We start from the raw sequence: 92,819 nt of genomic DNA on the forward strand, positions 1-92,819 counted from the left end.
CCAGATCATGCCGTTCGGCTTCGGCGGCCACTCCGGCGAGAGTGGCGCGTTCACGCTCCTCAGCTTCCCCGAGTCCGACCTCTCGGACGTCGTCTACCTGGAGCAGCTCACCAGCGCGCTGTACCTGGACAAGCAGGAGGACGTCACCCAGTACGAGACGGCGCTGAAGGAACTCCAGCAGGACAGCCCGGGGCCGGACGAGAGCCGGGACCTTCTGCGGGGTCTCCTTCAACTCTCGTAAAACGTAAGTACGATGACGCTCAATCAGGCGGCTCGCTCGCGGCGGCTGCGGCAGTTGAGGGGATTGAGGGAACACATGTCGTCGTACTTCACCGACCTCGCCCAGCAGTACATCGACGGCGAGTGGCGTCCGGGCACCGGCTCCTGGGACATCATCGACTTCAACCCGTACGACAACGAGAAGCTGGCCTCGATCACGATAGCCACCGTCGACGAGGTCGACGCCGCCTACCGGGCCGCCGAGCGCGCGCAGAAGCAGTGGGCCGCGACGAACCCGTACGCGCGCCGCGCGGTGTTCGAGAAGGCCCTGCGGCTGGTGGAGGAGCGCGAGGCGGAGATCAGCGAGGCGATCATCGCCGAGCTGGGCGGCACCCGTCTGAAGGCCGCCTTCGAGCTGCACCTCGCCAAGGAGTTCCTGCGCGAGGCGGTCCACCTGGCGCTGCGCCCCGAGGGCCGGATCATCCCCTCGCCGGTCGACGGCAAGGAGAACCGCGTCTACCGGGTGCCGGTCGGCGTCGTGGGCGTCATCAGCCCCTTCAACTTCCCCTTCCTGCTCTCCCTGAAGTCGGTCGCCCCGGCCCTCGCCCTGGGCAACGGCGTCGTCCTCAAGCCGCACCAGAACACGCCGATCGTCGGCGGCACCCTGGTCGCGAAGATCCTCGGGGACGCGGGACTGCCGGGCGGCCTGCTCAACGTCGTCGTCACCGACATAGCGGAGATCGGCGACGCCTTCCTGGAGCACCCGGTCCCGAAGGTCATCTCCTTCACCGGCTCCGACAAGGTGGGCCGCCACGTGGCCACGGTCTGCGCCGCGCACTTCAAGCGCTCGATCCTGGAACTGGGCGGCAACAGCGCGCTGGTGGTCCTGGACGACGCCGACGTCGACTACGCGGTCGACGCCGCCGTCTTCAGCCGCTACGTCCACCAGGGCCAGGTCTGCATGGCCGCCAACCGCGTGCTGGTCGACCGCGCGGTGGCCGACGAGTTCACCGAGAAGTTCGTCGCCAAGGTGAAGACCCTCAAGACCGGCGACCCGCGCGACCCGGCGACCGTCATCGGCCCGGTGATCAACTCCTCGCAGGCGGAGGCGGTCACCGGCGTCGTCGAGCAGGCCCTCGCCGAGGGCGCCACCGCCCTGGTGCGCGGCTCGGTCACCGACAACCTGGTCGAGCCCTGTGTCCTGACCGGTCTGCCCGCCGACTCCGCGCTGCTGCGGCAGGAGGTCTTCGGCCCGGTCGCCTTCCTCGTCCCCTTCGACGGCGAGGAGGAGGCCGTACGCCTCGTCAACGACACGCCGTACGGGCTGAGCGGCGCCGTGCACACCGGGGACGTCGAGCGCGGGGTCGCCTTCGCCAAGCGGATCGACACCGGCATGTTCCACGTGAACGACGGGACCGTGCACGACGAGCCGATCGTGCCCTTCGGCGGCGAGAAGCACTCCGGCATCGGCCGCCTCAACGGCGACACCATGCTGGACGCCTTCACCACGCAGAAGTGGATCTCGGTGCAGCACGGGCGGAGCGGGTTCCCGTTCTGACCCCGCCTCGCACGGGCCCTAATCTGGACCCATGTCAGCGATCCGTCTCCTCGTGCTCGGCGCCGTCCGCCAGCACGGGCGGGCCCACGGCTACCAGGTGCGCAACGACCTGGAGTACTGGGGCGCGCACGAGTGGTCCAACGCCAAGCCCGGTTCGATCTACCACGCGCTGAAGCAGATGGCGAAGCAGGGACTGCTCCTCGCGCACGAGATCGCGCCGTCCACGGCGGGAGGGCCGCCGCGGGTGGAGTACGAGATCACGGAGCAGGGCACCGAGGAGTACCTCACCCTGCTCCGCGACTACCTCACCGCCTACGACCAGCGGCCGGACGTGCTCACCGCGGCGCTCGGCTTCATGGTCGACCTCCCGCGCGAGGAGGCCCTCGCGCTCCTGGAGGAGCGGGTGCGGAAGATCGAGGAGTGGCGGGCCGCCGTCACCGAGTACTACCTGCCCGCGGAGGGGCCCGGCCAGTACGGGCACATCGGCGAGATCATGAACTACTGGGTGCACTCGGCCGACTCGGGCGCCGAGTGGACCCGCGGCCTCATCGCCCGCGTCCGGGGTGGCGCGTACACCTTCGCCGGCGAGGGCGAGCCGTTCGTCGGGGTGCTGGCGGAGGGCGAGGAGAACCCCTTCGCGGCGGGGCGGCCGCACTACGGGGACGCTCGCTAATCAAGTTTGACTAAGAGGGTGGGAGGGCATACCTTCGTGAGCCGCTAGTCAAATTTGGCTAGCCTGGGTCGAAGGGGGAGTGGCAGTGGCCGACACGGCGATCACCGTCGAAGGCGCACGCAAGCGGTACGGCGGCAAGGACGCACTGGACGGGCTCGATCTGACCGTCACGCGCGGCACGGTGCACGGCGTACTGGGCCCGAACGGAGCGGGCAAGACCACCCTGGTCCGGATCCTGTCCACGCTGCTGCGGCCCGACGCGGGCCGCGTCGAGGTGGCGGGGCACGACGTCGTCGCCGAGGCGTACGCGGTACGGCTGCGCATCGGCCTGCTCGGCCAGCACGCGGCGCTCGACGAGGAACTGGGCGGCCGGCAGAACCTGGAGATGTTCGGCCGCCTCCACCACCTGGGCGCCCGGCGGGCCCGCGCGCGGGCCGGCGAACTGCTCGCGCGCTTCGGCCTCACCGACACCGGACGCAAGCCGGTCAGCGCTTACAGCGGAGGCATGCGGCGCCGCCTGGACCTGGCCGCGTCCCTCATCACCGACCCGGAGGTCCTCTTCCTGGACGAACCGACCACCGGCCTCGACCCGCGCGGCCGCGCCGAGGTGTGGGACTCGGTCCGCTCCCTGGTCGGCGCCGGTACGACGGTCCTGCTCACCACCCAGTACCTGGAAGAGGCCGACCAGCTCGCCGACCGCATCTCGGTCGTCGACGCGGGACGGGTCGTCGCCGACGGCACGGCGGACGAACTCAAGGCCGCCACCGGCGGCGACCGCGTCGACGTCGTCCTGCGCGACGTCGGTCAATTGGGCGCCGCGGTGGCCCTGCTGCCGCTCACCGGCGTCCGCGTCGACCCCGACCGGCGGCTGCTCAGCGCCCCGGTCACCGACCGGATGGCGGCGCTCTCCGGCGTCGTACGGGCGCTGGAGGAGGCCGGGATCGAGGCCGAGGACGTGGCGCTGCGCCGGCCGACTCTGGACGAGGTGTTCCTGCACCTCACCGACCGCACGAAGGAGACCGCGTGAGTACGAGCACCCTCGCCCCCACCACCCCCATGGCCCACGCCCTGTCCGACTCCTGGACCATGACCCGCCGTGAGCTGGCCCGTTGGGGACGGCAGCCGGTGACGGTCGTCGTCAACCTGGTCTTCCCGGTCATGCTGCTGCTGATGTTCGGCTACCTGGTCGGCGGCGGCCGGGGCGTGAGCGGCGAGTACGTCGACTACCTGGTCCCCGGCATGCTGGCCCTCACCATGGCCTTCGGTCTGGAGGGCACCATGATCGCCGTCACCCAGGACCTCAACAAGGGCGTCGTCGACCGCTTCCGCTCCCTGCCCATGGCCAACGGGGCGGTCCTGGTGGGCCGTTCCGCCGCCGACATGCTCCAGTCGGCGCTCGGCCTCGCCGTACTGACCGGCGTCGGGTACGCGCTGGGCTGGCGCGCCCACGGCGGCCCGGGTGCCTTCCTGGGCGCGGTGGGGCTGCTCCTGCTCTTCCGCTTCGCCATGCTCTGGATCGGCATCTTCCTGGCCCTGGTGGCCGGGAAGCCCGAGCTGGTGCAGGCGGTGCAGATCCTGGTCTGGCCGGTCGGCTTCCTGTCCAACGCCTTCGCCACGCCCGGCTCCATGCCCGGCTGGCTGGGCACGGCCGTCCAGTGGAACCCGATGTCCCAGACCGCCACGGCCGTCCGCGACCTCTTCGGCGGCCCCGGCGGCGAGCCCGGCCACGTCTGGGCGGCCGTCGCCTGGCCGCTGGCGCTGCTCGCGGTGTTCTTCCCCCTGGCGGTGGCGAGGTTCGCCCGGCTGAGCCGGTGATGCGCCGAGGCGCGGTGCCCTGAGGCGCGTGGACGGGAGCGCGCTCGCCTCACCGGTCGTCGGGTGGCACCGTCCGACGACCTGGACCGTGTCGCCTCGCTCCTGGCCGTCCCGCGCGCGCAGCCCGAAGCGGGCTCCCACGGCGGCCCGGGCCGACGGGGCGCCGGGGTGAGTGCCGGGAGGTCAGTGGTGGAACCCGGTCGCCGCTCCCTTGTCCCGAGTCAGCGGGTGCGGCTGGCGGCGCAGCTCCGGCAGCAGCCGCTCCAGGTCCTCCAGGAGCAGGTCCGCCATGTCCGCCGAGAAGCCGTTGCGGCACACCACCCGCAGCACGGAGAGGTCCTCGCGGTGCGGCGGGAAGGTGTACGCCGGCACCAGCCAGCCGCCCTCGCGCAGCCGCCGGGACACGTCGAAGACGTCGTACGCGCGCACGTCGTCGGCCGTGGTGAAGGCGAACACGGGCAGCTGGTCGCCGCGCGTGAGCAGCCGGAAGTCGCCCAGCGCCGCCACCCGGTCGGCGATCGAGCCCGCGATGTCCCGCGCGGCCTGCTGCACGGCCCGGTAGCCCTCGCGGCCCAGCCGCAGGAACGTGTAGTACTGCGCGACCACCTGCGCGCCGGGCCGGGAGAAGTTCAGCGCGAAGGTCGGCATGTCGCCGCCCAGGTAGTTGACCCGGAACACCAGCTCCTCCGGAAGCGCCCGCGCGTCCCGCCACAGCGCCCAGCCCACCCCGGGATAGACCAGCCCGTACTTGTGCCCCGAGGTGTTGATCGAGGCGACCCGCGGCAGCCGGAAGTCCCACACCAGGTCCTCGTCGAGGAAGGGCGCGACCATGCCGCCGGAGGCCCCGTCGACGTGCACCGGCACGTCGAGCCCGGTCCGCTCCTGGAGGGCGTCCAGGGCGGCGCACAGGTCGGCGATCGGCTCGTAGGAACCGTCGAAGGTGGAGCCGAGGATGCCGACGACGCCGATGGTGTTCTCGTCGCACAGCTCGGCGGCGGCTTGCGGGTCCAGGTGGAAGCGGTCGCCCTCCATCGGGACCTGCCGGGCCTCCACCTCCCAGAAGGTGCAGAACTTGTCCCAGCAGACCTGCACGTTCACGCCCATCACCAGATTGGGCCGCACGTCCCTCGCCGGGTACCGGTCGGCGTTGCGCAGCGCCCAGCGCCGCTTCAGCGCCATCCCGGCCAGCATGCACGCCTCGCTCGACCCGGTCGTCGAGCAGCCCACGGCCGCCTCCGGGTCGGGCGCGTGCCACAGGTCGGCGAGCATCGCCACGCAGCGCCGCTCCAGCTCGGCGGTGCGCGGGTACTCGTCCTTGTCGATCATGTTCTTGTCCCGGCACTCGCTCATCAGCACCCCGGCCTGCGGCTCCATCCAGGTGGTGACGAAGGTGGCCAGGTTCAGCCGGGCGTTGCCGTCCAGCATCAGCTCGTCGTGGACCAGCCGGTACGCGCTCTCCGGCGGCAGCGGGGAGTCCGGCAGCCGGTGGGTGGGCGGGGCCTCGGTCATGCCGCCGAGCGGGTTCGCCGCCGCGTGGAAGGGGTTCACGGCGAGCCGGCGCCGGTCGCGGTCGTCGTCGTGGGGCGGGCGGGGACCCTTGTGCAGTGACATGCAACCGACGGTAGGCCGGGGCCCCGGACCCCGCACCCGGGGCCGTACCGGCGGGCCCGGGCTTGCACCTCACGTCACGTGAGGAGGCAGCGTGGAGGGCGTCAGAGAAGGGAGCGGAAGTGAGCTACTCCGTGGGACAGGTGGCCGGCTTCGCCGGAGTGACGGTGCGCACGCTGCACCACTACGACGACATCGGCCTGCTCGTACCCAGCGAGCGCAGCCACGCGGGCCACCGGCGCTACAGCGACGCCGACCTCGACCGGTTGCAGCAGATCCTGTTCTACCGGGAGCTGGGCTTCCCGCTCGACGAGGTCGCCGCCCTGCTCGACGACCCGGCCGCGGACCCGCGCGCGCACCTGCGCCGCCAGCACGACCTGCTGACCGCCCGGATCGAGAAGCTGCGGAAGATGGCGGCGGCCGTGGAGCAGGCCATGGAGGCACGCAGCATGGGCATCAACCTCACGCCCGAGGAGAAGTTCGAGGTCTTCGGCGACTTCGACCCCGACCAGTACGAGGAGGAGGTCCAGGAGCGCTGGGGCGACACCGACGCCTACCGCCAGTCCAAGGAGAAGACCGCCTCGTACACCAAGGAGGACTGGCAGCGCATCCAGGACGAGGCCGACGAACTCACCCGGCGCTTCGTCGCCCTGATGGAGGCGGGCGAGCCCGCCGACTCCGAGGGGGCCATGGACGCGGCCGAGGACCACCGGCAGGGCATCGTCCGCAACCACTACGACTGCGGGTACGAGATGCACACCTGCCTGGGCGAGATGTACGTGTCGGACGAACGGTTCACGCGCAACATCGACGCCGCCAAGCCGGGCCTCGCCGCCTACATGCGCGACGCGATCCTCGCGAACGCCCGCCGGCACCGGGGGTGACGCCCACCGGGACGGCGGCCGAGGGGGTGGGCCGCCGTCCCGGTGACCCGTCGGCGGCGGGAGGAGCCGTTACTTTCCTCCCGCGCGGCCCACGGCTTCAGGCAGGCGGGCGACCGGCGCCGAGCGGTCAATTTACCCCTAACTTGAGCCCTGGCCTGCGTGTTACGTTCGGTCGCCTTGACGACGGGCTCGTGCGGCAGGGCTGTCCACCCGGCACGGCACGTGCACCGTGACCGTCGGCAATGCGGGGGGAGCGCATGTGCTGAGCCACAGGGGAGAGGCGAGCCCGGGAGCCGGGGCCGCACAGGGCACGGGGTCGGTCGCGAGCGTCAGCAGACAGCACTCCCGGCTGCTGCTCACCGGGGTGCTGCTCGGCCTGCTGGGCGTGGCCGCCTCGCTCGCTCAGCCCTGGGCCATCGGCAAGCTGATCGAGGCTGCGGGACGCGGCACCCCCATGGCCCCGCCCGCCGCCGCGCTCGTCGGCCTCTTCTGCGCCGGCGCGCTCCTCTCGGCGCTCCAGGCCTACACCATCGGGCGGGCCGGGGAGGACATCGTCCTCGACGTCCGCCGCCTCCTCGTGGGACGGCTGCTGCGGGCCGACCTCACCGCATTCGCACGGCAGCCCCAGGGAGACATCCTCACCCGCACGGTCACCGACACCTCACTGGTGCGGATCGCCCTCTCGCAGAGCCTCGCCCAGCTGATCGTCAGCGGCGCGACGGTCGTCGGCGGAGTCGTGCTGATGTTCCTCATCGACTTCTGGCTGATGGTCATCACCCTCAGCTGCCTGGGAACCGCCAGCATCGCCTCCGTCGTGCTCGCCCGCAGACTGCGCAGGGTCGCCCTGGAGAACCGCGACGACACCGGCGCCTTCGCCGCCGACGTGCAGCGGGTGCTGGCCGCGCTGCCCACGGTGAAGGCGTCCCGGGCCGAGTCCCGGGAGGCCGCCCGCATCGGGGGACTGGCCGAGCGGACCCGCCGTTCGGGCGTGCGCGTCAGCGCCTACAACGCCCTGTTGATGCCGTCCATGAACATCGGCACCCAGGGCGCCCTGGCCGTGGTCGTGGGCGTGGGTATGTCCTGGGTGGCCCGGGGCGAGATGGACATGGCGAGCCTGACCACCTTCATCATGTACCTGTTCCAACTGGTCTCGCCGCTGGTGATGTTCTTCATGGGGGTGGGCCAGTTCGTCCAGGGAAGGGCCGCCGTCCAGCGGGTGGACGAGCTCGCCCGGCTGCCCCAGGAGGACCCCGGCCCGCCGCCCGCCGCCCTCCCCGCACGGCTCCCCCCGGACGAACCGGCGATCGAGTTCCGCGACGTCCGCTTCGGCTACCGCCGCGGGCGGGAGGCGGAGCCCACGCGGGTGCTCGACGGGGTCTCGTTCCGGGTCCCGGCCCGGGGGCTGACGGCGGTGGTCGGACCCTCGGGGGCGGGCAAGACCACCCTGTTCCAGCTCATCGAACGGTTCCACGCGGCGGACGGCGGCCAGGTCCGGCTCGGCGGACGGGACATCGGCGCGCTCCCCCTCGACACGGTCCGCACCCTGGTGGGCTACGTGCAGCAGGACAGCGCGACCCTGCGCGGCACCGTCCGGGAGAACCTGACCTACGCCAGCCCGGACGCCGACGACGCCGCCGTCCGGGAAGCGGTGGAGCTGGCCGGCCTCACCTCGGTGATCGCCCGGCTCCCGCGCGGCCTCGACACCGAGCTGGGCGACCAGGGCAGCGGACTGTCCGGGGGCCAGCGCCAGCGCCTGTGCATCGCCCGCACGCTGCTCCAGCGGCCCGCGGTCATGCTGCTCGACGAGGCCACGTCCAACCTCGACTCCGACTCGGAACGGGACTTCCGCGCCGTGCTGCGCCAGGTCTCCCGGCGGTGCGCCGTCATCGCCATCGCCCACCGGATCTCCACGGTGATCGACGCCGACGGCATCGTGGTGCTGGAAGAGGGCCGGGTCCGGGCCACCGGAGTGCACCACGAACTGATGGCGCACGACGCGCTCTACCGCCGCCTGGCCGGGTCCCAGCTGAACGCCGGACCCCGGCCGGCCGACCACACCCTGCGGCTTCGGCCCGTCACGAGCGAGGAGTACCGGTGACCGCAACGGACGTCGCCATCGTGGGCACCGGACCCAACGGCCTCGCGGCCGGCGTGGTCCTCGCCCGAGCCGGACTGCGGGTCGAACTCCACGAGGCGGCCGACACGATCGGGGGAGGGCTGCGCACCGCCCCCCTCTTCGACTCCGGCGTCGTGCACGACATCTGTTCCGCCGTCCACCCCATGGCCGCCGCGTCGCCGTTCTTCCGCACGTTCGACCTGGCGGCCCGCGGGGTCGAGCTGATGCAGCCGGAGATCGGCTACGCCCATCCGCTGGACGGCGGACGCGCCGGCCTCGCCCACCGCTCGCTCGCCGAGACCTGCGCGCGCCTGGGAGCCGACGGAACCGCCTGGCACCGGCTGATGAGCCCGCTGCTGGAGCGCAGCGAAGCGGTCGTCGACCTCGTCCTGTCCGGGCAGCGCTCGATGCCCCGGGACCCCGCCGCCGCCCTGCTGCTGGCCGGCCGGGTCGCGGCGCACGGCAGCGGTCTGGGCGTCCGCGCCTTCCGGGGGCAGGAGGCCCCGGCCCTGCTCGCGGGCGTCGCCGCCCACGCGGTCGGCAGGCTGCCGAGCCTGGCGTCGTCGGCGGTGGCCATGCTGCTGGGCCACCTCGCCCACGGCACGGGGTGGCCGGTGCCGCGCGGTGGCAGCGGCCGGATCGCCCAGGCGCTGGCCGAGGACATCACGGCGCACGGCGGGGTCTTCCACACCGGGCACCACGTGACGGACCTGGCGGAACTGGGCGGTGCCCGGGCCGTGCTGCTCGACACCAGTCCCAAGGGGCTGCTGGCCCTCACGGGCGACCGGCTGCCCCGCGCCTACCGGCGCGCCCTGCAACGGTTCCGGTACGGCCCGGGCGCCGCCAAGGTCGACTTCCTGGTGTCCGACCCGGTCCCCTGGGCCGCCCCCGAGGTGGGCCGCGCCGCGACGGTGCACCTGGGCGGCACGTACGCCGAGGTGGTGCGGCAGGAGACGGCGAACGCCCGCGGGGTGCGCACCGGCAAGCCCTTCGTCCTGGTGGTGGACCCGGTGGTGGCCGACCCCGGCCGGGCCCTGCCCGGCAAACGTCCGCTGTGGGCGTACGCGCACGTGCCGAACGGCGACCCCACCGACCCCTACGACCTGGTCCGGGCCGGCATCGAGCGCTACGCCCCCGGGTTCGGGGACACGATCGTCGCGCACCGGTCCGTACCCGCCGCCGCCTACGAGGCGTACAACCCCAACTACGTCGGCGGGGACATCGGTTCGGGCGCCATGACGCTCCGTCAGAGCCTCGCGCGCCCCGTGCCGCGCCTCGATCCCTACCGCACCCCGCTGCCCGGCGTGTTCCTGTGCTCCTCGGCCACTCCACCCGGGCCCAGTGTGCACGGAATGTCGGGTTACCTGGCGGCCCTTTCCGCGCTCAGACATCGATTCGGGATATGTGACGCACCCGACTTGGCGCCCGGTCCGGTGCCACGCGCATTCGCTCGTCCCGCGTAATGAAGGGGCTCGCGCGACCTGACGCCCGGACAAGTCCCGGCAGTGGCCCGAGTGGTGGGGGAATCGGCGACCGATCTCCATAGAAGTGGTCACTCCGTATTTGGTACGGTGAAGCAACGAGGTCTCCCCACAGGCTTCCGTTGGGGCGTTACCGTACGGCGTTCGACCAGTCGTACGGCCGGTTGCGCGTTTTTTGCGACCGACCCGCCGGCGTTTTACGTCCTGGCCGGTTCCCGACCCCCGGCTTCATGGCGCTCTCACCGGTTCCGCAGTGGGGACAGCATGAGGGGGAACAAATGGAAGACGGCGTTGACGATATAGGGTACGGCCGGCAGTTCGAGGGCTGGTACGACCGTTTGATCCCGGACGACAGAGTCACCCGCGAGGCCGTGAAAGGTCTGCGTGACCGCCATCCCGATCCCGAGTCCGGCACCCTGGAATTCGGTGTGGGAACCGGACGGATCGCGATCCCGCTCTCCCGCGAAGTCGGCCCGGTCACCGGTGTGGACAGCTCTCCGGAGATGCTCGACGCGCTGCGCGTCAAGCTGAAGGAGGGCGCGGACGTCACCCCGGTGCACGGGGACATCCGCACCTACACCTCGCCGGCCCGGTACGGGCTGGTGTACTGCGTGTGCGCGACCCTCTCCTGCCTGACGACCGCCGAGGACCAGCGGCGGGCCGTGCGGCGCGCGGCCGACCTGCTGGTCAGCGGCGGTCGGCTGGTGATCGAGACGCACAACAAGCCGGCGATCCTGCGCCTGCACGAGGGCCGGTCCCGCACCACCTACTTCGTCCCCTACCCCGAGCCGGGGACGGGGGTGCAGACGCACTCCACCCTGCTCGACGGCGGCCTGTGGCAGTGCTCGCACATCCTCTACCAGAGCGACGGGACCACCCGGGTGGGCAACGAACTCACCCGCCTGACCACGCCGGACGACGTCGACGGCTACGCCCGCGCGGCCGGACTGGAACCGGAAGCCCGGATGTCGCGCTGGGACGGCACGCCCTACAGCGAGGACGCACCGCTCTTCCTGTGCAGCTACGTCAAGCCCTGAACGCTGTACGCAAGGCCCGGTCGGCTTAGGAGGGGTTTCAAATTGGGGCGTCCGCCAGTACTTCCGACAGAAAAGAAACTCGGCCTGATGGTCAGGGTGATGAGTGGCGAACTGACGGCGGCGGAAGCCGCGCGGGAAGCGGGGGTGTCCGAGCAATCAGTCTCCAATTGGCGCAGACAGTTTATTGAGGGCGGCCGCAACGGGCTGGCCGGTGAAAGCGGAAGGGACACCGAGGAAGCGTCCCGCATGGCTGAACTGGCCAAAGAAAATGCCATGTTGAAGGCGACGATAGGCGAGCTCTACATGGAGCTGCGGAAGTACGGCCGAGCCCCGGCGTTGCGGCCGCCGCAGCCTCGTGGCAGAACGGCCCGGGTGCCTGGTCAACTAACGCGTTAATTGATTCCGGAATCGGCTGTTAGCCTTCCGGGCAGACAGTCACTTCACATCACGGGGGAGGGAATGTGGCGTCTTTGGAACGCCAGTTTGCCGCCGGCCTGATCGGACTGGCCGGCACCAGCCTTCTGACCGGTGCGGTCACCCGGTTCACGGGTACCCGAGAACGTGCGCGGCGGTGCATGCTGCACGAGCGGCCGGACGGAAGCCTCGTCGAGGTCGAGGTCCACCTCCCCGTGCAGGCGCGGCGGGCGGTGCTGCTCGACAACGGCATGGGCGCGCCCCACGAGTACTGGGACTGGGTGTGCGCCGCGCTGCCCGCGGACATGGGGTACGTGCGGTTCAACCGTCCCGGCTACGGGCTGAGCACACCGGACACCCGGTACGGCCTGGAGTCGCGCTTCGAGCTGTTGCAGGAGCTGCGCGACACCTACCTGGCCGGCCTTCCCGTGGTCCTGGCGGGGCACTCCCTGGGCGGGTACTTCGTCGCGGCCTACGCGTCGACGCACCCGGACGCGGCGCGGGGCGTGACCCACGTGGTCATGATCGACGCCACCGAGGTGGTCAGCCTGCGCCACGCCCGCCGGACCGACGTCGACCGCTGGTCCCACCAGCGGATGGTGATGGAGCAGGTCTTCGCCGCCACCGGCCTGTCGGTCTTCCGGCCCGCCATGAACGCCCACCAGCAGTACAGCCCGGAGGTCAACCGGTCCTACCGGGCGTTCCTGGCCACCCCCCGCACCTGGGCCACGGCCCACCGCGAGTACCGGGACGCCCAGACCTACCCCGAACTGACCGGCCTGGACCGCCCGTTGACCGTGATCACGGCGGAGAACAACATCGGCGACAACACCCTGCACGCCGGTGTCCAGGCCAGGCTGGCCGTCATCTCCCAGCAGGCCCGGCACCACTTCGTCCTCGGCTCGGACCACGAGTCGCTCCTCGCCGTGCCGAAGCACGCGCGCGAGGTGGCGGACCTGATCGCCGGTGAACCGCCCGCGGGCCCGCTCGGACCGGCGTGGCAGCCGTCCACCACGAAGCGCCGGGCCGGTGAGGACACCGCCGAACGGAAGGAGGAGATGGCGCGGTCATGAAGGTGAACCCCGAACGCGTGAAGACGGCCGCCGTCACGACGTCGCTCGCCGCGTGGCTGGTCGCGACCGCGGTGGCCCAGATCCCCGAGCAGCGCTTCGACGGACTCCTGCGTCGCGGCAAGCTGCGCGTGCCGACCCCGAACTGGCGCTTCTTCGGGCCCAATCCCGGCGTCAAGGACGCCCACCTGCTCTACCGGGACATCACGGACGGCAAGCCCGGGGAGTGGGCGGAAGTCCCGATCGTCCAGGACCGGCCGTGGTACGCGCTGGCGTGGAACGCGCGCAACCGGAGCCCGAAGGCCCTGTTCGACGCGACCCAGCACACGCTCGCGCAGGCGGTCGCCTTCGGCTCGAAGGTGCTCCCCGTGACGACGGCGTCCGGCTACCGGCTGCTGGCCCGTTACATCCAGCTCCACCTGCCGCACGCCCCCGGGGCCACGCGCAGCCAGTTCATGCTGCTGCACTCGTACCCCACCAGCCCCGAGGACCGGCACATCGAACCGGTCTTCGTGTCGCTCGAATTCCCGCTGGAGGGGGACGTCACGCCCGCCGAGGCGCCGTCCCTCGCCCTCGCCTAGCGACTCGGACAGCCCTCTCGACCGGACGTTGCGAGCTCACTCGGCACCGCGCGTGCCGCGTGAGTCCGCTCCCTCCCGCCGAACGGCTGGAGACTCGCTACGAGTTTTCTCAGAGAAAGAGGAACACCATGTCTGTCGTGGCTGACTTCGCCAACACCGAGCTGACCGACGTGGCCCCGGGCCGCATGGGCAACGACGCGACGCCGACCATGCTGACCCCGCTGGCCACCCTCGCGACCCCCGAGGGCGTCGCCGTGACCTCCGCCACCGCCTACGCGCTGAACGAGATCACGAACGACCTCGCGGGCTGAACCACCGGCCCGCGGACGGTGCTGACCGGCATCGCCGACCGGGCCGGATGAAAGACGCGGCGGCACGGTACGCCCGATACGCATACCGTGCCGCCGCTTTCGTTTCCACCGTAGCCGCATCACATCACCTGGGAGCACCCATCCATGTTCCTCAGCGCTCCGCCCGAGGTCACGGCACGCCGAGTGGCTTCGCTGGGTACGCTGGTCTCCGCACTGGAAATGCTGAGCCAGTCACGCAAGTTCGAAGACGGCGAAATGCTCAGCGGCCAGGTGGGCAACACCCGCCCCCGGTTCGCCAAGCGCTTTCCCCGGCTGACGCGGGCCCTCGAGTCGAAGAAGGCGGCGATGGCCCTGTACGGGATACAGGCCGGTGCTTCCGCGGCCACCCTGGTCTGGGGCCACAAACGCGGGGTCCGCACGGTGGGCAGCGCCGTGCTCGCCGTGACCGGCGCGGCCGGCCGGGTGCGCTCCCCCTTCGGCGGGGACGGAGCCGACCAGCTCCAGCAGGTGATCAACGTCGTCCTCGCCTCGACCGGAACCTTCAAGGACGGTGAGAAGGCGCGCGACGTGGCCATGCGCGCGCTGGCCCTGGAGACGACCATCTCCTACGTCGCCTCCGGCGTGGTCAAGCTGGTCTCCCCGGTGTGGCTCAGCGGTGAGGCGTTCAACGGCGTCATCCGCACGCACAACTACGGCGATCCGCGCGTCTACCGGCTCATCCACCGGTACCCGGTGGTGGGGAAGCTGGTGACCTGGGGCACGATCGCCGCGGAGGTGTCCTTCCCGCTGGTCTTCGTGCTGCCCAAGCCGGTGTCCAAGGCGTTCCTCGGCTCGATGACGCTCTTCCACCTCGGCATCGGCCAGTTCATGGGCCTCAACCGCTTCGTGCTGGCCTTCGGCGCCACCCACCCCGCGCTCCTCTACGTCTTCGCCCAGCAGGAGAAGCGGGGGGAACTGGCAGCACCGGCCCCCAAGGCCATCGAGGGGTGACGGCGGGAGCGCACCGGCGGGCGGGAACCGCGGACCCCGGGGTTTCCGGTGGAACCCAGGGCACAGCGGCTGCGTTGATACCTTTGGGCAGCCAGTTCCAGCCCGCCTCCCCCCAGCAGCAGGAGCCACAACCCCGTGACCACCCTCGCGCTCGGTCCCGAGTGGATCAGCCCGGACTATCTGATCGAGACGTTCAGTCTGCCCGGCATCCTGCTCATCGTCTTCGCCGAGTCAGGACTCTTCGCGTTCCTTCCCGGCGACTCCCTGCTGTTCACCGCGGGTCTCTTCGTCGCCCAGGGCCAGTACATCAGCCAGCCGCTGTGGCTGGTGTGCGCCCTGATCGTGGCCGCCGCCGTCCTCGGCGACCAGGTCGGCTACATGATCGGCAAGTTCTTCGGCCCGAAGCTGTTCAGCCGCCCCAACTCCAGACTCTTCAAGCAGGAGAACCTGGAGAAGGCGCACGAGTTCATGGAGAAGTACGGCCCCAAGGCGATCGTCCTGGCCCGCTTCGTGCCCATCGTGCGCACCTTCGCCCCCATCGTGGCGGGCGCCGGCCGCATGAAGTACCGCACCTTCCTCACGTACAACGTCATCGGCGGCGTGGCCTGGGGCACCGGCGTCACCCTCGCGGGCTACTGGCTCGGCCAGATCGAGCTCATCCGGACCAACGTCGAGGCCATCCTGGTCCTGATCGTCCTGGTCTCGGTCGTCCCGATCGCCATCGAGTACCTGCGCGAGCGCAAGAAGAAGCAGCGCGCCGCGGCGGCCGGGCCGACCCCTCCGGCGGCCCAGCAGCACCAGCCGCAGCCCCCGTACCCGGTGATGGACGACGCCACCACCCAGCTCCGCCGGGTGGACCCGTACGACCAGCCGCAGCAGCAGTACCAGCAGCCCCAGCAGTACCAGCAACCGCAGCAGTACCAGCAGTACCCGCAGGGCTACGGCCAGCAGCCCTACGGCGGTCAGCAGGGCGGCCAGGACCCTTACCACCAGGGGTACTGAGACGCCCTGAGGGGCGCGGGGAACTGCGCGACAAGCCACGACGAGCCGGCGCCCGCCAACGCGACTGCACACCCCCCGCTCGTAGGCGTCCGGCGCTAAAACCCTCGCGTCCGCTTCGCCGCCCGGCGCCCCGCCGCACTCGCGGCGCCGGGCACCTTCAGGAACAGCCGGGAGATCTCCCCGCCCAGGTTCACTCCGATGGCGATGGCCATCGCCAGCGCCACCGCGTTGGAGAGGAACAGCAGCCCCGAGTCGACCTCGCCCTGCGCGATCGCCAGCAGACCGAAGTACGTCGCCGAACCGGGCAGCAGCGGCCCGATCGCCGCGGTCGTGTACGGCAGCGCCGACGCGAACCGGTACCGGGACATCAGCTGCCCGAACAGGCCCACGAGCCCCGCCGCGGCGGCCGTGGAGGCCACCGGTGAGATGTCGCCCGCGTTGTGCATGGCGCCGTACACGCACCAGGCCACGCCGCCGTTCAGGGTGACCGCCAGCACGGTGGACCGTTCCTGCTGGAGCAGGATCGCGAAGGCCAGCGACAGCAGCATCGAGGCGAAGATCTGCACGAACGGGTCGTCCCCCGTGCCCAGCGCCGCGTCCGGATTGAGCTTGGCGCCCAGCTGGACGCCGAAGTACAGCATCATCAGCACCCCGGCGACGATGCTGACGAAGAAGTACATGACCTCCAGCAGGCGCGCCGCCGCGGTGATGTAGAAGCCGGTCAGGCCGTCCTGCACCCCCGCGACCAGCGCCCGCCCCGGCAGCAGCGCGAACAGACCACCGGTGATGACCGCGGACGCCTTCACCTCGACGTGCGACAGCGTCAACGCGATGCCGATCGCGGCCGGCGGCATCGCGGCCACCGCGAACTGGTAGAACTCGGGCAGCCCGCGCCCCGCGCACAGCCACGCCAGCCGGTCGCCGAGCATCGCGCCGAACATCGCCGCGAAGAACACCACCACGTCACCGCCGACCAGCAGCGAGGCCCCGCCCGCGAGCGCGCCGCTCGCCGTGGTCAGCACCCAGGTGGGGTACGGGTGCCGGTTGCGGCGGATCTCCGCGAGGCGCCGGTAGGCCTCCTCCAGCGAGATGTGCGTCTCGGGGTCGCTGAGGTCGTCCACCAGCTGGAAGACGGCCGCGAGCCGCGTGTAGTCGGTGCCGCGGCGGCGTACCGTGCGCGACGCCGTCACCGGGTCCTCGACCAGGGACGGCTGGTGGGAGATCGACAGCAGGGTGAAGGTGACGTTCGGCTCGCAGCGGTCCAGGCCGTAGGAGCGGCAGACGGCGAACATGGCCGCCTCCACGTCCTCGGCGCCCTCACCGCCCGCCAGCAGCAGCTCCCCGATACGCAGCGTCAGGTCCAGCACGCGCGGCACGGCGGGGCCGGACTCGTCGTCGTGCTTCTGCGAGGGTTCGGGCGCGGGCCGCTCGGCCACCGGCATCCGCAGCATGGCGCGCATCCGGTCCTGCCAGGGCACGTCCGTCAGGTTCACCGCCGGGAAGCCGCTCGCCGGGGTGAAGGTGGCCGGGGCGGACCACGCGCTGTGGGTGCTCGGCATGGTGAACGCCGAGCCCTCGCTGTCGGCGGGCGCGGCCGCCGGCGCCTCCAGGCCGTCGGGGAGCGAGAACTCCGACGTCGTCTCGGACTCGGTGCCGGTGTGCCGGGGGACGGCCAGTCCCCGCGGGATCTCGAACTCCGACGTCGTCGACGACTCACCGTCGATCGACGCCGTGACGCCGCCCGGCTGCCGGAAGGCACTGCGGGCCTCGTCCGACTGCGGCTTGTGGTCCTCCTCCGTCACCTGCGCAACGCTCCCTGGTACGAACTCACCCTCCTCATGACCTCAGTATGGCCACTCAAACGCGAACAGGCCGCACGCGTGTGCGTGCGGCCCGTTGCGGGAGGACGCCTGGTCAGTGGCCGCCCTGGTCCTTGAAACGCTTGTACGACCGCTCGATCTCGGCCTCGGCGTCGGTGCGGCCCACCCAGTCGGCGCCCTCGACGGACTTGCCGGGCTCCAGGTCCTTGTAGACCTCGAAGAAGTGCTGGATCTCCAGGCGGTCGAACTCCGAGACGTGGTGGATGTCACGCAGGTGCTCCACACGCGGGTCGGTCGACGGCACGCACAGCAGCTTGTCGTCGCCGCCGGCCTCGTCCGTCATCCGGAACATGCCGATCGCGCGGCAGCGGATGAGGCAGCCCGGGAAGGTCGGCTCGTCCAGGATGACCAGCGCGTCCAGCGGGTCGCCGTCCTCGCCGAGGGTGTTCTCGACGAAGCCGTAGTCGGTCGGGTAGGCGGTCGAGGTGAACAGGCGGCGGTCCAGGCGGATACGACCGGTCTCGTGGTCCACCTCGTACTTGTTCCGCGAACCCTTCGGGATCTCGATCGTGACGTCGAACTCCACCGGACGCTCCTCCATGATCAGCACATAGTTCTGGTGGTTAAGTGTCCCTCACGCAGGTGTGTGATCGCGAAAGGGGCTGGTGGCAGTGCCAGAGCTGAGGTCCTGGCGGGCCACGAGACCGCAGGTGGCGCGGGCCGCGGACGCCGTACGTCCCCGTCTGGCCCGCTTCGTCCGGGCCGCCGGACCGCGGGTCGCACGGTGCGCACGGGCCACGGCGCCGCGGCTCACCCGGATCACGAGGCCGAAGACCTGGCAGTACACCGCCGGCGCCGCCACCGCCGGGCTGGCCCTGGCCGCCGGTGTGGTGACCGCCGCCGGCCCCTGGGACTCCACGGGTCAGCGTACGGCCGAGCGGGACCGGGCCGTCGCACTGGAGCACACGGGTGGCACAGATCACGGCCGCGGACCCGGGACCTCCGGCACGTCCTCCGGATCGCCCCGCCCCGCGCCCAGCGCCGGGGCCGTCCTGACCGGCCTCGGCGGCACCGCCGCCCCCGGCGGCGTCAAGGCGGCCCCCGGCGACCGGGCGGCCCTCGCGGACCTCCTCGACCCCCTGCTGAAGGACGACCCCGCGCTCGGCGAGCGCCGCGCGGCCGCCGTCGTCGACCTCACCACCGGCAAGCGCCTGTACGGCCACGGTGTCGACGCCCCCCTCACCCCCGCCTCCACCACCAAGATCGCCACCGCTGTCGCCGCCCTCACCGCCCTCGGCCCCGACCACCGCCTCACCACCCGCACCGCCCTGGAGGGCGACACCGGCGAACTCGTCCTGGTCGGCGGCGGCGACCCCACCCTCACCGCGCGCGAGGACCCCCGCGGCCTCGCCGACCTGCGCGCCCTCGCCGAGAAGACCGCCGCCGCCCTGAAGAAGCGGGACCTGCGCAAGGTGACGCTGTCGTACGACACGACGCTCTACGCGGGGACGGAAACGCACCCGATCGGGGTCAACGAGAACCTCGCCCGCGTCACCGCCCTGATGACCGACGAAGGCCGCACCGACGACTCCACCAGCGGCCCCGCCCCGCGCGTGCCCGACCCGGCCGCCGACGCCGCCCGCACCTTCGCCGGTCTCCTGAAGCAGTACGGCGTCACCGCGTCGGCCCCCGGCCCCTCCAAGGCCACGGCCCGCGCCGACACGCTCGCCACGGTCTCCTCGCCCCCGCTGTCGGCCCTGGTCGAGCGGATGCTGACCAACAGCGACAACGACCTCGCCGAGGCCCTGGCCCGCCACACCGCCGTGGCGACCGGCAAGCGCGCCGACTTCGACGGGGCGGGCGCCGCCGTCACCGCCCGTCTGAAGCAGCTCGGCCTGCCGGTGCGCGGCGCGCGGTTCCACGACGGCAGCGGCCTGGACCGCACCGACCTGGTCAGCGCCGACCTGCTCACCGCGCTGCTGGCCGAGGCGGCCGACCCGGCCCGCCCCCGGCTGCGCCCGGTGCTCACCGGCCTGCCCGTCGCCCACTTCACCGGCACACTGGCCGACCGTTACACGGACGGAGCAGCGGGCCTGGTCCGCGCCAAGACCGGCACCCTGACGGGCGTGAACACCCTGGCCGGCACGGTGACCACCCCCGACGGCCGCCTCCTGGGCTTCGCCTTCCTGGCCAACGCCACGACGGACGCCTGGGCGGCCCAGACGACCCTGGACCGAGCGGCGACGGCGCTGGCGTCGCGGACGCCCTAGCCGCGCCCGCCCGCACAGCGAGCCCGCACGACTGCCCCCAGCGGCAGCGCTCCCGTACCGTTGACGCATGACGAGCATCGGCGCACATTCCGGCATGGTCGACTGGAACCTCGCGGTGGCGACCGCGACCCGGCTCGTACGGCCGGGCCCCGAGGTGAGCCGCGACGAGGCCAGGGCCGTCGTCGCGGAGCTCCGCCGCCATGCCAAGTCCTCGGAGGAGCACGTCCGCGGCTTCACCCGGATGGGCACCGAGGAGACCCACGACACCCCCGTCCTGGTGGTCGACCGGCCCGGCTGGGTCCGGGCCAACGTCGCCGGGTTCCGGGAGATCCTCAAACCCCTGCTGGAGAAGATGGAGGAGCGGCGCGGCGGTGGCGCGGGCAACGCGGTCCTCGGCGCGGTCGGCGGCAAGGTCACCGGCGTGGAGCTGGGCATGCTGCTGTCGTTCCTGTCCTCCCGCGTCCTCGGCCAGTACGAGACGTTCGCCCCCGCCACCCGCGAACTGCCGGCCGGCGCGAACGGCGGCGGGCGGCTGCTCCTGGTCGCCCCGAACATCGTGCACGTGGAGCGCGAACTCGACGTGGAGCCCCACGACTTCCGCCTGTGGGTGACCCTGCACGAGGAGACGCACCGCACCCAGTTCACCGCCGTGCCCTGGTTGCGCGACCACCTCGAGGGCGAAATCCAGTCGTTCCTGGCCGAGACCGACGTGGACCCCATGACCGTGCTCGAACGCGTCCGCGAGGCCGCCCAGTCCCTCGCCGGAGGCCGTCCCGACGCGGAGGAGGACGACGGCGGCCGCTCGCTCGTCGAGCTGGTGCAGACCCCGGCCCAGCGGGAGGTCCTCGGCCGCCTCACCGCCGTGATGTCCCTCCTGGAGGGGCACGCCGACTTCGTGATGGACGGCGTCGGACCGGCGGTCGTGCCGAGCGTCGGCGAGATCCGGGAGAAGTTCCAGCAGCGCCGCGCCAAGGGCGCCTCCCGCCTCGACATGGCGCTGCGCAAGCTGCTCGGCCTGGACGCCAAGCTCCGCCAGTACCGGGACGGCGAGCGGTTCGTGCGGGCCGTCGTCGAGGAGTGCGGCATGGACGGCTTCAACCGCGTCTGGACCTCGCCCAACACGCTCCCCACCAAGTCGGAGATCGCCAAACCGGCGGACTGGATCGCGCGGGTGCACCGCAAGCCGGAGGCGTGAGCCGCGCGGGCGGGGCGTGAATCGATTCCGGCCGAGGCAGGCGAACGACCCTTCAATCACCCGTCCGAGGGACCGTGAGCCTTCGACAGGCGTGCGATGCTCGGGGAACGGCCCGTTTCTGTCACCATCTACACACTCTGCGTGACCGAACCTCGGGCTCACCCCCGACAACTTCATGAAGGGCACCGGACATGGGTCCCCATCCTGCGGTCGCGGCGATACGCCTGGCGGTCCGCCGCGTCCTCCACGACATTCTCACCGAACTGAACACTCCGGCCGGCGTCCACGCCACGACGGCCGTCGAGCGTACGCCCGAGCGCCCGCCCGGACTTCCGACGGCACCGCTCGTGCTCGTGGCCTGCTCCGGCGGCGCCGACTCCATGGCGCTCGCCTCCGCCCTCGCCTTCGAGGCCCCCCGGCTCGGCGTCCGCGCCGGCGGCGTCACCGTCGACCACGGCCTCCAGAGCGGCTCCGACCTGCGCGCCGAAGAGGTCGTCCTGCGCCTGCGCGAACTGGGCCTCGACCCCGTGGAGGCCACCGCCGTGACCGTCGGCCGCGCGGGCGGCCCGGAAGCCGCCGCCCGCGACGCCCGCTACGCCGCGCTGGACGCCGCCGCCGCCCGCCACGGCGCTGCCGCCGTCCTGCTCGGCCACACCCGCGACGACCAGGCCGAGACCGTCCTGCTGGGCCTCGCCCGCGGCTCCGGCATCCGCTCCCTGTCGGGCATGGCCGCGGTCTCGGGGGCCGACGGCCGTTACCGGCGCCCCTTCCTCCAGGTCGACCGCCAGACCGCCCGCAAGGCCTGCATGGTCCAGTCCCTCCCCGTCTGGGACGACCCCCACAACGCCGACCCCGCCTACACCCGCTCCCGGCTGCGCCACGAGGGCCTGCCCGCCCTGGAGAAGGCCCTCGGCAAGGGCGTCGTCGAGGCCCTCGCCCGTACGGCCCAGCTCTCCCGGGACGACGCCGACGCCCTCGACACCTGGGCCCGCCAGGCCGAGGCGGGCGTCCGCGACGCCACCGGCGGACTGGAGTGCGCCAAGCTGTACGCCCTGCCGCCCGCCGTACGCCGCCGGATCCTGCGCCGTGCCGCCCTGGAGGCCGGTGCGCCCGGCGGTGCCCTGTTCGCCCGCCACATCGAGGAAGTCGACCGGCTGATCACCGGCTGGCGCGGTCAGGGGGCCATCAATCTCCCCGGCAAAGTCGTCGCCCGGCGGCAGGGTGGCAGACTGGTGATTCGGCAAGGCTGAATCCGGACCCTCCCACCGATCCGCGCACGGATCGCCGGGGCGCTCCGGAGTGGCCGGTGGGACGACCGAAAGTGATGCGGGTGGACGCGAACGACATGGGTGCCGACCTCGAGAAGGTACTCATCACCAAGGAAGAGATCGACGCGAAGCTGGCCGAGCTGGCCGCGAAGATCGACGCGGAGTACGCGGGCAAGGACCTGCTCATCGTCGGCGTCCTCAAGGGCGCCGTGATGGTCATGGCCGACCTGGCGCGCACGCTGTCCACCCCCGTCACCATGGACTGGATGGCGGTGTCCTCGTACGGCGCGGGCACCCAGTCCTCCGGTGTGGTGCGGATCCTCAAGGACCTCGACACGGACATCAAGGGCCGCCACGTCCTGATCGTCGAGGACATCATCGACTCCGGCCTGACCCTGTCCTGGCTGATCTCCAACCTCGGCTCGCGCGAGCCCGCCTCCCTCAAGGTGTGCACGCTGCTGCGCAAGCCCGACGCCGCGAAGGTCGCCATCGACGTGGAGTGGGTCGGCTTCGACATCCCCAACGAGTTCGTCGTCGGCTACGGCCTCGACTACGCCGAGAAGTACCGCAACCTCCCGTTCGTCGGTACGCTCGCGCCCCACGTATACGGCGGCTGACGCGGCCCTGTAACGGACTTCACGGCGTTTCGGCGGGCCACCGGGAACCCCTCGGGCCCCCGCGCCGTTGGAGCATGCAGACGGGACGTCGGCCCGACCGTGCGGCTGAGGGCCGCCACGCTGGGGTACCGTCAGAAGAACTGTCTTATCAAACTCACTATGGCAGGAGGGACGGGGCGGCACCGCTCCGTGTGGATGGACGTGAAGCGATACTTCCGTGGGCCGGTCATGTGGATCGTGCTGGCCGTCCTTGCCGTGGTCGTGTTGATGCAGGTCGTCGGCTCGTCCGGCGGCTACAAGACGGTGGACACTGGCCAGGTCGTCCAGGCGATCAACGACAACAGGGTCGAGTCGGCCAAGCTGACCACCGGCGACGAGCAGACCATCAAGGTCCAGCTCAAGGACGGCCAGAAGGTCGAGGGCAGCTCGAAGATCCAGGCGAGCTACATCGGCGACCAGGGCGTGACCCTCGCCAACACACTTCAGAACAAGTACCAGGACAAGCAGATCCCCGACGGCTACACCGTGTCGCCGTCGAAGCAGAACCCGTTCGTCGGGCTGCTGATCACGCTGCTTCCCTTCGTCCTCATCATCGTCATCGCGCTGTTCCTGATGAATCAGATGCAGGGCGGCGGCTCCCGGGTCATGAACTTCGGCAAGTCCAAGGCGAAGCTCATCACCAAGGACACCCCCAAGACGACGTTCTCCGACGTCGCCGGGTCCGACGAGGCCGTCGAGGAACTCCACGAGATCAAGGAGTTCCTCCAGGAGCCGGCGAAGTTCCAGGCCGTGGGTGCCAAGATCCCCAAGGGCGTCCTGCTCTACGGGCCTCCCGGCACCGGCAAGACGCTCCTCGCGCGCGCCGTCGCCGGCGAGGCGGGGGTCCCCTTCTACTCGATCTCCGGTTCCGACTTCGTCGAGATGTTCGTCGGTGTCGGTGCCTCCCGAGTGCGCGACCTGTTCGAGCAGGCCAAGGCGAACGCCCCGGCCATCGTCTTCGTCGACGAGATCGACGCGGTCGGCCGCCACCGCGGCGCCGGCCTCGGCGGCGGTCACGACGAGCGCGAGCAGACGCTGAACCAGCTGCTCGTCGAGATGGACGGCTTCGACGTCAAGGGCGGCGTGATCCTCATCGCCGCGACCAACCGGCCCGACATCCTCGACCCGGCGCTGCTGCGCCCCGGCCGCTTCGACCGGCAGATCGCGGTCGACCGTCCGGACATGCAGGGCCGTCTGGAGATCCTCAAGGTCCACCAGAAGGGCAAGCCGGTCGCCCCCGACGTCGACCTGTCGGCCGTCGCCCGCCGTACGCCCGGCATGACCGGTGCCGATCTGGCCAACGTGCTGAACGAGGCCGCTCTGCTGACGGCCCGCGGCGACCAGAAGCTGATCGACAACCACATGCTGGACGAGGCGATCGACCGCGTGGTCGCGGGCCCGCAGAAGCGGACCCGGATCATGTCGGACAAGGAGAAGAAGATCACCGCGTACCACGAGGGCGGTCACGCCCTGGTCGCGGCGGCCTCCCCGAACTCCGACCCGGTCCACAAGATCACGATCCTGTCCAGAGGCCGGGCCCTCGGTTACACGATGGTGCTCCCGGACGAGGACAAGTACTCGACCACGCGCAACGAGATGCTCGACCAGCTCGCCTACATGATGGGCGGCCGGGCGGCCGAGGAGCTCGTCTTCCACGACCCGACGACCGGCGCGGCCAACGACATCGAGAAGGCCACCGGCCTGGCTCGCGCGATGGTCACGCAGTACGGAATGACCGATCGCCTCGGCGCGATCAAGTTCGGCAGTGACAACTCCGAGCCGTTCCTGGGGCGTGAGATGGGTCACCAGCGCGACTACTCGGAAGAGGTCGCCGCGCTGGTCGACGAAGAGGTCAAGAAGCTCATCGAGACGGCGCACAACGAGGCCTGGGAGATCCTGGTCGAGAACCGCGACGTCCTCGACAACCTCGTCCTCGCGCTGCTGGAGAAGGAGACGCTGGGCAAGGAGGAGATCGCCGAGGTCTTCGCCCAGATCGTCAAGCGTCCGGCCCGGCCCGCCTGGACCGGGTCCTCCCGCCGCACGCCCTCGACGCGTCCGCCGGTGCTCTCCCCGAAGGAGCTCGCACTGACGAACGGGGCGAACGGCGCGACGGCGGCGATCTCCACTGCCAAGAGCAGCACGGTGGAGCCCGCTCCGGCACCGGAACGAGCACCGGAGGACCGCCCGGAGAGCTGATCCCGGTCCGCCCCGGGACGCCCGCGAGGGCGGCCCCACCAGGGCCGGAATGTATGCCGCACCCCCCAGGTTCTAGCCTGGGGGGTGCGGCATTCTCGTATGCGTATGCCGATCGCAGGACGGATCAGGAACGAGGCATGAGATGACCGACCCCGTGACGTTGGACGGCGAGGGCGTGATCGGCGAGTTCGACGAGAAGCGTGCCGAGAACGCCGTACGCGAACTGCTGATCGCGGTCGGCGAGGACCCGGACCGCGAGGGCCTGAAGGAGACGCCGGGGCGCGTGGCACGGGCGTACAAGGAGATATTCGCCGGGCTGTGGCAGCAGCCGGAGGACGTGCTGACGACGACGTTCGACCTCGGGCACGACGAGATGGTCCTCGTGAAGGACATCGAGGTGTTCTCGACCTGTGAGCATCATCTGGTGCCGTTCCGCGGGGTGGCGCACGTCGGCTACATCCCGTCCACCAGCGGGAAGATCACCGGCCTGTCCAAGCTGGCCCGTCTCGTCGACGTCTACGCGCGCCGCCCCCAGGTGCAGGAACGTCTCACCACGCAGATCGCGGACTCGCTGATGGAGATCCTCGAGCCGCGCGGGGTGATCGTGGTGGTCGAGTGCGAGCACATGTGCATGTCCATGCGGGGCATCCGCAAGCCCGGCGCGAAGACCCTCACCTCGGCCGTGCGGGGGCAGTTGCGCGATGTGGCTACGCGCAATGAGGCGATGAGTCTGATCATGGCTCGTTGAGTGCGATGGGTGCGCTGAGTGCGGCGAGTGTGCTGAGTGCGGGGGCTGTTGTTTTATGCCGCTGATGCCGCGCCCGGGTGGTTGTCGTCCTTGTCGTCCGGGAGCTTGCAGACTCGTTCCATGAAGAGGGCGGCCGCTATCACCGCGATGCCTGCCACGACCGAGGCGCCCGCGTAGATCGCCTGGTCGCGGCGGGCGGGGACGTCGAGGTACTCCAGCAGGAAGACGCCGGTGCCGCCGTACACGCCGGCGACGAGGGCGGCCACCAGGGCGCTGGCCTGGCCGAAGACCACGGAGCGGGCCGCCAGCATCGGGTCGACGCCCTTGGCGCCGGGGACGCGCTCCCGCTGGGCCTTGAGGCGGGTGCGGATCGAGAGCGCCGTGGCGAGCAGGACCGCCGCGATCAGGGCGAGGACGACGGGGGCGGCCAGGGGGACGCTCGGGAGGGTCCCCACCGAGTTCCACAGGCGGGCGCCGGCCCAGGACAGCACTCCGGCGACGACGAACACACCGGCCAGCACCCTGATGCGCAACTCTTTCACGGCGTTCCGGTGTCCCTTCGATTCCCCGGCGCGGTCGTCCTGACCTCGTCGTCCTCGTCGACCTTAACGACTACTCGGGCAGCCGGAGTTCCAGGTCGGCACGGGGCGCGATGCCGTCGCGGGGGACGGCTGCCAGGAGGTCGGCGATCCTGCCCCGTCCTGGCAGGGTGGCCTCGGGGTCCACGTCGAGCCAGGGGGCCAGTACGAAGGCGCGTTCGTGGGCGCGCGGGTGGGGGAGCGTGAGCTGCGGATCGTCGGAGACGACCTCGGCGTAGGCGACGATGTCGACGTCCAGGGTGCGCGGGCCCCAGCGCTCGTCGCGGACCCGGTGGAAGGCCTCCTCGACCGCGTGCGCCCGCTCCAGGAGCGAGGACGGGGGCAGCGTCGTCTTCACGATCACGACCGCGTTGAAGTACGAGGGCTGGCTGTCCGGGTCGACGCCCCAGGGCTCCGTCTCGTAGACCGCGGAGACCCCTTTGACGCGCACGCCCGGGGTGTCCTCCAGGGCGTCGATGGCGCCCTGGAGGGTCTCCAGCCGGTTGCCGAGGTTGGCGCCCAGGGCGATCACCGCGCGCTTGGGGTTGGACAGGGTGGTGTCCGCGGCGTCGACCTTCTCGATGACGGAGGCGGGCACGGGCTGAACGGTCGGGTCGCTCGGGCCCTTGGCGAAGGGGGCGCTCATACACGGCTCCGGATGATGGTGACGGTCACGTCGTCGAAGGGGACGGTGATCGGCGCGTCCGGCTTGTGCACGCAGACCTCGACCTCCTGGACCCCTTCGTGCTTCAGACAGACCTGGGCGATGCGTTCGGCGAGGGTCTCGACGAGGTTGACCGGCTCGCCCTCGACGACGGCCACGACCTCCTCGGCCACGATGCCGTAGTGCACGGTCTTCGCCAGGTCGTCGTCGGCCGCGGCCGGGCGGGTGTCCAGGCCAAGGACGATGTCCACGAGGAAGGTCTGGCCGTCCTCGCGCTCCTTGGGGAACACTCCGTGGTGCCCACGGGCCTTCAGGCCGCGCAGCGCGACACGGTCCACGCGAATCACTCCTGCAGTCGTCGGTCTCGGCCGGTCGCACCACGTGCGGGTGGTGCGGCGGCCCCAGTCGAATCTACCCGCGTGCACCGACAGCGCCGGGCCACGGGGTGGGGGGTGGGGGTGGTGCGCCGGTCGGCTGTCACGGGTTGGTAGCCGCCCCTACCCGCCGGGCCGTGATTCCAACCACGTCCCGGTCGGTCACGGTGGTGTGTCCTCGCCGTCCTCGTCCTCGGTTTCCGCGAGGACGGGGGAGGCGTGGTGCGACCAGAGTTTCCAGCCGGCGGGCGTGCGCCGGAACGTGTTGGTGGCGACCACGAGCTGGCCGACGAGCGGGCCGAGCTCCTCGTCGCCGTCGGGGGCGGGGCCGCCGCTGAGGATGTTCTCGGTGCAGGTGACCAGGGCGGTGTCGCCGGTGACGGAGACGTGCACGTCGGTGAGGAAGAACTGGATGTAGTCCGTGTTCGCCATGATCAGGGCGTAGGAGCGCAGGACCTCGCCGCGGCCGGTGAGCACCGGCCAGCCGGGGTGCACGCAGGAGACCACGCCGGCGTCGGCGGGGTCGTGGTACGACTCGTCGATGCCCAGGTCGGCGGGGGTGAGCCAGAAATCGGAGACCTTTTCGAAGTCACCCTCCTCGAGTGCCTCGTAGAAGGCGGTGTTGGCGGCCTCGACCTGTTCGACGTCGAGGTGCGGCGCGTTCACCGGGCCCCCTCGACGGCGCGGGCGACGCGGACGGCGTCGGCCGTGGCGCGGACCTCGTGCACGCGCACCGCCCACGCGCCGGCGTGCGCGGCGAGCGCGGAGACCGCGGCGGTGGCCGCGTCGCGCTCGCGCGCGGGGGGTGGGGCGGCCTCCGGGCCGGCGAGGACGCGGCCGAGGAAGCGTTTGCGGGAGGCGGCTACCAGGAGGGGGTGGCCGAGGGCGAGGAGGCGGTCCAGGTGGGCGAGCAGGACGAGGTCGTGCTCGGCGTCCTTGGAGAAGCCGAGGCCGGGGTCGATGACGACGCGGTCGGGGGCGATGCCGCCGTCGAGGACGGCCTCCACGCGTGCGTGCAGCTCGTCGACGACCTCGGTGACGACGTCGGTGTAGGTGCCCCTGACGTTGCCGCCCTCCAGGAGGCCGCGCCAGTGCATGACGACGAAGGGGGCGTTCGCGTCGGCGACGACCGGGATCATGCGGGGGTCGGCGAGGCCGCCGCTGACGTCGTTGACCAGGGTGGCGCCGGCGGTGAGGGCCTGCTCGGCGACGGAGGCGCGCATGGTGTCGACGGAGACCGTGACCCCCTCGGAGGCGAGGCCGCGCACGACCGGGACGACGCGCCTGAGCTCCTCGTCCTCGTCGACGCGGGTCGCGCCGGGGCGGGTGGACTCGCCGCCGACGTCCACCAGGTCGGCGCCCTCTGCGACGAGGTCGAGGCCGTGTTTGATGGCGGCTGTCGTGTCGAAGAAGCGGCCGCCGTCGGAGAAGGAGTCGGGGGTCACGTTGACGACCCCCATGACCGCGCAGCGGTCCCATGCGGTCAGTCCCGCGAGGTGGCGTCGGCGGGCGGTCTGCTTGCTCATGTGTTCAGCCTAGGTGGTGGGCTGCGGTGGGGTGCCTGCGGCGCCTGTGCGGGGTGCGTGGGGGTGCGCGGTGCGCGGTGCGTCCGGTGGGTGGGTCGGGGCCGCGCCGGGGGGTGTCCGTCCTCGGAACGGCGCGGAATCGGGTGTTTGCAGAGGTGCGGGGCGTTGACGCGCCAACCGCTGCGGGCGGACACCCCCCGACCCGACCCCTTCTCGCCGTACGCGGCTCTCCCGCCGCGTGCGCGCAGCTGCGGGCCGTCGCTGCGCCGCCCTAGCTGCGCCGTCGCCAGTCGCCCTAGCTGCGGGCAGTCGTGCCGCTGGGGCGGCACGGGTGGGCGCAGCGGCACCCCGCTACGCCGGGCCGCGCTCCCCACCCCCGCGGTCACACCCACGCCGGGTGCCCAAGGAGCGTCGTCACGCCGTCCGCGCCGGTGCCTGGTGTGCGCAGGGGCGGCGCGACGGGGTCCGGCGTCGCAGGAACCGCGGCAGCGACAGCGTGACGAAGCCTTCCGCCTGCATCGCGGCGAAGCCGATGCGGGGGAGGTCGGCGGAGCGGCGGTAGACGACGAAGCGCGGCTCCCACCGGGGCCGGAACTTCGCGTTGAACTTGTACAGGGACTCGATCTGGAACCAGCGGGAGAGGAAGACCAGCAGGCCCCGCCATGCCCGCAGGACCGGACCCGCGCCGATCTTCTCCCCGCGCGCGAGCGCCGCGCGGAACATGGCGAAGTTCAGCGACACCCGCGCGATGCCCAGCTTCGGCGCGGCCTGGAGCGCGGCCACGATCAGGAGTTCGTTCATGCCGGGGTCGGCCGCGCGGTCGCGGCGCATGAGGTCGAGGGAGACCCCGTCCGTGCCCCACGGCACGAAGTGCAGGACCGCCTTGAGGTCGCCGTACTCGCCGGGTTCGGCGTCCTGCTTGTGGGCCGTCGCTATCAGGCAGTCCCCGTCGGACGGGTCGCCGACGCGGCCCAGGGCCATGGAGAAGCCGCGCTCGGTGTCCGTGCCGCGCCACGCGTCGGCGGCGCGGCGGACGCGGTCCAGTTCGGCGTCGGACAGGTCAGCCACGCGCCGTACGCGGGTCTCGTAACCGGCGCGCTCGATGCGCTTGACCATCTGGCGCACGTTGCGCATCGCGCGGCCGGCGAGGGAGAAATCCGCCACGTCCACCACCGCCTCGTCGCCCAGTTCGAGGGCGTCGAGGCCCGTCTCGCGGGTCCAGACCTCGCCGCCGGTCTCCGAGCAGCCCATGACAGCCGGGGTCCAGGAGTGGGCGCGGGCCTCGTCCATGAAGCGTTCGATGGCGCCCGGCCAGGCCTCGACGTCGCCGATCGGGTCGCCGCTGGCCAGCATCACGCCGGAGACGACGCGGTAGGTGACGGCGGCCTTGCCGCTGGGGGAGAAGACGACGGCCTTGTCGCGGCGCAGCGCGAAGTGGCCGAGGGAGTCGCGGCCCCCGTGCCGGGCGAGCAGGGCGCGCAGCCGGGTCTCGTCGTCCTCGGTGAGGCGGGCCGCGGGGTGTTCGGGGCGGAAGGCCAGGTAGATGGTGGTGACGGCGGTCAGGAGGCCGAGCGCGCCGAGGGAGAAGGCGACCGTCCAGGAGGTGTTGCCCCGGTAGTCGACCGGGCCCTCGACGCCGAACAGGCCGTACAGGACATGGGTGAGGCGGTCGGCCAGGCTCGGGTCGCCGAGCATGCGGTGCGGGTGGGCGTTGACCACCAGCAGGCCGAGCAGGACGGAACCCGCGCTCATGAGGACGAAGTTGGCCAGGGCCCGCCAGCGGCTGCGGGGGTCGGGGAGGGCGGCGAACTCGGCGCGGTGGCGCAGGAGGGGGGCCAGCAGGGCCAGGGAGATCAGTACGCCGAGGAGGGAGTGGCGGTACGTGAACTGGGCGGCGGCGCCGAGCGGGAGCAGGGCCACGGCCGCCCGCCAGGCCCGGCGCTTGCGGCGCTTGAGGCCGTGCGCGAGCAGGAGGAGCAGGACGCCGGCGCTGAGGGAGAGGGCCGCGGCGAAGGGGCCGAAGGAGCCGGGGAGGACTTCGGCGAAGGCGTGCATCCGGCTGTGCCGGAAGCGGGGGAAGGAACCGGCCGCGATGTCCAGCAGGCCGACGAGCGCGCAGGCGCGGCCGACGAGGAGGGGGACGCGCTCGGGGCGGGGGCCGCGCAGGGCGCGGGGTACGCGGGTGGGCCTCGTCGGAACCCCGACCGACATTTCCTCATCTGTCCTGACAGACATCGCACCTGTTTGTTCTGCGAGAGAGCGTGGATCCGGGCCCGTTTCGGGCATCCGGCGACATTGCGCCCTCTAGGACGGTGTCTCGGAGGGAGAGGTTCACTCTCCTGATCACAAAGCCCGGACGGACGAACGCACGGGCGTACGGAAGGCGCGGGCAGGTAGCAAGGCATGGGTCTCACGAGCAACAAGGTGCTGGCGCTGGCGGTGGTGGCCGGCGTGCTGCTGTTCGCCGGGACGGTGTGGCTGTGGCCGCGGCTGGCCCGGCGGAGCGTGCGGGCCGTCCTGGGGAGGGTCGGACTGCTGCTCGCCACCCAGGTGGCGGTCTTCGCGGCCGTGGGGCTGGTCGCCAATCAGTCCTTCGGGTTCTACGGCAGCTGGGCCGACCTGTTCGGGCGGGAGGACGGGCAGGGGGTGGTCGTGGATCACTCCGCCGGGGCGGGCGACGGGCCGTTGCGGGTCGTCGGTGAGCGCCGGGTGACGCCTGCGGGCGGGGCGCGGCCCGAGGTCACGGGGCGGGTCGAGGAGATACGGGTCGTCGGGCGCACGTCGCGGATCGCGTCCCCCGCGTTCGTCTATCTGCCGCCGGAGTACTTCCAGGCGCGCCACCGTGACCGCAGGTTTCCCGCGGCCGTCGTCCTGACCGGTTATCCGGGGACGGCCGAGGCGTTGGTGGACAAACTCCATTACCCGCGTACGGCGCTGGAGCTGGCGAAGGCCGGTCGGATGCGGCCGACGATCCTGGTGATGCTGCGGCCCACGGTGGCGCCGCCGCGCGACACGGAGTGCGTGGACGTGCCGGGCGGACCGCAGACGGAGACGTTCTTCGCGAAGGACCTTCCCGAGGCGGTCAGCGCCCACTACCGGGTGGCCGGGGGGCCGCGCGGCTGGGGTGTCGTCGGCAACTCGACCGGCGGCTACTGCGCCCTGAAACTCGCCGCGCACCACCCGGAGGTGTACGCCGCCGGGGCCGGGCTGTCCCCGTACTACGAAGCGCCGAACGACCCCACCACGGGCGACCTCTTCCAGGGGGACGAGGAGCGCGAGAAGCGGGCCGACCTGTCGTGGTACCTCAAGCACGCTCCCGCGCCCGACACTTCACTGCTCGTCACCAGCAGCAGGACCGGCGAGACGAACTACAAGGACACCCTGAAGTTCATCGAACTGGTGAAGGGCAAGAGGCCGACGCGGATCTCGTCGATCATCCTGGAAAGCGGCGGGCACAACTTCAATACCTGGCGGCGGGAGATTCCCGCGACGCTGCGGTGGCTGGACGAGCGGCTGGGTGGGGGCGGCAGTGATAAATGATCTTGGAATTCCGGAGTAATGCGCTCGTCGTCGGGGATGTGAATTCCCGGTTCCCTGTGAACACGTCGGAGAGCGCCGTGTTTTTACGGGGCGGGGCGCCAAGATTCGCCTACGCGCGGTAAGTTTCTGGCCATGCCACGTGGACGTCACCGCCATTCCCCGCCTCTGCACAGGCTGCTTCCCCCGTCGGCGATCGCAGGCGTTTCGGTCGTCTGCGCCCTCGGGCCCTGGGTGTTCAGCGAGACCGCGATCCTTCGCGTCCTGGCCGCGGCCGCCGCGGTGACGGCCGTGGTCGGCGCGGTCGTCATGCGGCACTGGGACGCGCAGGCGGGCCGGCAGGTCGCCGACCTCACACGCGCGCGGGCGAGCGACGAGTGGCGCTTCGAGGAACGGGTCGCCGAACTGGAGTCCGACCTGGAGGAGTCGCGCGCGCTGCGGCAGAAGCTGGAGCACCGGCTGCGGGCCAAGCGCACCGAGCTGGCGGGGCTGCGCAACGAGCACGCCGCGCTGCTGCGGCGCTACGCCACGGCGGAGACCGAGCGCGCCAGCGCGCTGGAGGGCCGCCGGCTGCTGGAGATAGAGGCCGCGCCGCAGACACCCGCGCTGCCCGCGGCCCGCCCCGCCCCGGCCCAGGAGACGCCGGACCGGGCCACGCCGGATCAGGTGACGCCGGACCAGGCCACGCCGGACCCGGACGAAAAGGGCGGCGGCGACGAGGTCTCCGCGCCCGCGGTCTTCTCGCCCGCGGGGTCCCGGCTGTTCCTGCGGGCGAGCGCGGCACTGGCCCGCCTCGACGGGGACGCGCCCGACCCGGACGGGGGCGACCGGGCCGAAGCGTCCGACGACTCCGACGGTGACGGCGGCGGTGACGGCGGTGACGGCGGTGGCGAGGGCGCGGCGGCCGAGGCGGGGCAGGAGGACGAGGCGCAGGGGCAGACCGAGGCGGCCGACGGCCACGAGCGCACCGGTGCCGCCTCCCCGTCGACCTCCACCGACGAGGGGCCCGCGCAGCCCACTCAGTCCACCCGGCGGGCCGACGGGCACTTCACGGTGCCGACCGCGGTGGCCGTCGTACCGTCGGCTCCGGCACGGCGTCCGGCGGTCGAGGGCGGCTTCGACTTCTTCGGCACCAAGGACCCCGAGGGCGCGGTGGACGGGGCGGCCGCGGCGTCCGCTTCCGACGCCGCTCTGGAGACCGTCCAGAACGAGGACCTCGCCGACGTGGTCGGCCAGGAGGCGCTCGCCCTGCACAAGGCCGAGGCCGAGGTCGCCTTCAAGCAGCCCGGTGCGGAGTCCCGGGGCGTGGGCCAGGTGATCGACCTGACGGCCCACGACGAGACCGAGCAGATCGACGTACAGGGGCTGCGCAGCGCGGTCTCCTGACCGCCCCCGGCGCGTCGCGGGCCCGGCGGGCCTCAGGCCATCCAGCGGTCGGGCAGGGCGTCCCGGCGGCCGGTCCTGGACCGTTCCGCCTGGCTCCGCAGCAGCTCCGCGGCCTCGTCCGCGTCGCGCAGGCGGGCCGTCACGGTCTTGTTCGCCCCCGTGTCCACGTGGACGTCGGCCAGCCGCAGGGCGCGCCGCCAGGGCCCCTGCGTCAGGCGGACGCTCTGCACCTTGGCGTGCGGCACCAGCGCCAGGCTGCGGCGCAGCAGGCCGTACCGGGCGGCGAAGACCGCGTCCGTGACGGCGAGGCCGTGGCCGCGCCACCACAGCGGTCTGCACCGCGCCGCCCGCCGCGGCGGGCGCGACAGCTCCGCTCCCGTCGGCACGGTCACCCCGGGCAGCACGCGCGCGACGACCGACTCGGCGATCTCGCGCGGGGCGACCGGCAGCAGCACCGAGTTCGACGACCCGGCCACGTCCAGCTCCACCCGTACCCAGCGGCGGCGCCGCCACAGCAGCGGCTCCACGAGGCGCACGGTCTGCACCCGGCCCGGCGGCACCGTCTCGTGGGCGCGGTCCAGCAGCCCGTGGTCGATGCGGAGCCCGTCCGGGGACTCGGCCACCGTCCAGTCGTACTCCCCGACGAACCGGCCCGCGCTGCTCGCGCCCGCGGCGCCCACCAGCGGCAGGGCGGTCGCCAGCACCGTCCACAGGTTGTGGGTGGCCAGCCACAGCAGGGTCGGTACGACGACGGCGGCGAGCAGCGTGCCCCAGGTCGCGCCGGTCAGCAGCAGGGAGACGGCGAGGACGCCGGGCGGCACCCGGAGCAGCTGCCGCGAGGGGGCCTCGCCGACCTCGTGCGCGGTCTCGGGCGCGAAGCCCGCCGCGCGCGCGAGCAGCTCGGCCCGCAGCGCACGCGCGTCGTCGGCGCCCAGGAAGGCCAGTTCGTCCTTCTTGCCGGTGCCTATGACGTCGAGCTCGAGCTTGGCGACCCCCGCGACCCGGGCCAGCAGGGGCTGGGTGACGTCGATCGCCTGGATGCGTTCCAGGCGGATGTGCGCGGTGCGCCGGAACAGCAGTCCGGTGCGGATCCGCAGCTCGCTGTCGGTCACCGCGTAGTGGGTGAACCACCAGGTGAGGAAGCCGTACAGGGCGGCGGCCGGGATCAGTACGGCGAGGCCGATCAGCAGGTGGGTCGTGGTCAGCCGGGTCAGCTGGCGCTGTGCCTGGTCGGGGTCGTGCACGGCCCACCCGACGAGCACGGCGACCGGCGCCCACGCCCGCCGCAGGGGTGTGACCGGGTGCAGGCGCCGCTCGACGACCTCCGCGACGGGCGGGAGCGCATCGGTGCCGGTGCCGGTCCCCGCCGGGCCGGGCGCGGGGGCTGTCGTACGGGCGGTCGGGCCCGGTGTGTCGTCCGGGGGGCGGGGTACGTCGTGCGGGGGCCGGCTGGGGGCGCCGGCCTCGCTTGCCGCGGCGACCGACGCGTCCGGCGGGTTCGCCGGGTCCGTCGGGCCGGGCTTCCTGACGCCGTCCGCCGGTCCGCCCGCTCCGCCCGCGCGTCCCGTCGTGTCGTCCTCGGCCGTGTCCTTCCCGGCCCCGGGCCCGGTCACAGTCCCGCCGATCGGGCCTCGCCCAGCTCGGTGAGGCGGTCGCGGAGGCGTTCCGCCTCGGCCGGGTCGAGGCCGGGGATGGTCGCGTCGGTCGCGGCGGCGGCCGTGTGCAGCTGCACGCTGGCCAGGCCGAAGTGCCGCTCGACCGGCCCGGAGGTCACCTCGACCAGCTGCATGCGTCCGTACGGGACGACGGTCTCCTCCCGCCACAGCACGCCCCGGCAGATCAGCAGGTCGTCGGCGCGCTCGGCGTACCGCCAGGAACGCCAGTTGCGCCCCAGCATCACCCAGCCCCAGGCCAGCAGGGCCAGCGGCAGCAGCGCCAGGGCGGCCCAGTAGGGGGTCAGGAACAGGGCGGGCAGTACCCCCGCGGCGAGCGTCAGCAGGCCGAGCCACACCACCAGCAGCAGTCGCCGCATGTGCAGCAGCCCCGGCGGCAGGCCGGTCCACACCGGCTCCTCCCGCGCCGGAACCGCCGTCGGCCCCGCCGGACCCGCCGCCCGTGTCGCCCCCGCCGTGCCCGTGTCGTCCGGGCTCCCCGTCTCCATGGGGCCAGCGTACGTAGGGGAGACTGTGTTCATGACTCCTACGACGGAGACCACGGTCGGAATCGGCGGTGCCGCGGAGAGCACCGACATGGTGCTCAACATCGGGCCCCAGCACCCGTCCACCCACGGCGTGCTGCGGCTCAAGCTGGTTCTGGACGGCGAGCGCATCACGAGCGCGGAGCCGGTGATCGGGTACATGCACCGCGGCGCGGAGAAGCTGTTCGAGGCCCGTGACTACCGTCAGATCATCATGCTCGCCAACCGCCACGACTGGCTGTCGGCCTTCTCCAACGAGCTGGGCGTCGTCCTCGCCGTCGAGCGGATGCTCGGCATGGAGGTCCCCCCGCGCGCGGTGTGGACGCGGACGCTGCTCGCCGAGCTGAACCGGGTGCTCAACCACCTGATGTTCCTCGGGTCGTACCCGCTGGAGCTGGGCGGCATCACCCCGGTCTTCTACGCCTTCCGGGAGCGGGAGGTCCTCCAGAACGTGATGGAGGAGGTCTCCGGCGGGCGCATGCACTACATGTTCAACCGCGTCGGCGGTCTCAAGGAGGACCTTCCGGCGGGCTGGACCACGCGCGCGCGTGCCGCCGTCGCCGCCGTGCGCTCGCGCATGGACGTCTTCGACGACCTGGTGCTCGGCAACGAGATCTTCCGGGGGCGTACGCGGGGCGTGGGCGCCCTGAGCGCCGAGGCCGTGCACGCCTACGGCGTCAGCGGGCCGATCGCGCGCGCCTCCGGCGTCGACTTCGACCTGCGCCGCGACGAGCCCTACCTCGCCTACGGCGATCTCCAGGACACCCTCAAGGTCGTCACCCGCGCCGAGGGCGACTGCCTGGCCCGCTTCGAGTGCCTCCTGGAGCAGACGCACAACGCCCTCGACCTCGCCGACGCCTGCCTGGACCGCCTCGCCGGGCTGGACCCGGGTCCGGTCAACCAACGGCTCCCGAAGGTGCTGAAGGCGCCCGAGGGCCACACCTACGCCTGGACCGAGAACCCGCTCGGCATCAACGGCTACTACCTGGTCAGCAAGGGCGAGAAGACCCCCTACCGGCTGAAGCTGCGCTCGGCGTCGTACAACAACATCCAGGCGCTGGCGGACCTGCTGCCCGGGACGCTGGTCGCGGACATGGTGGCGATCCTGGGGTCACTGTTCTTCGTGGTCGGCGACATCGACAAGTAGCGCGGCGGCGTCGAGGGCGCCCACCGGCTGGAGCAGCCACCAGAAGTCGCCCAGGCCGCCCGGCGCGGTCAGTTCGGCGGCCCGGGAGGCGCTCGCGAGGGCGCGCACGTACGCCGCCGGATCGGTGGAGGCCAGCGCGAGCGGAGGGCGTGCGCCGGTGACGCCGAGGGCGTGCAGGGCCTCGCGCTGGGGGCGCATCAGCGCTGCCGGGGGCGCGTACCCCGGAGTGCACCTCGCGGTGTGGGCGGCCGCGCACGCGTCCAGTGCCACGTGTGCGGTGATGTCGCACGACCCGTCGGGCACCGGCGCCGTCTCCCGGCCCTGCCGGAAGCCCGTGAGCGTCCCGAACGGCGGGCGGGCGGCCGCCGTGTGCGCGTAGTCGGCGGCCACCGCGAGCCCGGCGTCCAGCGCCGCCACGGCCGACGCCCAGGCCGCGTCGCGGGGGAGCCCGATCTCCGCCCGCAGCCCCTCCTCGCCGGCCAGCGGCCACCACCGGGCCAGCCACTCGGCCTCCGCCCCGGCCACCGGCTCCCCGAGCCGCTGCGCCCCGTCGCCCCGCACGAGCACCCGACGCACCACGCCCGCGGCGTCCACCTCCGCCACCTCCACCGGCACGTTGTCCAGCCACTCGTTGGCGAACAGCAGCCCGGTGAGGCCGTGCGGCGGCTCGCGGAGCCAGCGGACCCGCCGGTCGAGGCCCTCGGGGCGGGCGGCGATCTCGACGGCGTGCGCGCGCGTGCGGGCGGCCACCTCGGCGGGCAGGGCCGCCAGCACCCCGGTGACCAGCTCGCCCCGTCCGGCCGCCATGTCCACGAAGTCGAGCACCGGGGGCCGGCCCAGCGCCTCGTCGACCCGGCACAGCAGCCGCGCCACGGCCCCCGCGAACAGCGGCGACGCGTGCACGGACGTGCGGAAGTGCCCGGCCGGCCCTTCGGGTCCCACGCGGTAGAAGCCCTCCGGTCCGTAGAGGGCCTCCTGCGTGGCCTCTCGCCAGCCCCGCCACTGCTCCCGCGTCTCCGCAGCCCCTCTGAGCCCTGCCGTCCCTGGTGTCACAGACCCAGGCTAGGGGCACAGAAGAACGGAGCCTCCACCTTGGGGAGTATGCGCGGACGATGCGGATCGGCCCTCCGGTTGACCCCTGCACCTATTCCACTTCCCTACGCTGGGTTACGTGCAGCGCCTCTACGACTTCCTCCGCAGACACCCGACCGGTGTCGACACCTTCTGGGCCCTCGTCGTGCTCGGCATCTCCCTGGTGTCCTCGGCGACCACGGGGACGCGGGCGGACGGGACGGACAACGTGGCGCTGATCGTCCCCTTCGTGGTGCTGCTCAGCCTGGTGATCGCGCTGCGCCAGCGGGCGCCGGAGCGGATGCTGCTGCTCGCCGTCGCACTCGGCGTGGGGCAGTTGGTCTTCGACGTCGCGACGATGCCCGCCGACTTCGCCTTCCTGGTGATCATCTACACCGTGGCCGCGACCGGCGCCCGCTGGGCCTCCCGTACCGCGCTGACCACCGGCCTGTGCGCTGCCCCCTTGGCCCAGCTCCGCTGGGCCGACAGCGAGCTGGGCATGGGCCCCACCATCGCGGTGACGGTCTTCCAGGCGGTCCCCTTCGCCCTCGCCTGGGTGCTCGGCGACTCCATCCGCACCCGGCGCGCGTACTTCGCGCAGCTGGAGGAGCGCGCGACCCGGCTGGAGAAGGAGCGCGAGGCACAGGCCAAGGTCGCGGTCGCCGCCGAGCGCGCCCGGATCGCCCGCGAGCTGCACGACGTGGTCGCGCACAACGTCTCCGTCATGGTGGTGCAGGCCGACGGCGCCGCCTACGTCCTGGACGCGGCGCCCGACCAGGCGAAGAAGGCCCTGGAGACCATCTCCTCCACCGGCCGGCAGGCGCTCGCGGAGATGCGCCGCCTGCTCGGCGTGCTGCGCACCGGCGAGCACAAGGAGGCCGGGGAGTACGTTCCGCAGCCCGACGTCGAGCAGATCGAGGACCTCGTCGAGCAGTGCCGCACCTCGGGGCTGCCGGTCGACTTCAAGGTCGAGGGCACCCCGCGGCAGCTGCCCAGCGGAGTGGAGCTGACCGCGTACCGCATCGTGCAGGAGGCGCTGACCAACACGCGCAAGCACGGCGGCGAGAACGCGGGCGCGAGCGTGCGCCTGGTCTACTTCGACGACGGGCTCGGCCTGCTCGTCGAGGACGACGGCAAGGGCGCCCCGCACGAGCTGTACGAGGAGGGCGGCTTCGACGGCCAGGGCCACGGGCTGATCGGCATGCGCGAGCGGATCGGCATGGTCGGCGGAACCCTGGACGCGGGCCCCCGGCCGGGCGGAGGATTCCGGGTCAGCGCGCTGCTGCCGCTGAAACCCTCGCCCTGACCACCACGCCCCCACGCATGTCCGACGTTGACACCTGTAAGGAAGAAGAGGCCCGATGGCGATCCGCGTGATGCTCGTCGACGACCAGGTGCTGCTGCGCACCGGGTTCCGGATGGTGCTGGCGGCCCAGCCGGACATGGAGGTCGTCGCGGAGGCGGGCGACGGCGTCGAGGCGCTCCAGGTGCTGCGCTCGACCGCCGTGGACGTCGTCCTGATGGACGTCCGCATGCCCAAGCTCGACGGCGTGGAGACCACCAGCCGGATCTGCGTGGACCCGGCCGCGCCGAAGGTGCTGATCCTGACCACCTTCGACCTCGACGAGTACGCCTTCTCGGCGCTGAAGGCGGGCGCCTCCGGCTTCATGCTCAAGGACGTGCCGCCCGGCGAGCTGCTCGCCGCGATCCGCTCCGTGCACAGCGGTGACGCGGTGGTCGCGCCCTCCACCACCCGGCGGCTCCTGGACCGGTTCGCGCCGATGCTGCCGGCCACCGGACAGGAGCCCCGGCAGAAGGAGTTGCAGCGGCTCACCGAGCGGGAGCGCGAGGTGATGGTGCTGGTGGCGCAGGGCATGTCCAACGGCGAGATCGCGGCGCGGCTCGTGCTGTCGGAGGCGACCGTCAAGACGCACGTGGGCCGCATCCTGACCAAGCTGGGCCTGCGCGACCGCGTGCAGGTGGTGGTCCTCGCCTACGAGACCGGACTGGTGCGGGCCGGCGGCGGACACGGCTGACCGGCCTGTGCGCGGGGCTCCGCGTCGGTAGGGTCTGCGCATGCTCCTGTGGATCAACGGCCCTTTCGGGGGCGGTAAGACGCAGACCGCGCACGAGATACGGCGCCGGCTGCCCGGCAGCGTCGTCTGCGACCCCGAGCACGCCGGCTTCGGACTGCGCCGCATGCTGCCGCCCGAGCTGCGGCAGGACTTCCAGGACCTGGTCTCCTGGCGGCAGGGGGTCGTGGAGGTGCTGGACCTGGCCCTCACCGGACACGACGGCGTCGTCATCGTGCCCATGACGGTCACCGACTCCGGGTACTTCGCCGAGACCGTCGGCCGGCTGCGCGAACTGGGCCACGACGTCCACCACTTCACCCTCCTCGCCGAACGCGGGACCGTCGTGCGGCGGCTGCGCGAGCGCCGCCTCGGACAGGGCCTGCGGTACGTGACGGGGAGGCCGCGCCGGGAGAGCTGGGCCGTGCGGCGGCTCGACCACTGCCTGGAGCGGCTGGCCGAGCCGGAGTTCGCCGAGCACCTGTGGACGGACCACACGACCGTCCCGAAGACCGCCGACCGCATCGCCGTGCTCGCGGGACTCACCCTGAAGCCCAACAACGAGGGCGCGCTGCGCACCCGGATGCGGCAGGCGGGGGTCGGCCTCCGGCACATCCGGCTCGACTGACCGGCCGGCCCGCGACGGCAAGGGCGGGGCTAGCGCAGGATTCCCTCCAGGAAGTCGCTGCCCAGCCGGGCCACCACCGTGACGTCCAGCTGGTGCAGGACGTACCGGCCGCGGCGCCGGGTGGTGATCAGTCCGGCCTTCTTCAGCACGCCCAGGTGCCGGGATATCTCCGGGGCCGTCATGCCGTGCGCCTGGGCCAGCTCGCTCGTGGTGTACGCGCTGCGGGCCAGGTGCCGGCAGATCCGCATCCGCACCGGGTGGGACAGCGCGGTCATCCGCAGGGTGAGCTGCTCGACCGACGGCGGTGAGGCCAGCTCGGGGGAGCCGACCGGGTAGTGCAGCACCGGCTGCCAGTCGTGCCGGTGCAGGACCATCAGGTGCGGCCAGCCCAGGCTGGTCGGGACCAGCAGCAGGCCGCCGTCCGCCGTCGCCGAACGTCCGTCGCCCAGCTTGTCGACGATGATCCGCGCGCCGCCCTCGTCCAGCGTCACCGCCGGGGACACGGCGGCCAGCGCCCCGGCGAGGCCCTTGCGGCGCAGCAGGTCCGTCTTGTGCCGGGCGTCCGCCGCGAGCTGGTGGCGCAGCCGGGACCAGGCCTCCGCGAAGAACGCCTCGTCGCAGTCCCGCGCGAACTGCCGCAGCCAGTCCCTGATCCGCGGCGGATCGGCCAGCAGCCGCTCGCTGAAACGCAGCTGCTGCGGTCCCCGCGCGGCGGCCAGGTCCAGCGCGCGCCGGCGCACCTCGGAGTCCTCCAGCGCCGAGACCCCACCGGTGCTGTACGGCAGCGCGCAGGTGAACTCCAGGGCCGCGTCGACGAACTGCTCGTCGGACAGCTTGTCGAGCAGGTCCAGGTCCTCGGCGAGGGTGGCGCCGGGCAGGGTGCTGCGGCCCGGCACCCCGGCGAACGGCATGAACAGGTCCGAGAAGGTCGTCCGCCACAGGAAGTCGGCCTCGCACATCCGGTCGGCCAGATGCGAGTCCAGCCGGGCGGTCACGCCGGTCGCCCAGCCCTGCAACCCCGGGTGGTGGCCCGGCTCGGACAGCGCGTGCAGCGCCATGCCCAGCTCGGCCAGCGGTGAGGGCACGACGGCGACCCTCTCCGGCCGCAGCCCCGCGATGTCGATGCGCACGCTCATGCCCCCATGGTGCACGCCGCCACCGACAACGCGGCCGCCGATTGACCGCCGCCGTCAATCGGCGCGACCTGGCGCGCGGACCGGAGCAGTCTGGGGCCATCGGGGCAGCCGCGGAGCCCCCTTCCCCTCCACTTCCCTTCCTCACGTTCCCGACGTTCGCGTTCTCCGCGACGAAGGCGGTCCGCCATGAGCATCACGCAGCAGTACCTCCTCGACACCTACCGTGCCCGGCAGCTCGGCGAGTCCGCGCCGCCCGCGCCCGGCGCCCACGACTGGCAGGTCGTGCGCGAGTGGCACGACCGCCGTCAGTTCGAGGCTGTGCTCGCCGGGCGGCCCGCGCGGGGACGGGTACGGCGGGCCCTGCGCAGGTGGTGGTCCCTGTGGCCGCGGGCCCTGGGCTGACGCGGGGGCGCCGGCCCGCCGCGTTCAGCCGGCGGACCCGGCCTCGGCGCCCCGGGCCCGGCGGTCTCAGCGCTCCAGCCGTGCCGCGAAGTCGGCGACCGCCGCCCGCACGTCCTCGGCCGTCCACTCCAGGCCCGCCTCGTCGACCGAGACCTCGGTGACGGCCATCCCCGGGCCGGGGGCGGACCAGCCCCGGGAGAACAGCATGGTCCCCGTCTCCTCGCCGTGCCGGACCGCGGCCTCGCCGACGACATCGGCGTCGTAGGGCAGCCAGACCTGGAACTCGTGGGTGTGCGGCACCTCCGGGTGCACCCGCGCCCACGGCAGCCCGGCCGCCGCGAAGCCCTCGCGCAGCGCGGCGGCCACCACGCGCGCGTGGGCCACGTACGCGGGCAGCCGGGGCAGCTCGCGCTCCAGGCCGGACAGCGCCGACAGCACCGTGGGGAACTGCTGGAACACCTCGCCGCCGTACCGGTGCCGCCAGGCCCTGGCCTCCTCGACCAGCGTCCGCGGGCCGGCCAGGGCGGCACCGCCGTACCCCTTGAGGGACTTGTAGAACGAGACGTACACGCTGTCCGCGAGGCCGGCGATCTCGGCCAGGGGGCGGCCGAAGTGGACGGTGGACTCCCACAGGCGGGCTCCGTCGAAATGGACCACCGCGTCGCGCTCCCGGGCGGCCTCGACGACCTCGGTCAGCTCCTCCCAGGCCGGCAGGACGAACCCGGCCTCCCTGAGCGGCAGCTCCAGCATCAGCGCCCCGAACGGCTCCGCGACGTCGCGTACCTCGTCGGCGGTCGGCACCCGGGGCTCGCTGGTCACCCGCACCGGGCGTAGTCCACTGACCCGGCTGAAGGCGTGGCGCTCGTGCAGCTCGGGGTGGCTGAGCCCGTGCAGGGCGACGACCGGGTTGCCGGTGCGGCCCGCCCAGCAGCGCAGCGCCACCTGCTGGGCCATGGTGCCGGTCGGGAAGAAGGCGGCGGCCTCGGTGCCGAGCAGGGCGGCGGTCTTCTCCTCCAGAGCCTCCACGATGCCGTTGCCGTACATGTCGGCCGGCTCGTCGAGGTCGTACAGTCCGTCCGCTCCGTCCAGCAGGGCGAGGCGCTCCCGCACCGTGGCGCTGAACCCGGGGGACGCGAGCACGCGCCGCGCGCCGCGGTGCGCGGCCACGCGCCGCGCACGGAGCCCCCCGCTCCGATCCGCCGCAGGTTCACCCGCCTGTTCCGCCTGCTCCGTCCGTTCCGCCCGCTCCGTGTGTGCCGCCGTATCGCTCATGCCGGGATCATGCCGCGCGGCGGCCGCCGCGGGCACCCGGGTTTGCCCGCCCCTTCCGAAACCCGCCCCCCACGCGCGCGGCCGGACGTGTCCCCCGCCGTCGCACGGAAACCCACAGCCTGTGGACAACCGGACGTCGCCCGGACCGATCGCGTTAACATGACGAGAAATCGTCCGGTACCCCGAGCGGACTGGAACGGGAAGGCCGTCGTCGCGTGAACACAACCCCACAGCCAGACCCCAAGGACCGCCCCGCGCGGCTCACCGTAGGCGTCGTCGGCGCCGGGCGGGTGGGCCCCGCGCTGGCCGCGTCCCTCCAGCTCGCCGGGCACCGTCCGGTGGCCGTCTCCGGGGTCTCCGACGCCTCCAGGAGGCGCGCCGCCGTCCTCCTCCCCGACGTGCCGCTGATGACGCCCGCGGAAGTCCTCCAGCGCGCCGAACTGGTCCTGCTGACCGTCCCCGACGACGCCCTGCCCGGCCTGGTGACCGGGCTCGCCGAGACCGGGGCGGTCCGCCCGGGCCAGTTGCTGGTGCACACCTCCGGGCGGTACGGCGCGAGGGTCCTGGACCCCGCGCTGCGCGCCGGCGCCCTGCCGCTGGCCCTGCACCCGGCGATGACGTTCACCGGTACCCCGGTGGACGTCCAGCGCCTGGCCGGCTGCTCCTTCGGCGTCACCGCGCCCGAGGAACTGCGGCTGGCCGCCGAGGCCCTGGTCATCGAGATGGGCGGCGAGCCGGAGTGGATCGCCGAGGACCGGCGCCCGCTCTACCACGCGGCGCTGGCCCTGGGCTCCAACCACCTGATCACCCTGGTCGCCCAGTCCATGGAGCTGCTGCGCACGGCCGGGGTGGCGGCCCCCGACCGGATGCTCGGCCCGCTGCTGGGCGCCTCCCTCGACAACGCCCTGCGCTCCGGCGACGCGGCCCTCACCGGCCCCGTCGCGCGCGGGGACGCGGGCACGGTCGCCGCGCACATCGTGGAGCTGCGCGCCCACGCCCCCCAGGCCGTCGCCGGCTACCTGGCGATGGCCCGCGCGACCGCCGACCGCGCCCTGGACCACGGGCTGCTGAAGGCCGAACTGGCCGAGGACCTGCTCGGGGTACTCGCCGACGGAGCCACGGGAGCCACCGGCACCGGAGCCACCGGCGGCCCGACCCCGGACGGAAAGCACGCCCCCGACGAAAGCCCCGGCACCGAAGGCCCCGACGGAACCCCCGGCCCGGAAGGCCCCGACGGCACCGACGGAGGCGCCCGATGACCACCACCCCGCCCGACCTGCTCCGCACCGCCGACGAACTGCACGCGCGCGTGCGGCCCGGCCGCCGGGCCGTCGTGATGACCATGGGCGCCTTGCACGAAGGCCACGCCACTCTGATCCGCACGGCCCGCGACCTCGCGGGCCCCGACGGCGAGGTCGTCGTCACGGTCTTCGTGAACCCCCTCCAGTTCGGCGCCGGTGAGGACCTCGACCGCTACCCGCGCACCCTGGACGCCGACGTGGAGATCGCCGGGCGGGCGGGCGCCGACGCCGTCTTCGCCCCCTCCGTCGACGAGGTCTACCCGGGCGGCGAACCCCAGGTGCGCGTCACCGCAGGACCCATGGGCGAACGCCTGGAGGGCGCCTCCCGCCCCGGCCACTTCGACGGCATGCTCACCGTCGTCGCCAAGCTGCTCCACCTCACCCGCCCCGACCTCGCCCTCTACGGCCAGAAGGACGCCCAGCAGCTCGCGCTGATCCGCCGCATGGTCCGCGACCTGAACTTCGGCGTGGAGATCGTCGGCGTCCCCACCGTGCGCGAGGAGGACGGCCTGGCCCTGTCCAGCCGCAACCGCTACCTCTCCACGGCGGAGCGGCGTACCGCTCTCGCGCTCTCGCAGGCGCTCTTCGCCGGCCAGGACCGGCACGCCGCCCAGGAGGCGCTCTGCGCGCGGGCCCGCGAAGTACCCGCCACCCGGGCACGCGCCGAGGCGCTGGGCGCCCTGGGCGAGTCCCGCGCGGCGGCCGACGCGCACGCCGTCGCCACGTCCGCGCCCGGCAGCGCCGCGGCCGTCCGGGACGCCGCCCGCCTGGTACTGGACGACGCCGCCCGCGCCACCCCGCCCCTGGAGCTGGACTACCTCGCCCTGGTGGACCCGGCCGACTTCACCGAGATCGGCGACGACCACACCGGCGAGGCCGTCCTCGCCGTCGCCGCCCGGGTCGGCGGGACCCGCCTGATCGACAACGTCCACCTCACCTTCGGACCCCTCGGAGCCGCCTCGTGACCAGCACAGGCATACGACTGCACGCCCCCGCGCCCGGCTGGGCCGTCGCCGCCGACGTGGTGGTCGTCGGCTCCGGCGTCGCGGGCCTCACCGCGGCCCTGCGCTGCGAGGCCGCCGGGCTTCGGACCGTCGTCGTCACCAAGGCCCGCCTGGACGACGGCTCCACCCGTTGGGCGCAGGGCGGCGTCGCCGCGGCCCTCGGCGAGGGCGACACCCCCGAGCAGCACCTGGACGACACCCTGGTCGCGGGTGCCGGCCTGTGCGACGCGGAAGCGGTCCGCATCCTGGTCACCGAGGGCCCGGACGCCGTACGCCGGCTCATCGAGACCGGCGCGCACTTCGACGAGTCCACCGAGGGCGGCCTGGCGCTCACCCGCGAGGGCGGCCACCACCGCCGCCGCATCGCCCACGCGGGCGGCGACGCCACCGGCGCCGAGATCTCCCGCGCCCTCGTCGAGGCGGTACGCGCGCGCGGGCTGCGCACGGTCGAGAACGCCCTCGTCCTCGACCTCCTCACGGACGCCGAGGGCCGCACCGCGGGCGTCACCCTGCACGTCATGGGGGAGGGCCAGCACGACGGCGTCGGGGCGGTCCACGCCCCCGCGGTGGTCCTCGCCACCGGCGGCATGGGCCAGGTCTTCTCGGCGACCACGAACCCCGCCGTCTCCACGGGCGACGGCGTGGCCCTCGCCCTTCGCGCGGGCGCCGAGGTGAGCGACCTCGAGTTCGTCCAGTTCCACCCCACCGTCCTCTTCCTGGGCCCGGACGCCGAGGGCCAGCAGCCCCTGGTCTCCGAGGCGGTGCGCGGCGAGGGCGCCCACCTGGTGGACGCGGACGGCGTGCGCTTCATGCGGGGACAGCACGAACTCGCGGAACTCGCCCCCCGGGACATCGTCGCCAAGGCCATCACGCGCCGCATGCAGGAGCGGGGCGCCGAGCACATGTACCTGGACGCGCGCCACTTCGGCGCCGACATGTGGGAGCGCCGCTTCCCCACGATCCTCGCCGCCTGCCGCACCCACGGCATCGACCCGGTCACCGAGCCGATCCCCGTCGCCCCGGCCGCCCACTACGCCTCCGGCGGCGTCCGCACCGACGCCCACGGCCGCACGACGGTCCCCGGCCTGTACGCCTGCGGCGAGGTCGCCTGCACCGGCGTGCACGGCGCCAACCGCCTGGCCTCCAACTCCCTCCTGGAGGGACTGGTCTACGCCGAACGCATCGCCGCCGACATCGCGGCCGGGACGGTCGACGCCCGCGTACCGGCCCCCCTGCCGCACCCCGAGCACCCGGAGCACCCCCTCCTCCCGCCCGAGGCCCGCCTCACCATCCAGCGGATCATGACGGAGGGCGCCGGCGTCCTGCGCTCGGCGGACTCCCTCACGCGCGCGGCCGACCGGCTGGACGGCCTCCACGCCGAGGCCCGCGAGGCCCTGCACGAGAACGGCAAGACGTCCGAGCCGGGCGTCGACACCTGGGAGGCCACCAACCTCATGTGCGTGGCCCGGGTCCTGGTGGCCGCGGCGGCACGGCGCGAGGAGACCCGCGGCTGCCACTGGCGCGAGGACCACGCGGACCGCGACGACACGACGTGGCGCCGCCACATCGTCGTACGGCTGAACCCGGACCGCACCCTCGCCGTGCAGACCACGGACACGCCAGAATTCCCCCCTACCGTCCACGGCGCCCAGCCGACGCACCGTCCCCAGGAGCAGTGACAGCAGTGAACCCCTCCGACCCCAACGAACTCCCCCTCGCCTCCACCGGGGGCTGCGGCGACGGCTGCGCCTGCGGCGCGGACACCGAGGAAGACACCTACCTGGAGTGCGGCCTCGACCCGGCCCTCGCGGCGCTGCTGCTGGACTCCGGACTCGACCCGGTCGAGGTCGAGGACATCGCGAACGTCGCCATCCAGGAGGACCTGGCGGACGGCGTGGACGTGACGACCGTCGCGACCATCCCCGAGGACGCCGTGGCGACCGCCGACTTCACCGCGCGCGAGGCGGGCGTCGTGGCGGGCCTCAGGGTCGCCGAGGCGGTGCTGTCGATCGTCTGCACCGACGAGTTCGAGGTGGAGCGCCACGTCGAGGACGGCGACCGCGTGGAGGCGGACCAGAAGCTGCTCTCCGTCACCACCCGCACCCGCGACCTCCTGACCGCCGAACGCAGCGCGCTGAACCTCCTGTGCCGCATGTCGGGCATCGCGTCGGCCACGCGCGCGTGGGCGGACGCCCTGGAGGGCACGAAGGCCAAGGTCCGCGACACCCGCAAGACGACGCCGGGCCTGCGCAGCCTGGAGAAGTTCGCGGTCCGCTGCGGCGGCGGCGTCAACCACCGCATGTCCCTCTCGGACGCGGCCCTGGTCAAGGACAACCACGTGGTCGCCGCGGGCGGCGTCGCCGAGGCCTTCAACGCCGTGCGCGAGAGCTTCCCCGACGTGCCCATCGAGGTCGAGGTCGACACCCTGCACCAGCTCCGCGAGGTCCTGGACGCGGGCGCCGACCTGATCCTCCTGGACAACTTCACCCCGGACGAGTGCGAGGAGGCCGTCGCCCTGGTCGCCGGCCGGGCCGCGCTGGAGGCGTCGGGCCGCCTGACCCTCACCAACGCCCAGGCGTACGCGGCCACGGGCGTCGACTACCTGGCCGTGGGCGCCCTCACCCACAGCTCCCCGATCCTGGACATCGGCCTGGACCTGCGAGCGGCGGAGTAGAGCCCCATGCTGCTGACGATCGACGTAGGCAACACGCACACCGTCCTCGGCCTCTTCGACGGCGAGGACATCGTCGAGCACTGGCGCATCTCCACCGACTCGCGCCGCACGGCCGACGAGCTGGCGGTCCTCCTCCAGGGCCTGATGGGCATGCACCCGCTGCTCGGCGACGAGCTGGGCGACGGCATCGACGGCATCGCCATCTGCGCGACGGTCCCCTCCGTCCTGCACGAGCTGCGCGAGGTCACCCGCCGCTACTACGGCGACGTCCCCGCGGTCCTGGTCGAACCGGGCGTCAAGACCGGCGTCCCGATCCTCACCGACCACCCCAAGGAGGTCGGCGCCGACCGCATCATCAACGCGGTCGCCGCGGTCGAGCTGTACGGCGGCCCGGCGATCGTCGTGGACTTCGGCACGGCGACGACGTTCGACGCGGTCAGCGCGCGCGGGGAGTACGTCGGCGGCGTCATCGCCCCCGGCATCGAGATCTCGGTCGAGGCACTGGGCGTCAAGGGCGCCCAGCTCCGCAAGATCGAGGTGGCCCGGCCGCGGAGCGTGATCGGCAAGAACACGGTCGAGGCGATGCAGTCCGGCATCGTGTACGGCTTCGCCGGCCAGGTCGACGGCGTCGTCCACCGCATGGCCCGCGAGCTGGCCGACGACCCGGACGACGTGACGGTCATCGCGACGGGCGGACTGGCGCCGATGGTGCTGGGCGAGTCGTCGGTCATCGACGAGCACGAGCCGTGGCTGACGCTGATGGGATTGCGGCTGGTGTACGAACGAAACGTGTCCCGCATGTAGGTGACCCGGCGTGGGTGTGGCCGCGGGGGTGGGTCGCGAGCCCCGCGTAGCGGGGTGCCGCTGCGCCCACCCGTGCCGCCCCAGCGGCACGACTGCCCGCAGCCGCGTACGGCGAGAAGGGGTCGTGTCGGGGGGTGTCCGCCCGCAGCGGTTGGCGCGTCCGCGCCGGTGAGTTCTGTGGCCGACCGATTCCGCGCCGTTCCGAGGACGGACACCCCCCGGCGCGGCCCCGACCCCCAGACAACGCACCGCGCAACGCGCACCCCCACGCACCCGCATCCGGGTGGGCACGCACGCCACACCCTTGCCCCCTATGCGGAGTTTGTCTGATTAGCGCGTATCGTCGCCGCATGCCCACGCCCTACGGACCCCGCGGCGGCATGGCGTTCGGTGCTCAGGAGCTGCGCGTGCTCCGGCGAGCCCTCGCCCTCGCCCTGAACCCCAGCCCGGTCTCGGCCCAGGAGGCCCAGGACTGCCTCCGGCTCGCAGAATCGCTCGACGAGGCGATGCGGGAGGGGGCCAGGCTGCGCGCCTTCCTGGTGGCCGACCTGGCCCGGTACCGCGCCGCCCTTCCCGGCACCGCCACCGGCTACCTCGCGCTCCTGGACGAGGCGCTGAGCGCCGGCCACCGCCCCGGCGCGGACGACCTCGCCGCCCTGGGCGCCCTGCGCGGCAACCCCGCCGCGGCCACCCTCCTGGCCCGCTGCCGCCCCGAAACACCCACGGCGGCCACGACGACGCCCACGGTCACGCTCCCCGCCGCGCGCACCCGCCTCCACGCCCTCCCCGGCGGCCGGCAGTCGGACAAGGACCCCGCGCAGAAGCCCGCCCCGAAGCCGCCCGCCCCCCAGCCCGCCCCCGCCACCCCCAAGCGCCCCGTCCCCACCCCCGGCGAGGTCTTCCCCCGCCGCAAGCCCGCCCCGCCGGCACCCCCCGCCCCGGGCTCCCGGCACCACCTCGCGGCCGGCTGACGGCGCCTGGCTACCCTGGTCCCATGGACTACGTCTCCGCGCTCCTGCCCCCGGTCGTGATGGCCGTCTTCTTCATCGGCCTGATCCGGGTGATTGTGAAGACCCAGGGCGGCGCCAACAAGGCCAAGGAGGACGCGGTCGTCGACGCCGCCCTCGCGCGGGCGGAGGGCACCCGCCAGGCGTCCCCGCACCCCAAGGTCTGACCGCCACACACGGCACACACCCACGGCCCGCCAGCCCCCCCGTACGGCTCCTCCTCAGGAGCCGTACGCCCCTTTCGTGACCGTTTTCCGGCGAAAACGCACGTCCGGCACGCGATCGCCCCGATCTCCCACTATCGTTCGAAGCGTGCCTCGCCCATTGGGAGAACTCGAAGACGCGGTCATGACGAGGGTGTGGAAGTGGAACCGCCCCGTGACCGTTCGAGAAGTCCTGGAAGACCTGCAACAGGAACGGTCCATCGCGTACACCACCGTGATGACCGTTTTGGACAATCTCCATCAGAAGGGCTGGGTGCGCCGCGAGTCCGAAGGCCGGGCCTATCGATATGAGGCGGTCTCCACTCGCGCCGCCTACGCCGCCGCCCTCATGAACGACGCCTGGTCCCAGAGCGACAACCCCGCCGCCGCCCTCGTCGCCTTCTTCGGCATGATGAGCGAGGAACAGCGCCAGGCACTCGGAGACGCCATCCGCATCGTGCAGGCACCGGAAACCCCCGCACCGGGACCCGGCGCGGTACCGGACGGCGGCGAGCGATAGCGTCCCCCCATGCCAAATGCCATCAGCGTCCGGCGGGCCCGCACCAGCGATGTCCCCGACGTACGCCGGCTCCTCGACGCGTACGTCCGTGACCGCATCCTGCTCGACAAAGCGATGGTGACGCTTTACGAGAGCATCCAGGAGTTCTGGGTCGCCGAACGGGACGACAACGCCGAGGTGGTCGGCTGCGGCGCGCTGCACGTGATGTGGGAAGACCTCGCGGAAGTCCGGACTCTCGCCGTGAAGCCCGGTCTGAAGGGCGCGGGCGTCGGCCACAAGCTGCTGGAGAAGTTGCTGGACACGGCGCGCTGGCTCGGTGTTCGCCGCGTTTTCTGTCTGACCTTCGAAGTGGACTTCTTCGGCAAGCACGGCTTCGTGGAGATCGGGGAGACACCGGTCGACACCGATGTGTACGCGGAGCTCCTGCGTTCCTATGACGAGGGCGTTGCGGAGTTCCTGGGGCTCGAACGAGTGAAACCGAACACCTTGGGCAACAGTCGGATGCTTCTGCATCTGTGATCGCCGGGCAGCGCGCCAGGCGTCCACGGCCCTTCGAGGTTTATTCCACCGTCATGCCCTTCACGGGGTTCCCTATGTCCGAAACGCGCACGTTTCCGGCCCGGAGCCGGGCTACCGGTCTCCGTCGGGGGTTTGTGTTTTTCCGGCAAAAGCGGTTTGCTTTCCGGCGTAGTGCAGTACTGCATATAACAAGGGGCGGCGATACGGCGGACGCCGGCGGACTCCCGGCCCTCAAGTTATCGATGAAAGGAAATCCGGTGGCACAGAAGGTTCAGGTCCTTCTTGTCGACGACCTCGACGGCGGCGAGGCAGACGAGACCGTGACGTTCGCACTGGACGGCAAGACCTACGAGATCGACCTCACCACCGCCAACGCGGACAAGCTCCGCGGTCTTCTCGACCCGTACCTGAAGGGTGGCCGTCGTACCGGTGGCCGTGCCTCGGGCGGTCGCGGCAAGGCGCGTGCCGCTTCCGGCGGCAGCCAGGACACCGCGGCGATCCGCGCCTGGGCGAAGGAGAACGGCTGGGACGTCAACGACCGCGGCCGTGTCCCGGCGAAGGTCCGTGAGGCGTACGAGCAGGCCAACGGCTGATCACTCGACCCGCACCACGGGCCGCACCACGGGCCGCGCCACGGGCCGCGCCCGAGGCGGGCCGCTCGCGGTGAGCCGGACGCGGTGGCACTGCGTGGCCAGCGTGTGGACCAGCCGGGCGAGATCGAGGGCGGTCCCGGCACGTCCGGGGACCGACAGCGCCGGCAGCGAGGACTCCACCTCGTATCCCGGCTCCGGGGGCCGCAGCCAGACGGCGGCCCCGCGCAGGCCGTCGCGCTCCGGGGGACGCGGCGGCAGCCCGGCCGGGCCGGGCTCCGGGACCAGGGGCGCGTCCACCAGGCCGTCCGCCCCGACCGCCGTGAGGTCGAGCGCCAGCGAGCCCCACTCCAGCCACTCCAGCAGCCCGGGCAGCTCCTCCGCGGCCCCAGCGGCCACGAGCAGCAGCATCCGCCCGCCCCGGACGGCCACCGGGAACCCCGGCACCGGCGCACCCGCACCGCCCTGTCCGGACCGCTCGGCGCACGCCATCCGGTCCAGCGGGTTCAGCCGGTCCGGCCGCTCCAACCGGTCGAGCCGCTCGAGCGTCGCGTACCCCGCGCCGGCCGGCACGTCGAGGACGTCGAAGCGGACGCCGGTGCGCAGCCGCACCGGCTCCCCGGGCGCCGTCGGCCACCCGAGCGCGCTCTCGTACCACCACCGCACCCGCTCCCGCGCCGGACCGCCGTGCCCGGTGGGCCGGCGGGGCGACGGCACGACGAAGGACGCGGGAGTGACGGGGACCGGGTGCGGGGCGCCAACCATGCCAAGTGCAACCGTCCCAAGAGCCATCGGGTTACGCTGGGTGGCAATCCGAATGCGCAGAGTGCTGGACGAAGGCGGCAAGAGGGGGCGTGCGGGGGTGCGGGGAGGCGCAAGGTTGTTCGCCCGTAGCGGAGGGAACCGGTGCGCGCGGCATGGAGTGTCCGTCCCAGCGGGTAAGACATCCCTAGTGGGAGGGGGCGACATGCAGATCGGGCCGTCTCGCGTTCGCCATCGGCGTACTGGCGAGTGGGGTAAGTGCCTGGCCTGCGGGAACATCGTCTCGCACCATCGGGTTGTGGCAGATGTCGGCGTCAGGGGTCAGGAGGCCATCGACGGTGTCGGCAGTTGGAATGAGCGGTCCCCGCTTGCGGGACTAAGCTGCGGAAGGACAGGGAGGGGAAGTTCCCCTTACTGCCTGACCGCTCTGAGGAGCGATTAACGATGTTCGAGAGGTTCACCGACCGCGCGCGGCGGGTTGTCGTCCTGGCTCAGGAAGAAGCCCGGATGCTCAACCACAACTACATCGGCACCGAGCACATCCTCCTGGGCCTGATCCACGAGGGTGAGGGTGTCGCCGCCAAGGCCCTTGAGAGCCTCGGGATTTCGCTCGAGGCGGTCCGCCAGCAGGTGGAGGAGATCATCGGCCAGGGCCAGCAGGCCCCCTCCGGCCACATCCCCTTCACCCCCCGTGCCAAGAAGGTCCTGGAGCTGTCGCTCCGCGAGGCCCTCCAGCTGGGTCACAACTACATCGGCACGGAGCACATCCTGCTCGGCCTGATCCGCGAGGGCGAGGGCGTCGCCGCCCAGGTCCTGGTCAAGCTGGGCGCAGATCTGAACCGGGTGCGGCAGCAGGTCATCCAGCTGCTCTCCGGTTACCAGGGCAAGGAGACCGCCACCGCCGGCGGTCCTGCGGAGGGCACCCCCTCCACGTCCCTGGTCCTCGACCAGTTCGGCCGGAACCTCACCCAGGCCGCTCGTGAGTCCAAGCTCGACCCGGTCATCGGGCGCGAGAAGGAGATCGAGCGGGTCATGCAGGTGCTGTCCCGCCGTACGAAGAACAACCCGGTGCTCATCGGTGAGCCCGGCGTCGGCAAGACCGCCGTCGTCGAGGGCCTCGCGCAGGCCATCGTCAAGGGCGAGGTGCCCGAGACCCTCAAGGACAAGCACCTCTACACCCTGGACCTCGGCGCCCTGGTCGCCGGCTCCCGGTACCGCGGTGACTTCGAGGAGCGCCTGAAGAAGGTGCTCAAGGAGATCCGCACCCGCGGCGACATCATCCTGTTCATCGACGAGCTGCACACGCTGGTCGGTGCGGGTGCCGCCGAGGGCGCCATCGACGCCGCGAGCATCCTCAAGCCGATGCTGGCCCGCGGTGAGCTCCAGACCATCGGTGCGACCACGCTGGACGAGTACCGCAAGCACCTGGAGAAGGACGCGGCCCTGGAGCGCCGCTTCCAGCCCATCCAGGTCGCGGAGCCGTCGCTGCCGCACACGATCGAGATCCTCAAGGGTCTGCGCGACCGCTACGAGGCCCACCACCGCGTCTCCATCACGGACGAGGCGCTGGTCCAGGCGGCGACGCTCGCCGACCGCTACATCTCGGACCGCTTCCTGCCGGACAAGGCGATCGACCTGATCGACGAGGCCGGTTCCCGGATGCGCATCCGCCGGATGACCGCGCCGCCGGACCTGCGCGAGTTCGACGAGAAGATCGCCGGTGTCCGCCGCGACAAGGAGTCCGCGATCGACTCGCAGGACTTCGAGAAGGCCGCTTCCCTGCGCGACAAGGAGAAGCAGCTGCTGGCCGCCAAGGCCAAGCGGGAGAAGGAGTGGAAGGCCGGCGACATGGACGTCGTCGCCGAGGTCGACGGCGAGCTGATCGCCGAGGTCCTCGCCACGGCGACGGGCATCCCGGTCTTCAAGCTCACGGAGGAGGAGTCCTCCCGCCTGCTGCGCATGGAGGACGAGCTCCACAAGCGGGTCATCGGCCAGAAGGACGCCGTCAAGGCGCTCTCCAAGGCGATCCGCCGTACCCGTGCCGGTCTGAAGGACCCGAAGCGTCCCGGTGGCTCGTTCATCTTCGCCGGTCCGTCCGGTGTCGGTAAGACCGAGCTGTCCAAGGCCCTGGCGGAGTTCCTCTTCGGTGACGAGGACGCGCTGATCTCCCTCGACATGTCGGAGTTCAGCGAGAAGCACACGGTCTCGCGCCTCTTCGGTTCGCCCCCCGGCTACGTGGGCTACGAGGAGGGCGGCCAGCTGACGGAGAAGGTCCGCCGCAAGCCGTTCTCGGTCGTCCTCTTCGACGAGGTCGAGAAGGCCCACCCGGACATCTTCAACTCGCTGCTGCAGATCCTGGAGGACGGTCGCCTGACCGACTCCCAGGGCCGGGTCGTGGACTTCAAGAACACGGTCATCATCATGACGACCAACCTCGGCACCCGGGACATCTCCAAGGGCTTCAACCTCGGCTTCGCCGCCGCGGGTGACACGAAGTCCAACTACGAGCGCATGAAGAACAAGGTCCAGGACGAGCTGAAGCAGCACTTCCGGCCCGAGTTCCTCAACCGTGTCGACGACGTGGTCGTCTTCCCGCAGCTCAGCCAGGACGACATCCTGCAGATCGTCGACCTGATGATCCAGAAGGTCGACGAGCGCCTCAAGGACCGGGACATGGGCATCGAGCTGTCCCAGTCCGCCAAGGAGCTGCTGTCCAAGCGGGGCTACGACCCGGTGCTGGGTGCGCGTCCGCTGCGCCGCACGATCCAGCGCGAGGTCGAGGACTCGCTGTCGGAGAAGATCCTCTTCGGCGAGCTGCGTCCCGGTCACATCGTGGTCGTGGACACCGAGGGCGAGGGCGACACGGCGACCTTCACCTTCCGGGGTGAGGAGAAGTCGACCCTCCCCGACGTCCCGCCGATCGAGCAGGCGGCCGGGGGCGGCGCGGGTCCGAACCTGAGCAAGGAGGCGTAGCCCTCCGGGGTGAGCCTGGAAGGGGGCTGCCCCGGGACTTCGGTCCCGGGGCAGCCCCCTTCGTCGTGCCGGCGCCCCGGTGTGCGGTCCGTCAGTCCACGGCCACCCGGGCTCGGGGGAAGAGGGCGGCGATCCGGGAGGCGTCCAAGGAGGCGCCGGTGGCGACGGTGAGGTTGACCGTTTCCACGCCGGGGAGGCGTGAGGCGAGCAGCGACAGGTCCTCGTCCCCGGTGAGGCCGATGAGATCGAGGTCGAGGACGCCCGGAAGGGGCGGCATCGGCCCCAGGCGGTCCGGGAAGAGGGAGCCGTGGAGGAGCAGGATGTTGAGCTGGGGCAGCTCTCGCACCTCCGCCCAGTCCTCGGCGGTGAGCGGTGCGGTCGGGGCCAGGAACAGCGCCCTGAGCGTCGTCCAGTGGGTGAGCCCGCGCAGACCGGTTTCGGCGGTGGCCTCCCCGCCGAGGTAGAGATACCGCAGCGGTGCCGCCGTTGGCAGGGCGTCGGTCAGCCGGGCCCCGGTCAGCCGCTGCGCCAACGACAGCTGACGCACTGAGGACAGCTCCGGGAGGCCGCCGAGGTCGCCGGCACCGGTGATCAGAAGGTCGGTGAGCGACAGCTGCGCCAACTGCTCCAGCCTCCGGGCGGAGGCGCAGTTGAGCAGCAATGTCCGCAGGGAGGTGAAGGCCGCCAGCTCGTCCAGTTCGGTCACCTCGGGGTTCTCGATGAGCTGGAGTGAGGTGACCGCCCCCGGGTCCACCAGGGAGTCGAGGATCTGTTCGATGCGGTGGGGTCCGTGGAACGTGAGCCGGCTCCATGGCCGCATGGTGGCGACCGCCTCGCGCTGGGCCGGGGTGTCACACCTCAGGAACAGGTCGGTCCGGTCCAGATGGTCCAGGATCTCCGTCGCGTACTCCCGCGTCTCGAACCGGTCCCAGGTCCCGACCAGTTGCCGGCGTACGTCCAGCGAGGGGTGGTCGCGGAACCTGCGCAGCACGGCAAGCGCGCCGCCGGGTTCCCGCTCGGCCAGCAGGGACGCCGCCACCGTCACCCCGTGCGCCTCCGCGTCGGTCAGACCCTCCGGGCCCGGCAGCAGCTCCAGCACCAGCGGCCCCGCCTCCGCCAGCGCCTTCGCGTCCTCCGTCGATCCCGGCGGAACCAGCGCCCCCGCCCGCGCCTCCACCTCCGCCCGCACCGCCGGGTCCAGGGCGGTCGCGTGCTCCAGGCAGGCCAGGGCGAGGAGGGTCAGTCGAGGGGTGTCCTCCGCCAGCAGGCGCCGCAGCAGCACCGCCCGCTCGCCGGGGCGGGCGTGGGCCACCGCCATGCGGATGACGTCCTCCCACTGCGTGTCGCCCGCGCGCCCCGCGAGGACGTCGAGGTGCCCCTCCTCGACCGCGTACCGCGCCCCCAGGTAGTCCTGGAACGTGCGGTGCACGAAGTCCAGGGTGCCCTCTCCGGGGCGCCGAAGCAGCCCGCTGCGCAGCACCAGCGCCCGCAGGACCGTCGCCGCGTCGCCCTGCCCCGCCGCCGAGGCCACCGACGGCAGCGCGCGCTCCACGATGCCCTCGGCGGTCCCCTCCGCCATCTCCGTGCGCCCGCTCAGCACCAGCGCGTACGCCAGCCGCTGGAGCAGCTCCAGTTGGGCCTCCTCGCTCAGCTCCACCGTCCCCATGCCCCGCTCCCGGTCCCGGCGGGCCAGCAGCATCGTCAGGGCGGCGTCGTACAACTCCTTGCGGCCGGTGGGGAGGTAGCCCCGCCGTTCCCGGTGCAGGGCGCAGATCAGGCCGCACATCAGGGGGTTGGTGGCGAGCCGGGCCAGGTCCCGCTTGGTGCGCAGGGCGTCCAGCAGCTTCGCCTCGTACTCGGGGGCGTCGGCCGCCGTGTGCCAGCGCCGTACGAAGGTGGTGACGTCGGAGCGGCGCATCGGGGTGAGGGTCAGTTCCCTGAAGCCCTCGGTGGCCAGCCAGTCCGGGCGTACGGCGGTGGGGCGGGAGGTGAGCAGCCAGCGGTTGCCCGGGAAGGCGCGGATGAGGGCGAGGAGCCAGTCGCGGGTGCGGTGCCGGTCGGCGGCGGGGATCTCGTCCAGGCCGTCGACCAGGACCAGGCCCCGGCCGGCGCTCAGCACCCGCTCCGCCCAGCCGTCCGGCGGGGCGAGCGGGCAGCCGACCGCGGTGAGGAAGGCCGCCGGGGAAGGCAGCGCGCCCGCCCGGATCAGGGTGCGCAGGGGCAGGACGTACGGGACCCGGTCCCCGCTGCGCGCGGCGGTCACCGCCAGCCACTGCACCAGGGTCGTCTTGCCGGAGCCCGCGTCGCCGCGCAGCAGTACGCGGGCGTCGGTGCGCAGGGCGTCCTCGGCGGCCAGCCGCACGGTGCGCTCCGGCTCGGGGTGTTCCCCGGGCAGGGCGGCGGCGCGTTCCTCGGTGCCGGTCGCCTCCAGGCTCAGGTAGGCGACCTCCAGGGGCCACCGGTCCGGGAAGTCGCGGAGGTCGATGCCGTAGATGGTGAGGTGGTTGTGGCGGTCGGCGACGTAGGGGAGGTAGCGGCGCTCGAAGGCCGTGTCCCGGGCGTCCGGGCGCGGCACGCGGGCGATCAGTTCGTCGACCTTGGCGATCAGCTCCGCGTGCCACCGGGCCTGCTCCACCAGGGTCCGGGCGACGAAGGTGGAGCGCCGGGTGAAGAACTCCAGGATGTGCAGGCAGGCCCACTCCGTCACCGAGTCGAGGAAGTAGCAGGCGTCCGCGGACAGACCCGCGGTGGCCGAGGGTGCCCGGACCTGAAGTTGCTTGGCCAGCTCCTGGTGGCCCAGCCGGACCGCCTGCACGTCGTCCATGTCCAGGTCGCCGAGGGCCAGCAGACGGACCGTCAGGGCGTCGGTGACGGCCTCCGTCTCGTCGGCGGGGAAGGGCGGCTCGCCGGGGGAGTCCAGGGACGCCCCGACCAGCCGCCCGGCGAGCCTGCGCACCTCCGCCTCGCCGAGGTGGCGCCGCTCGCCCCGGAAGGAGACCAGGCGGTCCAGCCGGACCGGCCGGTCGACCAGTCCGGCGCCGGGGCCGCCCGTGACGAAGAGCTTCTTCACCAGTGGGGCGATCAGGCTGGACGCCAGTTTCCCACCCAGTACCGCCGGTTCCATGCGCCACCCCCGTGGTCGGTCGACCAGGGGAGCCTATCGGGCGGCGTCAGGACAGCTGACCGTCGTAGTCCGGGAGCTTGAACGTCTTCTCGGCGTGGCCGCCCGACAGGTCGGTGGCGCTGTTGCCGATGTTCGCGATGATCGTGTAGCCCCGGGACTCGATCCGGGCGCGCTGTTCCGTCTTGTACGCGGCGACGTCCTTGAACAGGTCGAGGAAGCCGCGGACGTACAGCCCGGAGGACGCGTACCCGGCGTGGGCGAGGTTCCACTCCGTGGGCGCCTCGACGATGCCGGGGCGGGCGGTCACGAAGAACAGGGCGACGCCGTGCTCCTGGGCGTACTCGGCGGCCTCCAGGACCGGCCGGTTGGCGGGCTGGGGGTAGCGGAAGCCGAAGTCGGTCTCCAGGGAGGTGTTGTCGATGTCGAGGACGATCGCCTGCTTCTCGCCGGGTGCGGAGTCGGCGATCCGCTCCTTCAGGTGCGGCAGCGCCGCGGCCATCACGGCCCGGCAGTCCCGCTGCCAGGTGTCGTAGTCGACGTCGGCGGCCGCGGCGGCCGCGACCGGCGCGGGCCGGGTCTCGGCCGGGGCGGCGACGGACGGCGTGACGGTCGCGGTGAGCGCCGCCGCGACCACGGCGGCCGTGCCCGCGGCCGGCCACCAGGTGCGCCGGGTATGTCCGGTCTGGTCGGTCATGGGGGGTGGGGTCCTCTCATGCCTGCGCGGATGCCTGACGGCACAAAGTTGTCGCGTGCATGCTGGCCCCGCCAAGTGGCCGGACGGCAACGATTGGGTTACTGAGCGGTAGTCGGCTCTCCGGTCCGCGCGTCCGCGTCCGTGCCTATGCCGTGATCTCCACCCCGTCCGGCACGTTCCGCACCCGCGGCAGCCGGGGATTGACCCGCAGCACCCGCAGCCGGGGGAAGCCGGTCAGCCACGAGACGTCCGTGTCGGGCAGCTCCGCGTTCAGCCACAGGTGGGTCAGCCGGCCGGGGAGCAGCCCCGCGAGCAGCTCCTCGGCCCGCATCACCCCGGCCACCTGGACGCGGGGACGCCCGCCGAGCTCGCGCAGGGCCGCCAGCTCCAGGCTCAGATACGCCGTGTCCAGCGGCCACTCCTGCGTCCCGGCGTCCAGTCCGTAGATGGTGAGCGTGCCGTACCGGGCGGTGACGTGGTCCGCGTACCGCTCCTCGAACCCGGCGTCCTCGGCCGACTGGGACGGCAGCCGCTCCAGCAGCACCGTACGGGGCCAGCGGCACGCCCGCGCCCAGCGCGCGGGCGAAGCGCTCGGGGCCGAGCCCGACGGCCTCGTAGTCCTCGACGGTGATCTCGCCGAGCCGGGTGAGGGTGCGGGCCAGGGCGTCCTGGACGGCCGTGGCCTCGGCGGCGTCGACGGGCTCCTCGCCGGGCCCCGCCGCGGCCAGCGCCCGGCGGGCCAGCTCCCCGGCGATCTTGTCGACGTCCTTGGGCGTGACGTCCCGCTTCTCGCCCCGGAAGGACACCAGCGCCGATATCCGCACCGGACGGTCCACCAGCCCCGCTCCCGGCCCGTCCCGGACGAAGAGCCGGCGGACGAGCGGCGCGACCGCGCTGGACGCGACACGGGCCCCGAGGGGCGGGTTAGCCGGGACGGGAGTAGCCCCCGTCACATTCACCGGCCCCTCGATCGGGGCGGCCGGTGATGTGCCGCACAGGCCGATCGGGGTGTACTACGGGGAATAGTGGCCGCCACAAGAACTACGAAAACGGACATACCGGAGCAGGCGACCGGGGGCTTTCCGGGGCTCTGAGCTGGTTTTGTCCAAAATGGCCGCTCTGGCGCGACTCATGAAGTTTCGCGCTGAAGTACTAAATAGGGTCGTAGATCACACCTTTGTGCGGTTCGGGGTCGCCGGGTTACCAAGGTTGAGCCCGTCCGGTGAGCGCCTGATGCGTCCCGCCGGTGGGCATTCCTCTGCACCCGTCCCCATGAGGTTCGAATGTTCCCGCGTGTCACGTCCCGTTCTTCCCGTACGACCCTCCGCACCCGCGCCGCGGTGATGGCCGCCGGCCTCGGAGCCTCGGTCGCACTGGGAGCCGGGGTCGCGGCCGCCACCGGCACCACGGCGGCCCCCAGCACCAACGCCGCCGCGAGCGCCGTAGAGGCCCAGGCCGCGGCGCAGGCCAAGGTGGCGAAGGCCGAGAAGGCCGCCGCGAGCGCCAAGAAGAGCACCACCGCCAAGAAGACGGCCACCAAGAAGAAGGCCGCCTCCTGGGTCGACCCGGTCAAGAAGTACGAGCTGAGCGCCAGCTTCGCCCAGAACGGCGGCATGTGGGCGCACAAGCACAGCGGCCAGGACTTCGCCGTGCCGATCGGCACCAACGTCGTCGCCGCCCACGGCGGCACCGTGGTCAAGGCCGGCGGCAACGGCGCCGGTGACGGCCCCGCCTACGGCAACGCGATCGTCATCAAGCACGGCAACGCCACGTACTCCCAGTACGCGCACCTGTCCAAGATCAACGTCAAGATCGGCCAGATCGTGAAGACGGGCCAGTCGATCGCCAAGTCCGGCAACACCGGTAACTCCAGCGGTCCGCACCTGCACTTCGAGATCCGCACCACCCCGAACTACGGCTCGGCCGTGGACCCGGTCGCCTTCCTGCGCGGCAAGGGCGTGACCGTCTGACGGACGGCACCCCCCTACGCGCCCGCGGCTCCGCGGTGGGCCTGGGTGATCAGATCGATGGCGACCTCGAGAACGGCAGCGCGCTGTTCCTCGGGGTCGCCTTCGAGGTCCCGGAGCACGAACATCCCGGCGTGCAGCGTGAACAGCGCCGTGACGCAGCGGACCTGGTCGGTCAGGTCCGCCTCCGGGTCCATGAGGATGTCGCGCAGGCCGAACATCCGGGTCTTGAACAGCTCGCCGATGCGCAGGTCCCGCACCGTCGCCTGGTTCTCCTGCATGAAGCGGAACAGCGGCGTCGCGCCGGCCAGCGCCTGGCTGTAGCGCCGGATGATTTCCTGCTTCGTCTCCAGGGTCTGCGGCTGTTCCCGCCCCCAGTCGATCAGGTCCTCCAGCGGCCGGGAGAGGTCCTCGAAGATGCTGACGAGGATCTCTTCCTTGGTCTTGAAGTGGTAGTAGAGCGCGGCCTTGGTCACGTCCAGACGCTCGGCGATCTCGCGCAGGGAGGTCTTCTCGTACCCCTGCTCCGCGAAGAGTTCGAGCGCCACGTCCTGGATGCGCTGGCGGGTGTCCCCGCGGCGTCGCTGCTGCTTGCTGCCGTTCATTGTGCCGCCCATCCTCCTACGCACCTCCTGCCCCGCGCACTTTCCGAAAAACTTACTTGACGCCCGGCTAGTTACGCGCCTACCTTTCCCCAGTGTAGACAGCTTGCCGGGCGGCAAGTAAGTGGCGAGTGGCACAGCGGTAGCTGGGGGAGTAGGAGAGATGGCCGAGACAACGGAGGCGGCGGCCGGGGCCGACGCCGGAAAGCAGCCGAGGAGCGTGCGGGTCGTCCTGCTCGCCCTCATGATCGCGATGATGCTCGCGATGCTCGACAACATGATCATCGGCACCGCGATGCCGACGATCGTGGGCGAGCTGGGCGGTCTGGAGCACCTCTCCTGGGTCGTCACCGCCTACACCCTCGCCACCGCGGCCTCCACCCCGCTGTGGGGCAAGCTCGGCGACATGTACGGGCGCAAGGGCGTCTTCATGACGTCGATCGTGATCTTCCTGGCCGGTTCGGCGCTCAGCGGCATGGCCCAGGACATGGGCCAGCTCATCGGCTTCCGCGCCGTCCAGGGCCTGGGCGCCGGCGGTCTGATGGTCGGCGTCATGGCGATCATCGGCGACCTGATACCGCCCAGGGAGCGCGGCAAGTACCAGGGCATGATGGCCGGCGTCATGGCGCTGGCGATGATCGGCGGACCGCTGGTCGGCGGCACCATCACCGACCACTGGGGCTGGCGCTGGTCCTTCTACATCAACCTGCCGCTCGGCCTGGTCGCGCTGGTCGCCATCAGCGTCGTGCTGCACCTGCCGAAGAAGCGCAGCGAGGCCCGGATCGACTACCTGGGCGCCGGGCTGCTGACCGTAGGCATCACCGCCATCGTGCTCGTCACCACCTGGGGCGGCACCGAGTACGCCTGGACCTCCGCGCGGATCATGGAGCTGATCGGCATCGGCGTCGCCGCGCTGGTCGGGTTCGTGTTCTGGCAGACCAAGGCCGTGGAGCCGGTCGTGCCGCTGCACATCTTCCGCAGCCGCAACTTCACGCTGATGTCCCTCATCGGCTTCATCGTCGGCTTCGTGATGTTCGGCGCCACGCTCTTCCTGCCGCTCTACCAGCAGGCCGTGCAGGGCGCGTCCGCCACCAACTCAGGACTGCTGCTCCTGCCCATGCTGGGCGCGATGCTCGTCACCTCGATGGTCGCCGGGCGGGTCACCACCAGCACCGGCCGCTACAAGATCTTCCCGGTGGCGGGCGGCGCGCTGATGACGGTCGGCCTGTTCCTGCTGTCGACCATGGACACCGACACCACCCGCTTCACCTCCGGCCTGTACATGGCCGTCGTCGGCCTCGGCATGGGCTGCCTGATGCAGATCACCATGCTGGTGGCGCAGAACAGCGTGGAGATGAAGGACATGGGCGTCGCGTCCTCCTCCACCACCCTGTTCCGCACCCTCGGCTCCTCCTTCGGCGTCGCGATCATGGGCGCGCTGTTCAACCACCGGGTCCAGGACGTCATGGCCGAGCGGGTCCCCTCGGGCGGCTCCCAGGTGACGGGGCAGTCGGCGACGCTGACCGCGGACGCGCTGGAGGCGCTCCCGGCCGCGGTCCGCGACGCCTACCAGCACGCGGTGTCCTCCGGCACCCACGGCGCGTTCCTGCTCGGCTCCGCGGTGGCCGTGCTCGCGCTGGTCGCGGCGGTCTTCGTGACGGAGGTCCCGCTCAAGGGCGCGGGCCCGAAGGCGGCCGACGCACCGGCCGACGGCGACGCCCCGGCCGCGGCGAAGGCACCGGTCGCCGAGACGGTCTGACCTCGCGGCGGCCCACCGCCCGCCCCCTCAGCAGGCCCCCGGACGGCTTCGGCCACCCGGGGGCCTGCCTTGTCCGCTGCGCCGACGCACTCGAACCACACCGTCTTGCCCCGCCCGTCCGCGGACGGCGCGACGCCCCACCGGTCGGCCACCGCGGCGACGATCACCAGCCCGCGCCCGCCCTCACCCAGCACGTCCGACCTCCCGGGAACCGGCAGGTCCGGGCAGTCGTCGGCGACCTCCACCCGCACCGCGCCCGGCCGGAGCAGGAAGCACACCCGGCAGCGGCGGCCGGGCACGTGCCGTACGACGTTGGCGACCAGCTCCGTGAGCGCCAGCTCGGCGGCGTCGGACACCTCCGCCAGCCCCGAGCGCACGAGGTACAGCCGCAGCACGCGGCGCAGATGGCGGGCCGAGTGCGCGCCCATGGCGAAGTCGGCGTGGTACTGGCTCTCAACGTCCGCCGCCTGCGGACCGGTTGCGTGATTCACGCCACAACTGTGCGACGCGGTGCGTACGCTCGACTACGCACAGAAACGAACGCCGAGAGGTGTTGCCGACCGTAGTCCCGGAGTGAGGTGCCGCAGTGGCCAACATCCAGTCCCTCGACCCGACCGCGTCCCCGCTCGACTACTACGGCTGGGAGCTGCGCCGCCAGCGCGAGGCGCACGGCCTCAAACAGGGCCAGCTCGGCGACATCATCTTCTGCACCGGCTCGCTGGTCGGCCAGATCGAGACCACGAAGAAGGTCCCGACGCGGGACTTCTCCGAGCGGGTGGACGCCGCGCTGGGCACGGACGGTCTGTTCTCCCGGCTGATCGGTTTGGTACTGCGCAGCCAACTCCCCACGTGGTTCCAGCCGTACGCGGAGATGGAGGCGAAGGCGGCGTACATCTCGACGTACCAGGCGCAGTTGGTCTACGGCCTGTTGCAGACGGAGGAGTACGCGCGGGCGGTCCTCGCCACCGGCATGCCGGACGACTTGGAGGGCTTGTTGGCCGCGCGGATGGAACGCCAGCGCATTCTGGAGCGTGAGCAGCCGCCGTTGGCCTGGGTGGTGCTGGACGAGGCGGTGCTGCACAGGCCGATCGGTGGGCACCAGGTCATGCGGCGCCAACTGGCCCGGCTGTTGGAGTTCTCACGTCACCGCTGGATGCATGTCCAGGTGCTGCCGAACGAGGCTGGTGCGCATGCCAGCCTCGCCGGTTCATTCACCGCCATGCGCTTCGACGACGACCCGGACATCATCTATACGGAAGACGTCATCTCCGGTCACATGACGGCCAATCCGGAGACCATCAGGGAAGCCGCGCTCCGTTACGCTCGCTTGCAGGCCGCCGCCCTCTCCGTGGAGGATTCGGCCGAACTGATCATCCGCGTGATGGAGGAACGCTATGGAGACTGCTCCCAGCTCGAGGAACACCCAGTGGCGTAAGTCCAGTTACAGCGGCAACACCGGCGGCGAATGCGTCGAGGTCGCCGACAACTGCCTCACCGGCGTCGTCCCCGTGCGGGACAGCAAGAACCCGGCCGGTCCGGTCGTCACCGTCGGGGCCGATGCCTGGCAGTCCTTCGTCGACGGACTGCGGTAGGCGCACCCCCCTGCTACTGCTCACCCCGTGCCGCCTTCCGGGCGAGGAACTCCTCGAACGCGGCCTTCTGCTTCGGGTCCATGAAGCCCTGGCGGACATCGCGGGCCCTCTCCTCCAGCCAGTGCGCCTCGGCGGGGTGGAGCAGTTCCGCGACCACCACGCCGTCGCGGGCCACCGCCGTACGGCCGCTGACGCGGCGCCGGAAGAGCGTGAACGGGCCGAACTCCTCGGGGTGAGCCAGTTCAGGCTCCTCCCGCCGGTCACCCGCCGCGTAGACGGTGGGCGCCCAGTGCTCCCAGAGCGCCAGCGTCGCCGCGGGCACCAGCACCCCGTGCAGCAGGGGGCGACCCCCCTCCCACACGAACGTGACCGTGACCGGCTCGCCGACCGCCTCGGCCAACCCGAGCACCCGCTCCACCTCGTCGTCGACCGGGAAACTGACCTCTGCCTCGATGCGTATGCCCATGGCGCCACAGGCTACGGGCGTCGCCGCTCCGGAGAGGTGAGCCGAAAAGGCAGTCGACCGGGACGGCCCCGCGCCCGGATCATGAGCATCGAACCCACGGAAGGGGACGGTGTGGAGCCCTCGCTGCTGCGCCGCGCGGTGGAGACCGCCCGGACGACCGCCTCGGAGCTGGGCCTCCAAGTCGACGACGTGCGAGTCGTCCACAACTCGGACCGCGTCGCACTGCGCCTGCTCCCGTGCGACGTCCTGGCCCGGGTCGCGCCCTCGGAGCACCTGGCCGAGGCCGCGTTCGAAGTGGAGGTCGCCCGCAGGCTCGCCGACGCCGGTGCCCCGGTGGGGGAGCTGGACCCCCGCGTCGCGCCCCGGGTCCAGGTGCGGGACGCCTTCGCCGTCTCGCTGTGGACCTACTACGAACCGGTGGGGACGGAGATCACGCCGGCCGACTACGCGGACGCGTTCCTGCGTCACCACGCCGCCCTGCGCCGGATCGACGTGGACGCACCGCACTTCACCGACCGGGTGGCCGTGGCGCTGGCAGGGGTGGACGACCCGGAGCGGTCACCCGAGCTGCCCCACGCCGACCGGGCGTTCCTCCACGACACACTCGCCGGTCTGAGTGCCGCGGCCGGTGCCGACCGGACCCGCGACCAGCTGCTGCACGGCGAGCCGCACCCGGGAAACCTCCTGAACACGCGCAGGGGCCCGCTCTTCATCGACCTCGCCACCTGCTGCCGCGGGCCCATCGAGTTCGACCTCGCCCACGGACCCGAGGCCGCGGCCGAGCACTACCCCGGTGCCGATCCCGCCCTGGTCCACCGGTGCCGCGCGCTGAACTGGGCGTTGTTCTCCGCCTGGCGCTGGCGCCGGGACGACCGGATGCCCGACCGGGCCCACTGGCGGGCGGAGGGACTCGACCGGGTCCGTACCGCACTCGACCGGATCTGACCGCTCCGCCGGGCCGGGGTCACCGCTTCCGGGGCGCGCCCTGGGCGGCTTCCCGGGACGTGTTCCCGGAGGACGCCGTACCGCCGCTCGACCGGTCCGGCAGCATCGGGTAGCTCCCCGTGCTGGTCGGTGCGTGCTCCGGCAGCCACAGGACGGCGACCGCACCCTCGGCCGGTACCTGCGCGGGGGCCCCGGCCGGGCGCACGTTGCGGAAGGTGAGCCGGGCGCCCAGGACCCGGGCCTGGCCCGCCGCGATGGTCAGCCCGAGCCCGTGCCCGCGCCCGGCCCGGTCCGTGCTGCCGGTGCGGAACCGGCTCGGTCCCTCGGCCAGCAGGTCCTCGGGGAAACCCGGCCCGTGGTCGCGGACCCGGATCACCCGGCCCTCGACGCTGACCTGGACGGGCGAGCGGCCGTGCCGGGCGGCGTTGGCCAGCAGGTTGAACAGCACGCGCTCCAGGCGGCGCGGGTCGGTGGTGACCTCGGACTCGTGGATCACCCGCACCTCGACCGCCGGGTCCTTGGCCGCCACCCGCCGGGTCACGAAGTCGCCCAGCATGATGTCCTGCAACTCGGCCCGCTCCGACGCCCCGTCGAGCCGCGCCACCTCCAGGACGTCCTCGACGAGCGTGCGCATCGCCTTCGCCCGGTCGAGGACCAGCTCGGTCGGCCGGCCCGGCGGCAGCAGCTCGGCGGCCGTGAGCAGACCGGTCACCGGGGTGCGCAGCTCGTGCGCGATGTCCGCGGTGACCCGGCGCTCGGCCTCGATGCGCTGCTGCAAGGCGTCCGCCATCGCGTCCACGGCGCGCGCCACGTCGTCCGTCTCGTCCCGCACGACGCCGCCGATGGCCTCCCGCACCCGGACGTCGGCCTCGCCGTTGGCCACCTGGTTCGCGGCGGCGGCGGCCTTGCGCAGCCGGCGCGAGAGCTGACCGCCGATGAGCACGCCCAGCGCGCTGCCGCCGAGGACGACCGCGATGGAACCGATGACCAGGGCCTGGTCCAGGTCGCTGAGGATGTCCGCGCTGCGGTCGGTGAAACCGGAGTGCAGCGACATCACGTGCCCGTCCTTGAGCGGTACGGCCGCCCAGATGTCCGGCACCCCGTTCGCCCGCTCGGCGACGTACGTGGCCCGCCGCCCCGCCTCGACCTTGCGGCGCAGCTCCGGCGGCAGGTCGGGGTCGTCGATCTGGGCGTTGGGGAAGTTCTGCCGCCCGGACAGCTCGTAGTTGCGCTGGGCGATCAGGACCCGGTCGTCGGCGAGGTCACGGGCGTTGTCCAGCATCGACACCCGGGCGGCGTTGTGCACGACCAGGCTCAGCGCGACCGCCACCAGCGCGCCGACCAGCGCGATGGCCGCGCTCAGCTTCCAGCGCAGCCCGGTGCGGATGCCGCGCGCCCGCAGCCCGCGCGCGCCGAGGACCCGCGTACGCCCGCCAGGTCCCGCGTGTTCGCGGGAGTCGGGGTGCTCGCCGGGCCCCGTGCGGTCGTACGGGTGCCCCGGCGGCGAGACGGTCCGGCGTTGTCTGAAGAACCCCCGCATATCCCTGTGTCCCCGCTCAGGCCTTCAACTTGTAGCCGAAGCCGCGGACCGTCTCGATCCGGTCCTGGCCGATCTTGGTGCGCAGCCGCTGCACATGCACGTCGACGACCCGGGTGTCCCCGCCCCAGCCGTAGTCCCACACGCGTTCCAGCAGCTTGTCGCGGGAGAGCACGGTGCCCGGCGCGGAGGAGAACTCCAGCAGCAGCCGCATCTCGGTCGGAGTGAGCCCCACCGGCCGCCCGGCCCGGCGCACCTCCATGCCGTCCGTGTCCACCTCCAGGTCGCCGAAGGTGAGCACACCCCCGGTGTCCCCGGCACCGGGGCCCTCCGCCCGGTCGCCGCCCCCGGCGTGCCCGAAGCGCCGCAGCACCGCCCGGATGCGGGCGACCAGCACGGCCCCGTCGAACGGCTTGGTGACGTAGTCGTCGGCGCCGGCCTCCAGGCCGAGCACCACGTCGATGGAGTCCGCCCGCGCCGACAGCATGATCACCGGCACCGTGGACTCGTCCCGGATGCGGCGGCACAGGCTCACGCCGTCCAGGCCGGGGAGCATGACGTCGAGCAGGGCGATGTCGGGGCGGTCGGCCCGGAAGGACTCCAGGCCCGAGAGCCCGTCGGGCATCGCGGTGACCGCGAAGCCGTCCCGCTCCAGGGCGAGCTGGGTGGCCTCGCGGATGACGTCGTCGTCCTCGACGAACAGGACGTGGGTCTGGTCTGCCATCCCGGTGCTCTCAGTCCTCAGGGTGTGGTCGGTCGAACGGGTCGGTCGCCGCGGCGCCCGCGGCGTCCCCACTCGGTCATCGGTGCGAGCGGCCCGACCGGTTCACGCCGGCCGGCGGCGGAGCGGTTCAGCTGTCCGGCTCCGGAGCCGGGGTGGGCGCGTTCCCCGCGGCGTTGCTGTAGTCGTTGTGGGTGCGGTACTCCTCGGTGAACCGGCCCGACGCCCAGCGGTACGTGATCACGTTCTCGCCGGACGGACTCGACACCGGGTCGCCCTTGTCGTACACCTGCTTCGTCACCACCAGGTCGCCGCGGTCGATCTCCGCGTAGACCGGAGGCTCCTCCGCCTTGAACACATTCTGGTACGAGCCGCCCTCCTCGCGGTACACGTAACTGCCCATACCCACCGCGTCACCGCACGTCAGCACGTTGACGACGACGTCGTCCGCCGAGCCGTCGGTCAGCTTCCCGTACGACACGTCGACGGGGTACTCGTCCGCGACGCACGGCTTCAGCTCGCGCTTGACCTCCGGGGACACCTTGGGGTCGGCCTTGACGAGCCGCCACGCGTCGACCCGGTCGGGTGCCTTCGAGGGGGACGCCTTCGCCGCCGGGGCGGGGGACGACGAGGCCGCGCCGCCCACCGTGTCCGCGTGGGCCGGCCCCTCGTCCCGGGCGCCGGTGCCGCCGGTCCCGCAGCCGGACAGGGACACGCCGAGGGCGACGAACACGGCCACCGCCGTACTCGCCGCCTGCGTGGTTCTCCCGGTCTCCCCGGGTGTCCGACCGTCGGTCAGGCCGCGCAACGCTCCCGCTCCTCACGCTCCAGCGCCCGTGCGTCCAGATCGCGGGCGACCAGCTCCTCGCGGAGCCGGGCGAGCGCCCGGTGCAGCGTGCTCTTGACCGTTCCCGCCGACATACCGAGGGCGGCGGCGGTCTCCTCCGTCGACATCTGCTCCCAGTGTCGCAGCACCACGACGCTGCGCTGCTTCGGGGCGAGCACCTTCAGGACGTCCATCAGCAGGGCGCGGTCCGCGTGCTGCTCGGTGGCGTCGTCCATGGGCGACTCGGGGAGCTGCTCGGTCGGCACCTCCTCCAGCTTCCGCGCCCGCCACCACTCGGTCCGGGTGTTGATCATCACCCGGCGCAGGTAGGCGTCCGCGAGCCGCTTGTCCTCGATGGTCTCCCAGCGCCCGTACGTCCGCGCCAGCGCGGTCTGGAGCAGGTCCTGGGCGTCGACGGGGTCGGGGACCAGGCGCCTGGCGCTGCGCAGCAGCGCGTCCTGCCGGGTGCGGACGTACTCCTCGAACTCGAGCACCTCGCCCATGTCAACCGCCTTCCGATCCCCGTACTCCGACGGTGGTCACCGCCGGCCCACTGCCTGTGGTCCGTTGTCGTGCCGCGCCCTCTGGGCACGCAAACGAAGTTAGGGAAGCGTTGTCACGGCGCTGTGCGAAGCAGCCTGCGGCAAACCCTCGGCTGTCCGTCGGTTGTGTAACGGAAGGAGGAACCGGGTAAATCGCCGAACCACTTGATGGTGATACCAGGAGATACGCCCGATTTGGAGGGTGTCACGGAGATGTCGCGGGAACCGTCGCGGGTCAGCTCAGCGGCAGCCGGTACAACCCGTCCGCCAGCGGCTCCACCAGACCGTCGGCCACCAGCCCGTCCAGGGCGCGGGCGCGCTGGACCGGTTCCTGCCACACCTGGTCCAGGGCCGCCTGCGACACCGGCCCGGCCGCGTCCCGCAGCACCGCGAGCAGCCGCCCGCGCACCTGCCGGTCGGTGCCCGCGTACGTCTGGCCGCGCCGCGGCGGCCCGTCGTGGGCGGGCTTGCCGGCCAGCCGCCAGGCACACTGGGCCGCGATCGGGCAGCGGTGGCAGGACTCGTTCTTCGCCGTGCAGACCAGCGCGCCCAGCTCCATCGAGGCGGCGGCCCAGCGGGCGGCGCTCGCCTCCTCCTCGGGCAGCAGCGCCCGGGCCAGCTTCCGCTCGGCGGCCGTGGTGGCGTTCGGCGGGTACTGCACGCCGGTGACCGCGCGCGCGAAGACCCGGCGGACGTTGGTGTCCAGCACGGCGTGCCGCTGGCCGTAGGCGAAGGAGGCGACCGCCGCGGCCGTGTACTCACCGATGCCGGGCAGCGCCAGCAGCTGGGCGTGGTCCGACGGTACGTCGCCGCCGTGCCGTTCCGTTATGGCCGCGGCGGCGCCGTGCAGACGCAGCGCGCGGCGCGGGTAGCCGAGCCGGCCCCAGGCGCGCACGGCCTCGCCGGGTGCCTCGGCGGCGAGGTCGGCGGGGCGCGGCCAGCGGGCCAGCCACTGCTCGTAGACGGGCAGGACGCGGCTGACCGGGGTCTGCTGGAGCATGAACTCGCTGACCATCACACCCCAGGCACCGGCCTCGGGGCGGCGCCAGGGCAGATCGCGGGCGTGCTCGTCGAACCAGTCGATGACGGGGGCGTGCAGCGGCACACCGGACGCGGCGGGGTCGGAGGGTCCGCCTGGCGAAGGCTTCGTGGGCGCAGTCATGACCCTCCGATCCTGCCACGGGAGGACCTCCGCACGGGAACACCGCCACCGGGTGGGTCCCGGACAGTCTCCGGAATGATGATCCGTAAAAGTTGCGGGCCCAAACGGCGGGTGGGACAAGGGAACGCGCCGATCTCTCGTACAGTTTGCGCCGTGGGATCACTGCGCAATCCGGTCGGGCCGCTTCCCTCCTCCATCTACTGGCGACGGAGGGCCGTACTGCTGTCCCTTTTCGCCCTGTTGGCGCTATTGATCACGTGGATCGTGGTCTCCGGCGGCGGTGATGGCGGCAAGGGCCGGGACGACGGGGCCGACGGCAAGAACCCGGCACCGTCGATCACTCCGGGCCCCTCGGGCTCCGGCCCGGCGATCAGCCAGGCACCGGGCGGCCGCGACGAGTCGGGAGACTCCAACGGCTCCGGTTCCGGGGCGAGTTCCGGAGGAGACGGTTCCGCTTCTGGTTCCGGCGGCGGTTCGGGCGAGGACGGCGACGGATCAGGCAACGCCGGAGGCGGCGGAGACGACGCGGGGGGCGCGGGCGGCGCGGTGACCGGCGTCGGCGTGGGCGACACGCTGCCGGCCGGCTCGGCCCTGCCCAACTGCACGCCGGGTGCGGTGAAGTTGAGCCTGCGCAGCGTCCGCAACAGCTACTCGCCCGGGCAGACCCCCGCCTTCGAACTGACCGCGCGGAACACCTCGGGCGGCGACTGCAAGGTCGATCTCGGCCCGAAGCACGCGGTGTTCACGATCACCCCGGCCGACGGCGACGACGCCTACTGGGCCTCCGACGACTGCGTCAAGGGCACGGGCAGCCTGCGCTACCGGGTCGCCGCGGGCAGCGGCATCACCTACACCACCAAGTGGAACCGCAAGCCCAGCGCCCCCGAGTGCGGTACGCCGCCGGCGGGTTCGGCCAAGGCGGGCACCTACCTGGTCGAGGCCAAGGCACCCGGCTTCGAGAAGGTCCAGACGAGCTTCGTCCTGAAGAACGACTGACAGAACGCGCGGCCCGGGCACCCGCCGCGCGTGTCAGACGCCACGCTCAGACGTAACGCTCCAGGATCGACGACTCCGCCAGCCGCGACAGCCCCTCCCGGACACTGCGCGCCCGCGCCTCGCCGACGCCGTCCACCGTCTGGAGGTCGTCGACACTGGCGGCGAGCAGCTTCTGCAGGCCGCCGAAGTGCTCCACCAGCCGGTCGATGATCGCGCCCGGCAGCCGCGGCACCTTGGCCAGCAGCCGGAACCCGCGCGGCGACACCGCGGAGTCCAGCGTCTCGGGAGACCCGGTGTACCCCAACGCCCGTGCCACCGTCGACAGTTCCAACAGCTCGGCATGGCTGAGCTTGTCCAGCTCGGCGAGCGCCTCGTCGACCGTACGGGAGCGCTTCGCGGTCGGCTCGGGCACATAGTCCCGCACGACCAGCTCGCGCTCCGGCTCCACACCGGCGATCAACTCGTCCAACTGCAACGCCAGCAGCCGCCCGTCGGTCCCCAGCTCCACCACGTACTCGGCGATCTCGGTGGCGATCCGGCGCACCATCTCGAGCCGCTGCGCGACCGCCGAGACGTCCCGCACCGTCACCAGGTCCTCGATCTCCAACGCCGACAGCGTGCCCGCGACCTCGTCGAGGCGCAGCTTGTACCGCTCCAGGGTCGCCAGCGCCTGATTGGCCCGCGACAGAATCGCCGCCGAATCCTCCAGCACCCTCCGCTGCCCGTCCACGTACAACGCGATCAGCCGCATCGACTGCGAAACCGACACCACGGGGAACCCGACCTGCTTGCTGACCCGGTCCGCCGTACGGTGCCGGGTGCCGGTCTCCTCCGTCGGAATGGTCGGGTCCGGAAGCAGCTGCACCCCCGCCCGCAGGATCTTCGACAGGTCCGAGGACAGCACGATGCCGCCGTCGAGCTTGCACAGCTCACGCAGCCGGGTCGCGGTGAACTCGACGTCCAGCACGAAACCGCCCGTGCACATCTGCTCGACGGTCTTGTCGGAACCCAGCACGATGAGACCGCCGGTGTTGCCGCGCAGGACGCGCTCCAGGCCGTCGCGCAGGGGCGTGCCGGGCGCCACGGCGCTCAGAGAGGCGCGCATCAGGCCATCGGCACCGGCACTCCCACCGGACTTTCCGGGAGCTGCTGCCCGGTCGTTGGCTGCCACTGCACTCCTCCGGTCGCAGGTTCTTCTGGCGCTCCCGTGTCGCACACTCGGTCGTACGGACGGGCGAGACCAGGGCAAAGTCTACCGGCGGTCCTCCTCCTCCCGTGGGGCCTCTCGCCGACGCGAGCGCGGAAGCACCCGCAGGGCGTCCCCCATGTCCGCGACTTCCAGGACCTTCATGCCGTCAGGGACCCTGCCCGGATCGGCCGGTACCAGGGCGTGCGTGAAGCCCAGCCGGTGCGCCTCGGAGAGCCTGCGCTGCACCCCCGTGACCCGTCTCACCTCTCCGGCGAGACCGACTTCGCCGATCGCGACGAGGTTCTTGGGCAGCGGAGTGTCACTGGCCGCACTGGCCAGGGCCAGCGCGATGGCGAGGTCCGCGGCCGGCTCGGAGAGCTTCACGCCCCCCACCGTCGCACTGTAGATATCTCTCTTCCCCAGCGCACTGATGCGCCCCCGCTGCTCCAGCACGGCCAGCATCATCGACACCCGCGAGGTCTCGAGCCCCGAGGTCGTACGCCGCGGCGACGGAATCTGCGAGTCCACGGTCAGCGCCTGCACCTCGGCGACCAGCGGCCGACGCCCCTCCAGGGTGACGGTCAGACACGTACCGGGCACCGGCTCGGCCCGCCGCGTGAGAAACAGCCCGCTGGGATCGGCGAGCCCCGTGATCCCTTCGTCATGAAGCTCGAAGCAGCCGACCTCGTCCGTCGTCCCGTACCGGTTCTTGACCCCGCGCACCAGCCTCAGCCGCGCATGCCGGTCGCCCTCGAAATGCAGCACGACGTCCACGAGGTGCTCCAGCAGCCGCGGCCCCGCGATGGCCCCGTCCTTGGTGACGTGGCCCACGAGCAGCGTGGACATGCCGCGCTCCTTGGAGGCGCGGATCAGCGCGCCCGCCACCTCCCGCACCTGCGCCATGCCGCCCGGGGCGCCGTCGATCTCGGGCGAGGCCACGGTCTGCACGGAGTCCAGGATGAGCAGCGACGGCTTGACGGCGTCCAGATGCCCGAGCACCGCCGCGAGGTCCGTCTCGGCGGCGAGATACAGATGGTCGTCGATGGCGTGGATCCGGTCGGCCCGCAGCCGCACCTGGCTGGCCGACTCCTCACCGGTGACATACAGCGTCCGGTGCTCGTCGCTCGCCGACTTGGCCGCGACGTCCAGCAGCAGCGTGGACTTCCCGACGCCCGGCTCACCGGCGACCAGCACCACGGCTCCGGGCACCAGCCCGCCCCCGAGCACCCGGTCCAGCTCGGGCACCCCGGTGGAGCGGGCGGTCGCCTGCCGCCCGTCGACCTCCCCGATCGGCACCGCGGACGTGGTCACGCGCCCCGGGCTGGTCGTACGCACGGCGGGCGCGCCGTACTCCTCGACGGTGCCCCACGCCTGGCATTCGGGGCAGCGGCCGAGCCACTTGGCCGTCTGCCAGCCGCACTCGGTGCAGCGGTAGGACGGCCGTTCCTTGGCGGACTTCGTACGGGCAGCCATGCACGAACCGTAACCGCCCCCACTGACAACGCACTGAGCGGTCCGTTCCCGGCACCCGGCGCGGGGATGGGGAGCGCAGCCCGGCGTAGCGGGGTGCCGCTGCGCCGGCCCGTGCCTCCCCAGCGGCACGACTGCCCGCAGCTGGGTAGGTACGGCGAGAAGGGGTCGTGTCGGGGGGTGTCCGCCCGCAGCGGTTGGCGCGTCCGCGCCGGTGAGTTCTGTGGCCGACCGATTCCGCGCCGTTCCGAGGACGGACACCCCCCGGCGCGGCCCCGACCCACCCACCGGACGCACCGCGCACCGCGCACCCCCGCCGAAGCCGCACAGGCGCCGCAGGCACCCCGAAAGGGCGACCCCCACCCCACCCCAGCCCCGGAGGAACAGCTTCCTGTCCCCTTATGAGGGATCGTTTCACCCGTACGGGTTAAAAGTGCCCAACGCGCCAGTTCGCGCCACCCATAGCCCCCTACGGTCGCCGAGTGATGAGGAGCAGTCCGGAAACCACGACCCGCACGACCGGCGCACACCGGGCGCACCGGGAAGCGCGTGACCGCGCCGCGGCGAGGGCGCTGGTGCAGTCGCAGTCACAGCCGCAGCCGCCCGCGCAGCGTCCCCCCGCGCGCTACGCCGCGTACGACGCGTATCTGGACGGCCTGTTCACGTACTGCCTGTCCGTGCTCTGCGACCACGACGCCGCGACCACCGCCTTGGGCGACGTCCTCGCGCTGGCCGAGCGCCGCGGCCACCGCGCCCCCCACACCGCGGGCGACCGCAGGGCCTGGCTCTACGCCCTGGCCCGCTGGTCCTGCCTCCGCAAGCTGGCCGAGGCCAAGCAGAAACGTCCGAGCAGCCACGCGGCAGGCCGCCCCACCCCGTCCGCACCTCCCACCACCCCCACCCACGACGAGGCCTACCAGCGCCACCGCAGCGAACTCGCCCTCCTGGCCTGGCCGGAGGCCGCCGGCACCACCCCCGAGCAGCGTGAGGCCCTGGAACTGGCCGTACGCCACCACCTCGCCCCGCACGAGGTCGCCGCCGTCCTCGGCATGGACCTCGCCGCCACCCGCGAACTGCTCGCCTCGGCCGCCTGCGAGGTGGAACGCACCCGCGCCGCCCTGGCCGTCGTGGAGACCGGCACCTGCCCCGCGGTCGCCCGCCTCACCGGCGACAACCGCTACGTCCTGAGCAGCGCCCTGCGCCGCGAGCTGGTCCGGCACGTCGACGACTGCCCGCGCTGCCGCCGGACCGCCGAGCGCGCGGTCCCCGGCCGCTGGCCCGGCACCAGCGTCACCCCCGCCGAGCTGCCCGTCCTGGAGGCCCCCCGCACCGCACTGCACGCCGCCCCGGCCCACACCCCGCGCGCGCGGAGCGCCGCCCCCCGCTTCGACCGGCGCGGCTTCCCGATGGACCCCAAGGACCGCGCCGCCCGGCGGGACCGCCTGCGCGCCCGCGCCGTCACCACCACCGTCGTCGCCACCGTCGTGGCGGCCCCCGTGCTCGCCCTGTGGGCGGCCTACCGCGGCACCCCCGTCGTCGAGGGCGAGGAAGGCCGCTCGACCAGCGCCAGCGAGGCGCAGAACCCGGACGGCCCGGCGGGCGGGTCGGCGGGCGGCGGCAACGGGTACGAGAACGCCGGCAACGCGAGCACCACCCCGGGCACCGGCTTCGGCAAGAACGGCGAGGCCGACGTCTCGGTGGAGGTCGTCGGCGTCTCCGGCGCCGCCGGGAAGGGCGCCGGCCACCTCAGGGTGACGGCCGGCCACGACGGCGACACCACGCTGGTCACCCTGACCGCAACCGGCGACGCCCCGGTCCGCTGGTCCGCGTCCGTCGGCGCCGCCTGGCTCTACCTGAGCCAGTCCTCCGGCACCCTGCGCCCCGGCGAGACCGTGACGGTCCGGGTGTACGTCGACCACCTGCGCGAACCGTCCGGCCACTGGAGCGCACGGGTGGCCGTGTCGCCCGCCGGAGCCGTCGTGACCATCAAGGGCTACGGCCCCGCCCCCACCCCGTCCCGCCCCCGCCCGCGCCCCAGCACACCGGACGACACCACGTCCCCCTCCCACCCGGGCCCGAACCCGGACCCGTCCACCTCGCAGCCCCCCGATCCGGACCCGACGCCCCCCGACGACCCGTCGCCGACGCCGCCCGACCCGGACCCGACGACGAACGAACCGTCCCCGACCGGCGGCACGGGCGGCTCGTCACCACCACCGGGCAACACCGACAGCGATACCGCGAGCCCGCCCGGCTCCTAGGGGACTAGGCGCTGGGGCTAGGGGCGCCCGGGTCCCGGCCCCGGCCCCGGCCCCAGTCCCGTCTCAGCGACCGGGGTCCGCCGGATGCGGCGCCAGCAACGGCAGTTGCGAGGCCAGCCGCTCCTCGCACAGCTCGACCAGCCGGTCGTACCCCGCCTTGCCCATCAGCTCGATCAGCTCCGGCCGGTAGGACACGTACACCGGGTCCCCCGCACCGTGCGCCGAGGTCGCCGAGGTGCACCACCAGTGCAGGTCGTGCCCGCCCGGCCCCCACCCCCGCCGGTCGTACTCACCGATCGACACCTGGAGCACGCGCGTGTCGTCGGGCCGGTCGATCCACTCGAACGTCCGCCGGACCGGCAGCTGCCAGCACACGTCCGGCTTCGTCTCCAGCGGCTCCCGCCCCTCCTTCAGCGCCAGGATGTGCAGCGAGCAGCCCGCACCCCCGGAGAACCCCGGCCGGTTCTGGAAGATGCACGAGCCCTGGAAGGGCCGGGTCTGCCGGGAGCCCTCGTCGTCCTCGGAGGTCCAGCCGTTCCGCGTGCCCTCGGCGTGGTGCTGCCAGATGTCCGGCGTGAGCCTCGCCACGTGCCCGGCGACCCGCTTCTCGTCGTCCTCGTCGGAGAAGTGCGCGCCCAGCGAGCAGCACCCGTCGTCCGCGCGGCCCGCCTGGATGCCCTGGCAGCCGCTGCCGAAGATGCAGTTCCAGCGGGAGGTCAGCCAGGTCAGATCGCACCGGAAGACCTGCTCGTCGTCCGCCGGATCGGGAAACTCCACCCACGCGCGCGCGAAGTCGAGCCCCTTCTCGTCGCCCGCTCCTTCGACCGGTACGCGCTTTTTGTCCTTCTTGGCCGACTTTTCGTCCTTCGCCTTTTTCGTCTTTGGCACGGCTCCAGGGTAAGTCGCCCGAGCGCGAGCACGCCGCCAAGGACGAACCAAGGACGGGGAACCAGGGACGGGGAACCAGGGACGACCCAAGGACGAACCAAGGACGGCCCACCGCGACCGCCGCTGGCAGTAGCGTTCCGTACATGAGACTCGGTGTCCTCGACGTGGGTTCGAACACGGTGCATCTGCTGGTGGTGGACGCGCACCCCGGCGCCCGTCCGCTCCCCGCCCACTCGCACAAGGCGGACCTGCGCCTCGCCCAGCTCCTCGACGAGCACGGCGCGATCGGCCCCGACGGCGTCGACCGGTTGGTCGCCGTCGTCCATGACGCCCTCGGGGCCGCCGAGGACAAGGGCGTGGAGGACCTCCTGCCGTTCGCCACCTCGGCCGTGCGCGAGGCGACCAACGCCGACGACGTCCTCGCGCGCGTGCGCGCCGAGACCGGCGTCGAGCTGACCGTCCTCACCGGCGCCGAGGAGGCCCGGCTCACCTTCCTCGCCGCCCGCCGCTGGTTCGGCTGGTCCGCGGGCAAACTGCTGGTCCTCGACATCGGCGGCGGCTCCCTGGAGATCGCGTACGGCATCGACGAGGAGCCCGACGCCGCCGTGTCGCTGCCGCTCGGCGCGGGCCGGCTGACCGCGGCCCGGCTGCCCGACGACCCGCCCCACCCGGACGACGTCAGGGCGCTGCGCCGCCACGTCCGTACGGAGATCGCCCGGACCGTCGGCGACTTCAGCCGCCTGGGCGCCCCCGACCACGTGGTCGCCACCTCGAAGACCTTCCGGCAGCTGGCCCGCATCACCGGCGCCGCCCGCTCCGCCGAGGGCCTCTACGTCCAGCGCGAGCTGAAGCGCGCCTCGCTGGAGGCCTGGGTGCCCCGCCTGGCCGCCATGACCAGCGCAGAGCGCGCCGAACTCCCCGGCGTCTCCGAGGGCAGGGCGCACCAGCTGGTGGCCGGCGCCCTGGTGGCCGAGGCCGCGATGGACCTCTTCCGCGTGGAGAACCTGGAAATCTGCCCCTGGGCCCTCAGAGAGGGCGTGATCCTGCGGCGCCTGGACCACATGGGCCAGGGATGACGCGCCCCTGAAAGGGGCGCGGGGCTGTATCGATGTGCGGCTCCGCCGCGCGGGCGCGACAAGCCACAGCGCACCCGCACCCGCCCCCTATGGCAATAACCACAACGGCGATTGGGCACCCCGCGGCCGCCGGCCGGCACCCCGTACCCTGACCCCCGTGGCAAAACCAAGGGACGACGTCCGCACCCCGGACACGAAGGTCGCCCTGTCGACGGCTTCCGTCTACCCGGAGTCGACGGCGACGGCCTTCGAGATCGCCGCGCGCCTCGGCTACGACGGCGTGGAGGTGATGGTCTGGACGGACCCGGTCAGCCAGGACATCGAGGCGCTGCGCAGGCTCAGCGACTACCACCGCATGCCGATACTCGCCGTGCACGCACCGTGCCTGCTCATCACCCAGCGCGTCTGGTCCACCGACCCCTGGGTCAAGCTCCAGCGCGCCCGCGCCGCCGCCGAGAGGCTCGGCGCGTCCACCGTCGTCGTGCACCCCCCGTTCCGCTGGCAGCGCCAGTACGCGCGGGACTTCGTCGACGGCATCTGGCGGATGGCCGACGAGACGGACGTCCGCTTCGCCGTGGAGAACATGTACCCCTGGCGCTACCGCGACCGCGAGATGCAGGCGTACGCCCCCGACTGGGACGTGACGAAGCACGACTACCGGCACTTCACGATCGACCTCAGCCACGCCGCCACCTCCCGCACCGACGCCCTCGACATGATCGACCGCATGAGCGACCGCCTCGGCCACGTCCACCTGGCCGACGGCAAGGGCTCCGCCAAGGACGAGCACCTCGTCCCGGGCCGCGGCAACCAGCCCTGCGCCGAAGTGCTGGAGCACCTCGCGCGCACCGGCTTCGACGGCCACGTCGTCATCGAGGTCAACACCAGGCGCGCGATGTCCGGCGCCGAACGCGAGGCCGATCTCGCCGAGGCGCTCGCCTTCACCCGCCGGCACCTGGCGCAGACCGCGTCCCCGGTGCCGGGCGGCCCGGGGACGTGGACGGACCGCCGGTGAGCGGCGACGCCGACGGGACCACCCGGCGCCGCGGCCGCCCGCCCCGTACGGAGTCCGGGGACACCCGCGACCGCATCCTCGTCACCGCCCGCGAGGAGTTCTCCGAGCGCGGCTACGAGAAGACCTCCGTGCGCGGCATCGCCAAGGCCGCGGGCGTGGACCCGGCGCTGGTGCACCACTACTTCGGCACCAAGGAGCAGGTCTTCGAGGCGGCCATCGAGGTCGCCTTCGCACCGGCCTTGCGGGCCCCCGACGCGATCGGCGACGCCCCCCTCGACGAGGTGGGCGAGCGGCTCACCCGCTTCATCCTCGGCCTCTGGGAGAACCCGGCCAGCCGGACGCCCCTGCTGGCCATCGTCCGCTCCGCCGTGAACAACGAGACCGCCGCCGCCGTCTTCCGCCGCCTGATCGCCGCCCAGGTGCTGAGCCGGGTCGCCGCCCAGGTGGGCCTGCCGGACGCGGAACTGCGCGTCGAACTGGCCGCGGCGCAACTGGTGGGCTGCGCGATGCTCCGCTACGTGATCAAGGTGGAGCCGCTGGCCTCCGCGGACCCGGAGCAGATCGTCGCCCGCCTGGCCCCGGTCGTCCAGGGCCACCTCACCGGCCCCTGAGGGCACCCGCCCACCACGTACGGCGAGACGAACGTCCCGCATTCCGGACACCCCGTCCCGACCCCTGGATGACCGGCGTACGCTCGACGGCAGTCATAACTCTCCGAAGGAGCGAGCGACGATGCCCGAACTGAGGTCCCGCACTGTCACCCACGGCCGCAACATGGCGGGCGCCCGCGCCCTTATGCGTGCCTCCGGTGTACCCGGCGCGGACATCGGGCGTAAGCCGATCATCGCCGTCGCCAACAGCTTCACGGAGTTCGTGCCGGGCCACACGCACCTGGCGCCGGTCGGCCGGATCGTCAGCGAGGCGGTCGTCGCGGCCGGCGGCATCCCGCGCGAGTTCAACACGATCGCCGTGGACGACGGCATCGCCATGGGCCACGGCGGCATGCTCTACAGCCTGCCCTCCCGCGACCTGATCGCGGACAGCGTGGAGTACATGGTCGAGGCCCACTGCGCCGACGCCCTGATCTGCATCTCCAACTGCGACAAGATCACCCCGGGCATGCTCAACGCGGCGCTCCGCCTGAACATCCCGACGGTCTTCGTCTCCGGCGGCCCGATGGAGTCCGGCCGCGCCACCCTGGTCGACGGCACGGTCCGCACCCTCGACCTGGTCGACGCGATGTCGGAGGCGGTCAACGAGAAGATCTCCGACGCGGACATCCTCCGCATCGAGGAGAACGCCTGCCCGACCTGCGGCTCCTGTTCCGGCATGTTCACCGCCAACTCGATGAACTGCCTGACCGAGGCGATCGGCCTCTCCCTGCCCGGCAACGGCTCGGTCCTGGCCACCCACACCGCCCGCAAGGCGCTCTACGAGAACGCGGCCCGCACGGTCCTCGACCTGACCCGCCGCTACTACGAGCAGGACGACGACTCGGTCCTGCCCCGCAACATCGCCACCCCCGCGGCCTTCGAGAACGCCATGGCGCTCGACATCGCGATGGGCGGCTCCACCAACACGATCCTGCACCTGCTGGCCGCCGCCCAGGAGGCGGAGGTCCCCTACGGCCTCACCGAGATGGACGCCCTCTCGCGCCGCGTCCCGTGCCTGGCCAAGGTCGCGCCGAACGTCGCCAAGGACCGCACGTACTACATGGAGGACGTGCACCGCGCGGGCGGCATCCCGGCCCTCCTCGGCGAACTGCACCGCGGCGGCCTGCTCAACGAGGACGTGCACTCCGTCCACAGCCCGTCCCTGGCCGACTGGCTCAAGACCTGGGACATCCGCGGCGGCTCGCCCTCCCAGGAGGCCGTCGAGCTGTGGCACGCGGCCCCCGGCTGCGTCCGCTCCGCCGAGGCGTTCTCCCAGTCCGAGCGCTGGGACTCCCTGGACGACGACGCCGAGAACGGCTGCATCCGCTCCGTGGAGCACGCCTACTCCAAGGACGGCGGCCTCGCGGTCCTGCGCGGCAACCTCGCCGTCGACGGCTGCGTGGTGAAGACCGCCGGCGTCGACGAGTCCATCTGGACCTTCGAGGGCCCGGCGGTCGTCTGCGAGTCGCAGGAGGAGGCCGTCCAGAAGATCCTCACCCAGCAGGTCAAGGAGGGCGACGTCGTCGTCATCCGCTACGAGGGCCCCAAGGGCGGCCCCGGCATGCAGGAGATGCTCTACCCGACCTCGTACCTCAAGGGCCGCGGCCTCGGAAAGGCCTGCGCCCTGGTCACCGACGGCCGGTTCTCCGGCGGCACCTCGGGCCTGTCCATCGGCCACGCCTCCCCGGAGGCCGCCGCCGGCGGCACCATCGCCCTGGTCGAGGACGGCGACCGCATCCGCATCGACATCCCGAACCGCTCCATCGAGCTGCTCGTGGACGACGCCGAGCTGACCCGCCGCGCGCAGGCCCTCAACGGCGTGTACGCCCCGAAGAACCGCGACCGCAAGGTCTCCGCGGCCCTGAAGGCGTACGCCGCGATGGCCACCAGCGCGGACAAGGGCGCGGTCCGCGACGTCAGCAAGCTGGGCTGACCCCGCCCCGAGGGACCACCCCGAGGACCCCGGCAGGGGACCCGGTACGGCCTACCAGGCCCCCGGGTCCCGCCCCGGCACCCCGAACACCGTCCCGTCCGGCGCCCCGGCGTACACGTACCCGCCCGCGAGCAGCGGCACCGGTAGTGAGGCGGGCACCTTGTCCGAGTCGGGGCCGAGCCGGGGCCGGGTCTGCCCGAGGAGCCTGCCCCGGCGCGCGTCGACGCCGAGGAGCCGCCCGTCGGGCGCGGTGACGTACACGTGCCGCCCGTCGGAGACCGGCGACGAGCCCCGGCTCACGCCCGTCTCCAGCCGCCACGCCTGCTTCCCCGCCGCCATGTCGACGGCCACCAGCGAGCCGCCCGCGCCCATGAGGTACAGGGTGTCCCCGTGCACCCCGGCCTGCGCCGCCTCGACCGGGATCGGCAGCGTCACCCGCCGGGTCGCCCCGGTGGCGGGCGTGTAGCGGACCACGGTCGAGACGTCGCCGTAGGCCGCCCCCTCGACGACGAGGAACACGGAACCGTCCGCGGCGGCCCCCACCGGCTTCAGCTCCCCCGCCAGCTCCGCGTCCCAGCGCACGTCCCCGCTCGCCGGGTCCACCGCGGTGACCCGGGTGTGCTGCCCGTCGGCGCTCGGGCTCGCCGCGTACGCCGCCGGCCGCCGCTCCCCGGCGAACGAGGTGAAGTACGGCACCGCCTGCCCGGGGACCCGGTGCGCCCACTTCGTCCGCCCCGAGGCGCTGTCGACGCCGGTGACCATCCCGTCGGCGCGGGTGAGCAGCAGCATGTCGCCGACGGTCCGCAGCCCGTCGTACGCGGGCATGTCCTCCTGCCACGCGGGCTTCCCCGTCGCGGGGTCGAGCGCCTCCAGCGGGCCCAGCAGGCCGACCTCGGGCTGCACGAGCCCGCCCGACACGACCGGCGGTTCGTCCCGCACGGTCTCCGCGACGGGGTGCCGCCACAGCGTGCTGCCGTCGGCCGGGTCGAGGGCGAAGACCAGACCGGGCCGCGCGCACAGCAGCCGCCGGGCCGCGTACGAGCACTGCGGCATCCCGCCGCCCTTCGCCCCGGGCCCCGCCTCCCACGCCCCGAACCCGCCCGGCGCACTCTGCGCGGTGGGCGTGCGGGCGGGCTCGGCACCGCCGAACGCCTGCACCGCCACGAGGCTCCCGGCCACGGCGAGCCCCACCGCCCCGGCGACCAGCGCCGACCGCTTCCCCAGCCGCCGTACGATCCGCCCGGACCGCCCGGCCGGCCCGGACGGCTCGGCGGGAGCCGGCGGGGCGGGTTCCGCACCGGCCTCCCGCGGGGTCTCGGTCCGCTCCGCCCGCGGTGCCGGTATGAACACCTGCGTGTCGAAGGCCGCCGCGACCGACCGCAGCTCCCGCATCAACTCGTCCGGCGTCGGCCGGTCCTCGGGCTCCTTGGCCAGACACCGCAGCACCAGCGGCGCGAGCGAGTCCGGTACGCCGGTCAGATCGGGCTCGTCGTGCACCACCTGGTAGGCGACCACGTACGGGCTGTCGGAGTCGAAGGGCCCCCGCCCGGTCGCCGCGTGCACCATCAGCGAGCCGAGGGTGAAGACGTCCGCCGCGGGGCCCACCTCCCGGGGCCGCCGGAACTGCTCGGGCGCCATGTACGGCGGCGTACCGATCAGCTTCCCGGTCTCGGTGCGCAGTTCGCTGTCCTTCGGCCGGGAGATGCCGAAGTCGATGACCTTCGGACCGTCCTCGGCGAGCAGGACGTTGCTCGGTTTCAGATCGCGGTGCACCACGCCGACCCGGTGGATGTCGCGCAGCGCCTCGGCGAGCCCGGCCATCAGCCGGCGCAGCTGGGGCTCGTCCATCGGCCCGTTCCGCTTCACGTGCTCCGAGAGCGTGGGACCGGGGATGAACAGCGTGGCCATCCAGGGCCGCCCGGCCTCCGGGTCGGCGTCCACGACCGGTGCCGTGAAGGCCCCGCTCACCCGCCGGGCCGCGGCCACCTCCTGCCGGAAACGCCCCCTGAACTCGGGGTCCCTGGCATACGTCGCGTGCACGACCTTGACCGCGACGCGCATCCCGGAGGTGCTGCGGGCCAGGTGCACGACGCCCATGCCGCCCGAGCCGAGGCGGGACTCCAGCCGGTAGTGGCCGGCGTACTCCGGAAGTTCCGCTTCCGCGTCCGCTCCGGCATCCCGCTGCGGCGCCATGGAACCACCCCCGTGCTGTTCGTTCGCGCGAGCGATGCTCGGAGCCTAGTCGATGGGGCCCACGGGACAGAGGCGGCCTGCCGACTGTCGTGTGCGAGGTGCGAACTGGTGTTTCATGGCTTGTTCTTCGGGTATCAACGGTGCCCCACGAACGTCGTGGGGCTCAACGGGGGGAGTCATCCATGTCGGTCGACCAGGTCCAGAACATCGGCGGCGGCGAAGAGGGAGCAGCGGGGCGGGCCGAGGGAGTGGTCGCGGCGGCGGCCCTGCTCTCCTACCCGGTCGCGCCGGGCTACCGCGTGAACGTCCGCAGCGGCCCGGGCACCCACTACTCCGTGGTGCGGGTCCTGCCCGAGGGCGCCAGGGTCACGATCAACTGCCAGCGCACGGGGGAGTGGGTCTCCGGCCCCTACGGCACCTCGAACATCTGGGACAACATCGGCAGCGGCCAGTACGTCTCCGACGCGTACGTCCGCACCGGCAGCGACGGCTACGTCGCCCCGCGCTGCTGACCTTGTAACGGGGCTGTCCCAGGGACGTACGAGGAGGGTGCCGGGAGGAACGGCGTGCCGGGCCGAGTGGCTCTTGGCAGACGGAAGCGCCCGCTCGGACCGCACGGTACGGGCGGCCCGGCACGCCAACCGACTCTGAGGTAGACAACGATGCGCGTTCGCAAGCTGACCCTCGCCGCCATGGCCCTCGCCGCCGGTCTCTCGCTCACGGCCTGCCAGAACGATGACGGCGGCTCGGACCGGAGCGCGGCCCCTTCGGCCGCCTCCACCGCGTCCTCGTCGAACGGCGGCTCGGGATCGGCGGGCTCGGACCAGCAGGGCGGGACGGACTCCGCGGGCAAGTCCCCCAACGGGACCGGCGGCAGCAAGGGAACGGGCGGGTCCGCGGGGGCCGCCGAGGACGGCAAGGCCGCCGGCTGCCGCACCGACGAGCTGGAGATCACCGCGATGGACGCCACGGTCGGCGGCGACACCGAGGGCACCGTCGCGGTGGACCTGAAGAACGGCGGCGGCCGGGACTGCACGCTCACCGGCTACGCGGGCGTCGACCTGAAGACGAACGCGGGAACCCTGTCCGCGAAGCGCACCGGCGAGCAGGCCCCCACGGTCGTCCTCGCGGACGGCGACACGGTGACCTTCGGCATCACCTACCCGATCAACGACTCGGGCGGCTCCGGCGTCCGCGTCACCGGGCTGGTGGTGACTCCGCCGAACGAGACCAAGTCGGTCACCCTCGACTGGCCGGGCGGCGCCTCGCTGCCCGTCACGGACGGCTCCGGCACCCCGGTGCGGGTCGGCCCGCTCGGCAGCGCCGGCCAGGGCGGCTGACCGCGCGGCACGCCCCGCAAGGCGCGCGCCATAATCGACCCGTGAGCGCAGCGAACGGCACCAACGGCACCCCGGACACCCAGGCGGGCCCCCGCCCCGAACCCCTCCGGTTCTACGGCACCACCTGGGTGGACCACGACCACGGCTACACCGCCCGCCGGGTGGCTCTCGCCGTCGGCTCCCTCGCCGCGGCGGCCGCCGCCTGCTTCGTGCTCCGCGTCGCCTACCAGGGCCTCCAGATCGCCGACATCGGCAGCTTCGTCTCGCTGCTGATGATCGTGATGTTCGCGATCTGCAGCGCCCTGGCCTTCCGCCACACCTGGTCCGGCTTCACCGGCCGCCCCGACCCCGACCGCCAGGCCGCCCTGCGCGGCCTGCTCGCCATCGGCTTCGTCGGCTCCCTCCTCGCCTACTTCTTCCGCACCTTCACCGAGGCGCCGGGCGAGAAGCTGCACCGCGAGGAGTACGCGAGGGCGCGCGAGGAGTACGCGAAGCGCACCACCCGCCGCTCGGGCAACCCGTCGAGGAAGCGCCCCCGGAAGTAACCCGGGAGGGAACCCGCCCCGCCCACGGCGCCCCCCAGAACCCCCACCCCGTCCGCGCCGGCCCGGCCACCATGGCCGTATGACGACACCGCTGACCCCGGACGACCCGGCCGCCGCGACCACCCCCGGGCGGGCCCACCACCGCGCCCGCGCCCACTCCTTCAACGCCGCCGCCGCCCAGTACGCCGCCAACCGCCCCTCCTACCCGCCCGCCCTCTTCGACGCGCTGGAGGAGCTGACCGGCCGCCCCCTCAAGGGCGCCCGCGTCGTGGACGTCGGCGCCGGCACCGGCCTCGCCACCGCCCGCCTGCACGAGCGCGGCGCCGACGTGATCGCCGTGGAACCGGGCGCCGGCATGGCCACCGAGTTCCGTCGCACCCTCCCCGGCGTGCCCGTGGTCCGCGGCAACGGCAACGCCCTGCCCCTCGCCGCCCACAGCGCCGACCTGCTCACCTACGCCCAGGCGTGGCACTGGACCGACCCCGCCCTGGCCGTCCCGGAGGCGCTGCGCGTGCTGCGTCCGGGCGGCGCGCTGGCGCTGTGGTGGAACACCGACGCCCACGACGTGCCGTGGATCGCGGAGTCGGCGCGACGCGTCGACCGGCACTTCGCGCACCTGAACCTCTCCGCCGAGAAACGCGACTTCGACGCCCGCTTCGCCGACCCCACCGGCACGCTCGACTTCGTGCACCGCGAGATCCGCTGGAGCCGCCGCGTCCCGCTCGACACCCACCTGGCCAACCTCGCCAGCCACTCGGTCTTCCTGACCGACACCGAGGAACGCGCCGCCGCCTTCTTCGCCGAGGAGCGCCGCCACCTGCTGGCCGTCTTCCCGACCGGACGCGTCGAGGAGGCGTACGTCGTCCACCTCCTCCTCGCGACGGCTTGACGCCACGGGCGCCCGGGAGGAGTATTCATCACATGATGAATTACTCGCCGGAGTACTCCTCCCGACCCCCCGACGGCCACGGCGACACCCCCGCCCCACCGGCCGTCCACGCCCAGGACCTCACCGTCGCCCGCGGCACCCGCACCGTCCTGCGGGGCCTCGGCTTCACCGTCCCGCGCGGCCGCATCACCGGCCTCCTCGGCCCCTCCGGCTGCGGCAAGTCGACCCTGATGCGGTCGATCGTCGGCACCCAGTCCAAGGTCACCGGCACCCTGGACGTCCTCGGCCGCCCGGCCGGCCACCCGGCCCTGCGCACCCGCATCGGCTACGTCACCCAGGCCCCGTCCGTCTTCGACGACCTGACCGTCCGCCAGAACCTGGACTACTTCGCCGAGATCCTCGACCCCGGCCGGGCGGCCGCCGACCGCCGCCGCGAGGACGTCACCCGGGTCATCGCCGACGTCGACCTCACCACCCGCGCCGACGCCCTGGCCGGGAACCTCTCCGGCGGCCAGCGCAGCCGCGTCTCCCTCGCCGTGGCCCTCCTCGGCGCCCCCGAACTCCTGGTCCTCGACGAACCCACGGTCGGCCTCGACCCGGTACTCCGCCGCGACCTGTGGACCCTCTTCCACTCCCTCGCCGCCGACCGCGGCGCCACCCTCCTCGTCTCCTCCCACGTCATGGACGAGGCCGAGCGCTGCCACCGACTGCTCCTGATGCGCGAGGGCGAAGTCCTCGCCGACGACACCCCCGACGCCCTGCGCGCCCGTACCGGCTCCGAGACGGTCGAGGAGGCCTTCCTCCACCTGGTCGACGAGGCGAAGGCCGAGGCGGCGGCCCGCACGAAGGAGACCACCCGATGACCACGCCCACCGCCCCCACGACCGCTGCGCCCACCCTCACCCCGGCGCCCACCCGCCCCCTGAGCCTCTCCCGCACCACGGCCACCGCGACCCGGGTCCTGCGCCAGCTGAGCCACGACCCCCGCACCATCGCGCTCCTGATGCTGATCCCCTGCGTGATGCTCTTCCTGCTGCGCTACGTCTTCGACGGCAGCCCGCGCACCTTCGACAACATCGGCGCCTCGCTCCTCGGCATCTTCCCGCTGATCACGATGTTCCTGGTCACGTCCATCGCGACGCTGCGCGAGCGCACCTCCGGCACCCTCGAACGCCTCCTCGCCCTGCCGCTCGGCAAGGGCGACCTCATCGCCGGCTACGCCCTCGCCTTCGGCGTCCTCGCCATCGTCCAGTCGGCCCTCGCCACCGGCCTGGCGGTCTGGTTCCTGGGCCTGGACGTGACGGGCAGCCCCTGGCTCCTCCTCCTGGTCGCCCTGCTCGACGCCCTCCTGGGCACCGCCCTCGGCCTCTTCGTCTCGGCCTTCGCGGCCTCCGAATTCCAGGCGGTCCAGTTCATGCCGGCGGTGATCTTCCCCCAACTCCTCCTCTGCGGCCTCTTCACCCCGCGCGACAACATGCACCCGGCCCTGGAGGCCGTCTCCGACGTCCTGCCCATGTCCTACGCGGTGGACGGCATGAACGAGGTCCTGCGCCACACCGACATGACCACCGCCTTCGTACGCGACGCCCTGATCGTCGCGGGCTGCGCCCTGCTGGTCCTGACCCTGGGAGCGGCAACGCTGAAACGCCGAACGGCATGACCACCCCGCCCGTCCAGGCCGAAAGTCCCGCGGACTGGACGCGGAACGCCCCACCCCCACCCGCGATGCGAGGATGACCCCGGACGACGCGCACACCCGGAAGGGCACCGAACCCATGACCCAGAAAGTCGCAGTCCTCGGCACCGGCAAGATCGGCGAAGCCCTCCTCAGCGGCATGATCGGAGCCGGCTGGGACCCCGCCGACCTCCTGGTCACCGCCCGCCGCCGGGAGCGGGCCGAAGAACTCCGCGCCCGCCACGGAGTCACCCCGGTCACCAACGCCGAGGCCGCCAAGACCGCCGACACCCTGATCCTCACGGTCAAGCCCCAGGACATGGGCACCCTCCTCGACGAACTCGCCCCGCACGTCCCGGCCGACCGCCTGGTCATCAGCGGCGCGGCGGGCATCCCCACCGCCTTCTTCGAGGAACGCCTCGCCCCCGGCACCCCGGTCGTCCGCGTCATGACGAACACCCCGGCCCTCGTGGACGAGGCCATGTCCGTGATCTCGGCCGGCACCCACGCGACCGAGGCCCACCTGACCCACACCGAGGAGATCTTCGGCGCCGTCGGCAAGACCCTCCGCGTCCCCGAGTCCCAGCAGGACGCCTGCACCGCCCTCTCCGGCTCGGGACCGGCGTACTTCTTCTACCTGGTCGAGGCCATGACCGACGCCGGCATCCTCCTCGGCCTGCCCCGCGACAAGGCCCACGACCTGATCGTCCAGTCCGCGATCGGCGCCGCGAAGATGCTCCGCGACAGCGGCGAACACCCGGTCAAGCTGCGCGAGAACGTCACGTCCCCCGCCGGCACCACCATCAACGCCATCCGCGAACTGGAGAACCACGGCGTCCGCGCCGCCCTCATCGCCGCCCTGGAGGCCGCCCGCGACCGCAGCCGCGAGCTGGCCTCCGGCACCAAGGACTGACGACCGAACGAACCGGCCCGGGTGCCTACCGGGCCGCGTTCACCGGGGGCAGCAGCCCGATCGCCCGGTAAGCGGCGTCCACCGTCGGCCGCGCCGCCGCCCGCGCCTTCTCGGCCCCCTCCCGGAGCACACCCTCGACGTACCCGGGGTCGGCGCACAGCTCCTGATGCCGCTCCCGCAGGGGCCTCAGCACCTCGACGACCGCCTCCGCGGTGTCCTTCTTCAGCGCGCCGTACGAGTCGTACCCGCCCGCCAGCTCCGCGGGGTCCCCACCCGTGCAGGCGGCGAGAATCTCCAGCAGGTTCGCCGGTCCTGGCCGCTCCTCCCGGTCGTACACGACGTCCCGCCCGCTGTCGGTCACGGCCCGCATGACCTTCTTCCGCACCACGTCCGGCTCGTCCAGCAGATAGATGATCCCCGGCCCGACGTCGTCGCTCTTGCCCATCTTCGAAGCGGGCTCCTGCAGATTCATCACCCGGGCCGCCACCGCCGGGCTGGTCACCCGCGGCACCACGAACGTGTGCCCGTACCGCTGGTTGAACCGCACCGCGAGATCACGGGCCAGCTCCACATGCTGGGTCTGGTCGTCCCCGACCGGCACCTCGTCCGTCCCGTACGCCAGGATGTCGGCCGCCATCAGCACGGGGTACGTCAGCAGCGACAGCCGCACACTTCCACCGCGCTCCCGCTCCCGCGCGGCCTTCTCCTTGTACTGGATCATCCGCCGCATCTCGCCGTCGGTCGCCACACACTCCAGTACGTACGACAGCCGCGCGTGCTCGTCCACGTGACTCTGCACGAACACCGTGCACAGCTCGGGATCGAGCCCCGCCGCCAGCAGCAGCGACGCCGCCTGCCGGCTGAGTCTGCGCACCCGCGCCGGATCGTGGTCCACGGTCAGCGCGTGCAGGTCGACGACGCAGAACAGCGCGTCCGACCGGTGCTGGTCCACCGCGGCCCACTGCCGCATGGCTCCCAGATAGTTCCCCAGCGTCAGGTGCCCGGTCGGCTTGACCCCACTGAAGACCCGTGTCATCTCTCCACCTCCTGGTCAGGGCCGCCGCCACCGGCCGGCCGCCCCTCCTGGAGGGAGATACGAGAACGGCCGCCGAAGCGGCGGCCGTCGAGTGCATACGTGTGTGCGGCCGCCGTCAGGCGGCCCGCCAGAGCTGGGTACACGTACGCGTCGTCACGAGCCCCACCGTACGCCTGCGCGGCCCGCTCCGCCCGGGATTTGACACGACCGTGCCGCACTCCTAGTGTTCTCCGAGTTGTCCGACGTGAGCGCCGACCCCGGTCGGTCCCCGGACAGCGATTCCGCAGGTACCCACCACTCTTCGACGAACAGTCGCGTTGTCGGCGTCGTCGTCCTGGCGGTGCGCGTATTAACGGAATGAGGAATCCATGTTCGAAAGAACGCGGCCCCCCGATTAGCTCGGGAGCCGGGAGTCCGCTAGAGTCTCACCTCGTTGAAACGGCCCAAGGGCCGCGGAGACAACCCCCTCTGACGGGGAATCAGGGCCGAAAGGATCTGATAGAGTCGGAACCGCCGGAAAGGGAAACGCGAAAGCGGGAACCTGGAAAGCA

The 92,819-nt window shown here is 72.5% G+C and carries 87 protein-coding genes and 2 pseudogenes (1 of these 89 running past the window's edge); 57 read left to right on the forward strand and 32 right to left on the reverse strand.

Annotation, left to right across the window (positions count from 1 at the left end; translation table 11 throughout):
* The 5 genes from ACIRGB_RS06285 to ACIRGB_RS06305 all read left to right on the forward strand — a co-directional run.
* A protein-coding gene (locus tag ACIRGB_RS06285) for a helix-turn-helix domain-containing protein (protein WP_403859326.1) crosses the window boundary here: on the forward strand, positions 1 to 241 show its final stretch. It extends 584 nt beyond the left edge of the window; the window shows 241 of its 825 coding nt (coding positions 585–825); its start codon lies beyond the left edge, outside the window; its stop codon occupies positions 239 to 241.
* 75 nt (positions 242 to 316) lie between these two features.
* Entirely contained in the window at positions 317 to 1,777 is a 1,461-nt protein-coding gene (locus ACIRGB_RS06290; RefSeq protein ID WP_403859141.1) for an aldehyde dehydrogenase family protein, read from the forward strand.
* A gap of 31 nt (positions 1,778 to 1,808) precedes the next feature.
* Positions 1,809 to 2,450: a PadR family transcriptional regulator gene (locus ACIRGB_RS06295; protein WP_403859143.1), complete on the forward strand. Its 642-nt coding sequence runs from the start codon at positions 1,809 to 1,811 to the stop codon at positions 2,448 to 2,450.
* An 85-nt stretch (positions 2,451 to 2,535) separates the two neighbouring features.
* Positions 2,536 to 3,477 (forward strand): ATP-binding cassette domain-containing protein, encoded by a 942-nt coding sequence (locus ACIRGB_RS06300; protein ID WP_403859145.1) that lies wholly within the window; start codon positions 2,536 to 2,538, stop codon positions 3,475 to 3,477.
* 29 nt (positions 3,478 to 3,506) lie between these two features.
* On the forward strand, positions 3,507 to 4,265 hold the full coding sequence (locus tag ACIRGB_RS06305; RefSeq protein ID WP_403859328.1) for an ABC transporter permease: 759 nt from the start codon (positions 3,507 to 3,509) through the stop codon (positions 4,263 to 4,265).
* Positions 4,266 to 4,448: 183 nt separating this feature from the next.
* Here ACIRGB_RS06305 and ACIRGB_RS06310 read toward each other — a convergent pair whose 3' ends face one another.
* Complete coding sequence (locus ACIRGB_RS06310; RefSeq protein WP_403859147.1) at positions 4,449 to 5,876, reverse strand: glutamate decarboxylase; 1,428 nt, start codon at positions 5,874 to 5,876, stop codon at positions 4,449 to 4,451.
* Between the two features lie 119 nt (positions 5,877 to 5,995).
* Between ACIRGB_RS06310 and ACIRGB_RS06315 the strand changes: the two genes are divergently transcribed.
* The 10 genes from ACIRGB_RS06315 to ACIRGB_RS06360 all read left to right on the forward strand — a co-directional run bounded on the left by ACIRGB_RS06315 (position 5,996) and on the right by ACIRGB_RS06360 (position 15,759).
* Positions 5,996 to 6,757, forward strand: coding sequence for a MerR family transcriptional regulator (locus ACIRGB_RS06315; RefSeq protein WP_403859149.1), 762 nt, complete (start codon positions 5,996 to 5,998; stop codon positions 6,755 to 6,757).
* Positions 6,758 to 7,016: 259 nt separating this feature from the next.
* On the forward strand, positions 7,017 to 8,855 hold the full coding sequence (locus ACIRGB_RS06320) for an ABC transporter ATP-binding protein (protein ID WP_403859151.1): 1,839 nt from the start codon (positions 7,017 to 7,019) through the stop codon (positions 8,853 to 8,855).
* Positions 8,852 to 10,336 (forward strand): phytoene desaturase family protein, encoded by a 1,485-nt coding sequence (locus tag ACIRGB_RS06325; RefSeq protein WP_403859153.1) that lies wholly within the window; start codon positions 8,852 to 8,854, stop codon positions 10,334 to 10,336. Before ACIRGB_RS06320 ends, ACIRGB_RS06325 begins: the two co-directional genes overlap by 4 nt.
* A gap of 296 nt (positions 10,337 to 10,632) precedes the next feature.
* Positions 10,633 to 11,391, forward strand: coding sequence for a class I SAM-dependent methyltransferase (locus ACIRGB_RS06330; RefSeq protein ID WP_403859155.1), 759 nt, complete (start codon positions 10,633 to 10,635; stop codon positions 11,389 to 11,391).
* A 99-nt stretch (positions 11,392 to 11,490) separates the two neighbouring features.
* Positions 11,491 to 11,787 carry a helix-turn-helix domain-containing protein gene (locus tag ACIRGB_RS06335; protein WP_241965443.1) on the forward strand — a complete coding sequence of 99 codons (297 nt, stop codon included), beginning with the start codon at positions 11,491 to 11,493 and terminating at the stop codon, positions 11,785 to 11,787.
* A 179-nt stretch (positions 11,788 to 11,966) separates the two neighbouring features.
* Positions 11,967 to 12,878 carry an alpha/beta fold hydrolase gene (locus tag ACIRGB_RS06340; protein WP_403859157.1) on the forward strand — a complete coding sequence of 304 codons (912 nt, stop codon included), beginning with the start codon at positions 11,967 to 11,969 and terminating at the stop codon, positions 12,876 to 12,878.
* The gene (locus ACIRGB_RS06345; protein WP_403859159.1) at positions 12,875 to 13,456 is read left to right on the forward strand and encodes a hypothetical protein; all 582 of its coding nucleotides are present in this window, start codon (positions 12,875 to 12,877) and stop codon (positions 13,454 to 13,456) included. The genes ACIRGB_RS06340 and ACIRGB_RS06345 overlap by 4 nt, the downstream gene beginning before the upstream one ends.
* 137 nt (positions 13,457 to 13,593) lie before the next feature.
* The gene (locus ACIRGB_RS06350) at positions 13,594 to 13,767 is read left to right on the forward strand and encodes a linaridin family RiPP (RefSeq protein ID WP_403859161.1); all 174 of its coding nucleotides are present in this window, start codon (positions 13,594 to 13,596) and stop codon (positions 13,765 to 13,767) included.
* A 183-nt stretch (positions 13,768 to 13,950) separates the two neighbouring features.
* Positions 13,951 to 14,757 (forward strand): hypothetical protein, encoded by an 807-nt coding sequence (locus ACIRGB_RS06355; protein WP_403859163.1) that lies wholly within the window; start codon positions 13,951 to 13,953, stop codon positions 14,755 to 14,757.
* Between the two features lie 135 nt (positions 14,758 to 14,892).
* Complete coding sequence (locus ACIRGB_RS06360) at positions 14,893 to 15,759, forward strand: DedA family protein (RefSeq protein WP_403859165.1); 867 nt, start codon at positions 14,893 to 14,895, stop codon at positions 15,757 to 15,759.
* 95 nt (positions 15,760 to 15,854) lie between these two features.
* Here ACIRGB_RS06360 and ACIRGB_RS06365 read toward each other — a convergent pair whose 3' ends face one another.
* Together ACIRGB_RS06365 and ACIRGB_RS06370 are read right to left on the reverse strand one after the other, a co-directional pair.
* Complete coding sequence (locus ACIRGB_RS06365; RefSeq protein WP_403859167.1) at positions 15,855 to 17,561, reverse strand: threonine/serine exporter ThrE family protein; 1,707 nt, start codon at positions 17,559 to 17,561, stop codon at positions 15,855 to 15,857.
* A gap of 112 nt (positions 17,562 to 17,673) precedes the next feature.
* Positions 17,674 to 18,165 (reverse strand): inorganic diphosphatase, encoded by a 492-nt coding sequence (locus ACIRGB_RS06370; protein WP_007452023.1) that lies wholly within the window; start codon positions 18,163 to 18,165, stop codon positions 17,674 to 17,676.
* A 79-nt stretch (positions 18,166 to 18,244) separates the two neighbouring features.
* On the opposite strand from ACIRGB_RS06370, the gene dacB reads away from it, so the two are divergent.
* From dacB to folE, 6 genes are all read left to right on the forward strand, one after another.
* Positions 18,245 to 19,849: a D-alanyl-D-alanine carboxypeptidase/D-alanyl-D-alanine-endopeptidase gene (dacB, locus tag ACIRGB_RS06375; protein WP_403859169.1), complete on the forward strand. Its 1,605-nt coding sequence runs from the start codon at positions 18,245 to 18,247 to the stop codon at positions 19,847 to 19,849.
* A gap of 67 nt (positions 19,850 to 19,916) precedes the next feature.
* A complete protein-coding gene (locus tag ACIRGB_RS06380) occupies positions 19,917 to 21,044 on the forward strand; it encodes a zinc-dependent metalloprotease (RefSeq protein WP_403859171.1) in 1,128 nt (375 codons plus the stop codon).
* Between the two features lie 191 nt (positions 21,045 to 21,235).
* Positions 21,236 to 22,294 (forward strand): tRNA lysidine(34) synthetase TilS, encoded by a 1,059-nt coding sequence (gene tilS, locus ACIRGB_RS06385; RefSeq protein WP_403859173.1) that lies wholly within the window; start codon positions 21,236 to 21,238, stop codon positions 22,292 to 22,294.
* A 95-nt stretch (positions 22,295 to 22,389) separates the two neighbouring features.
* Positions 22,390 to 22,929, forward strand: a complete 540-nt coding sequence (gene hpt / locus ACIRGB_RS06390; RefSeq protein WP_226027733.1) for a hypoxanthine phosphoribosyltransferase — start codon at positions 22,390 to 22,392, stop codon at positions 22,927 to 22,929.
* A gap of 195 nt (positions 22,930 to 23,124) precedes the next feature.
* Positions 23,125 to 25,164 (forward strand): ATP-dependent zinc metalloprotease FtsH, encoded by a 2,040-nt coding sequence (gene ftsH, locus ACIRGB_RS06395; protein ID WP_403859331.1) that lies wholly within the window; start codon positions 23,125 to 23,127, stop codon positions 25,162 to 25,164.
* A gap of 142 nt (positions 25,165 to 25,306) precedes the next feature.
* Entirely contained in the window at positions 25,307 to 25,912 is a 606-nt protein-coding gene (folE, locus tag ACIRGB_RS06400; RefSeq protein WP_403859175.1) for a GTP cyclohydrolase I FolE, read from the forward strand.
* A gap of 53 nt (positions 25,913 to 25,965) precedes the next feature.
* On the opposite strand, the gene ACIRGB_RS06405 is transcribed toward folE, so the two are convergent.
* The 6 genes from ACIRGB_RS06405 to ACIRGB_RS06430 all read right to left on the reverse strand — a co-directional run bounded on the left by ACIRGB_RS06405 (position 25,966) and on the right by ACIRGB_RS06430 (position 31,265).
* On the reverse strand, positions 25,966 to 26,454 hold the full coding sequence (locus tag ACIRGB_RS06405; protein WP_403859177.1) for a DUF3180 domain-containing protein: 489 nt from the start codon (positions 26,452 to 26,454) through the stop codon (positions 25,966 to 25,968).
* A 70-nt stretch (positions 26,455 to 26,524) separates the two neighbouring features.
* Positions 26,525 to 27,136 carry a 2-amino-4-hydroxy-6-hydroxymethyldihydropteridine diphosphokinase gene (gene folK / locus ACIRGB_RS06410; RefSeq protein WP_403859179.1) on the reverse strand — a complete coding sequence of 204 codons (612 nt, stop codon included), beginning with the start codon at positions 27,134 to 27,136 and terminating at the stop codon, positions 26,525 to 26,527.
* A complete protein-coding gene (gene folB / locus ACIRGB_RS06415) occupies positions 27,133 to 27,492 on the reverse strand; it encodes a dihydroneopterin aldolase (protein WP_052836365.1) in 360 nt (119 codons plus the stop codon). The genes folK and folB overlap by 4 nt, the downstream gene beginning before the upstream one ends.
* 198 nt (positions 27,493 to 27,690) lie before the next feature.
* Positions 27,691 to 28,194: a nuclear transport factor 2 family protein gene (locus ACIRGB_RS06420; RefSeq protein WP_403859182.1), complete on the reverse strand. Its 504-nt coding sequence runs from the start codon at positions 28,192 to 28,194 to the stop codon at positions 27,691 to 27,693.
* Entirely contained in the window at positions 28,191 to 29,054 is an 864-nt protein-coding gene (gene folP / locus ACIRGB_RS06425; RefSeq protein WP_403859184.1) for a dihydropteroate synthase, read from the reverse strand. The genes ACIRGB_RS06420 and folP overlap by 4 nt, the downstream gene beginning before the upstream one ends.
* Before the next feature lie 414 nt (positions 29,055 to 29,468).
* Complete coding sequence (locus ACIRGB_RS06430) at positions 29,469 to 31,265, reverse strand: phosphatidylglycerol lysyltransferase domain-containing protein (protein ID WP_403859186.1); 1,797 nt, start codon at positions 31,263 to 31,265, stop codon at positions 29,469 to 29,471.
* Positions 31,266 to 31,457: 192 nt separating this feature from the next.
* Here ACIRGB_RS06430 and ACIRGB_RS06435 point away from each other — a divergent pair, with 192 nt between their 5' ends.
* Together ACIRGB_RS06435 and ACIRGB_RS06440 are read left to right on the forward strand one after the other, a co-directional pair.
* Complete coding sequence (locus ACIRGB_RS06435) at positions 31,458 to 32,594, forward strand: alpha/beta hydrolase (RefSeq protein ID WP_403859188.1); 1,137 nt, start codon at positions 31,458 to 31,460, stop codon at positions 32,592 to 32,594.
* Positions 32,595 to 32,726: 132 nt separating this feature from the next.
* Positions 32,727 to 33,977, forward strand: coding sequence for a hypothetical protein (locus tag ACIRGB_RS06440; protein ID WP_403859190.1), 1,251 nt, complete (start codon positions 32,727 to 32,729; stop codon positions 33,975 to 33,977).
* Positions 33,978 to 34,009: 32 nt separating this feature from the next.
* On the opposite strand, the gene ACIRGB_RS06445 is transcribed toward ACIRGB_RS06440, so the two are convergent.
* The gene (locus tag ACIRGB_RS06445) at positions 34,010 to 35,284 is read right to left on the reverse strand and encodes a PH domain-containing protein (protein ID WP_403859333.1); all 1,275 of its coding nucleotides are present in this window, start codon (positions 35,282 to 35,284) and stop codon (positions 34,010 to 34,012) included.
* Between the two features lie 302 nt (positions 35,285 to 35,586).
* Positions 35,587 to 36,138: a PH domain-containing protein gene (locus ACIRGB_RS06450; RefSeq protein WP_403859192.1), complete on the reverse strand. Its 552-nt coding sequence runs from the start codon at positions 36,136 to 36,138 to the stop codon at positions 35,587 to 35,589.
* A gap of 31 nt (positions 36,139 to 36,169) precedes the next feature.
* On the opposite strand from ACIRGB_RS06450, the gene ACIRGB_RS06455 reads away from it, so the two are divergent.
* Positions 36,170 to 37,321, forward strand: a complete 1,152-nt coding sequence (locus ACIRGB_RS06455; RefSeq protein ID WP_403859194.1) for an NADH-quinone oxidoreductase subunit D — start codon at positions 36,170 to 36,172, stop codon at positions 37,319 to 37,321.
* On the opposite strand, the gene ACIRGB_RS06460 is transcribed toward ACIRGB_RS06455, so the two are convergent.
* Positions 37,286 to 38,374 (reverse strand): SAM-dependent methyltransferase, encoded by a 1,089-nt coding sequence (locus tag ACIRGB_RS06460; RefSeq protein ID WP_403859196.1) that lies wholly within the window; start codon positions 38,372 to 38,374, stop codon positions 37,286 to 37,288. The two genes, ACIRGB_RS06455 and ACIRGB_RS06460, sit on opposite strands and share 36 nt — an antisense overlap.
* A gap of 118 nt (positions 38,375 to 38,492) precedes the next feature.
* Between ACIRGB_RS06460 and ACIRGB_RS06465 the strand changes: the two genes are divergently transcribed.
* From ACIRGB_RS06465 to ACIRGB_RS06475, 3 genes are read left to right on the forward strand one after another with little or no spacing between them, the layout of a single operon-like run.
* Positions 38,493 to 39,698 carry a sensor histidine kinase gene (locus ACIRGB_RS06465; protein WP_403859197.1) on the forward strand — a complete coding sequence of 402 codons (1,206 nt, stop codon included), beginning with the start codon at positions 38,493 to 38,495 and terminating at the stop codon, positions 39,696 to 39,698.
* A gap of 55 nt (positions 39,699 to 39,753) precedes the next feature.
* A complete protein-coding gene (locus tag ACIRGB_RS06470; protein WP_403859198.1) occupies positions 39,754 to 40,428 on the forward strand; it encodes a response regulator in 675 nt (224 codons plus the stop codon).
* A 40-nt stretch (positions 40,429 to 40,468) separates the two neighbouring features.
* Positions 40,469 to 41,092 (forward strand): AAA family ATPase, encoded by a 624-nt coding sequence (locus ACIRGB_RS06475; RefSeq protein ID WP_403859199.1) that lies wholly within the window; start codon positions 40,469 to 40,471, stop codon positions 41,090 to 41,092.
* A gap of 29 nt (positions 41,093 to 41,121) precedes the next feature.
* On the opposite strand, the gene ACIRGB_RS06480 is transcribed toward ACIRGB_RS06475, so the two are convergent.
* Positions 41,122 to 42,228 (reverse strand): DUF5937 family protein, encoded by a 1,107-nt coding sequence (locus ACIRGB_RS06480; RefSeq protein ID WP_403859201.1) that lies wholly within the window; start codon positions 42,226 to 42,228, stop codon positions 41,122 to 41,124.
* A gap of 186 nt (positions 42,229 to 42,414) precedes the next feature.
* Here ACIRGB_RS06480 and ACIRGB_RS06485 point away from each other — a divergent pair, with 186 nt between their 5' ends.
* Positions 42,415 to 42,630: a hypothetical protein gene (locus ACIRGB_RS06485; RefSeq protein ID WP_403859203.1), complete on the forward strand. Its 216-nt coding sequence runs from the start codon at positions 42,415 to 42,417 to the stop codon at positions 42,628 to 42,630.
* Positions 42,631 to 42,696: 66 nt separating this feature from the next.
* Here the strand turns inward: ACIRGB_RS06485 and ACIRGB_RS06490 are convergent, their stop codons facing one another.
* On the reverse strand, positions 42,697 to 43,902 hold the full coding sequence (locus tag ACIRGB_RS06490) for a threonine aldolase family protein (protein WP_403859205.1): 1,206 nt from the start codon (positions 43,900 to 43,902) through the stop codon (positions 42,697 to 42,699).
* 215 nt (positions 43,903 to 44,117) lie between these two features.
* On the opposite strand from ACIRGB_RS06490, the gene ACIRGB_RS06495 reads away from it, so the two are divergent.
* The 10 genes from ACIRGB_RS06495 to ACIRGB_RS06540 all read left to right on the forward strand — a co-directional run bounded on the left by ACIRGB_RS06495 (position 44,118) and on the right by ACIRGB_RS06540 (position 52,527).
* A complete protein-coding gene (locus ACIRGB_RS06495; protein ID WP_403859207.1) occupies positions 44,118 to 45,161 on the forward strand; it encodes a Rossmann-like and DUF2520 domain-containing protein in 1,044 nt (347 codons plus the stop codon).
* The gene (gene panC / locus ACIRGB_RS06500; protein WP_403859209.1) at positions 45,158 to 46,168 is read left to right on the forward strand and encodes a pantoate--beta-alanine ligase; all 1,011 of its coding nucleotides are present in this window, start codon (positions 45,158 to 45,160) and stop codon (positions 46,166 to 46,168) included. Before ACIRGB_RS06495 ends, panC begins: the two co-directional genes overlap by 4 nt.
* On the forward strand, positions 46,165 to 47,886 hold the full coding sequence (locus tag ACIRGB_RS06505) for an L-aspartate oxidase (protein ID WP_403859211.1): 1,722 nt from the start codon (positions 46,165 to 46,167) through the stop codon (positions 47,884 to 47,886). Before panC ends, ACIRGB_RS06505 begins: the two co-directional genes overlap by 4 nt.
* 5 nt (positions 47,887 to 47,891) lie before the next feature.
* Positions 47,892 to 48,881: a carboxylating nicotinate-nucleotide diphosphorylase gene (nadC, locus tag ACIRGB_RS06510; protein WP_403859335.1), complete on the forward strand. Its 990-nt coding sequence runs from the start codon at positions 47,892 to 47,894 to the stop codon at positions 48,879 to 48,881.
* Between the two features lie 6 nt (positions 48,882 to 48,887).
* The gene (locus ACIRGB_RS06515) at positions 48,888 to 49,685 is read left to right on the forward strand and encodes a type III pantothenate kinase (RefSeq protein ID WP_403859213.1); all 798 of its coding nucleotides are present in this window, start codon (positions 48,888 to 48,890) and stop codon (positions 49,683 to 49,685) included.
* A 350-nt stretch (positions 49,686 to 50,035) separates the two neighbouring features.
* Positions 50,036 to 50,656 carry a hypothetical protein gene (locus ACIRGB_RS06520; RefSeq protein ID WP_403859215.1) on the forward strand — a complete coding sequence of 207 codons (621 nt, stop codon included), beginning with the start codon at positions 50,036 to 50,038 and terminating at the stop codon, positions 50,654 to 50,656.
* 23 nt (positions 50,657 to 50,679) lie between these two features.
* The gene (locus tag ACIRGB_RS06525; RefSeq protein ID WP_403859217.1) at positions 50,680 to 50,859 is read left to right on the forward strand and encodes a hypothetical protein; all 180 of its coding nucleotides are present in this window, start codon (positions 50,680 to 50,682) and stop codon (positions 50,857 to 50,859) included.
* A 181-nt stretch (positions 50,860 to 51,040) separates the two neighbouring features.
* Positions 51,041 to 51,415, forward strand: a complete 375-nt coding sequence (locus ACIRGB_RS06530; protein ID WP_403859219.1) for a BlaI/MecI/CopY family transcriptional regulator — start codon at positions 51,041 to 51,043, stop codon at positions 51,413 to 51,415.
* Positions 51,416 to 51,424: 9 nt separating this feature from the next.
* Positions 51,425 to 51,934, forward strand: a complete 510-nt coding sequence (locus ACIRGB_RS06535) for an amino-acid N-acetyltransferase (protein WP_030404798.1) — start codon at positions 51,425 to 51,427, stop codon at positions 51,932 to 51,934.
* A 257-nt stretch (positions 51,935 to 52,191) separates the two neighbouring features.
* A complete protein-coding gene (locus ACIRGB_RS06540) occupies positions 52,192 to 52,527 on the forward strand; it encodes an Lsr2 family protein (RefSeq protein ID WP_003975458.1) in 336 nt (111 codons plus the stop codon).
* Here the strand turns inward: ACIRGB_RS06540 and ACIRGB_RS06545 are convergent, their stop codons facing one another.
* Complete coding sequence (locus tag ACIRGB_RS06545; protein WP_403859222.1) at positions 52,528 to 53,289, reverse strand: SCO3374 family protein; 762 nt, start codon at positions 53,287 to 53,289, stop codon at positions 52,528 to 52,530.
* 441 nt (positions 53,290 to 53,730) lie between these two features.
* Here ACIRGB_RS06545 and ACIRGB_RS06550 point away from each other — a divergent pair, with 441 nt between their 5' ends.
* A complete protein-coding gene (locus tag ACIRGB_RS06550) occupies positions 53,731 to 56,259 on the forward strand; it encodes an ATP-dependent Clp protease ATP-binding subunit (protein WP_059302169.1) in 2,529 nt (842 codons plus the stop codon).
* A 91-nt stretch (positions 56,260 to 56,350) separates the two neighbouring features.
* On the opposite strand, the gene ACIRGB_RS06555 is transcribed toward ACIRGB_RS06550, so the two are convergent.
* From ACIRGB_RS06555 to ACIRGB_RS06570, 4 genes and pseudogenes are all read right to left on the reverse strand, one after another.
* On the reverse strand, positions 56,351 to 59,383 hold the full coding sequence (locus ACIRGB_RS06555; protein WP_403859224.1) for an NACHT domain-containing protein: 3,033 nt from the start codon (positions 59,381 to 59,383) through the stop codon (positions 56,351 to 56,353).
* A 46-nt stretch (positions 59,384 to 59,429) separates the two neighbouring features.
* Positions 59,430 to 60,077: an HAD family acid phosphatase gene (locus ACIRGB_RS06560; RefSeq protein ID WP_403859226.1), complete on the reverse strand. Its 648-nt coding sequence runs from the start codon at positions 60,075 to 60,077 to the stop codon at positions 59,430 to 59,432.
* Between the two features lie 145 nt (positions 60,078 to 60,222).
* Positions 60,223 to 60,621, reverse strand: coding sequence for a hypothetical protein (locus tag ACIRGB_RS06565; RefSeq protein WP_403859228.1), 399 nt, complete (start codon positions 60,619 to 60,621; stop codon positions 60,223 to 60,225).
* Between the two features lie 43 nt (positions 60,622 to 60,664).
* Positions 60,665 to 61,036 (reverse strand): annotated as a pseudogene (locus ACIRGB_RS06570) (hypothetical protein); the annotation flags it as partial.
* Positions 61,037 to 61,360: 324 nt separating this feature from the next.
* Here ACIRGB_RS06570 and ACIRGB_RS06575 point away from each other — a divergent pair.
* Positions 61,361 to 62,047: a M23 family metallopeptidase gene (locus ACIRGB_RS06575; protein WP_403859230.1), complete on the forward strand. Its 687-nt coding sequence runs from the start codon at positions 61,361 to 61,363 to the stop codon at positions 62,045 to 62,047.
* A gap of 14 nt (positions 62,048 to 62,061) precedes the next feature.
* Here ACIRGB_RS06575 and ACIRGB_RS06580 read toward each other — a convergent pair whose 3' ends face one another.
* On the reverse strand, positions 62,062 to 62,661 hold the full coding sequence (locus tag ACIRGB_RS06580) for a TetR/AcrR family transcriptional regulator (protein WP_403859232.1): 600 nt from the start codon (positions 62,659 to 62,661) through the stop codon (positions 62,062 to 62,064).
* Between the two features lie 148 nt (positions 62,662 to 62,809).
* On the opposite strand from ACIRGB_RS06580, the gene ACIRGB_RS06585 reads away from it, so the two are divergent.
* Positions 62,810 to 64,405, forward strand: coding sequence for an MDR family MFS transporter (locus ACIRGB_RS06585; RefSeq protein ID WP_403859234.1), 1,596 nt, complete (start codon positions 62,810 to 62,812; stop codon positions 64,403 to 64,405).
* Positions 64,406 to 64,554: 149 nt separating this feature from the next.
* Here ACIRGB_RS06585 and ACIRGB_RS06590 read toward each other — a convergent pair.
* Positions 64,555 to 64,833: pseudogene (locus tag ACIRGB_RS06590) on the reverse strand (ATP-binding protein); the annotation flags it as partial.
* Positions 64,834 to 64,991: 158 nt separating this feature from the next.
* Between ACIRGB_RS06590 and ACIRGB_RS06595 the strand changes: the two are divergent.
* Together ACIRGB_RS06595 and ACIRGB_RS06600 are read left to right on the forward strand one after the other, a co-directional pair.
* A complete protein-coding gene (locus tag ACIRGB_RS06595) occupies positions 64,992 to 65,840 on the forward strand; it encodes a helix-turn-helix transcriptional regulator (protein WP_403859236.1) in 849 nt (282 codons plus the stop codon).
* Positions 65,800 to 65,997: a DUF397 domain-containing protein gene (locus ACIRGB_RS06600; protein WP_403859238.1), complete on the forward strand. Its 198-nt coding sequence runs from the start codon at positions 65,800 to 65,802 to the stop codon at positions 65,995 to 65,997. The genes ACIRGB_RS06595 and ACIRGB_RS06600 overlap by 41 nt, the downstream gene beginning before the upstream one ends.
* 13 nt (positions 65,998 to 66,010) lie before the next feature.
* Here the strand turns inward: ACIRGB_RS06600 and ACIRGB_RS06605 are convergent, their stop codons facing one another.
* Positions 66,011 to 66,463, reverse strand: coding sequence for a hypothetical protein (locus tag ACIRGB_RS06605; protein ID WP_403859240.1), 453 nt, complete (start codon positions 66,461 to 66,463; stop codon positions 66,011 to 66,013).
* Between the two features lie 111 nt (positions 66,464 to 66,574).
* Here ACIRGB_RS06605 and ACIRGB_RS06610 point away from each other — a divergent pair, with 111 nt between their 5' ends.
* On the forward strand, positions 66,575 to 67,408 hold the full coding sequence (locus ACIRGB_RS06610; protein ID WP_403859337.1) for a phosphotransferase family protein: 834 nt from the start codon (positions 66,575 to 66,577) through the stop codon (positions 67,406 to 67,408).
* 19 nt (positions 67,409 to 67,427) lie between these two features.
* Here ACIRGB_RS06610 and cseC read toward each other — a convergent pair whose 3' ends face one another.
* From cseC to ACIRGB_RS06635, 5 genes are all read right to left on the reverse strand, one after another.
* Positions 67,428 to 68,948, reverse strand: coding sequence for a two-component system sensor histidine kinase CseC (gene cseC, locus ACIRGB_RS06615; protein WP_403859242.1), 1,521 nt, complete (start codon positions 68,946 to 68,948; stop codon positions 67,428 to 67,430).
* 16 nt (positions 68,949 to 68,964) lie between these two features.
* Entirely contained in the window at positions 68,965 to 69,669 is a 705-nt protein-coding gene (gene cseB / locus ACIRGB_RS06620; RefSeq protein WP_403859244.1) for a two-component system response regulator CseB, read from the reverse strand.
* 127 nt (positions 69,670 to 69,796) lie between these two features.
* Positions 69,797 to 70,474, reverse strand: a complete 678-nt coding sequence (locus tag ACIRGB_RS06625; RefSeq protein WP_403859246.1) for a hypothetical protein — start codon at positions 70,472 to 70,474, stop codon at positions 69,797 to 69,799.
* Positions 70,462 to 70,995 (reverse strand): SigE family RNA polymerase sigma factor, encoded by a 534-nt coding sequence (locus ACIRGB_RS06630; RefSeq protein WP_003975479.1) that lies wholly within the window; start codon positions 70,993 to 70,995, stop codon positions 70,462 to 70,464. Before ACIRGB_RS06630 ends, ACIRGB_RS06625 begins: the two co-directional genes overlap by 13 nt.
* A gap of 274 nt (positions 70,996 to 71,269) precedes the next feature.
* Complete coding sequence (locus ACIRGB_RS06635) at positions 71,270 to 72,196, reverse strand: A/G-specific adenine glycosylase (RefSeq protein ID WP_403859248.1); 927 nt, start codon at positions 72,194 to 72,196, stop codon at positions 71,270 to 71,272.
* Positions 72,197 to 72,349: 153 nt separating this feature from the next.
* Between ACIRGB_RS06635 and ACIRGB_RS06640 the strand changes: the two genes are divergently transcribed.
* Positions 72,350 to 73,192 (forward strand): hypothetical protein, encoded by an 843-nt coding sequence (locus ACIRGB_RS06640; RefSeq protein WP_403859250.1) that lies wholly within the window; start codon positions 72,350 to 72,352, stop codon positions 73,190 to 73,192.
* Between the two features lie 46 nt (positions 73,193 to 73,238).
* Here ACIRGB_RS06640 and disA read toward each other — a convergent pair whose 3' ends face one another.
* Positions 73,239 to 74,363: a DNA integrity scanning diadenylate cyclase DisA gene (disA, locus tag ACIRGB_RS06645; RefSeq protein ID WP_030184212.1), complete on the reverse strand. Its 1,125-nt coding sequence runs from the start codon at positions 74,361 to 74,363 to the stop codon at positions 73,239 to 73,241.
* 81 nt (positions 74,364 to 74,444) lie between these two features.
* Positions 74,445 to 75,854, reverse strand: coding sequence for a DNA repair protein RadA (gene radA / locus ACIRGB_RS06650; protein WP_403859252.1), 1,410 nt, complete (start codon positions 75,852 to 75,854; stop codon positions 74,445 to 74,447).
* Positions 75,855 to 76,336: 482 nt separating this feature from the next.
* On the opposite strand from radA, the gene ACIRGB_RS06655 reads away from it, so the two are divergent.
* Complete coding sequence (locus ACIRGB_RS06655) at positions 76,337 to 78,112, forward strand: hypothetical protein (RefSeq protein WP_403859254.1); 1,776 nt, start codon at positions 76,337 to 76,339, stop codon at positions 78,110 to 78,112.
* Between the two features lie 63 nt (positions 78,113 to 78,175).
* Here ACIRGB_RS06655 and ACIRGB_RS06660 read toward each other — a convergent pair whose 3' ends face one another.
* Entirely contained in the window at positions 78,176 to 79,000 is an 825-nt protein-coding gene (locus ACIRGB_RS06660; RefSeq protein WP_403859256.1) for a hypothetical protein, read from the reverse strand.
* A gap of 143 nt (positions 79,001 to 79,143) precedes the next feature.
* Between ACIRGB_RS06660 and ACIRGB_RS06665 the strand changes: the two genes are divergently transcribed.
* The 4 genes from ACIRGB_RS06665 (at position 79,144) to ilvD (ending at position 83,677) form a co-directional block, all read left to right on the forward strand.
* The gene (locus tag ACIRGB_RS06665) at positions 79,144 to 80,076 is read left to right on the forward strand and encodes a Ppx/GppA family phosphatase (protein WP_403859258.1); all 933 of its coding nucleotides are present in this window, start codon (positions 79,144 to 79,146) and stop codon (positions 80,074 to 80,076) included.
* A 157-nt stretch (positions 80,077 to 80,233) separates the two neighbouring features.
* Complete coding sequence (locus ACIRGB_RS06670) at positions 80,234 to 81,091, forward strand: sugar phosphate isomerase/epimerase family protein (protein ID WP_403859260.1); 858 nt, start codon at positions 80,234 to 80,236, stop codon at positions 81,089 to 81,091.
* Positions 81,088 to 81,702, forward strand: a complete 615-nt coding sequence (locus tag ACIRGB_RS06675; RefSeq protein ID WP_403859262.1) for a TetR family transcriptional regulator — start codon at positions 81,088 to 81,090, stop codon at positions 81,700 to 81,702. Before ACIRGB_RS06670 ends, ACIRGB_RS06675 begins: the two co-directional genes overlap by 4 nt.
* A 121-nt stretch (positions 81,703 to 81,823) precedes the next feature.
* Entirely contained in the window at positions 81,824 to 83,677 is a 1,854-nt protein-coding gene (ilvD, locus tag ACIRGB_RS06680; RefSeq protein WP_403859264.1) for a dihydroxy-acid dehydratase, read from the forward strand.
* A gap of 51 nt (positions 83,678 to 83,728) precedes the next feature.
* On the opposite strand, the gene ACIRGB_RS06685 is transcribed toward ilvD, so the two are convergent.
* Entirely contained in the window at positions 83,729 to 85,870 is a 2,142-nt protein-coding gene (locus tag ACIRGB_RS06685) for a PQQ-binding-like beta-propeller repeat protein (RefSeq protein WP_403859265.1), read from the reverse strand.
* Between the two features lie 182 nt (positions 85,871 to 86,052).
* Between ACIRGB_RS06685 and ACIRGB_RS06690 the strand changes: the two genes are divergently transcribed.
* The 7 genes from ACIRGB_RS06690 (at position 86,053) to proC (ending at position 91,232) form a co-directional block, all read left to right on the forward strand.
* Entirely contained in the window at positions 86,053 to 86,382 is a 330-nt protein-coding gene (locus ACIRGB_RS06690) for an SH3 domain-containing protein (protein ID WP_403859267.1), read from the forward strand.
* Positions 86,383 to 86,532: 150 nt separating this feature from the next.
* The gene (locus ACIRGB_RS06695; RefSeq protein WP_403859269.1) at positions 86,533 to 87,210 is read left to right on the forward strand and encodes a DUF4232 domain-containing protein; all 678 of its coding nucleotides are present in this window, start codon (positions 86,533 to 86,535) and stop codon (positions 87,208 to 87,210) included.
* A 41-nt stretch (positions 87,211 to 87,251) separates the two neighbouring features.
* Positions 87,252 to 87,755 carry an EamA/RhaT family transporter gene (locus ACIRGB_RS06700; RefSeq protein WP_403859271.1) on the forward strand — a complete coding sequence of 168 codons (504 nt, stop codon included), beginning with the start codon at positions 87,252 to 87,254 and terminating at the stop codon, positions 87,753 to 87,755.
* Positions 87,756 to 87,834: 79 nt separating this feature from the next.
* The gene (locus tag ACIRGB_RS06705; RefSeq protein ID WP_403859273.1) at positions 87,835 to 88,644 is read left to right on the forward strand and encodes a class I SAM-dependent methyltransferase; all 810 of its coding nucleotides are present in this window, start codon (positions 87,835 to 87,837) and stop codon (positions 88,642 to 88,644) included.
* Between the two features lie 32 nt (positions 88,645 to 88,676).
* A complete protein-coding gene (locus ACIRGB_RS06710; RefSeq protein ID WP_403859275.1) occupies positions 88,677 to 89,507 on the forward strand; it encodes an ABC transporter ATP-binding protein in 831 nt (276 codons plus the stop codon).
* The gene (locus ACIRGB_RS06715; protein WP_403859277.1) at positions 89,504 to 90,304 is read left to right on the forward strand and encodes an ABC transporter permease; all 801 of its coding nucleotides are present in this window, start codon (positions 89,504 to 89,506) and stop codon (positions 90,302 to 90,304) included. The genes ACIRGB_RS06710 and ACIRGB_RS06715 overlap by 4 nt, the downstream gene beginning before the upstream one ends.
* Before the next feature lie 115 nt (positions 90,305 to 90,419).
* Positions 90,420 to 91,232, forward strand: a complete 813-nt coding sequence (proC, locus tag ACIRGB_RS06720) for a pyrroline-5-carboxylate reductase (protein ID WP_403859279.1) — start codon at positions 90,420 to 90,422, stop codon at positions 91,230 to 91,232.
* Between the two features lie 25 nt (positions 91,233 to 91,257).
* Here the strand turns inward: proC and trpS are convergent, their stop codons facing one another.
* Positions 91,258 to 92,268 (reverse strand): tryptophan--tRNA ligase, encoded by a 1,011-nt coding sequence (gene trpS / locus ACIRGB_RS06725; RefSeq protein WP_403859281.1) that lies wholly within the window; start codon positions 92,266 to 92,268, stop codon positions 91,258 to 91,260.
* Positions 92,269 to 92,819: the final 551 nt, after the last annotated feature.

Source organism: Streptomyces sp. NPDC102490 (assembly GCF_044765285.1).
GTDB lineage: Bacteria > Actinomycetota > Actinomycetes > Streptomycetales > Streptomycetaceae > Streptomyces.

Coding starts and splice junctions, on each gene's coding strand:
- ACIRGB_RS06455 (WP_403859194.1), top strand. CDS start 36,170: ATGACTCCTACGACGGAGACCACGGTCGGAATCGGCGGTGCCGCGGAG.
- folK (WP_403859179.1), bottom strand. CDS start 27,136: ATGAGCGCCCCCTTCGCCAAGGGCCCGAGCGACCCGACCGTTCAGCCC.
- folE (WP_403859175.1), top strand. CDS start 25,307: ATGACCGACCCCGTGACGTTGGACGGCGAGGGCGTGATCGGCGAGTTC.
- ACIRGB_RS06705 (WP_403859273.1), top strand. CDS start 87,835: ATGACGACACCGCTGACCCCGGACGACCCGGCCGCCGCGACCACCCCC.
- hpt (WP_226027733.1), top strand. CDS start 22,390: ATGGGTGCCGACCTCGAGAAGGTACTCATCACCAAGGAAGAGATCGAC.
- ACIRGB_RS06520 (WP_403859215.1), top strand. CDS start 50,036: ATGCCCACGCCCTACGGACCCCGCGGCGGCATGGCGTTCGGTGCTCAG.
- ACIRGB_RS06585 (WP_403859234.1), top strand. CDS start 62,810: ATGGCCGAGACAACGGAGGCGGCGGCCGGGGCCGACGCCGGAAAGCAG.
- ACIRGB_RS06690 (WP_403859267.1), top strand. CDS start 86,053: ATGTCGGTCGACCAGGTCCAGAACATCGGCGGCGGCGAAGAGGGAGCA.
- proC (WP_403859279.1), top strand. CDS start 90,420: ATGACCCAGAAAGTCGCAGTCCTCGGCACCGGCAAGATCGGCGAAGCC.
- ftsH (WP_403859331.1), top strand. CDS start 23,125: ATGGACGTGAAGCGATACTTCCGTGGGCCGGTCATGTGGATCGTGCTG.
- ACIRGB_RS06710 (WP_403859275.1), top strand. CDS start 88,677: ATGATGAATTACTCGCCGGAGTACTCCTCCCGACCCCCCGACGGCCAC.
- ACIRGB_RS06575 (WP_403859230.1), top strand. CDS start 61,361: ATGTTCCCGCGTGTCACGTCCCGTTCTTCCCGTACGACCCTCCGCACC.
- trpS (WP_403859281.1), bottom strand. CDS start 92,268: ATGACACGGGTCTTCAGTGGGGTCAAGCCGACCGGGCACCTGACGCTG.
- ACIRGB_RS06435 (WP_403859188.1), top strand. CDS start 31,458: ATGGGTCTCACGAGCAACAAGGTGCTGGCGCTGGCGGTGGTGGCCGGC.
- ACIRGB_RS06555 (WP_403859224.1), bottom strand. CDS start 59,383: ATGGAACCGGCGGTACTGGGTGGGAAACTGGCGTCCAGCCTGATCGCC.
- ACIRGB_RS06295 (WP_403859143.1), top strand. CDS start 1,809: ATGTCAGCGATCCGTCTCCTCGTGCTCGGCGCCGTCCGCCAGCACGGG.
- ACIRGB_RS06630 (WP_003975479.1), bottom strand. CDS start 70,995: ATGGGCGAGGTGCTCGAGTTCGAGGAGTACGTCCGCACCCGGCAGGAC.
- ACIRGB_RS06290 (WP_403859141.1), top strand. CDS start 317: ATGTCGTCGTACTTCACCGACCTCGCCCAGCAGTACATCGACGGCGAG.
- ACIRGB_RS06345 (WP_403859159.1), top strand. CDS start 12,875: ATGAAGGTGAACCCCGAACGCGTGAAGACGGCCGCCGTCACGACGTCG.
- ACIRGB_RS06685 (WP_403859265.1), bottom strand. CDS start 85,870: ATGGCGCCGCAGCGGGATGCCGGAGCGGACGCGGAAGCGGAACTTCCG.
- ACIRGB_RS06605 (WP_403859240.1), bottom strand. CDS start 66,463: ATGGGCATACGCATCGAGGCAGAGGTCAGTTTCCCGGTCGACGACGAG.
- ACIRGB_RS06695 (WP_403859269.1), top strand. CDS start 86,533: ATGCGCGTTCGCAAGCTGACCCTCGCCGCCATGGCCCTCGCCGCCGGT.
- folP (WP_403859184.1), bottom strand. CDS start 29,054: ATGAGCAAGCAGACCGCCCGCCGACGCCACCTCGCGGGACTGACCGCA.
- radA (WP_403859252.1), bottom strand. CDS start 75,854: ATGGCTGCCCGTACGAAGTCCGCCAAGGAACGGCCGTCCTACCGCTGC.
- ACIRGB_RS06535 (WP_030404798.1), top strand. CDS start 51,425: ATGCCAAATGCCATCAGCGTCCGGCGGGCCCGCACCAGCGATGTCCCC.
- ACIRGB_RS06305 (WP_403859328.1), top strand. CDS start 3,507: ATGGCCCACGCCCTGTCCGACTCCTGGACCATGACCCGCCGTGAGCTG.
- tilS (WP_403859173.1), top strand. CDS start 21,236: ATGGGTCCCCATCCTGCGGTCGCGGCGATACGCCTGGCGGTCCGCCGC.
- ACIRGB_RS06635 (WP_403859248.1), bottom strand. CDS start 72,196: ATGACTGCGCCCACGAAGCCTTCGCCAGGCGGACCCTCCGACCCCGCC.
- ACIRGB_RS06560 (WP_403859226.1), bottom strand. CDS start 60,077: ATGACCGACCAGACCGGACATACCCGGCGCACCTGGTGGCCGGCCGCG.
- ACIRGB_RS06310 (WP_403859147.1), bottom strand. CDS start 5,876: ATGTCACTGCACAAGGGTCCCCGCCCGCCCCACGACGACGACCGCGAC.
- cseC (WP_403859242.1), bottom strand. CDS start 68,948: ATGCGGGGGTTCTTCAGACAACGCCGGACCGTCTCGCCGCCGGGGCAC.
- ACIRGB_RS06715 (WP_403859277.1), top strand. CDS start 89,504: ATGACCACGCCCACCGCCCCCACGACCGCTGCGCCCACCCTCACCCCG.
- ACIRGB_RS06525 (WP_403859217.1), top strand. CDS start 50,680: ATGGACTACGTCTCCGCGCTCCTGCCCCCGGTCGTGATGGCCGTCTTC.
- ACIRGB_RS06430 (WP_403859186.1), bottom strand. CDS start 31,265: ATGTCGGTCGGGGTTCCGACGAGGCCCACCCGCGTACCCCGCGCCCTG.
- ACIRGB_RS06545 (WP_403859222.1), bottom strand. CDS start 53,289: ATGGTTGGCGCCCCGCACCCGGTCCCCGTCACTCCCGCGTCCTTCGTC.
- ACIRGB_RS06380 (WP_403859171.1), top strand. CDS start 19,917: ATGACGAGCATCGGCGCACATTCCGGCATGGTCGACTGGAACCTCGCG.
- ACIRGB_RS06470 (WP_403859198.1), top strand. CDS start 39,754: ATGGCGATCCGCGTGATGCTCGTCGACGACCAGGTGCTGCTGCGCACC.
- ACIRGB_RS06515 (WP_403859213.1), top strand. CDS start 48,888: ATGCTGCTGACGATCGACGTAGGCAACACGCACACCGTCCTCGGCCTC.
- ACIRGB_RS06440 (WP_403859190.1), top strand. CDS start 32,727: ATGCCACGTGGACGTCACCGCCATTCCCCGCCTCTGCACAGGCTGCTT.
- ACIRGB_RS06335 (WP_241965443.1), top strand. CDS start 11,491: ATGAGTGGCGAACTGACGGCGGCGGAAGCCGCGCGGGAAGCGGGGGTG.
- ACIRGB_RS06330 (WP_403859155.1), top strand. CDS start 10,633: ATGGAAGACGGCGTTGACGATATAGGGTACGGCCGGCAGTTCGAGGGC.
- ACIRGB_RS06580 (WP_403859232.1), bottom strand. CDS start 62,661: ATGGGCGGCACAATGAACGGCAGCAAGCAGCAGCGACGCCGCGGGGAC.
- ACIRGB_RS06655 (WP_403859254.1), top strand. CDS start 76,337: ATGAGGAGCAGTCCGGAAACCACGACCCGCACGACCGGCGCACACCGG.
- panC (WP_403859209.1), top strand. CDS start 45,158: ATGACCACCACCCCGCCCGACCTGCTCCGCACCGCCGACGAACTGCAC.
- ACIRGB_RS06550 (WP_059302169.1), top strand. CDS start 53,731: ATGTTCGAGAGGTTCACCGACCGCGCGCGGCGGGTTGTCGTCCTGGCT.
- ACIRGB_RS06450 (WP_403859192.1), bottom strand. CDS start 36,138: ATGGAGACGGGGAGCCCGGACGACACGGGCACGGCGGGGGCGACACGG.
- ACIRGB_RS06530 (WP_403859219.1), top strand. CDS start 51,041: ATGACGAGGGTGTGGAAGTGGAACCGCCCCGTGACCGTTCGAGAAGTC.
- cseB (WP_403859244.1), bottom strand. CDS start 69,669: ATGGCAGACCAGACCCACGTCCTGTTCGTCGAGGACGACGACGTCATC.
- ilvD (WP_403859264.1), top strand. CDS start 81,824: ATGCCCGAACTGAGGTCCCGCACTGTCACCCACGGCCGCAACATGGCG.
- ACIRGB_RS06490 (WP_403859205.1), bottom strand. CDS start 43,902: ATGAGCGATACGGCGGCACACACGGAGCGGGCGGAACGGACGGAGCAG.
- ACIRGB_RS06340 (WP_403859157.1), top strand. CDS start 11,967: ATGCTGCACGAGCGGCCGGACGGAAGCCTCGTCGAGGTCGAGGTCCAC.
- ACIRGB_RS06665 (WP_403859258.1), top strand. CDS start 79,144: ATGAGACTCGGTGTCCTCGACGTGGGTTCGAACACGGTGCATCTGCTG.
- ACIRGB_RS06480 (WP_403859201.1), bottom strand. CDS start 42,228: ATGAGCGTGCGCATCGACATCGCGGGGCTGCGGCCGGAGAGGGTCGCC.
- ACIRGB_RS06600 (WP_403859238.1), top strand. CDS start 65,800: ATGGAGACTGCTCCCAGCTCGAGGAACACCCAGTGGCGTAAGTCCAGT.
- ACIRGB_RS06475 (WP_403859199.1), top strand. CDS start 40,469: ATGCTCCTGTGGATCAACGGCCCTTTCGGGGGCGGTAAGACGCAGACC.
- ACIRGB_RS06485 (WP_403859203.1), top strand. CDS start 42,415: ATGAGCATCACGCAGCAGTACCTCCTCGACACCTACCGTGCCCGGCAG.